This is a genomic window from Halobacteriovorax marinus SJ, from assembly GCF_000210915.2.
Lineage (GTDB): Bacteria > Bdellovibrionota > Bacteriovoracia > Bacteriovoracales > Bacteriovoracaceae > Halobacteriovorax > Halobacteriovorax marinus.
The window spans coordinates 2,244,244-2,359,586 of sequence record NC_016620.1; the positions used below are offsets into that span (position 1 = coordinate 2,244,244).

The 115,343-nt window shown below is 37.0% G+C and carries 125 protein-coding genes and 1 tRNA gene (2 of these 126 only partly in view); 49 read left to right on the top strand and 77 right to left on the bottom strand.

Features of this window, described 5'->3' with window-relative positions; translation table 11 throughout:
- From BMS_RS10530 to BMS_RS10540, 3 genes are all read right to left on the bottom strand, one after another.
- Positions 1–417, bottom strand: the start of a protein-coding gene (locus BMS_RS10530) for a hypothetical protein (RefSeq protein ID WP_014244800.1). 732 nt of this gene lie to the left of the window's left edge; 417 of the gene's 1,149 nt are visible here — the first part of the coding sequence; its start codon is at positions 415–417; the stop codon falls past the left edge of the window.
- Positions 414–1,208 carry a tetratricopeptide repeat protein gene (locus BMS_RS10535; protein ID WP_157868276.1) on the bottom strand — a complete coding sequence of 265 codons (795 nt, stop codon included), beginning with the start codon at positions 1,206–1,208 and terminating at the stop codon, positions 414–416. Before BMS_RS10535 ends, BMS_RS10530 begins: the two co-directional genes overlap by 4 nt.
- A 163-nt stretch (positions 1,209–1,371) precedes the next feature.
- On the bottom strand, positions 1,372–2,487 hold the full coding sequence (locus BMS_RS10540; RefSeq protein ID WP_014244802.1) for an aminotransferase class V-fold PLP-dependent enzyme: 1,116 nt from the start codon (positions 2,485–2,487) through the stop codon (positions 1,372–1,374).
- A 101-nt stretch (positions 2,488–2,588) separates the two neighbouring features.
- Between BMS_RS10540 and BMS_RS10545 the strand changes: the two genes are divergently transcribed.
- Both BMS_RS10545 and BMS_RS10550 read left to right on the top strand, forming a co-directional pair.
- Positions 2,589–3,197, top strand: coding sequence for a hypothetical protein (locus BMS_RS10545; RefSeq protein ID WP_014244803.1), 609 nt, complete (start codon positions 2,589–2,591; stop codon positions 3,195–3,197).
- Positions 3,191–3,970, top strand: coding sequence for a matrixin family metalloprotease (locus tag BMS_RS10550; RefSeq protein WP_014244804.1), 780 nt, complete (start codon positions 3,191–3,193; stop codon positions 3,968–3,970). The genes BMS_RS10545 and BMS_RS10550 overlap by 7 nt, the downstream gene beginning before the upstream one ends.
- Here the strand turns inward: BMS_RS10550 and BMS_RS10555 are convergent.
- On the bottom strand, positions 3,967–5,688 hold the full coding sequence (locus BMS_RS10555) for a M24 family metallopeptidase (RefSeq protein WP_014244805.1): 1,722 nt from the start codon (positions 5,686–5,688) through the stop codon (positions 3,967–3,969). The genes BMS_RS10550 and BMS_RS10555 overlap by 4 nt on opposite strands.
- Before the next feature lie 204 nt (positions 5,689–5,892).
- Positions 5,893–7,239 (bottom strand): UDP-N-acetylmuramoyl-L-alanine--D-glutamate ligase, encoded by a 1,347-nt coding sequence (gene murD, locus BMS_RS10560; protein ID WP_014244806.1) that lies wholly within the window; start codon positions 7,237–7,239, stop codon positions 5,893–5,895.
- Between the two features lie 77 nt (positions 7,240–7,316).
- Between murD and BMS_RS10565 the strand changes: the two genes are divergently transcribed.
- A complete protein-coding gene (locus tag BMS_RS10565; protein WP_014244807.1) occupies positions 7,317–8,561 on the top strand; it encodes a methyltransferase in 1,245 nt (414 codons plus the stop codon).
- Here the strand turns inward: BMS_RS10565 and BMS_RS10570 are convergent.
- Positions 8,553–10,739, bottom strand: coding sequence for a glutamine synthetase III family protein (locus BMS_RS10570; RefSeq protein WP_014244808.1), 2,187 nt, complete (start codon positions 10,737–10,739; stop codon positions 8,553–8,555). The two genes, BMS_RS10565 and BMS_RS10570, sit on opposite strands and share 9 nt — an antisense overlap.
- Positions 10,740–11,003: 264 nt before the next feature.
- Between BMS_RS10570 and BMS_RS10575 the strand changes: the two genes are divergently transcribed.
- Positions 11,004–11,615 carry a 4'-phosphopantetheinyl transferase superfamily protein gene (locus tag BMS_RS10575; RefSeq protein WP_044557520.1) on the top strand — a complete coding sequence of 204 codons (612 nt, stop codon included), beginning with the start codon at positions 11,004–11,006 and terminating at the stop codon, positions 11,613–11,615.
- Here BMS_RS10575 and BMS_RS10580 read toward each other — a convergent pair.
- On the bottom strand, positions 11,607–13,325 hold the full coding sequence (locus tag BMS_RS10580; protein ID WP_044557521.1) for a M61 family metallopeptidase: 1,719 nt from the start codon (positions 13,323–13,325) through the stop codon (positions 11,607–11,609). The genes BMS_RS10575 and BMS_RS10580 overlap by 9 nt on opposite strands.
- Positions 13,326–13,481: 156 nt before the next feature.
- Between BMS_RS10580 and BMS_RS10585 the strand changes: the two genes are divergently transcribed.
- Together BMS_RS10585 and BMS_RS10590 are read left to right on the top strand one after the other, a co-directional pair.
- Positions 13,482–13,898 (top strand): HesB/IscA family protein, encoded by a 417-nt coding sequence (locus tag BMS_RS10585; protein ID WP_014244811.1) that lies wholly within the window; start codon positions 13,482–13,484, stop codon positions 13,896–13,898.
- Between the two features lie 4 nt (positions 13,899–13,902).
- Positions 13,903–14,703: a LysR family transcriptional regulator gene (locus tag BMS_RS10590; protein ID WP_014244812.1), complete on the top strand. Its 801-nt coding sequence runs from the start codon at positions 13,903–13,905 to the stop codon at positions 14,701–14,703.
- Position 14,704: 1 nt separating this feature from the next.
- Here BMS_RS10590 and BMS_RS10595 read toward each other — a convergent pair whose 3' ends face one another.
- The 4 genes from BMS_RS10595 to rfaD form a co-directional block, all read right to left on the bottom strand.
- Complete coding sequence (locus tag BMS_RS10595) at positions 14,705–15,109, bottom strand: hypothetical protein (protein WP_014244813.1); 405 nt, start codon at positions 15,107–15,109, stop codon at positions 14,705–14,707.
- Between the two features lie 4 nt (positions 15,110–15,113).
- Positions 15,114–15,485 carry a hypothetical protein gene (locus BMS_RS10600; protein WP_014244814.1) on the bottom strand — a complete coding sequence of 124 codons (372 nt, stop codon included), beginning with the start codon at positions 15,483–15,485 and terminating at the stop codon, positions 15,114–15,116.
- Positions 15,486–15,656: 171 nt separating this feature from the next.
- The gene (locus tag BMS_RS10605; RefSeq protein WP_044557522.1) at positions 15,657–16,082 is read right to left on the bottom strand and encodes a FliG C-terminal domain-containing protein; all 426 of its coding nucleotides are present in this window, start codon (positions 16,080–16,082) and stop codon (positions 15,657–15,659) included.
- 9 nt (positions 16,083–16,091) lie between these two features.
- Positions 16,092–17,069: an ADP-glyceromanno-heptose 6-epimerase gene (gene rfaD, locus BMS_RS10610; RefSeq protein ID WP_014244815.1), complete on the bottom strand. Its 978-nt coding sequence runs from the start codon at positions 17,067–17,069 to the stop codon at positions 16,092–16,094.
- Between the two features lie 196 nt (positions 17,070–17,265).
- On the opposite strand from rfaD, the gene BMS_RS17635 reads away from it, so the two are divergent.
- From BMS_RS17635 to BMS_RS10620, 3 genes are all read left to right on the top strand, one after another.
- The gene (locus tag BMS_RS17635; RefSeq protein WP_157765760.1) at positions 17,266–17,418 is read left to right on the top strand and encodes a hypothetical protein; all 153 of its coding nucleotides are present in this window, start codon (positions 17,266–17,268) and stop codon (positions 17,416–17,418) included.
- 61 nt (positions 17,419–17,479) lie between these two features.
- Positions 17,480–17,956: a molybdopterin-dependent oxidoreductase gene (locus tag BMS_RS10615; protein WP_014244817.1), complete on the top strand. Its 477-nt coding sequence runs from the start codon at positions 17,480–17,482 to the stop codon at positions 17,954–17,956.
- The gene (locus BMS_RS10620) at positions 17,956–19,326 is read left to right on the top strand and encodes a sensor histidine kinase (protein WP_014244818.1); all 1,371 of its coding nucleotides are present in this window, start codon (positions 17,956–17,958) and stop codon (positions 19,324–19,326) included. Before BMS_RS10615 ends, BMS_RS10620 begins: the two co-directional genes overlap by 1 nt.
- Here the strand turns inward: BMS_RS10620 and tatC are convergent.
- The gene (gene tatC, locus BMS_RS10625; protein WP_044557523.1) at positions 19,314–20,042 is read right to left on the bottom strand and encodes a twin-arginine translocase subunit TatC; all 729 of its coding nucleotides are present in this window, start codon (positions 20,040–20,042) and stop codon (positions 19,314–19,316) included. The genes BMS_RS10620 and tatC overlap by 13 nt on opposite strands.
- A 131-nt stretch (positions 20,043–20,173) precedes the next feature.
- Between tatC and BMS_RS10630 the strand changes: the two genes are divergently transcribed.
- A complete protein-coding gene (locus BMS_RS10630; RefSeq protein ID WP_157868277.1) occupies positions 20,174–20,797 on the top strand; it encodes a hypothetical protein in 624 nt (207 codons plus the stop codon).
- On the opposite strand, the gene BMS_RS10635 is transcribed toward BMS_RS10630, so the two are convergent.
- Both BMS_RS10635 and map read right to left on the bottom strand, forming a co-directional pair.
- A complete protein-coding gene (locus tag BMS_RS10635) occupies positions 20,768–21,586 on the bottom strand; it encodes a (2Fe-2S)-binding protein (RefSeq protein ID WP_014244821.1) in 819 nt (272 codons plus the stop codon). The genes BMS_RS10630 and BMS_RS10635 overlap by 30 nt on opposite strands.
- Positions 21,586–22,362 carry a type I methionyl aminopeptidase gene (map, locus tag BMS_RS10640; RefSeq protein WP_014244822.1) on the bottom strand — a complete coding sequence of 259 codons (777 nt, stop codon included), beginning with the start codon at positions 22,360–22,362 and terminating at the stop codon, positions 21,586–21,588. Before map ends, BMS_RS10635 begins: the two co-directional genes overlap by 1 nt.
- 172 nt (positions 22,363–22,534) lie before the next feature.
- Here map and BMS_RS17030 point away from each other — a divergent pair, with 172 nt between their 5' ends.
- From BMS_RS17030 to BMS_RS10660, 4 genes are read left to right on the top strand one after another with little or no spacing between them, the layout of a single operon-like run.
- Positions 22,535–24,250, top strand: coding sequence for a YiiX/YebB-like N1pC/P60 family cysteine hydrolase (locus tag BMS_RS17030; protein WP_014244823.1), 1,716 nt, complete (start codon positions 22,535–22,537; stop codon positions 24,248–24,250).
- Positions 24,234–25,178: an NAD(P)-dependent oxidoreductase gene (locus BMS_RS17035; RefSeq protein WP_014244824.1), complete on the top strand. Its 945-nt coding sequence runs from the start codon at positions 24,234–24,236 to the stop codon at positions 25,176–25,178. The genes BMS_RS17030 and BMS_RS17035 overlap by 17 nt, the downstream gene beginning before the upstream one ends.
- A gap of 17 nt (positions 25,179–25,195) precedes the next feature.
- A complete protein-coding gene (locus BMS_RS10655; RefSeq protein ID WP_014244825.1) occupies positions 25,196–26,302 on the top strand; it encodes an arginase family protein in 1,107 nt (368 codons plus the stop codon).
- Positions 26,289–26,966, top strand: a complete 678-nt coding sequence (locus tag BMS_RS10660; protein WP_014244826.1) for a leucyl/phenylalanyl-tRNA--protein transferase — start codon at positions 26,289–26,291, stop codon at positions 26,964–26,966. Before BMS_RS10655 ends, BMS_RS10660 begins: the two co-directional genes overlap by 14 nt.
- Here BMS_RS10660 and BMS_RS17415 read toward each other — a convergent pair.
- The 5 genes from BMS_RS17415 to BMS_RS10685 form a co-directional block, all read right to left on the bottom strand.
- A complete protein-coding gene (locus BMS_RS17415; protein ID WP_014244827.1) occupies positions 26,956–27,663 on the bottom strand; it encodes a glycosyltransferase in 708 nt (235 codons plus the stop codon). The two genes, BMS_RS10660 and BMS_RS17415, sit on opposite strands and share 11 nt — an antisense overlap.
- Positions 27,660–28,052: a 4Fe-4S dicluster domain-containing protein gene (locus BMS_RS10670; RefSeq protein ID WP_014244828.1), complete on the bottom strand. Its 393-nt coding sequence runs from the start codon at positions 28,050–28,052 to the stop codon at positions 27,660–27,662. The genes BMS_RS17415 and BMS_RS10670 overlap by 4 nt, the downstream gene beginning before the upstream one ends.
- On the bottom strand, positions 28,049–29,659 hold the full coding sequence (locus BMS_RS10675; protein ID WP_014244829.1) for an NADH-quinone oxidoreductase subunit D-related protein: 1,611 nt from the start codon (positions 29,657–29,659) through the stop codon (positions 28,049–28,051). Before BMS_RS10675 ends, BMS_RS10670 begins: the two co-directional genes overlap by 4 nt.
- A complete protein-coding gene (locus BMS_RS10680) occupies positions 29,649–30,167 on the bottom strand; it encodes an NADH-quinone oxidoreductase subunit B (RefSeq protein ID WP_014244830.1) in 519 nt (172 codons plus the stop codon). The genes BMS_RS10675 and BMS_RS10680 overlap by 11 nt, the downstream gene beginning before the upstream one ends.
- Positions 30,168–30,230: 63 nt before the next feature.
- Positions 30,231–31,751: a hypothetical protein gene (locus BMS_RS10685; RefSeq protein WP_014244831.1), complete on the bottom strand. Its 1,521-nt coding sequence runs from the start codon at positions 31,749–31,751 to the stop codon at positions 30,231–30,233.
- Positions 31,752–31,887: 136 nt separating this feature from the next.
- On the opposite strand from BMS_RS10685, the gene BMS_RS10690 reads away from it, so the two are divergent.
- Positions 31,888–31,974, top strand: a tRNA-Leu gene (locus tag BMS_RS10690).
- A 72-nt stretch (positions 31,975–32,046) separates the two neighbouring features.
- On the opposite strand, the gene BMS_RS10695 is transcribed toward BMS_RS10690, so the two are convergent.
- A complete protein-coding gene (locus BMS_RS10695) occupies positions 32,047–34,329 on the bottom strand; it encodes a PilZ domain-containing protein (RefSeq protein ID WP_044557525.1) in 2,283 nt (760 codons plus the stop codon).
- Between the two features lie 150 nt (positions 34,330–34,479).
- On the opposite strand from BMS_RS10695, the gene BMS_RS10700 reads away from it, so the two are divergent.
- Positions 34,480–35,508: a methyltransferase domain-containing protein gene (locus BMS_RS10700; RefSeq protein ID WP_014244833.1), complete on the top strand. Its 1,029-nt coding sequence runs from the start codon at positions 34,480–34,482 to the stop codon at positions 35,506–35,508.
- Here the strand turns inward: BMS_RS10700 and BMS_RS10705 are convergent.
- From BMS_RS10705 to BMS_RS17045, 25 genes are all read right to left on the bottom strand, one after another.
- Entirely contained in the window at positions 35,489–38,176 is a 2,688-nt protein-coding gene (locus tag BMS_RS10705; RefSeq protein ID WP_044557526.1) for a coiled-coil domain-containing protein, read from the bottom strand. The two genes, BMS_RS10700 and BMS_RS10705, sit on opposite strands and share 20 nt — an antisense overlap.
- A 142-nt stretch (positions 38,177–38,318) precedes the next feature.
- Positions 38,319–39,719, bottom strand: a complete 1,401-nt coding sequence (lpdA, locus tag BMS_RS10710; RefSeq protein ID WP_014244835.1) for a dihydrolipoyl dehydrogenase — start codon at positions 39,717–39,719, stop codon at positions 38,319–38,321.
- Between the two features lie 16 nt (positions 39,720–39,735).
- The gene (odhB, locus tag BMS_RS10715; protein WP_014244836.1) at positions 39,736–40,956 is read right to left on the bottom strand and encodes a 2-oxoglutarate dehydrogenase complex dihydrolipoyllysine-residue succinyltransferase; all 1,221 of its coding nucleotides are present in this window, start codon (positions 40,954–40,956) and stop codon (positions 39,736–39,738) included.
- Positions 40,957–40,967: 11 nt separating this feature from the next.
- Entirely contained in the window at positions 40,968–43,700 is a 2,733-nt protein-coding gene (locus BMS_RS10720; protein ID WP_014244837.1) for a 2-oxoglutarate dehydrogenase E1 component, read from the bottom strand.
- A 137-nt stretch (positions 43,701–43,837) separates the two neighbouring features.
- A complete protein-coding gene (gene nqrM / locus BMS_RS10725; protein WP_014244838.1) occupies positions 43,838–44,074 on the bottom strand; it encodes a (Na+)-NQR maturation NqrM in 237 nt (78 codons plus the stop codon).
- 9 nt (positions 44,075–44,083) lie between these two features.
- Positions 44,084–45,100: an FAD:protein FMN transferase gene (locus tag BMS_RS10730; RefSeq protein ID WP_014244839.1), complete on the bottom strand. Its 1,017-nt coding sequence runs from the start codon at positions 45,098–45,100 to the stop codon at positions 44,084–44,086.
- Between the two features lie 63 nt (positions 45,101–45,163).
- Complete coding sequence (locus BMS_RS10735) at positions 45,164–46,345, bottom strand: sensor histidine kinase (RefSeq protein ID WP_014244840.1); 1,182 nt, start codon at positions 46,343–46,345, stop codon at positions 45,164–45,166.
- An 82-nt stretch (positions 46,346–46,427) separates the two neighbouring features.
- Positions 46,428–46,877, bottom strand: coding sequence for a YbjQ family protein (locus BMS_RS10740; protein ID WP_014244841.1), 450 nt, complete (start codon positions 46,875–46,877; stop codon positions 46,428–46,430).
- 3 nt (positions 46,878–46,880) lie between these two features.
- Entirely contained in the window at positions 46,881–47,195 is a 315-nt protein-coding gene (locus BMS_RS10745; protein ID WP_044557527.1) for a YbjQ family protein, read from the bottom strand.
- Positions 47,196–47,282: 87 nt separating this feature from the next.
- Entirely contained in the window at positions 47,283–48,005 is a 723-nt protein-coding gene (locus BMS_RS10750; protein WP_014244843.1) for a hypothetical protein, read from the bottom strand.
- Between the two features lie 221 nt (positions 48,006–48,226).
- Positions 48,227–48,544, bottom strand: coding sequence for a hypothetical protein (locus tag BMS_RS10755; RefSeq protein WP_014244844.1), 318 nt, complete (start codon positions 48,542–48,544; stop codon positions 48,227–48,229).
- 22 nt (positions 48,545–48,566) lie between these two features.
- Complete coding sequence (locus BMS_RS17040) at positions 48,567–50,609, bottom strand: DUF7844 domain-containing protein (RefSeq protein WP_052590658.1); 2,043 nt, start codon at positions 50,607–50,609, stop codon at positions 48,567–48,569.
- A 209-nt stretch (positions 50,610–50,818) separates the two neighbouring features.
- Complete coding sequence (locus tag BMS_RS10765; protein ID WP_014244846.1) at positions 50,819–51,136, bottom strand: hypothetical protein; 318 nt, start codon at positions 51,134–51,136, stop codon at positions 50,819–50,821.
- Positions 51,137–51,189: 53 nt separating this feature from the next.
- On the bottom strand, positions 51,190–51,729 hold the full coding sequence (locus BMS_RS10770; RefSeq protein ID WP_014244847.1) for a hypothetical protein: 540 nt from the start codon (positions 51,727–51,729) through the stop codon (positions 51,190–51,192).
- Between the two features lie 355 nt (positions 51,730–52,084).
- A complete protein-coding gene (gene nqrF, locus BMS_RS10775) occupies positions 52,085–53,311 on the bottom strand; it encodes an NADH:ubiquinone reductase (Na(+)-transporting) subunit F (RefSeq protein WP_014244848.1) in 1,227 nt (408 codons plus the stop codon).
- Between the two features lie 24 nt (positions 53,312–53,335).
- The gene (gene nqrE / locus BMS_RS10780) at positions 53,336–53,947 is read right to left on the bottom strand and encodes an NADH:ubiquinone reductase (Na(+)-transporting) subunit E (RefSeq protein ID WP_014244849.1); all 612 of its coding nucleotides are present in this window, start codon (positions 53,945–53,947) and stop codon (positions 53,336–53,338) included.
- Between the two features lie 3 nt (positions 53,948–53,950).
- Complete coding sequence (locus BMS_RS10785) at positions 53,951–54,568, bottom strand: NADH:ubiquinone reductase (Na(+)-transporting) subunit D (protein WP_014244850.1); 618 nt, start codon at positions 54,566–54,568, stop codon at positions 53,951–53,953.
- Entirely contained in the window at positions 54,568–55,329 is a 762-nt protein-coding gene (locus BMS_RS10790; RefSeq protein ID WP_172867693.1) for a Na(+)-translocating NADH-quinone reductase subunit C, read from the bottom strand. The genes BMS_RS10785 and BMS_RS10790 overlap by 1 nt, the downstream gene beginning before the upstream one ends.
- A 9-nt stretch (positions 55,330–55,338) precedes the next feature.
- Positions 55,339–56,544: an NADH:ubiquinone reductase (Na(+)-transporting) subunit B gene (locus tag BMS_RS10795; RefSeq protein ID WP_014244852.1), complete on the bottom strand. Its 1,206-nt coding sequence runs from the start codon at positions 56,542–56,544 to the stop codon at positions 55,339–55,341.
- Positions 56,545–57,885, bottom strand: coding sequence for a Na(+)-translocating NADH-quinone reductase subunit A (locus tag BMS_RS10800; RefSeq protein WP_014244853.1), 1,341 nt, complete (start codon positions 57,883–57,885; stop codon positions 56,545–56,547).
- Positions 57,886–58,086: 201 nt separating this feature from the next.
- The gene (locus BMS_RS10805) at positions 58,087–58,575 is read right to left on the bottom strand and encodes a YchJ family protein (RefSeq protein ID WP_014244854.1); all 489 of its coding nucleotides are present in this window, start codon (positions 58,573–58,575) and stop codon (positions 58,087–58,089) included.
- A 38-nt stretch (positions 58,576–58,613) separates the two neighbouring features.
- Entirely contained in the window at positions 58,614–59,276 is a 663-nt protein-coding gene (locus tag BMS_RS10810; protein WP_014244855.1) for a class I SAM-dependent methyltransferase, read from the bottom strand.
- The gene (locus BMS_RS10815) at positions 59,277–60,599 is read right to left on the bottom strand and encodes an MATE family efflux transporter (RefSeq protein WP_014244856.1); all 1,323 of its coding nucleotides are present in this window, start codon (positions 60,597–60,599) and stop codon (positions 59,277–59,279) included.
- Entirely contained in the window at positions 60,599–60,952 is a 354-nt protein-coding gene (locus BMS_RS10820; protein ID WP_014244857.1) for a SirB2 family protein, read from the bottom strand. The genes BMS_RS10815 and BMS_RS10820 overlap by 1 nt, the downstream gene beginning before the upstream one ends.
- Before the next feature lie 20 nt (positions 60,953–60,972).
- Positions 60,973–61,419 carry a potassium channel family protein gene (locus BMS_RS17045; protein ID WP_014244858.1) on the bottom strand — a complete coding sequence of 149 codons (447 nt, stop codon included), beginning with the start codon at positions 61,417–61,419 and terminating at the stop codon, positions 60,973–60,975.
- Positions 61,420–61,461: 42 nt separating this feature from the next.
- Between BMS_RS17045 and BMS_RS10830 the strand changes: the two genes are divergently transcribed.
- Positions 61,462–62,205 (top strand): hypothetical protein, encoded by a 744-nt coding sequence (locus tag BMS_RS10830; RefSeq protein WP_014244859.1) that lies wholly within the window; start codon positions 61,462–61,464, stop codon positions 62,203–62,205.
- A 3-nt stretch (positions 62,206–62,208) separates the two neighbouring features.
- Here the strand turns inward: BMS_RS10830 and BMS_RS10835 are convergent, their stop codons facing one another.
- From BMS_RS10835 to BMS_RS10845, 3 genes are all read right to left on the bottom strand, one after another.
- On the bottom strand, positions 62,209–62,730 hold the full coding sequence (locus BMS_RS10835) for a hypothetical protein (RefSeq protein ID WP_014244860.1): 522 nt from the start codon (positions 62,728–62,730) through the stop codon (positions 62,209–62,211).
- A gap of 79 nt (positions 62,731–62,809) precedes the next feature.
- The gene (locus BMS_RS10840; protein WP_014244861.1) at positions 62,810–63,478 is read right to left on the bottom strand and encodes a hypothetical protein; all 669 of its coding nucleotides are present in this window, start codon (positions 63,476–63,478) and stop codon (positions 62,810–62,812) included.
- Between the two features lie 106 nt (positions 63,479–63,584).
- Positions 63,585–66,476 (bottom strand): helicase C-terminal domain-containing protein, encoded by a 2,892-nt coding sequence (locus BMS_RS10845; RefSeq protein WP_014244862.1) that lies wholly within the window; start codon positions 66,474–66,476, stop codon positions 63,585–63,587.
- Positions 66,477–66,584: 108 nt separating this feature from the next.
- Here BMS_RS10845 and BMS_RS10850 point away from each other — a divergent pair, with 108 nt between their 5' ends.
- From BMS_RS10850 to BMS_RS10865, 4 genes are read left to right on the top strand one after another with little or no spacing between them, the layout of a single operon-like run.
- Positions 66,585–66,971 carry a hypothetical protein gene (locus tag BMS_RS10850; RefSeq protein ID WP_044557529.1) on the top strand — a complete coding sequence of 129 codons (387 nt, stop codon included), beginning with the start codon at positions 66,585–66,587 and terminating at the stop codon, positions 66,969–66,971.
- Between the two features lie 24 nt (positions 66,972–66,995).
- Positions 66,996–67,250, top strand: coding sequence for a BolA/IbaG family iron-sulfur metabolism protein (locus BMS_RS10855; RefSeq protein WP_014244864.1), 255 nt, complete (start codon positions 66,996–66,998; stop codon positions 67,248–67,250).
- Positions 67,251–67,260: 10 nt separating this feature from the next.
- Positions 67,261–67,653: a Grx4 family monothiol glutaredoxin gene (grxD, locus tag BMS_RS10860; protein ID WP_014244865.1), complete on the top strand. Its 393-nt coding sequence runs from the start codon at positions 67,261–67,263 to the stop codon at positions 67,651–67,653.
- Complete coding sequence (locus tag BMS_RS10865) at positions 67,654–67,860, top strand: hypothetical protein (protein ID WP_014244866.1); 207 nt, start codon at positions 67,654–67,656, stop codon at positions 67,858–67,860. It begins immediately after the preceding gene.
- Positions 67,861–67,886: 26 nt separating this feature from the next.
- Here BMS_RS10865 and BMS_RS10870 read toward each other — a convergent pair whose 3' ends face one another.
- From BMS_RS10870 to BMS_RS10880, 3 genes are all read right to left on the bottom strand, one after another.
- On the bottom strand, positions 67,887–68,636 hold the full coding sequence (locus BMS_RS10870) for a YebC/PmpR family DNA-binding transcriptional regulator (protein WP_014244867.1): 750 nt from the start codon (positions 68,634–68,636) through the stop codon (positions 67,887–67,889).
- A gap of 82 nt (positions 68,637–68,718) precedes the next feature.
- The gene (locus tag BMS_RS10875) at positions 68,719–69,099 is read right to left on the bottom strand and encodes a response regulator (protein ID WP_014244868.1); all 381 of its coding nucleotides are present in this window, start codon (positions 69,097–69,099) and stop codon (positions 68,719–68,721) included.
- A gap of 11 nt (positions 69,100–69,110) precedes the next feature.
- The gene (locus BMS_RS10880; protein ID WP_014244869.1) at positions 69,111–70,346 is read right to left on the bottom strand and encodes a CFI-box-CTERM domain-containing protein; all 1,236 of its coding nucleotides are present in this window, start codon (positions 70,344–70,346) and stop codon (positions 69,111–69,113) included.
- An 85-nt stretch (positions 70,347–70,431) separates the two neighbouring features.
- On the opposite strand from BMS_RS10880, the gene BMS_RS10885 reads away from it, so the two are divergent.
- From BMS_RS10885 to adeD, 4 genes are all read left to right on the top strand, one after another.
- The gene (locus BMS_RS10885; protein WP_044557531.1) at positions 70,432–70,932 is read left to right on the top strand and encodes a rhodanese-like domain-containing protein; all 501 of its coding nucleotides are present in this window, start codon (positions 70,432–70,434) and stop codon (positions 70,930–70,932) included.
- Positions 70,933–71,030: 98 nt separating this feature from the next.
- Positions 71,031–71,786 carry an aminotransferase class IV gene (locus BMS_RS10890; protein WP_014244871.1) on the top strand — a complete coding sequence of 252 codons (756 nt, stop codon included), beginning with the start codon at positions 71,031–71,033 and terminating at the stop codon, positions 71,784–71,786.
- Between the two features lie 8 nt (positions 71,787–71,794).
- Positions 71,795–72,451 (top strand): hypothetical protein, encoded by a 657-nt coding sequence (locus tag BMS_RS10895; protein WP_014244872.1) that lies wholly within the window; start codon positions 71,795–71,797, stop codon positions 72,449–72,451.
- A 2-nt stretch (positions 72,452–72,453) separates the two neighbouring features.
- Positions 72,454–74,205 (top strand): adenine deaminase, encoded by a 1,752-nt coding sequence (adeD, locus tag BMS_RS10900; RefSeq protein WP_014244873.1) that lies wholly within the window; start codon positions 72,454–72,456, stop codon positions 74,203–74,205.
- Positions 74,206–74,256: 51 nt separating this feature from the next.
- Here adeD and BMS_RS10905 read toward each other — a convergent pair whose 3' ends face one another.
- Positions 74,257–74,778, bottom strand: a complete 522-nt coding sequence (locus BMS_RS10905) for a hypothetical protein (protein ID WP_014244874.1) — start codon at positions 74,776–74,778, stop codon at positions 74,257–74,259.
- A gap of 79 nt (positions 74,779–74,857) precedes the next feature.
- Complete coding sequence (locus tag BMS_RS10910; RefSeq protein WP_014244875.1) at positions 74,858–75,244, bottom strand: hypothetical protein; 387 nt, start codon at positions 75,242–75,244, stop codon at positions 74,858–74,860.
- A gap of 244 nt (positions 75,245–75,488) precedes the next feature.
- Here BMS_RS10910 and rpsD point away from each other — a divergent pair, with 244 nt between their 5' ends.
- A complete protein-coding gene (gene rpsD, locus BMS_RS10915; RefSeq protein ID WP_014244876.1) occupies positions 75,489–76,115 on the top strand; it encodes a 30S ribosomal protein S4 in 627 nt (208 codons plus the stop codon).
- Positions 76,116–76,193: 78 nt separating this feature from the next.
- Here rpsD and BMS_RS10920 read toward each other — a convergent pair whose 3' ends face one another.
- From BMS_RS10920 to rarD, 3 genes are read right to left on the bottom strand one after another with little or no spacing between them, the layout of a single operon-like run.
- Positions 76,194–77,024 carry a hypothetical protein gene (locus BMS_RS10920; protein ID WP_014244877.1) on the bottom strand — a complete coding sequence of 277 codons (831 nt, stop codon included), beginning with the start codon at positions 77,022–77,024 and terminating at the stop codon, positions 76,194–76,196.
- A gap of 12 nt (positions 77,025–77,036) precedes the next feature.
- Positions 77,037–77,870, bottom strand: a complete 834-nt coding sequence (locus BMS_RS10925) for a hypothetical protein (protein ID WP_014244878.1) — start codon at positions 77,868–77,870, stop codon at positions 77,037–77,039.
- Positions 77,863–78,747, bottom strand: a complete 885-nt coding sequence (gene rarD / locus BMS_RS10930) for an EamA family transporter RarD (RefSeq protein ID WP_014244879.1) — start codon at positions 78,745–78,747, stop codon at positions 77,863–77,865. The genes BMS_RS10925 and rarD overlap by 8 nt, the downstream gene beginning before the upstream one ends.
- Positions 78,748–78,846: 99 nt before the next feature.
- On the opposite strand from rarD, the gene BMS_RS10935 reads away from it, so the two are divergent.
- The 4 genes from BMS_RS10935 (at position 78,847) to BMS_RS10950 (ending at position 82,445) form a co-directional block, all read left to right on the top strand.
- On the top strand, positions 78,847–79,188 hold the full coding sequence (locus tag BMS_RS10935) for a hypothetical protein (RefSeq protein WP_014244880.1): 342 nt from the start codon (positions 78,847–78,849) through the stop codon (positions 79,186–79,188).
- 98 nt (positions 79,189–79,286) lie between these two features.
- Positions 79,287–80,738, top strand: a complete 1,452-nt coding sequence (locus BMS_RS10940; protein WP_014244881.1) for a YiiX/YebB-like N1pC/P60 family cysteine hydrolase — start codon at positions 79,287–79,289, stop codon at positions 80,736–80,738.
- Between the two features lie 7 nt (positions 80,739–80,745).
- Positions 80,746–81,708 (top strand): M14 family zinc carboxypeptidase, encoded by a 963-nt coding sequence (locus BMS_RS10945; RefSeq protein WP_014244882.1) that lies wholly within the window; start codon positions 80,746–80,748, stop codon positions 81,706–81,708.
- A complete protein-coding gene (locus BMS_RS10950; RefSeq protein WP_014244883.1) occupies positions 81,696–82,445 on the top strand; it encodes an alpha/beta fold hydrolase in 750 nt (249 codons plus the stop codon). The genes BMS_RS10945 and BMS_RS10950 overlap by 13 nt, the downstream gene beginning before the upstream one ends.
- Here BMS_RS10950 and BMS_RS10955 read toward each other — a convergent pair.
- The 3 genes from BMS_RS10955 to BMS_RS10965 all read right to left on the bottom strand — a co-directional run bounded on the left by BMS_RS10955 (position 82,442) and on the right by BMS_RS10965 (position 83,747).
- Positions 82,442–83,014, bottom strand: coding sequence for a hypothetical protein (locus tag BMS_RS10955; RefSeq protein ID WP_014244884.1), 573 nt, complete (start codon positions 83,012–83,014; stop codon positions 82,442–82,444). The two genes, BMS_RS10950 and BMS_RS10955, sit on opposite strands and share 4 nt — an antisense overlap.
- Positions 83,015–83,018: 4 nt before the next feature.
- Positions 83,019–83,375, bottom strand: coding sequence for a hypothetical protein (locus BMS_RS10960; RefSeq protein WP_014244885.1), 357 nt, complete (start codon positions 83,373–83,375; stop codon positions 83,019–83,021).
- Between the two features lie 108 nt (positions 83,376–83,483).
- The gene (locus BMS_RS10965) at positions 83,484–83,747 is read right to left on the bottom strand and encodes a hypothetical protein (protein ID WP_014244886.1); all 264 of its coding nucleotides are present in this window, start codon (positions 83,745–83,747) and stop codon (positions 83,484–83,486) included.
- 189 nt (positions 83,748–83,936) lie between these two features.
- On the opposite strand from BMS_RS10965, the gene BMS_RS10970 reads away from it, so the two are divergent.
- Complete coding sequence (locus tag BMS_RS10970; protein ID WP_014244887.1) at positions 83,937–84,182, top strand: hypothetical protein; 246 nt, start codon at positions 83,937–83,939, stop codon at positions 84,180–84,182.
- Between the two features lie 3 nt (positions 84,183–84,185).
- On the opposite strand, the gene dtd is transcribed toward BMS_RS10970, so the two are convergent.
- The gene (gene dtd, locus BMS_RS10975) at positions 84,186–84,620 is read right to left on the bottom strand and encodes a D-aminoacyl-tRNA deacylase (RefSeq protein ID WP_014244888.1); all 435 of its coding nucleotides are present in this window, start codon (positions 84,618–84,620) and stop codon (positions 84,186–84,188) included.
- Positions 84,620–85,588: an FHA domain-containing protein gene (locus tag BMS_RS10980; RefSeq protein WP_014244889.1), complete on the bottom strand. Its 969-nt coding sequence runs from the start codon at positions 85,586–85,588 to the stop codon at positions 84,620–84,622. The genes dtd and BMS_RS10980 overlap by 1 nt, the downstream gene beginning before the upstream one ends.
- Before the next feature lie 294 nt (positions 85,589–85,882).
- Between BMS_RS10980 and BMS_RS10985 the strand changes: the two genes are divergently transcribed.
- Together BMS_RS10985 and BMS_RS10990 are read left to right on the top strand one after the other, a co-directional pair.
- Positions 85,883–86,782 carry a FecR family protein gene (locus BMS_RS10985; protein WP_157868278.1) on the top strand — a complete coding sequence of 300 codons (900 nt, stop codon included), beginning with the start codon at positions 85,883–85,885 and terminating at the stop codon, positions 86,780–86,782.
- On the top strand, positions 86,757–87,002 hold the full coding sequence (locus BMS_RS10990) for a hypothetical protein (RefSeq protein WP_014244891.1): 246 nt from the start codon (positions 86,757–86,759) through the stop codon (positions 87,000–87,002). Before BMS_RS10985 ends, BMS_RS10990 begins: the two co-directional genes overlap by 26 nt.
- On the opposite strand, the gene BMS_RS10995 is transcribed toward BMS_RS10990, so the two are convergent.
- Both BMS_RS10995 and BMS_RS11000 read right to left on the bottom strand, forming a co-directional pair.
- The gene (locus tag BMS_RS10995) at positions 86,999–88,042 is read right to left on the bottom strand and encodes an ABC transporter ATP-binding protein (protein ID WP_014244892.1); all 1,044 of its coding nucleotides are present in this window, start codon (positions 88,040–88,042) and stop codon (positions 86,999–87,001) included. The genes BMS_RS10990 and BMS_RS10995 overlap by 4 nt on opposite strands.
- Positions 88,039–88,512 (bottom strand): YbaK/EbsC family protein, encoded by a 474-nt coding sequence (locus BMS_RS11000; RefSeq protein WP_014244893.1) that lies wholly within the window; start codon positions 88,510–88,512, stop codon positions 88,039–88,041. The genes BMS_RS10995 and BMS_RS11000 overlap by 4 nt, the downstream gene beginning before the upstream one ends.
- A 102-nt stretch (positions 88,513–88,614) precedes the next feature.
- On the opposite strand from BMS_RS11000, the gene BMS_RS11005 reads away from it, so the two are divergent.
- Positions 88,615–89,508, top strand: coding sequence for a 1,4-dihydroxy-2-naphthoyl-CoA synthase (locus tag BMS_RS11005; protein ID WP_014244894.1), 894 nt, complete (start codon positions 88,615–88,617; stop codon positions 89,506–89,508).
- Positions 89,509–89,565: 57 nt separating this feature from the next.
- Positions 89,566–90,483 (top strand): trypsin-like serine peptidase, encoded by a 918-nt coding sequence (locus BMS_RS11010; RefSeq protein WP_014244895.1) that lies wholly within the window; start codon positions 89,566–89,568, stop codon positions 90,481–90,483.
- Here the strand turns inward: BMS_RS11010 and BMS_RS11015 are convergent.
- Positions 90,480–90,812, bottom strand: a complete 333-nt coding sequence (locus tag BMS_RS11015; protein ID WP_044557534.1) for an acylphosphatase — start codon at positions 90,810–90,812, stop codon at positions 90,480–90,482. The genes BMS_RS11010 and BMS_RS11015 overlap by 4 nt on opposite strands.
- 47 nt (positions 90,813–90,859) lie before the next feature.
- Here BMS_RS11015 and ung point away from each other — a divergent pair, with 47 nt between their 5' ends.
- From ung to BMS_RS11060, 9 genes are all read left to right on the top strand, one after another.
- On the top strand, positions 90,860–91,540 hold the full coding sequence (gene ung / locus BMS_RS11020; RefSeq protein ID WP_014244897.1) for a uracil-DNA glycosylase: 681 nt from the start codon (positions 90,860–90,862) through the stop codon (positions 91,538–91,540).
- Positions 91,537–92,529, top strand: coding sequence for an ABC transporter ATP-binding protein (locus BMS_RS11025; RefSeq protein ID WP_044557535.1), 993 nt, complete (start codon positions 91,537–91,539; stop codon positions 92,527–92,529). Before ung ends, BMS_RS11025 begins: the two co-directional genes overlap by 4 nt.
- Positions 92,519–93,328 carry an ABC transporter permease gene (locus BMS_RS11030; RefSeq protein WP_014244899.1) on the top strand — a complete coding sequence of 270 codons (810 nt, stop codon included), beginning with the start codon at positions 92,519–92,521 and terminating at the stop codon, positions 93,326–93,328. The genes BMS_RS11025 and BMS_RS11030 overlap by 11 nt, the downstream gene beginning before the upstream one ends.
- Positions 93,328–94,119: an ABC transporter permease gene (locus tag BMS_RS11035; protein WP_044557536.1), complete on the top strand. Its 792-nt coding sequence runs from the start codon at positions 93,328–93,330 to the stop codon at positions 94,117–94,119. Before BMS_RS11030 ends, BMS_RS11035 begins: the two co-directional genes overlap by 1 nt.
- Positions 94,120–94,388: 269 nt before the next feature.
- The gene (locus BMS_RS11040) at positions 94,389–94,892 is read left to right on the top strand and encodes an aminoacyl-tRNA deacylase (RefSeq protein WP_052590662.1); all 504 of its coding nucleotides are present in this window, start codon (positions 94,389–94,391) and stop codon (positions 94,890–94,892) included.
- Between the two features lie 56 nt (positions 94,893–94,948).
- The gene (locus tag BMS_RS11045; protein WP_014244902.1) at positions 94,949–95,326 is read left to right on the top strand and encodes a hypothetical protein; all 378 of its coding nucleotides are present in this window, start codon (positions 94,949–94,951) and stop codon (positions 95,324–95,326) included.
- A 7-nt stretch (positions 95,327–95,333) separates the two neighbouring features.
- Positions 95,334–96,137 (top strand): tRNA pseudouridine(38-40) synthase TruA, encoded by an 804-nt coding sequence (truA, locus tag BMS_RS11050; protein WP_014244903.1) that lies wholly within the window; start codon positions 95,334–95,336, stop codon positions 96,135–96,137.
- Positions 96,134–96,883, top strand: a complete 750-nt coding sequence (locus BMS_RS11055; protein ID WP_014244904.1) for a class I SAM-dependent methyltransferase — start codon at positions 96,134–96,136, stop codon at positions 96,881–96,883. The genes truA and BMS_RS11055 overlap by 4 nt, the downstream gene beginning before the upstream one ends.
- Positions 96,884–96,976: 93 nt before the next feature.
- Entirely contained in the window at positions 96,977–97,537 is a 561-nt protein-coding gene (locus tag BMS_RS11060; protein WP_014244905.1) for a hypothetical protein, read from the top strand.
- Here BMS_RS11060 and BMS_RS11065 read toward each other — a convergent pair.
- From BMS_RS11065 to BMS_RS11075, 3 genes are all read right to left on the bottom strand, one after another.
- Positions 97,534–99,384 (bottom strand): Lnb N-terminal periplasmic domain-containing protein, encoded by a 1,851-nt coding sequence (locus tag BMS_RS11065; RefSeq protein WP_014244906.1) that lies wholly within the window; start codon positions 99,382–99,384, stop codon positions 97,534–97,536. The two genes, BMS_RS11060 and BMS_RS11065, sit on opposite strands and share 4 nt — an antisense overlap.
- Positions 99,369–99,839 carry a DUF3015 domain-containing protein gene (locus tag BMS_RS11070; protein ID WP_014244907.1) on the bottom strand — a complete coding sequence of 157 codons (471 nt, stop codon included), beginning with the start codon at positions 99,837–99,839 and terminating at the stop codon, positions 99,369–99,371. The genes BMS_RS11065 and BMS_RS11070 overlap by 16 nt, the downstream gene beginning before the upstream one ends.
- An 83-nt stretch (positions 99,840–99,922) precedes the next feature.
- Positions 99,923–101,275, bottom strand: a complete 1,353-nt coding sequence (locus tag BMS_RS11075; protein WP_014244908.1) for a CobW family GTP-binding protein — start codon at positions 101,273–101,275, stop codon at positions 99,923–99,925.
- Between the two features lie 93 nt (positions 101,276–101,368).
- On the opposite strand from BMS_RS11075, the gene BMS_RS11080 reads away from it, so the two are divergent.
- Complete coding sequence (locus BMS_RS11080) at positions 101,369–101,785, top strand: Fur family transcriptional regulator (protein ID WP_014244909.1); 417 nt, start codon at positions 101,369–101,371, stop codon at positions 101,783–101,785.
- Here the strand turns inward: BMS_RS11080 and BMS_RS11085 are convergent, their stop codons facing one another.
- Together BMS_RS11085 and msrA are read right to left on the bottom strand one after the other, a co-directional pair.
- Positions 101,786–102,193, bottom strand: coding sequence for a MerC domain-containing protein (locus BMS_RS11085; protein WP_044557537.1), 408 nt, complete (start codon positions 102,191–102,193; stop codon positions 101,786–101,788).
- Positions 102,194–102,266: 73 nt separating this feature from the next.
- Entirely contained in the window at positions 102,267–102,854 is a 588-nt protein-coding gene (gene msrA, locus BMS_RS11090; protein WP_044557538.1) for a peptide-methionine (S)-S-oxide reductase MsrA, read from the bottom strand.
- Between the two features lie 114 nt (positions 102,855–102,968).
- Between msrA and BMS_RS11095 the strand changes: the two genes are divergently transcribed.
- Both BMS_RS11095 and BMS_RS11100 read left to right on the top strand, forming a co-directional pair.
- Positions 102,969–104,021, top strand: a complete 1,053-nt coding sequence (locus tag BMS_RS11095; RefSeq protein WP_014244912.1) for an ABC transporter substrate-binding protein — start codon at positions 102,969–102,971, stop codon at positions 104,019–104,021.
- Positions 104,014–104,631 carry an alpha/beta family hydrolase gene (locus BMS_RS11100; protein ID WP_014244913.1) on the top strand — a complete coding sequence of 206 codons (618 nt, stop codon included), beginning with the start codon at positions 104,014–104,016 and terminating at the stop codon, positions 104,629–104,631. Before BMS_RS11095 ends, BMS_RS11100 begins: the two co-directional genes overlap by 8 nt.
- On the opposite strand, the gene leuS is transcribed toward BMS_RS11100, so the two are convergent.
- The 6 genes from leuS to BMS_RS11130 form a co-directional block, all read right to left on the bottom strand.
- On the bottom strand, positions 104,628–107,402 hold the full coding sequence (leuS, locus tag BMS_RS11105; RefSeq protein ID WP_014244914.1) for a leucine--tRNA ligase: 2,775 nt from the start codon (positions 107,400–107,402) through the stop codon (positions 104,628–104,630). The genes BMS_RS11100 and leuS overlap by 4 nt on opposite strands.
- A gap of 143 nt (positions 107,403–107,545) precedes the next feature.
- Complete coding sequence (locus tag BMS_RS11110; protein WP_044557539.1) at positions 107,546–107,821, bottom strand: hypothetical protein; 276 nt, start codon at positions 107,819–107,821, stop codon at positions 107,546–107,548.
- A 76-nt stretch (positions 107,822–107,897) separates the two neighbouring features.
- Complete coding sequence (locus BMS_RS11115) at positions 107,898–108,923, bottom strand: trypsin-like serine peptidase (RefSeq protein ID WP_014244916.1); 1,026 nt, start codon at positions 108,921–108,923, stop codon at positions 107,898–107,900.
- 115 nt (positions 108,924–109,038) lie between these two features.
- Complete coding sequence (locus tag BMS_RS11120) at positions 109,039–110,139, bottom strand: FliG C-terminal domain-containing protein (RefSeq protein ID WP_014244917.1); 1,101 nt, start codon at positions 110,137–110,139, stop codon at positions 109,039–109,041.
- Between the two features lie 64 nt (positions 110,140–110,203).
- The gene (locus tag BMS_RS11125; RefSeq protein ID WP_014244918.1) at positions 110,204–112,141 is read right to left on the bottom strand and encodes a S9 family peptidase; all 1,938 of its coding nucleotides are present in this window, start codon (positions 112,139–112,141) and stop codon (positions 110,204–110,206) included.
- Between the two features lie 48 nt (positions 112,142–112,189).
- On the bottom strand, positions 112,190–112,621 hold the full coding sequence (locus tag BMS_RS11130) for a hypothetical protein (protein ID WP_014244919.1): 432 nt from the start codon (positions 112,619–112,621) through the stop codon (positions 112,190–112,192).
- Between the two features lie 220 nt (positions 112,622–112,841).
- Between BMS_RS11130 and BMS_RS17050 the strand changes: the two genes are divergently transcribed.
- Complete coding sequence (locus tag BMS_RS17050) at positions 112,842–113,846, top strand: putative zinc-binding metallopeptidase (protein ID WP_014244920.1); 1,005 nt, start codon at positions 112,842–112,844, stop codon at positions 113,844–113,846.
- A complete protein-coding gene (locus BMS_RS11140; RefSeq protein WP_014244921.1) occupies positions 113,843–114,853 on the top strand; it encodes a D-alanine--D-alanine ligase family protein in 1,011 nt (336 codons plus the stop codon). Before BMS_RS17050 ends, BMS_RS11140 begins: the two co-directional genes overlap by 4 nt.
- Here BMS_RS11140 and BMS_RS11145 read toward each other — a convergent pair.
- The gene (locus BMS_RS11145) at positions 114,850–115,257 is read right to left on the bottom strand and encodes a response regulator (protein WP_014244922.1); all 408 of its coding nucleotides are present in this window, start codon (positions 115,255–115,257) and stop codon (positions 114,850–114,852) included. The genes BMS_RS11140 and BMS_RS11145 overlap by 4 nt on opposite strands.
- 58 nt (positions 115,258–115,315) lie before the next feature.
- Positions 115,316–115,343, bottom strand: the end of a protein-coding gene (locus tag BMS_RS11150; protein ID WP_044557541.1) for an START domain-containing protein. It continues 656 nt past the right edge of the window; 28 of the gene's 684 nt are visible here — the last part of the coding sequence; its start codon lies off the right edge, out of view; the stop codon is at positions 115,316–115,318.

Below are 115,343 nucleotides of genomic sequence, written 5' to 3' on the forward strand. Positions count from 1 at the left end.
ACTTAAAGAATTTTCTTTTGTTGTAAAATCAGCAGTAGATTGCATTCCCGGACGCTTAAATATATCAACTCCCTCTGGACACATTCTAGAACACGGACACTCGTCTGTAGTACAAGTTCCCCAAGGCACACAAGAGCAGACATTGCCACGTACAGCATCTGTTATATCCTGTAAGCTCTGCATCTCAGGTAAGACAGATTTCCTCTCTACCCAACATTCCGTAGGAAGGGATTTTTTCTCCTTAGAACTCTTTGCAACTTCTTCATAGGCAATATTACTAAGGTGATTATCAATAGCTTTATATGGAGTGGTCACTAAGTTTTTAAGAGCGTGTCCTACCCCAATCACATTTTGATCACATGAACTCATTAGAATGATAGTCATTAAAATAATGCCTATATTTTGTACTCTTCTCACTTTAAATCTCCAAATGCTTTGGCAATATAGAAACTAGAGCTCTTTTGTTTTTTTGCTGCGCGCTCAACACTTTCTATATCTTTCTTAGTTGGAGTCACTCCACTTTGATATTTTTTAAGACCTTTGCAAACGGAAATTGTCCATGCAACTGAGTTTGGATACTTCTCCAGAGATGAATTACAAGCGAGATTAAACTTCTTTTTACCAAGAGTTAAAGAGCGAAGCAGATCATACTTTACTCTAGTCACAAGATCTCTCTCTTCAATCCCCTTAGGGTTCATCAAGCTCAGGGCCTTCACATATTCTTTTCCCTCAATAAGAGCTTGAATAGACTTCTGCTTAGTAAATTCCCCGTAAAAACCTTTAAAAGACTTTGCACCATCTTTTTGAAAGAAACTTTCGTTGATAAAGTTCATATATCTAGCAATTTCTTTATTTTCAATTTTCTTAGAATCTTTAAAGTACTTCATCGCTTCGTCATAACGACTCTTAGATATCGACTTAGACTTAGCAAAGTCTATGGCCATTAGATTGACATAGACTTCTGTCTTGTCTTCACTAACCTTTAGCCCCTTTGCCTTTTCATAGTACTCTACCGCCTTATCGTAATACTTATGAGCGTAGAGCTCTCTAGCGGCTAAACTATAGAGAAAATACTTATCTTTATCATTTGATTGGGCCTTTTGAATTTCCTCTAAAAACATTTTTTCAATGGTCTCTAGATTTAATTCCTGAGCATAGAGCGATGGACTCATCACCAAAATAAATACAAAAAATATAACTCTCTTCATAACAACCTTTAAATTCACAAAAGTGAAGATTGTTAAATTTTATAGAAAAATAGTCTTTTATGATAGGGTGAGGAGATTTAGCCTACTAATTACCCATTAATACTGGAGATGGGGACAGAAAATCAATATTTTAACTGCCCCCAATTTTTGTCACTTTGAAAAATTATGCTTCAATTGCCATCGAAATCATTTTAGTCAACTTCTCTAAATCTTCTATTTTCACATTGTGAAAGAGAGAAATTCTAAATTGATTTCTTCCTAGTTTTCTATAGGCATCGATCCCATTAACACTTCCCTCTTTCTCAAAAACTTTGATTAGAGCCGAAGCGTCGTACTTATCGTCGACGTCTATAGTGGCAACAGCTGTAGATCTAAATTTCTCTTCACCTACATAAGGACTGAGGTAAGGCTTTTCAGTGGCCCAACCATAGATTAAGTCAGCTTTATCCTGAGCATACTTAATGGCCTTATCATAACCACCAAATTCATTCATGAGTTTAACCTGCTCATTTAAGAAGAAAATTGTAGAGATAGAAGGTGTATTATAAGTTTGATTCTTCTCACCATTTGAAATAGCAGCATCCCAACTCATTATTCCAGGAATATATCTTTCTTTATTGCTTTCAATTTCTTTAGATCTTGCAATGGCCTTTGGAGACATAATAGCAACCCAAAGCCCTCCCTCAGAAGCAAAAACTTTTTGAGGAGAAAAGAAGAAAACGTCAGTTTTAGAAATATCACATGGTACTTGCCCTGCTCCACTAGTAGCATCAACACAAAGTAAAGTATCCTCTCCTACATCTGGAAGTCCATCTATCTGAACACCTGTAGAAGTTTCATTGAGAGTTGTTGCAATTAAGTCTGCACCAGCAACATCTTTTGTGATCATTCCTTGCCCATACTCAGACTTAAACTCTTCTGCTTCAATCCAAGGTACGGCCTTACTAGACTTAAACCATTTCTGGGAAAACTCACCACATGTAAAGTGAGCGGCTTTCTTCCTTACTAGACCAAGAGCGATCATATCAAAGAGAAAAGTTGCACCCCCATTTCCTAGAACAACACTATAGTCAGATGGAATATTAAAGTAAGTTGCAAGTCCCTCTTGAACTTCTTTAACTAAATTCTTAACCGCCGGCTTTCGGTGGGATGTACCTATGAGAGAATTTCCAGTAGCAGCTAATTTCTCTAAGAATTCAACTGGAACAAGAGAAGGACCACAACCAAAACGAGGATCGCTAGGTCTTAATTCTTGTGGTGTCTTATAATTTTCAAACATAAATCATCCTTGGTAAATATTTGTCTTTATAATAGGCCGAAAACTCATATTTGAACAATTATTTATTTGTCATTCCATCATCTCTAACTAAGAATATTGCTATGAAAAAAATATCTTTACTCCTGTTTTTTGCACTAAGCATCAAGACAATGGCACAAGATACTGGGAAAAGTATCTTCTCTATTAACGATGTCTTCCTAGGCGGTGGATCACTTACTCAATTTGTCGGGAAAGTTCAAACCGATGAAAGTGGCTCTAAGAATAGCTTTGACTTTCTTCCTTATATTGGTGGAGGTGTGGAGTTTCATCTCTATGATTCATTTAGTTTAATTCCACAACTGGCCATCTCCTTTCCTCGCTCAGGAAGAGATGAAAATATAAAGAAGCTCACCTATTGGTTTCAATTTCCTGTGGCCTATAGACTTGAGAAATTTCAACTAAGCTTTGGTCCCGGACTTCTCTACAATAGAATATCTTCTTCTGGTGGAACTCAAAGTATAAGAAATGGAACAGGGACGACAGAGTTTCCACTCCCAAATGGCAGCTCAATCTCAAGTAATTTAACTTTAAACTTAGGTCTCGATTGGACTTTTTACCAAGATATTTCTGCAAAGTTTGAAACTTGGATAGTCAATTTAAGTGATAGTGAATCTAGATCTTATAGCTATGCTATTAGTGCTTATTATCACTTTGGAGAAATCAAATGGTAAAAATAATTCTAACACTTCTTCTTTCACTTTTCTCAGCAAAGTCCATGGCCTTCACTTTGAATACAAGTTTTGCGGCAGCATTTCCTGGAGAAGAAGTCGTTGTAAACCTTGCGACACATGAGTGTACAAACCTCCCTTATACGAACGATGAAATTCTCTCTATGGCCGTTGAAGGAGTGAATAAGTTTTGGAATAGAGTTCCAACGAGTAAATTAAAAATTAGACGTGGAAGTCATGTAAGTGTGGCAGCAGAGTTTGCAACTGACCCACTCTGTACTTCAAATACTAATGGCTGTACAGCAAACCCTGCTCTATCAAATCAATCACAAATCCTTATGAGCTGTAATACTGACACATCTAACTTTCCAAGTAATGGAGTCTTGGCAGTAACTGCAAATGTGAACACTTCTGGAAATAATATTGTGGGCTCAGTGATTCTTTTAAATAATAGATCTGGCTCTGGGCTTATCTCGCTTAGCCGTGAATCTTTTGTTTCAGTACTGGCCCATGAAATTGGTCACGCCATAGGGCTAGGACATTCTCCAGTGACTGACTCTCTTATGTACTTTGCCAATATGGCCAATAGAGTTGCACTAGGAGAAGATGATATGGATGGAGTGACTTATTTATATCCTAGAGAGCAGCCCACTTCATGTGGAAGTGTTGCCTATATCAAAGACGACTACAAAGGTGGAAAACCAATTGCAAGTTTACTCCTTGTAGCGCTCCTTACTGTCTTTACGTTAAAAAGAAGAAAAGCACTCCTCTCTTAAGAGAAGAGTGTCCCTCTTTTTTCACATTCAGCTTCATATTCATTTAACCAAGTAATTTCTTCTTCAGTCATCATACTCTTTTCTATGAGAGCATGATCAAAGCCAATCCAAACGACAGGCTTAAATGTGAGCATATTTTCAAACTCAGGGTGTTTTACAACTAGAGCAATATTTTCAAGTCTAACCCCACCAAAGCCTGGAATATAAATCCCTGGCTCTATGGAACCGAGGTTACCTTCTTTTAAAGCGATAGAACTAGTTGGAGAGAAGCGAAGTCCACCCTCGTGCACATTGATCCCTACACCATGCCCTGTACCGTGTGCATAATTATAACCACCGCGAAGGATTGGAGTTCTCGCCAAGGCATCAATCTGGCTCCCCCAAGTTCCCTCAGGGAAAACAGCGTTTTGCGCATTTAAGAGACCTTTTAAGACGAGAGTATAAATCTTCTTCTGCTCGTCACTGGCCTCTCCCTTTCCAAGAAAAATTGTTCGAGTCGTATCTGTGGCAAAGCCCCCTTCAAAGTAGCCACCAGAATCCATTAATGCGATTTCTCCATCAGTGGCCAATTTCTTAGCACTTGGACTTGAATAATGAATAATAGATGAATTAGCGCCAAAGCCGGCAATTGTTCCAAAGCTCTGCCCCTTTGAACCTTCTAATTCATAAAACTCACTCGTCTTATGAAAGAAATCTAACTCAGAGACACTCTCTCCTTTATGAAAGCTATTCTTTAACCAATTCAAAGAATTTAAAATGGCCCTATCCCCACTTTCAAAGGCCGCATCAATATACTCTAACTCTTGCTCAGTCTTAAGGGCATGCAAGTGAGTAATACCTCCAGACAGAGGCGCTAGAACTTCACTACCAAAGAGTGAACATAGATTCTTATAATCCGTAACGTTGATAAGAGCTGGATCGTAATAGAGCTTAGTAATATTTTGAGATGAAGAGATCTCTTTGGAGAATGAATCAATATTACATTTATGAAAATTTATAAAGCTATCTTCAAAGTCCACTAAATAGTGATTTGGGATAGCGAGCTCAATTCCATCTCTAGTCGCAAAACAGCGGGCCATAAAACTACTTTGAAAAGGTAGTCCATACCCACGAAGGTTAGTGAGCCATGAAATAGAGTCAAGGGAGTTCAACCATAAGGCCTCCCCCTCTTTAAGGATAGATCTTACTTTATCCTTAGAGCTCTTAAGCTTCTTTATCTTTGAAAGAGTGGCCTCTTTTGTAAAAGATGAAAATGAAATGAGATTTCTAATTGTATCAGTTGTCCCAACTTCTACAGTTTGCAGACTTTCTTTAAAGCGCTCAAGGTGCCCAAGTGGAGTTCTATCACCATCTAACCATAGAGAGGATAATCCTAAACCTTCTATCTTTTCAAATGTAGCATCAATAAGAGATTGTCCATAAGGACATTTCTCAACCACTACGCCCTCTGCTTCAACTTCAATATCTGCTTGTTCGTGATAGCGTCCATCAACAAAGAGATGACAAGTTCCATTTGCAAGAAGAAGAACTTCGGCCACTGAGCCTGAAAAGCCAGAGAAGTAATATCTAAGACTCTCTTGCATCGGCACATACTCATTCATAAAAATATCGTAGCTAGAAATATAGGCAGCATCTATTGAGTTCTTCTTTAAGAATTGACTCATTTCTAAAATATGCTGCTCAATAACCTCTTTTTCTAAAAAGAATGTATTTCTCATCTTTTCCTCACTTTTTTCTTTAATTTTTTTTTCTTTAGCCGAAAAGTCATAAAAAGCAAGTTTACTTTAAATATCGGCTATTTATTATGCGTTCAAACCTATCAAAAATTGTTTTTATCATACTCAGCGTCTTTTTCCTAAAAATAGCTGTGGCCGATACATTCAGATCTAACACTGATAGAAAGCCCTCCGGCTCTGTCACTATTAGCGTTCAAGATATTCGCTAATTAAAAGATCAAAATGTTCTCCCCTTTTGACATAGTTCTCATAGAGGTCAAAAGATGGAAAGGCCGGAGAAAAGAGAATGACTCCCTTCTCAACTTCTACTGATATATTCTTAATCACTTCATCTAATGTTTTGAAATAATCGCAGTTAAATTTTTCTTTAAATTCTTCCAAGAGAACTTTCCCCGACTCTCCATAGAGAAAGACTTTAGAGATTGATTCTTTATGAGCATCAAGTTTACTTTCTAGTTGATCTCCATGACCTCTAAGCTTTCCTCCAAGAATAAGAGAAATAGGTAAATTCTTATAAGAAAATTCACAGGCCTTTAGAGCTGTTAGAGATGCTTCCCAATTTGTACTTTTAGCATCATTAAAAATATAAAGTCCTTCACGACTAGGTCTCTTTTGTAATCGATAAGATACGCCTTGAAATTCCTTTAGCTGCTCTAGACCATTTTTCCAATCTACACCAACAGTCTCTAAGAGCTTTGTTGCAAAGTTGAGATTGGAGAGATTGTGCTCTCCTATGAGCTGGAAACTCTCTCTAACGTTACCACTAAAAATATCTGCAGAGCGAGGAACTTCAAGCTTAATTAGATTGCAGCTTGGGTTAAACTCTTTTTCAAATCCTCCCAAGTCACCGACGAATATATTGTCTGAATCATCTAAATTATCTGCAATAGAAAATTTAGCTCGAGCGTAGTCAGAAACTCGCTCATACCTCTCTCCGTGATTAGCGGAAATATTTAATATGGCGGCAACATCTGATTTAAAAGTATCCATACTCTCCAATTGAAAACTAGAGAGTTCTAAAGTTATTAAGGAAGCTTCACTTCTCTTACTTGAAAGAACCTCAAGAGCATATGTTGCTAGAGGCGTTCCAATATTTCCCCCTAAGAAACTAGAGCACCCTGCCCCTCGTGCCAAAAGGTCAATAATTGTCACCGTCGTAGTCTTACCATTTGTGCCCGTCACAGAAATAATCTTAGTCTTAGAAAGAGAATTCTTAAGTGCTCTATAAGCAAATTCTATTTCAGAAATAACTTCAATTCCTTTAGTTAAACACTCTTTTAAAAATTCACTCTCTCTAGCAATGCCTGGGGAGAGAATAATAGAGTCACATTGAGATAAGGCGCTCTGACAATCAGGGCTTTCTTGCGAGAGTAGTTGAAGACGATCATGGGCCTCAACTCTTGAGCCCCATTCTTCGGTATTTCCACTATTTACGGCGAAAACATCGGCTCCTAAAAAGAGGGCCAACCTCACACTGGCAAGACCAGAAACTCCCATTCCAACGACTGCTATATTTCTACCTTGTAAAGACAAGTTAATCCCCTTTTTTAGGACTTCAATTATTAATCTAAAGGCATTATAACAGGGTTAAAATTACTTTTGGAACTACTTTGAACTATAAAGAGCACTTTGACAGATTAATCGAATTCCTCCTTCCCTACGAAGGAATGTGGAATAGTGAAATCCTAGAAGACTACCCAAGGACAATGGACGCCTATCCGAGCGCATGGTTAGACGACCTAGAGAGACTCTCTAAGGAGGATTTGTGGCTCTTTGATTGTAAAGCCCACACAGATAAATTAAAGGATCAATCACTCATTGCCTTTATGAATGAGCTCTCAGAGCACACATCCCTAGATAAATTTTCTTACAAAGTAGAGAGAGACTTTCCCGACTGGGCCTTTAGAAAAGTAAAAGAAAAGAAACGTCACGAAATTACTCTTATTACGGCATTTCTAAATGAGCTTGAAAAGTCTTCTCCCCATTCGCACACTATTGATATAGGTGGTGGAGTTGGACATTTGGCCAGAGTCTTGGCCCACTACTATGGAATAAAAACTAAGACTATTGATATAAATAAAGAGTTTCAAGAGATAGGACTAAAGAGATCTAAGGCCTTCCCTCTTCCCGAAGGGGCCAATGAATTGGAGTTCATTCACATGAATTTCATCGAAGAGGGAAATTCTAAAAAAATGCAAAATGTCTTTTCTAAAGACTCCCTAACTCTTGGTCTACACACCTGTGGAGCACTTGCAAACTCTGTTATTGATACTCATATTAAAATGCAAACAAAGTCACTTTTAAACTTTGGATGCTGCTATCTAAAAATGAATGCCATGAGAGATTGTAATCTTTCTAATTACGCTAAGAAAGTAAACTCTCTTAAACTTACTAAGTGGTCTCTTACTCTGGCCTCCAGAGGCTATACAACAATGAGCTTTAAGCAATATTTACTTAAAGAGAGAGTTAAGGCCTTTAGATACACTTTACAACTTCTCTTAAATCAAATTCATGGAAAATCGCACTTTGTCTCAGTGGGAGACTCTCATCAAAGAGAGTATTGGGGAGACTTTTCTAGCTACGCCGAAAAGAAACTTAAGAGCTTAGAGATCTCTCACAACTTTAGTTCTAAAGAGCTAGATGATTTCTTTGAAAATAGTGATCATAAAAGAGTTGTGAAGCGAATGTATTTAGCAAATATACTTCGTTGGCAATTTGGCAGAATTCTTGAGCACTATATTCTTACTGATCGCTGTATACTCTTGGAGGAATCGGGACATAAGGTCCAGATGAAGGAACTCTTTGACGAGTCCCTTTCACCTAGAAATATTGGAATTTTTTCTACTCTATCTTAAAAAGAGCATTTCATAATATGTTGGCAGTGGCCAAAGCTCATTTGGAATAAGATCTTCCACTTCATTACAAGACTGAGCAAGTTTCTCCGAGAGAGGGAAAATATTATTCGCAATCTCAAGTGAATTCTTAGCAGCATCACCATTGAGTGCAGAACATGCGCTTGTTAAATTCATCAGATTTGCGTAGAGACTCTCAACTGTGAAGTTAAGCTTCTTATACATTTCAACTTCTACAGAAGACTCTAGTCCAATTTCTTTTTGAACTTTTATCACTTTCCCAAGTCTCTTCTTATATTCTAGAGTGGCTGGAAGTACATTCTTCTTAACAATATCCATTTGAGTTTGGAATTCAATTTCTCTTAGAGTGTTATAATTCTCAACAAGGACATTGTACCTCATTTGAAGTTCATTCTTTCTAAAGATACCTTTTTCCACCATATACTTAGTTTGCTCATCATCAAGTAGAGCGCCCAGAGCGTCTGCTGTAGTTCTTAAATTAGGAAGACCTCTCTTCTTAGCTTCTTCAACCCACTCCTGTGAATATCCGTCACCGTTGAAAATAATATTCCATGAACTTTGAAGCCATTTCTTTGTTAACTTCATGAGTGCAGCCTCTACAGAGCTGGCCTTAATTTCTTTTTCTAGAAATTCAATAGACTCTTCAAAAACTTCAGTTACTGCCGCGTTGAGAATACTTAGAGGAAAACTAATTGATTGAGATGACCCTACAGCTCTAAATTCAAACTTATTTCCAGTAAAAGCAAATGGAGATGTTCTATTTCTATCAGTATTGTCCATCATTAAGTTGGCCAATTGATTTGCACCGAGATCCAATACGACTTTACCTTCTTCACTCACCGTCTCACCGTTTTTAATGGCCTCAAAAATTTTCTCTAAATTTGAACCTGTAAAAACAGAGATAATCGAAGGAGGAGCTTCATTAGCACCTAAGCGGTGATCATTACCCTGTGAAGAGATGGCCATACGTAGAAGTTTTGCTCTTCTATAAACTGCTTCAATAACTATTGAAGTCACTGCAAGGAATTTAATATTCTTTTCAGGCTTATTTCCTGGCTCTAAGAGATTCATTCCATCATCAGTGGCCATTGACCAATTGATATGTTTTCCAGAACCATTAATACCTGCAAATGGTTTTTCGTGAAGAAGAGCAATGAAGTTATGCTTTTCTGCTACTTCTTTAATCACTGCCATCACTAATTGATTATTATCTGCGGAGACATTGGCCTCTCTAAAAATTTGCGCAATTTCAAATTGCCCTGGAGCAACTTCATTATGTCTTGTCTTAGCAGGAATTCCTAAGCGGTGTAATTCATAATCAATCTCTTCCATACAAGAGAGCACTCTCTCAGGAATACGACCAAAGTAGTGATCATCTAATTGTTGGTTCTTATGCGATAGTGAACCTAAGAGAGTTCTTCCCGTCATAACAAGGTCTGGTCTAGAAAAATAGAACGCCTTATCTACTAGGAAATACTCTTGTTCAGCACCACAAGTAACACTGACTTTCTTTGTATCTGTGAAACCAATGAGGTTCATAAATTTCGTGGCCACATCATTTAATCTTGTCACAGACCTTAACAGAGGCGTCTTCATATCTAGAGCATCACCGTGATACGATACAAATGCAGTTGGAATACAAAGAGTTTTTCCATTAACTCCATCCATGAGGAACATAGGAGAAGTTAAATCCCAAGATGTATAACCTCTCGCCTCAAAAGTGGATCTCGCTCCACCGTTTGGAAAAGATGAGGCATCTGGCTCACCTTGCATCAGCTGACCTGCCGATAATTTCTCTATTGGAAGCTCTCCGTCTAGATCGAGGAAAGCGTCGTGCTTTTCAGCAGTAGAACCTGTCAGTGGCTGAAACCAGTGACAAAAGTGTGTGGCCCCTTTTGCTGTGGCCCATTCAGTCACTGCTTTAGCGACGATATCTGCATGTTCTTTTTTGAGCTTATTTCCACTATTTGAAACTGTTAAAAGTTCATTCTTAATGGACTCCGGAATTCCGGGAGCTGTTAAGTAGTGAAAGACATTCTCTCCATAATACTCACTGACCTTTTGAAAGTTACCGTTTAGGTCAACTGGTCTTTTGAATGTGCGCTCTTTGCGATTAATTGCAAACTTCTTAGCTTCTATTCTTGAATACTTAGATGGCATTTTGATCTCCCTATCGTTTTATGCTGCCCATAATTTTCATTCACAAAAATTTTCTAATGGCCGGGAGAAATTGTCTACTGATAAGGGATATTAAATTACTGGCTTCGGCTTTCCCTAAAAAAGAAGCTCTGCAGCATTGGCCTGAGACATACAGAGTATTACTGTTGCAAAGAGAAAAAATAGTAATTTTGCAATCACTTCTTGAACTTCATGTGGCATCATAATAAAAACCCCGTTTAATTGAACACTATTTATGACAAATTTATGACGCTATCGCAACAAGAAATTTCACTCCTCTTCGACACCCTCAGTATTAAGCTAGAAGATACCTATCAAGGTGAAATTCCAAGGGATGTAAGCGAAGTCTATCCTTCAAAGAAAAGAGTCCGAGACCACTACACCTCTCGCCTGGCCCTTTTACATGCATTAGAGAGCCTAAAGGGCCCAGAGAGTTTTCAAAACTATAGCGACTTAATCATCGATAATCACCACCATCTAAGGAAGGCACCAGAGATACTAGTTTCTCTCACTCACACTATCGAGTTGGCTGCAGCCGTTGTCTCTAATCACCCTAAGATCTCTTCACTGGGAATTGATCTCGAAAGTACACAAAGAGAGATGAAGGAAGGAATTCTAAAATTCTTTATTAGAGATGAAGACACTGAAAGTGACCCTTTGAAAAATTGGTGTATTAAAGAGGCAGCCTTTAAAGCGCTCTCTCCCCTATATAATTTAGAGAAGAGGCTTGTACTAAAAGATATTATTATTTCTAAAGATAAGACTTTCTTTCTTGAGACGCTCCCTGAACTAAAGGGCCATTACTCAATTGAAGAGAGAAAGGGCCACTACTTGGCCCTTGCAATAACCCTAGCCTAGGAACTTCTTCGTCAACTCTTCATTAGTGGACTTAAGTGCGACAATACTTCTTGGTGCGCTCTCCATTAAGACTTCAACATCTGTCAGGTAACCAAGTCGTGAAACAGTGAATCTGTAAGTCTTATTTAAAGTTAAAAATTTATCGTACTTTTGAAAGTCTCCACTAAGAACTCGCATACCATCAATTGCGATAATTTCATCTCCAGCATTTAGACCATACTTATGAGCTGCACCATCTAGAGTTACTGATTTAATGACAACTCTATCGCCAGTATTAGAAGTCACAACACCAAGATCAACCTTAGAATCTGTAGTGTATTCAACTTCAACTGACATCTCTTTTAAAAGTTGCTCAAAGTCTATTTCCTCAGTCGAACAAATCATATTCTCAAAGCGCTCTCGCACTTTTCTATTTGTGAGCGATTCAATCATTGAATAAACTTCATGATCTTCCATTCCATTTTCTGGATCTGCTTTATATCTCTTCCAAAGTAAATCTAGTAGAGCATTAATCCCCGATCCCTCTTTTACTAATAAGATATTAAGCGCGAAGAAAACGAGCCCACCTTTTAAGTAATAAGAAATTGAAGAGTTATTAGAATTTTCATCTGGTCTATACAACTTGATCCAAGCATTGAACGAGCTATCTTCTAGAGAGTGAAACTTTCTACCAGGAATCGAGTAATAGCGATTTAGATTGGCCTTCATTTTCTCAAGATACTCACTGAGTGTTGTTAGACCACATCTATAGACAAAGAGCTGATCCATAAAACTTGTGAGCCCTTCCGTTAGCCAGTGCATTCTAGTGAATCCTTCACTCAAGTAATTGAATGGCCCTAATTCTTTAGGGCGAATTCTTTTAACATTCCATGTATGAAAGTATTCGTGAGCAACTAGCTCTAGCCAATCAGTGTAGCCACTTCGATCAATCATTGCTCTTGAACAATATTGAAGTGCCGTTGAATTCTTATGTTCTAGACCTCCAAAGAGATTAGGAGCAAAGTGAGTGATAAAAGTATATTTCTCATAGGGAATCTCTCCCATCGTTTTAGAGATATATTCTACAATTGTTTTAATATCTGCTTTTAAATTATACCCATGCTTCATTGGGCTTCCGTACCAACAAAGTTCGTGATCGATTCCATCCACTCTAAAACCATCAGTTTCCTGACAACCTATTTCAATAGGAGAATCAATAAGATCATCGTAGTTATCTGCGCTATATAAAAAGACTTCTCTCTTAGTAGAAATATCTCTAAGCCCCGTAGTTAGTTTTGACCAAAGAGGAGGAAACTCAACTTCAACTTCTGGGTTTAAAATATTCTTATCTTTAATACCCATAAAAATTGTTGGCCCATGTAGAAAAGCGTGAGACTCATCGATATGAGAAGTACGAACAGTGAGCTCGTGACAGAAGACATCGTAATGAATTTCAAAATTTTCTTTATCGCCTTTAACCTCTTTTGACTCAAAATCTACTTCGTAGACACCCTTATCAACTTGTTCAAAATAGTAGAATTCTCCACCAGGATTTAGGGCCTTAAAGTTTTGAATATGCTTTCCATACTCTCTCATTAGGTATGACCCAGGCGACCATGAAGGTATAAAAAAAGATAGTTTAGCGTCATCTTTTGACCTCTGTCCCCTGATTGTAACTGATAAGTAGTGAGTTTTTGGATTATCGATTTTAATCTTGTAATGCAATTTCATTAAATTCATTCCTTTTTAAAATAATTCTTGAAATTAAGGTCCTCTTTAAGCTAGAAGCATAGGAAAAATTGAATATTAATTTTTGAAAACTTACATGACAAACTTTTCTTATTCAAGTTTGACACAACACACACTACACAAAAATGAGTTACTACTATGGCCTTTAAGGAAAACAAAATTAACCCAGATCTTGTTGCCACCCCAGTTGTTTACTTCACACAAAGAGCTCTTGAACAGCTTAAATTAATACTTGAAAATGACTTCACACTTGCCGGGAAATACTTTCGTATTCTCATCTCTGGTAAAGGGTGTGATGGATTTACTTACTCGGCAGGCTTCACTGACGTCAAAGAAGATGACTTTGAAGTGAGAATTGAAAATAGTGATGAAGACATCATTATTCTCTTAGATCCTTTTGCCGCTTTCTATCTACAAGAAAGTTCTGTAGACTTTATACAAGACTTAGTAAATGACGTTGAAGGTTTTGTGATTACAAATCACCTTCAAAAGAAGTACGCAGGAAAGTTTTGGAGAAAGGCTCCAGAGAAAACTCCTCCTCTACTTCAAAAGTAGAAATATGGACTATAGATATTTAAAAGCATTTCTCTATACTGCTGAATACGCCAGTTTTTCTAAAGCTGCGCAGAAACTTAAAATCGCTCAATCAGCAGTAAGCCGACAAATAAAACTCCTAGAAGAGTCACTTGATGAAGAACTCATTATGAGATCATCTAAGAAAGTTCTCCTTACAACAAAGGGAAAAGAACTCTATCTTGTGGCCAAGCAATTTGATGAGATGACTGATGAGATATTTCAAAAAGAAGAGAAGAAACCTCTTCGTATTGGAATTTTAAATGGTCTCTTGAAAAATTGGTTTACTCCTTATCTAACAAAGTATTGCAAGAAGTACTCTAGAGAGCTCTCTATCCATATTGAAGATCAGCCTCAACTTAAGGCCGGAATAGAAGATGGTCGCTATGATATTACTTTCTCAACTGACAATCTTCAGTCAGAATTAGTTTCTTCGCTAAAACTCTTTAGAGAGAAATTAGTTCTTATTTCTAAGGAAGAAATTGAACTAACTCGTCTTGAGCAATATAGATGGATTGTTTTTAGTCATGGAGATAATCTCTACAAAATAAGCAAGAAGCCAAGCGATACAATTATCACAGTGGATTCAATTGATACTATTTTAAATCTCGTAAAGAATAATTTGGGAATTGCAGTTGTGCCTGACCACGTTCTTAAGAAGAGTGAAAATCTTCAAATTTATAATCTCAAGTCGCTTCCAAATTCTGATATCTACATGACGACTTTAAATTATAAGCATATGCCTGCTCATATACGAGAGATGACAACGATCATCTCTGCCAAGTAATTTATTGCTCGACAGAGAAGAGGTACTCACTACCTCTATAGATTTGCCAAACTTTAGTTCCGTAATCTTCTCCAAGACAATACTCTAAATCTTGCCCCGCTAAGATTGAATCTAGTGCCGCAAGAGCTTCACTAAAAGGAAGTTCCTCATCTGGAAAGTATCCTCTAAATCCTCTAATCGCCTTTCTGATAAGAGTCATAGCCTCATCATATGAACGCATTTCACAGTTTAGAGAATCTTTCCCTAAGAATTCTTCAAAGTTTAAAGTCATCGCTTGATCGTAATCCCATCTTGCGGACTCAAGGGCCCAAGAAACTTCTTCAATCGCCCTATTAGACTTTACAGGGTTCTTTGCAAAGATAGATACAGATGAAATCAAGAATAAGAGGATAATTAAATTCTTCACGGTATTAATCCCAGCGGTTATAGATGATATTAATATTTTCCATCATGTCTTTTGATATAAGAAAATATCCATCTCTATTTTCTACGTAACAAACTTTTGAATATGGAACACCCTTTGCCACTTCACTACACTTAACTTCTTTAGCGACCTTACCTTTAAGTTGATCGCAACCAAGGTTGTCGTAGAGTTTTGTAATTGCTTGGGCAGCAAATTTACTTCCCTCAAGCTCAAAGTCTGCTTCAACATCAAACTCACCTAATCTATAGGCCTTACTATCTGCTGAGTAACTATCAGTTAAAACTTCAGAGCAGTCATAAGATGCACCAGCATATTGAATTGATAAAAGAATTAAAAAAGTCGAAATAATTAATTTCATAGGTCACCTCACTGTTTAACTATATTTGGACCAACTTGTTCGATGAGGTGAATATAGGATAATGCTGAGGCTTTTTAAATAATATTAGTCGTATAGTCCACATCTAATTATTAGATAACAAAATAACCGCGTCACAGATAATTCGATGTTAAAACTTGTAAGATGTATTAGTCAGACTAACTCTTCACTAGAAGTGGACAGAATAAGCTCACCCTTTTCAACTTTTTCTCTTACTACTTGCATTATTCTAGCGATACTCTCCTCAACTTCACTCACTGGACGCACTGGCCCATTCAAAGTTTGAAGAATTTCCTCCTTAATGGATGAAGAGACATTACTTAGAATAAATTGCTGTAATTCTTTTGAACCCATGCGAAGGCCTAGAGCGAGATCATAGATTTTAATCTCTCTGAGTAGCTCGGCCAGCATTTTCACGGTCATTAATTTTAGATCTTCAAAAGTAATTAAGTTCTTTCGAAGAAGCTCTGCTGTTTGAGGATCTTTGCTAGCGATATCTTTAAGAATTCTCTCTCTTTCAGACATAGAGAGAGCACTCAATATCTTTGCGGCCTCTCTCACTCCACCTTTAAAAAGCATAGTCTTCTCCTAGAAGTGCTTTTCACCTTCTACTAGATAATTCTTTACGTAATCTTCAACACCATCCTCAAGAGTCGTAAACTTAAAGTGAGGTAAGAACTCTTTAAACTTAGTCATATCTGCTTGAGTATAATATTGGTATTGATTTCTAAAGCGCATAGGCATATCGATAAATTCAATATTCTCTTCCTTGCCCATGGCCTTGAAAGTTGCCTTCATTAGGTCGAGAAAGCTTCTCGCACTTCCGGTTCCTAAATTATAGATACCAGAGAAGTTGGCCGAACTAGGATTCATCATTTCAATCATGGCCCTAGCAATATCTTTTACATAAATGAAGTCTCGAAGTTGTTTGCCATCTTCGTAGCCCTCGCGGTGAGACTTAAAGAGTTGTACTTTTCCAGACTCAAGAATTTGACCATAGGCCTTGTGAACTAACGATCTCATATCACCTTTATGATATTCATTTGGTCCATAGACATTGAAGAACTTTAGACCAAACCACTGCGTTGGCTTTTGAGGCTGCTTTAAAATCCATTCATCTACTAATTGCTTAGAGTAACCGTAGCGATTGAGTGGACTCAACTCAGATATTTTAGAGTGCTCGTCACTATACCCTTTTTCTCCATCCCCATAAGTAGCGGCAGAAGAAGCATAGACAAAAGGAATGTCATGTTGAGTGGCCAATTCAAATAAGGCCCTTGAATAGTCCACGTTATTTCTCATTAGATAATCCATATCTAATTCAGTTGTGGCAGAACATGCACCAATATGAAAAATAAAACTCACAGAGTTCATCACATCGTCAGCAAAGTTTGTGAGAAACTCATCGCACTGAAAGTACTCTTGATACTTAAGTCCTACTAAGTTTGCCCACTTCTGCGACTCGGCCAATCTATCGACAATAATTATATCTTCTCTTCCAAGTAGATTTAATTCTTTTACGAGGACACTTCCAATAAACCCAGCACCACCAGTAACTAATATCATTCTATTTAATCCTTTTTATGTTTTCTATCATCATACACAATAATCAGTAAGTTAGCCATGGCCCTAAGTAAGAACAGCCACCATAATACGGCAGCTATCCTACCCAGATATAGGGCTAAGTCCTTAATAAAGCATAAAATATATGTAGGACATTGATCCTATGGAATAATAGAATTGTCGAACGTTTGAGGTTTATATGAAGATTCTATTAATTCTTGGATTACTTCTAAGTGCAAATAGAGGCTTGGCCCTAAATTCTAAATCTAATCTTAAGATAGTGAAGAAAACCACTGTCAACTGTACTCCCGACTCTTCTCCCCACTGTAAGATAAGACCAAAATATACATAATTTCTTTTTGCCAAAAACTATTGTTTACGACAGAATATTTCAATAACAATAGGGCACTTAAATGAAAATTATCTTCACTCTTCTACTTACACTACTCTCGTTGAACTCTTTCTCCATAAATTACTCAAAACAAAAAATTAAAATTGCAGGAAAAGTAAAAAAAGAAATAGTCTACTCTATTGAGGAACTATCGAAGTTGCCCCAAACAACTTTTAAAATTAATGACCCTTACGCGAAGAATAAGCTCATCGCATTTGAAGGCATCCTACTTTCTGATCTTTTAAAACTTCACGCCAAAGAGGGAACATCGAAAATAGAAGTCATTGCGATTAATGACTATAAAGTTATCATCGATAATAAATTTGTAGAAAGCGAAAAAATGCTTCTCGCCTTAAAGGGCGACGGTAAATATCTTACGGTAAGAGAAAAGGGACCGGCGAGAATTGTTGTACCTGGAAAGGGAAAGTTCACTGAAGGTAAACTTGCCAAAGAAGGGGTCAACTGGGTCTGGTTTGTTAAAACAATTAATTACTTATAATGTTACAAAAGAATCTACATCGAAATTCAATTAAGAGTTACATCATCCTAAGCCTTGTTTTCTTATTGGCCGGTGTCTTCATCGCCATCATTGGGCACTGGACTCTTTCCGTAAATAGAGATTCGCTGCAAAGGGTTTACTCTTTCAGACTCTTCTCTAGAGGAAATTTTCAAGTTATTGCCGCAAATTTAAAATCGATGACTTCCCTATCAAATGCCATTACGAATAAGAATACGCAGCTACTAGAAGAAGGATATATTCATCTAGAGTCAGCATATGGCTTTCTCATCTCCATTGATTCAGAGCTTTACTTACAGGGAACGAAAAGTACCTTTAGTGAGCAATTCAATACCTATGAAGAACTTCTTGCTCAATACACTAAGATTATGGATGCTCCTTTTACTGAACACTCTGAAGCACTCTCTTATCAATTGCAAAGACAGGTCAAGGCCCTCAACCAATTCCTAGGCTACGCTGAATCTGAATTTTGGAAACAAAGAGCAGAGGACTTTGAAAATATTCGCCTAAGAAATAAGATTATTGAGAAAATATATTGGACCCTTGTTCTCTCCTTTATTATAGGAACATTTATTCTTATCTACTTCTTCATAGAGAGAGTTAAGATAGAGAAAATTATTGAACAACAAAGAGTTGAGATGGTTGCCAATTCAAGACTTGCGGCCCTTGGTAACTTCTCCGCGGGAGTGGCCCATGAAATTAATAATCCACTTACGGTTATTCTCTGGAGAGCAAAGTCTCTAAAGAAAAGTCTAAAAGAAGTTCTTAGTTTAAACTCAAAAGTTGAGACAGATCTCGATAGTATTATGGTCAACACTAGTCGAATTGAGAAAATCATTAAAAGTATTAAAACACTTTCAAAGAACGCTGAGAGCGATCAAAAAGAAAAGGTTTCTATTGCCTCTCTAAGAGACCAGCTCAATGACATACTCTCCCCTAAGATTGCTACAGAGAGTTTTGACTTTAAATTTACCTCCAACTGCTTAGAAGAATCTCTCTATGTTAGAGAAGTACAAATCATTCAAGTTCTCATCAATCTTATTAATAATAGTGTCGAGGCCATAAAAACCCTCGATGAGAAATGGGTACGAGTGAGTGTGATTAAAAATGATAATACAATAGAGATTTCAGTCACAGATAGTGGTAAAGGGATTCCAAAGAAAATTCAACCTCATCTCTTTAGTCTCTTCTTTACTACAAAATCTCAATCAAAAGAGAACTCTGGTATTGGGCTTCCCCTCTCTCATCAAATTATAAAAGATCACCATGGCTCACTTACCTATAATGCCAAGTCTGAGAATACTCAATTTCTTATCTCAATTCCGATTATTCAAGAAATTCAAGAAGTGTGATGTCTTTCTAAGTAAGGATGAACAACAAGGGCCACGGCCAAGATACCCACTTCAAATAAAACTGTTAGTGGAAGCCACAGTCCAAGCATTGTAATAACATCTGGCGGAGTAAGAACTGCACTTAAGGCCGCAAAGCCTACGTAGACATAACTTCTTACAGACCTAAGAGAATACTTTGTTACAAGTCCCATAAAACCTAGTATTAAAAGTAGATTGGGCAATTGAAAGATGATTCCAAGAAAGACGAGAACTTTAGATGCGAGAACTAAGTACTCTTTAAGTGAGATCGTTGCCTTAACATTACTCACCCCAAAGCTCATTAAGGTTTCAAATGTCAGTGGAAAGACCAGAAAGTATCCAAATGATATCCCAAGCCAGAAGAGAATAAATCCCACAACAATAAATGGTTTCACTCCCTTGGCCTCGTGCTCATAAAGGCCTGGCTTTACAAATTTCCAAACCTGCCAAAACCATAGAGGAGAAGAAACAATAACACTGGACCAAAAGGCCACTTGGAATTGACTGAGAACTTTATCTAGAAGTCCGAGATAGATAACCTCACCTTCTCCGCTCTTAAGGGCCGAGCGCAGTGGGGAGAGAAGAACCTCCGAAATTATATCGGCAAAGGCATAGCAGGCAATGAAGCTCACTGCTAGAATGATTAAAACTCTCACCATAGTGGAGCGCAATTCTTCTAAATGTTCAACTAAGGACATTTCCTTCAACCAAATCTCCAGTACTTAGGCTAGATTTAGGACTTAAATCTATGCTAAAATCTTAAGAAAAATACTCAGATACCGATAGGTATTTATATATGAGAATCATGTTTTTGGCAAAGAGAGAGAGTTTGAAATACCTACTGTCCCTATTCATTCTAGTTCTATCCCTTGGAGTACAGGGCAAGGAGAGAAATAAAGACCTCCTCTACTGTCTTGGGCAAGAGGAACTTTCCCTTCATAGCACTAAGAGAACTGGGCCTCATTACTTTCTCAACCAACACTTTATCAACGAAGCGGCTTCGGCCGGCGAGTTTAGACTCAAAGATAAGTTTTACCGAGAAATCTGTGAAATAAGAGAGTTCCCTCCTTCGATTGGTCTACTTAGAGGTATTCTCTTATACGAAGAAGATATTTTTAAGCAAGTAAGTCATGAGGATCAAAATATAGCCGCACTTTATAAAAGTGGTTACCAGGCCTTTATCACAGAGACTCCACAAATCTTCTTTCAATTTCTGGCACTGATACAAACTCAAACAAAGTATCCTCACTGCCTAAGAGAGAATATTCCAAAGCTCTATGAATTCACTAGAAAGTTTCAATATCTAAGAGAAGATCTAAATTTAAAAGAGTTGATTAAAGATAAGAAATCTATTGAAGGCATTTTCACTAAACTCAAGTATCTCAATGCCATCTATGATGAGTGCGATAAGAAGCAAAAGAAGTTAGACAGTAAAGTCAAAACGAAGAGCTAGATTCAACTTACTCTCAACATACTCTTTAAAAGTTTGCAGTATATAATCTCTATTATCTTGAGGCTCTATATTAAAGAAAATATTATGGCCCTTAATTCCAACGATTTCTAATTGATAGCGTTGAAGCTCCTGCTCTTTAATCCACTTTCTCTTAAGCTCATCTATCTTTAACACAAAGTCACTCGGATTAAGTCCCATGGGCATGATGCGAGTTCCATCACTATTAAACTCACTATCGAGACGACTCTCTCCACTTGCAAGACTTCCTTGATTTTTAACACGTAGAAGAACCTCGCCCACATCGTCCATGCAACTTCCACAACCAATAGTGGCCTTGAGGTTATCTGCAATATCTAAAACTGATGCGGATTCATTAGCTAGAACGTAGTCACGAATTTGAGACTCAAAGACACCGAAGCAGCGACAAATTAACTTATCACTCACATCTCCAGCGAGGGACTCAATATTAAAGTCTGCACCAGTGTATTCGCTAAAGGCCCTCATCAAAAGAAAGTTAGGGAGATTGAGAAATTGAGTTTTAAAAAAACTCTCATGCTCTCCTAGCCACTGAGAGAGCTTCTCTTCCACTTTACTTAAAGGGCATCTCTCTAATTTTTCTGCTAAGGAATTAAAATATGGAAAATAAATATGATCACTTGGGCACTCAAAGAACATTCCCTCTAAGCGAGACTTATTATTTATGTCCAGAAATACACAGAACTTCTCTCCATTAAATAACGTACTCGCCTGCGAAGAAATGAGAAAAGGTCTCTGATTAAATTGTCCCATTAAAGGCTAAATTCTTTCTCTTCATCTGATCTAAGAGTTAGTATATCGTGACCTTCATCTGTACATAGAATTGTATGTTCAAATTGTGCTGACCACTTCTTGTCTTTTGTAATAACTGTCCAATTATCTTTTAAGACTTTGCAGTGTCTATTGCCAAGATTGATCATTGGCTCAATTGTAAACGTCATGCCAGGCTTGATCTCTGGACCAGTCCCTTTGCGACCGACGTGAACAACTTGTGGCTCTTCGTGAAATTCTCTTCCAATTCCATGACCACAATACTCCTCCACTACAGAGTAACCATGACCGTGAGCAATTTCTTGAATAACTGCTCCGATATCACCGATATGCGCTCCAGGGCGAACTTGGTTGATTCCTTCACGCATACACATATATGTAACTTCAACTAATTTCTTAACTTCCGGTGATACCTCTCCTACTAGAAAGGTCTTATTAGTATCGCCGTGGAATTTATTCAAATAAGTTGTGACATCAATATTTAAAATATCTCCGTCCTTTAATACATCTTTCTTAGACGGGATTCCATGACAAATGACTTCATTCTTTGAAGTACAAATAGACTTTGGAAAACCGTGATAATTTAAAGGAGAAGGATAGGCCCCATGCTCTAAGATATAGTCATGGCATAATTTATTAAGCTCTTCTGTCGAAACACCCGGTACAACATGAGGTGCTATAAACTCAAGTGTTTGAGACGCTAACTTACTAGTTGCTCTCATCAGTTCAATTTCTCTCGATGACTTTATTGATATCATGGGTATTTCCTTTTTAACTGCTTATGCTTAATTGCTTTTTAATAACTGAACGAACTTAAGTCAATGACTTTAACCTAATTTCAGGCTTTTATTAGTGGCTACTCTTTACACACTGCATTGACGCTCTGTTTTCAAATTTCATATAAATACTGCCATTATAGGGGGATTTTATATGAAAGGGGTAAAACTATTCAAGATTCTAATTGTTTTTGGTCTCTTGCACTCGGTTTATGCCAATAAACAGCTACTTAAAGACATAGAGAATCCAGATGATCTCTACCGCTTTAGTGCTGGCGCTATTGGAAAGCTCGAAGTTGAACGTGGTAATGACCTACAGAGCTTTATAAAAAACAGGATTACTCTTGAAACTTTTAACTATCTACTAAAAAGAGTAGATGGTGTCTCTGCTCACCTCGCTGATAAACTCAGAAGTAGTCTCTCCAATGCTAGAGTCATCAATGGAGAAGAAGTCTATCAGATGTCTACCCTCATCAATATTTACCACGGCATTAGTGTAAAGATAAGTGAGCTAAACACCTACGCAAAGCCTAGAGATCTAGATGACTTTCTTGAGGGTGAAGATCAATTGGCCATTGGAAGAGACCTAATTTGGCTAGCGACTTATTCAAAGCTCTACAATAGTTTTTACCAGAATTATCTAAACTATTATATGCACCTCAATTTAAGAAAGATCATTAAGAACCTCTTTATAACCAAAGAGAATTCAGGTCAAAAAATTGAAGAACTCAAAGTAACGATTGCCCATATCTTAGAAAAGGATAATAGGAAAACAGCGAAGAAGTTCTTCAAAAAGTATATGACAATGAGAGATTCCCTTCTGAAGTTCAATATAGATATGAATTATGAAGTACAGCAGCTCATTGATCAAATTGAAGAAGACGGTGCTGTCACAAGTATCTTGTCAAAGGATACAATTAAAATTTCAAATTTTACTATTACAGATACACTTGCAAATTTCTTTGGGAAAGTTACAAATGTTATAAGTGGTGTCTTTGGAAACCTTGTGGGTAAAGTAAGATGGCGTCACGGAAACTTCTACAAAGACAATATTGTTAAAGAAAAACTTTTAAAAGAGCTCAGGCCTCTAGATCTTCTCTTTGAGAAAACTCCCTTTGCCCTAACAGATACTTTTATCCCTGGGCACTTTGGTCACGCGGCTCTCTACTTAGGGACAGAAGAACAACTAAAAGAAATAGGACTTTGGGATAGCCCTATCATAAGACCGTATCAAAAGAATATTCAAAATGGTGAGATTATTGTTGAGGCGATTAGACCAGGTGTTGGCCTTACAACGATGGAGAAATTTTTAGAAATAGACGAGATTGCCATACTTAGACAAGACACGATTCACTATGACTATGAAGAGATGCAACAAGTATATAAAAGAGCACTAGATCAAATTGGAAAGAAGTATGACTTCAATTTCGATGTAGAGACTACTGATAAAATTGTTTGCTCAGAACTTCTCTTCTTTGCTTACGGTAAGATAAATTGGCCGACAGTCTACATACTGGGAAGACCGACAATCTCGCCAGATAATTTAGCTGAGCTTGCGTTCTATGATAATACACCAATTAATTTTGTTCTAAATTATTGGTCAAAGAAGCGAGGAACACTTATTGAAGGTAAGATTGAGGATCTCGCAAAGAATATAGGTTTTGCCATTGATCCAGAGAGAAGTGGACCTCATAAGAAGGCTTTTCACAAGAAAGACTATCGATGTAAGACGGTATTCTCTAACTCTCTTAGATCTTCTAGTAGAAGAAGTAGACGTATACAATATAGACAATGTAAAACTGTCTATGAAAGAAAGGTCTACAATTCGGCCGAGAACTATAGAGAGTCTCACAATGGATACTTCAAATAAAATAGATATAATCAGACTAAATACCTCCTCTTACCAAGGGGAGGATTTCCATCAAAGAGAAAAAGAAGAGTTAGAATCAAAATTTCCAGTTAGCTACCAAAGTGAAGTTAACCCAAGTCGTGATCATATTCTTATTACAAATAGCTATAGTGATATTGATTCTCTAGATTTAAACGAAAAGACAAAACTCATTATTCACCCAAACTCAGGGTATGATAATTTTCATCTCGATATCGTTCAAAATTCTCCATGTCCAATAATTATAGGTAATGAGATTAGAATGAATGCCGTGGTTAACTACACAATCTCATGCCTACTAAAGCACTTAAATAAATTGAGTTCTTCAAAAGAGTGGGACAGCACAAGAACTTGGAATCGAATACTTCCAGAAAACCTAAAGATTCTAGTCATCGGTCATGGCCATATTGGAGAGAAAGTCACCTCCATTCTAAAAAGTCTTGGGGCCAGTCCTTTAATTTATGATCCCTATAAGGGATATACTGAATTAGATAATAATGGAGCACAGGTAGTTCTTGTATGTGCAAGTTTAAACCCTAAAAGTAAAGCATTCATTGATAAGAGTTTTCTAGATGCTCTCGACAGTAGCGCTCTTATTATCAATGGGGCAAGGGGGAAGATCATTGATCAAAATGCACTCATTGATTTTTTAAAACTAAATAAAGAATCTTTCGCCTATCTAGATGTCTTTGAAAAAGAGCCCTATTCAAGAGGCGAATTCAGTGACTTAGATAATATTTCTCCAACATCCCACATCGCAGGAGTGCATAATTCACTTAATTTCGATATAATTAAATTTGAATGTAAAATATTAGAGAGCTATTTTTCTTCACCTTCAAGAGAGGATTTTGAAAGAGAAAACCAAGCTGCACTTTTACAAAATCGAATAAGAGAGAACTTTTTAATTTAAATATTTTAGGAATAAATATGAGTAAAAATATAATCGATACAACGAAGAGCTTACTATGTCCTCCAGGTAATGGAGTCTTCACAGTCAATACTGCAAAAGAGAGAAAGGATAAACTCCATCAAGCTCTCTATAAAACAACCGCAAATATTGAGCAACTTTGGAAAGACTCAATTGAAGAGAATTTAGAGAGCTCATCTCCTCTTCTTTTGGGAGTTTGTAGTGATACAGGTGGCGGCATTCAAAGAGGAGCAAATTGGGGACCCCTCTTTCTTAGAAATACTCTTCTTGAGGAACATCCTGAGCTCAACTATAAAGATATCGGAGATATTAGAGTCATCCCCCATCTGCTACACGATAAGTATCTCAATGATAAAACAATAGAGAATTGTAGAAAGGCCCTCTACGATAATGGTGATTCTGAACACCCAGTGAGTGCACTAAGTCTTACTGAAGAATTCTGCGACCAATTATTTGAAAATTTTCCAAAGAAAAAGCTATTTTCAATTGGTGGAGATCACTCTGTGAGTTATCCGCTTGTAAAGAGTTATTTAAGAGCAAAGAAGAAGCAAGGAATCAAGGCCGCAATCATACACTTTGATGCCCATACAGACCTACTCGTTGAAAGACTAGGAATCGATATTTGCTTTGGTAGTTGGTGTACGCACATTCTTCCCTTTCTAGACTCTCCTGAGTGCTTAATACAGCTAGGAATTAGATCAAGTGGAAAAGATCGCTCACATTGGGAAAATACATTTGGTGTTCAGCAATTTTGGGCCAGCGAAATAAATAAAGAGGGCGCTAGGAGTATTGCAAAGAGAATTCTAAATTTCCTAAAGAAAGAAGAGATTGATGAACTCTATGTTAGCTTTGATATTGATGCCCTAGATGAAACTTATGCCAGTGCCACAGGAACACCTGAACCAGGCGGACTAAATCCAGAACAATCTATATCAATAATTAAAGAACTTGCTAAAGAATTTAAAATCACAGGCGCTGATATGGTAGAAATTGCACCTCTAGTATGTGCAGACCATGTAAATCACCCTGAGCCACAAACAACCTTAAGTATAGGTGCGGCCATTTCCGCATGCTTAATCGAGGCAATGGATAGTGACAATTCTTAATTTCCCTCCAATAGATCAAGCAGACGAAAATGGTCTTCTCGCCATTGGCGGAGATCTTGAAGTTAAGTCTCTTTTAAAGGCCTATCAGAGTGGTATTTTCCCTTGGCCTATATCAATTGACTTTCCACTAGCGTGGTTCGCCCCGGACCCTCGTGGTGTTATTGACCTTAAAGACTTCCACGTCTCTAAGAGTTTTAAAAAATTCCTTGCACGAACAAATATGAAGGTTGAATTCAATCAAAACTTTGAGTCAGTCATTATGAACTGTGCAATGGCCAAGAGAAAAGATCAGGCCGGAACTTGGATTACTGACCAAATTATTGATAGCTATATAAATCTTCACCGAGAAGGCTACGCCTATAGTGTGGAAACTTACCTCTATAAGGACGGAGTTAAAAGAATGGTTGGAGGACTCTATGGAACTTGCATTAGCAATTTCATCTCCGGAGAATCCATGTATCATATCGAAGATAATGCATCCAAGTTGGCCCTCTACACTCTTATTGAATTCTTAAAAGCAAAAGGTATAGAGTGGCTCGACACTCAAATGGTGACACCTGTAATTAAATCTATGGGTGGAAAAGAGATTTCTAGAAGTGAATTTATGCAAAGGATTTCTCAATTAAATATGGATGCTTTGATAAAGCCAGACTTTAATACTTAGTATTGAGACCTAGGCCTCTTTCATAAACTTTATTCATCGTCTCGTCAGAGACCTTAAGCGCAAAACAAATCTTCATAACGATATTTAAAAGTAACTGTCGATAGATCCCATTCTTATTAAAACGAATTGCAGAAGTCTTGCTGGTAAAAGGAAGAATTGTAGCTGGACATATCTTGTTTAACTTTTGACTCAATATTGTATCTTCAAAAATAACAACATTATCAATACATGGATTTAAAGAGAGAGTCTTCTTAAAGAAGATACAGTGATCCAAGTATATAATTGATCGAAGCTTTCCTCTCACTTCATTTGAATACCAAGAGGTGAATTTTAGGAGAGGGTGCTCCTCAATGAATTGATGATAGAAGCCTCCCCATGAAAGGCTATTTTTATTTTCTATTAAGTGTTGAATCCCTCTTAAGTCTAGAATACTTCTAGGATGATGAAGAAGGACTAAATCACACTTAGATTCAAGAATTCCAATATTCAATCTCTCAGCACGAGACTTTTGAGTGGTTCTAATGACTAATACATCATATTGGTCAAGAAGCTCTAGCGTACCATCTGTACTTCCACCATCAACGAAGATTAATTCAATATTAGAGAGAGTAGATAATTGTTCTAAATTTTTCTTTAATAAATCTAAACTCAATTCATTAAAAACAGAAAAGATTATAGAGAGTTTTAATTGGCTCATTTTGCTTGAAGTAAATCAATTGTCCAGCTCGACTCTCCATGGGATGATAATGGTCGCTGATCAGTGAGAGTTAATATACTTGGAGAACAAACCTCTTCACAAAGACCACAGAAGATGCACTTTCTTACGTCTAAAAAGAGATGTTCTAATTTATCATTCTTATGAGTTGCCTCTAGGGCCGTTGTAGGACAAACCGAAATACAATCTGAACAAGTGCCGCAACTATTAGTATTAACGAGCTCTGGTAAACCTCTAGAATTTTCATGAACCTTTTCACTGCTCTTATTTGAAAAAACTGCTTTTACGGAGTTCATCAAAAAGATTCTCAAAGATTTAGTAATCGCTCTAGTGGTACTAATTGATTTATATAACTCGCGTTCAAGAATCATCTATCCAACTCCCCTAGCACTATATTCATAGAAGAGAGAGATACCATGCAATCTTCCAATCTCGTTCCAGGCAGCATTCTAGAAAACGCCTGAGCACTTGAAAAAGAAGGTGCTTTAATCTTTACTCGGTAAGGACAATTAGAACCATCAGATTCGATATAGAATCCTAACTCTCCATTAACGGCTTCAATCATTGAATAGATACTCTTCTCTTGAACTTTAAAGTTTAAAGTATTGCATTGAAGGTATTCCTTATCTACACGGACTTGTCCGGCAGGCAAGCTATCTAAAACTTGAGAGATAATTCTTAGGGACTGTCTAATTTCTTCGACACGTACTAAGAAGCGGTCATAACTATCACCGTTTATTCCCAGAGGTATATCGAAGTCTACATCTTCATAGAAGTAATAAGGACTCACCTTTCTTATATCGTAATTAACGCCGCATGAGCGCAAGTTAGGTCCACTTACTCCCAAGTCAATGGCCTCATACGCGTTAAGCGGAGCTGTTTGTAGCCTTTCTTTCCAAAAGTCAGCTCTATTTAAATGCATTGAAAGCTCATTACTCAAAGACAAAATAGACTTTAACTCATCTAAGCAATCATTAATCCAACCTACCGGAAGCTCAAAGTTTAATCCACCAATAGAATTAAGATAGCTCCCTTTAGTTGAACCATTTAGTGCAGAAAATAAATTCGCTACTTTATTACTTATTTTTCGACAAATTTGAACACCTTCAAAGATCCCTGTCGACTTAACCATAGAGGCAAGACATTGAGCGTGATCAGAGACACGTGCAAATTCACAAAGAACCATTCGTATGGCCTTGGCTTTGTCTGGTATATCAATCTGGGACAACTCTTCAACGGCCTTACACCAACCGACAGAGTTGGCCGCACTAGAGAAGAAATTTAATTTTTCAATCAGAGAAGGAATCTGGGCATAAATTCTCTGCTCACAAGTTTTCTCGATTCCGCGATGTAGATAACCTACTTCAAAGTTTGAGCGTAAAATAAAATCGCCTTCTACTTCGAAATTCATTTTCATAGACCCCTTAAATTCAGGGTGAATTGGACCTATGGAAATAGTCTCAAGTAGATTCTCTTTATATTTTGGGAGAGATAAATTCTTTGAAAATGAAAATTCTCTACTTTTATAATCTTCATCTATCTCTAGTTGAAAGTCCTTTCTTAGGGGGAAGCCAATTATTTCCTTAGGCGTAAGCAATCGATGCTCGCTATCTGGTCCAAAGGAAATACCAAACATCTCCCAAATCTCTCGTTCGCACCAATGGGCATTGGTCCAAATATCACTCGCACTTGGGAGAATTTCTTGTCGGTCATTATCAAAGTTTAAAATAACTTGAAGCCTAAAATGTTCTTCCATATTTAAAAGAAAATAGCTTAATTGAAAGCGCTTAGTAGCATTCTCCTTCTTGGAGTTATCAATAGCAATAATATCTAAGAGCATGATAAAGCCGAAAGTTTCTTTTAATTTTTTTAAAGTACTCTTTAAATCCTTGGATTCGTCTAGGATTAAAGTTGTAACTCCACTTCTCTCACAAAGTCCTTCATTAAAAGTTAAGGAGAGCTCGTTTCTAATGCTCATTGGCCCTCACTCCTTTTCTCATACGCTCTTTTAATAAAGACATCCCATGAGCAATTTCTTTAGGACTTGGAGGGCAACCTGGAATGAATATATCAACAGGAATATCTTTAGAGATATCGGGTACTATATTAAAAGAAGAGAATGGACCTCCACTCATAGGACAAGCTCCGATGACCACTACCCACTTATCCTTTGGCATTTCTTTATAAATATCTTTTAGCAATGGGTAGGTCTTCAGATTAACTGACCCACTAATGATGAGTAGATCACTATTTTGTGCCTCTACTCTTTCAGGAAAGAAATTATCTTCTGGATATTGATCATCGAAAATAGAGTAATACTCACTGGAGCAACAAGCCGTTGCAAAAGTAAAAGGCACTGTTGAGTGTGTATTCACCCAATTGTGGAATCTTTCAATAAATGTACTAGCTCTTGTCGTTAACGCGAGTCGCTCAATCCCTTCACTGGACTGAAGCTCATCAAACCTTAACCCAGATTTATTTACCACCTAGGCTCCTTAAAATTCATTATTCAATTATTTTAAGAAGATAAGTGGTAAAAGTAAACATGTCTATTGAACGATAATATCCCTCGAACCTTTTACGTAATTGCCGAAGTTCTTCCAAGTAATGTCTTGAGGAAAGATCGACAACTCTCTGCGTCTTTCTTGGTCACAGACATAACCGTCTCCCTTATCTCTTACCCATGAATAGATCTTCTGGTGACTACCGCCTCCACCATGATCGTATTGAATAAAGCGGTAATGATCTTGAAAGGAGCTACTAAGCCCTGACTGAATATTTATACTCATATCAAATGCCATGTCTAACTCAGAAGTCGTACAACTCTTCATTCTCTTATTGAATGAATAGAGCCTTGTTCCTGCACTTGTCATTGGATTCTTCATCCATGCCTTTCTAGAACATGAGTATATATAGCCGGAGTCTTCTGTATTAAAGAAAGAAGTGAGGTAGCTAAAGAACCACATTCTCTCTTTATTAGTATTTATACTGGTATCTCGAACAAACTTCTGGCAAGTCTTGTATCTATCTTTGTACTTTACGTAGAAGTGCTTGAAGAAGATGGAGAAATCACTAATCTCTAGGGCCTTTTGCTCTACCTGCTCGCGTGGTACTTCATTTCTTTCAGCATCAATAACATTGCCACTAAAGGTATCTGATTTAGCAACAATTTTCTGTCTCGTACGTGACGTGGCCTTCGCCTTACCGGCCTTAATTTTATCATGATTTCTTATTGCCGTTATAGTCTTCCAAATATAATCATAGAGAGAGTGACAGCTATTTCTTATGGTTTTCATTTCCTTAAACTTAAAGAGATGTCCTTTATCTAGAGCGATCTTAAAAGCTTCTTTTGGACCAATATTTCCAATTATTCTATAGCTCGGCATAGGCTCACTTCCAGAGAGCTTTCTACCATTTGAATTCTGCATAAAAGCACTGGCCTCACCCCAATCAACCAATGTTTTTAAATGATTGATTGAGCGAACTTTAGAGAGTGTAGGGTCCATTGGATTAACTCCAATAAGTAGGAGCCTCGACTGCCAACGATTAAACCCCTTGCATGGATAAGTTGCACAGTACTGTAATAGCACGCCACCAACCACTCTCACTCGCTGAGACTTAGTAGGAGTTATTTCAAATTTTTGAAAATATCTCTGCTTACCAAAAACAATAATTTTTTGTTGTGTTCCAAGTTGATCTAAGAGCCTTGGAATAAAACCTTCACTATAAGGTGGACGCGATAGAGTGCCAGAGTACTTTTTCCATACGTCTTTTTGATCGCAGAAATTATGAGTCCTAAGCAACTTCCCTGAGCGCAAGTCCAACTCGTATTTACTCAGTGAGCCAATAGGAGTTGTCATAACAAAATTAATCGAATTATCTGTTTTAGAGGAAAAAGGAACGAGGTCGAAGAAAGGGTGAATGAGAAACTCCCCGTCCTGGCTTCTATCGTTATAAAGTTTAGATGTGGCCATCCATGCAGGCTTCGCTACTACTGGCTCAATCTTCTTGGTGTGTTTTGCACATGCCGAAATAAAAATCATGAGACATAGAAGAAATGTCTTTTTCATTTAGAACTTCCCTATCCTAATATTGTTTGACGTATTTAATTTTAACACACTGTTCTTAGCTTTCAAGTTACTCATTTTTTTGCAATCTTTGGCTAGACATTTCAAAATACTCTGGTAATCTTGTCTTTACAATTTCGCCCCGGTGATGAAATTGGTAGACATACGGGATTTAAAATCCCGGGACCACTAGGTCGTGCGGGTTCAAGTCCCGCCTGGGGCACCAAGTCTACCTACAAATTAGAAAAAGCTATCCCAATCTATATTGGGATTTTTTTTGTCCAAATTTTAGATTTCCCTACGATGCTTGCTTAGTTTTATTGAGATAATTATTGATATAGAAAGAAATATCTTCCTGGGCCTGCTCAGGAAGGTCAACGAACATGAGTCCAATCCCCTTAGGGCGAGAATCGGAGATATTTTTTATCTGCGCGACACAATGGAAAGGATTATCTAATGCTCCTGCAGAAAAGAGAAGCCTTCCCTTCTTATCAACTGCAAAGTCTTCATCTAACTTATTAAGCTCTAAGAAGATTCCACCAACACTTAAACTTGTACAGTAACCCTTATATTCTTCACCATTGATTTCAAAAGTAATCATTTCATAGAATGGCACTCGCATTGAAGATCTCTTAATGAAGTAGCGAATATTTTCACCGCTGCCGTGGGTTGAAACAGGTACAGATAATTCAAATATATCTGCCTTAGCTTTATAAAGATCATTTCCTTTCTTGATCTTTACTCCTACATCTAGCTCTCCATTAATTTTCATATGATAAACTTCTGAAAAGTTATAAGGCCCTGATGGTTCTTCACCATCTCTTTGAATCATCCAGTAACATTCATTTGAGACTTCAAAAGCATCACCAATTAAGCGATTAAGTTCTTCATCCTCTTCTTCCTTAGAAGTATTTAATTGAATGATCTGATTCTCTTCTTCAACCTTTTTGAACTCTTCGATCTTGATCATAAGAGTAGCTTCACGGTCCTTAACTTCTTCAAGCTCTTGAACCTTTTTAGAGTAATTATCTTTTGCTCCGTCAACCTTGGCCTTTAATGATTCAATAATAGCATCGGTCTTAGCAGTCATCTTAGAGAACTTAGCATTTCTCTCTTTAAACTCCTGCTTTAATTTCTTGTAAGAATCACTCAATTCGTTATACGCAACCTTATACTTAGCAGTTCTCTCTTTTAATTCATGATACTTTTCAATTAACTGCTTATTGTCTGATCTTAAGTTTGAAATTAACTGATTATGCTTAAGTGTCTCGCTATTACTTTCTTCACTAGACTCATTAAGTTCTTCATTTTTTACAAGTAAGTCCTGCACTCTATTTTTAAGTTTATTAATCTCTTCTCTAGCAACTATCAGCTCATCTTTAAGATACTTAGTCGCACTATCATCTCTATTCTCTTTCTTATCTTTTTGTGCAAGTAGTTTAGCCTCTAGAGTTGAAAACTCTTTCTCTAGCTTCTTATGCTTGTTGGCGAGATGAATGTATTTATCCTTAAACTCTCCACTGTCACTATTTTCCTGACTATGGATTTTTTGAATGCTTTCTAAGTCTTCAAGTTTTTGAATAAGAATAGCATTTTCATCTAAAATATTTTTATACTTATATTCAAAGTCATCTCTTTGTCTTGAGATACTATCAATATCCCCTAGGTCTTTAGAGTGTACATTTTCTTTCTCTGCTATATCTTCACTGTGACTTCGCTTGAGTTTTTGTAACTTTAAATTATAGAAATTCTCTTGTTCTTTTAGTTCTTTAGTAAGTAGAGCAATCTTCTTCTCTAAGAGCTCTTTCTCACCACCGCTAGGACCATGTAGAAAGTAATCCATGGCCTTTGATAAGAGTTGCTCTGAGTGCGTTTCTCTGTGGGAATGTTCATCTCTTCTTTGTAACAAGCTCTTTAGCTCTTCTCTCTGTTCCTTCTCAACTTTTAAGGCGTAAGCTAAAGATTTATTCTTTTCAATGATTTGGAAATTCTCTCTTTCAAATGCTTGAAGCCTTTTTATCTCATTACTTTGTTCAGAGACAAGAGCTAAGTTTTCTTTCTTATGATTCTCTAAGATTGCATCCATATTTGCGAGAGTATCAACATGCTGCTTTTCAATTGTAATTAGCTCTTGATTGAGTGACTTATTTTCTATTCTCAGAGAATTTATAATCTCTTCAAAGTCTTGATTAACATAGCGAAGACCACTAAGATCCTTCTCTAATTGAGCTCTTTGGACTCTTTCACTTTCTAAAGTCACCTCTAAGATATTACTGACACTCTCCTCTTCAACAAAGCTCGAAGACTCTGCAACAGCAGACTTTTTCATATGCGCTAGTAAATATTCATAGTCACAATCTCTTTGATTAGTGAACTCACCAGCTGGTAATTTATGAGGAGGAGTGAAGCTTGGTTTATCTCGTTTGGCAGCTTCTTTGAATTGATAGTTTGTATCTTGAAGAACTTTAATATCTTTTACTAGTATCCACTCCCTTACTCTAAGATCAAAAATATAACTCTGCCCATTGAGCTCTTCGGCCTCAACAAACTCGACGATTTCGAAAATATCACAATATTTCAAAACCTTATTTGATCTGTGTACGAGATAATACTTTGTAATTACGGTCCTCCATATATTGTAATCCACTTAACTTATCGGTATTTTTAATGATAAACTCAATTACTCAAGCTAAAAAACGAGCGTTTTAGACAGTCTTAAACTATTGAAATTATGAGCAAATCTGAAATAAGTCTAAAAATTAAGAAATTTAACTTAAAGTTAGAGCAAATTGACTCCCCTAAAGAGTTTAATAACTACTGTGACGACTTCTTCAATTACCACTATCAAGAACTCGAAGAGGCGCTCACCTTAGAGAGCTCTGATGAAAATCTCTACTTAACAGAACGACTAAGAGAAGAGGCCTTAAATACCAGTTGGTATGATTACTATCAAATAATTAAATTCACTAAGGGAAAGAGAGTTATAGATATTGGCTCAGCCTATTCTAAGGGAACCCTGCTTGCTCAATGTCTTGGCGAAGAAAGTTTTCACTCTATTGAACTAGTGGAAGAGAGAATCAAGTGGGCCGTTGATACCGCTCAAGCACTAGGTCTAGATACAACTCAATTTATAATTGGGGATGCCCTAGACTTCGACTATCAAAGCTATGACTACTTCTTTATTTATCAACCTACAGGCTTCTTTCTCTCCAAATTATTAAACGAGCTAACTCAATATACTCATGCAAAAATTATCTCTATAGAGTCCCATGGTGATTTAATCACCCGCTTTAAATATGATAATAGACTTAGTGGCCCACAAGTAATTTTAGAGCTAGATGCTAGTAGACACGACCAAGGACTCTATGAATTTCAAATTTTAAACTGTGAATTAAGAAGAGAGCTCATACTTGAATATCAATTGTATAACTCTACCTATCTCCAAGTTGATGCTTACAATAGTGTTTACTCAAATTTTAGCTATATTCTAAATTTAAAGAATCTCTTAATTGACTATATCGAAGGTCACCCTAGTATTGATTTAAATGGAGTAAGAATAAATATAGAGAGAGAATTTGAAAATTTAAAAGTGAGAAGTTCTCTTACTGATTTTGAAAAAGAATATATTGATAAAGACCATCTTGTATATGAACAAAAAAGTCAGCGAATCTTAAAGGTCATAACGGCGCCCGAAGAAGCCCTTGAACTAAGCTCTTCGGGTAGAGTGGAAAGAAGAAATCTTAACTTGCCTTCTTCTTAGTATAATTTGCTAGAGTATAGACATTATCTTTTAGAGAATTAACTTCTTCTTGTAATTTTTCAATATAGTCATCATTACTTTTCAATTTGCTCTCTTGAGCGCCATTCTTAGCAATCATATCATCTATTAAGTTAATATAACGAAGCTTAGTTTTTTCTAGCTCATTTATAAGAATAATTTGCTGATCTCTATCAACATTGAGTTCTCTATTATTATTAGTTAATGAGTTGTATTTGACCTTCACTTCATTGAGTTCATCTTTCTTTCTTCGAATATTCTCTTTCATAGAAGAAATATTTAAATTGATATCAATTAGATTTGAATTGGAGTTATTAAACGTACTCTTTAAATCGCCAATCTCTATTTCTAAGCGTCTCTGCTCTTTTACAAGTTCACTAGCGGCCGCAGATTTTGACTTAATTAGCTGCTCTCTTGTTTGAATCTGAGCGACTAACTTCTCTTTTGCTACTTTATAATCACTAATTGCAGATTTTGATTTCTTAAGATTTGATTCAATACTAAGATATTTTGCATTCAACTCAGAATAGCTTTCCTTATCCTTTAGAATTTCACTCTCAAGTCTTCCCTTTTCTCTTTCCAAGTTAATAATTTCTTCTTCTAAGGATTTGCGATTTGTCATGGCCGCATTAGAGAGCTCAGAAATTTCTAACTTCTTTCCTCTAATCTTTGGAATTTGTTTCTCAAGAATATCTCTCTTACTTCTAATTTCTTGGGCATACCGAGTAACACTCTCGAGTTCACCCTGCAGTGAGCTTACAATATTTTTCTGTGTTGAGAGCTCACTTTCAGACTCCTGCAAAGATGTTGTAAGTAAGCTTACTCTTTGCTCTAGAGATATTTTCTCGTCCATCATCTTAAGCTTTTCACTCTTCAGTTCACTAGATAATTGTTGAAAATACTTACTCTTTTCTTCCATCTGTGAATATTGAGTATCTAGCTCTTGTATTTCTCGTGAAATTTCTCTCTTCTCTTTAATTGATAGCTTTGCTTTATACTTTTGCTCACTAAACTGCGACTTCAAAGAATCAAGTTTAGAGAGTTTCTCGTCCCTCTTAACTCTTAGACCAAGTAATTGCTCTGATTGTCTATTAACATTAGACTGAATATTTTTAAGTTCAACTTGATAAACCTCAATAGACTTTTGAATTCTTGAAATCTCTTTGCGTAAGCTCGATATTTTTTCTAGATTAACAACCTTCTCAAGAGTTATATTTTGAATGCTCTTTTCGAGAGTATCATTCTCATACGACGTCTTAACTAACTCTTTGTCTAGTAACTCTATTTGCCCAAGTGATTTATCGTTTTCAACTTTAAGTTGATTTAGCTTTCTAGAGAGTACACTTCTCTGTAATTTACTTTCCTCAATTGTTGCAAGTAAACTCTCACAAGTTCTTTTAAGGTTAAAATTGTCATTTTCTAATTGATCTAATTTACTAAGCTTTAATTCATATACTTTAGTGTATTTGTGAATTTCTTGCTTTCTCTTTATAAGGACTGCTTCTAAAGTCGATTTCTGCGTTTCATACTCTGAAATGGATTTCTGTGCTTGATATATCTTTGACTCATGAGACTCTACAATTAATCTCTTAGACTCAACATCACTCTTTAGAGACTTTAGAGTTTCCATTAACTCAAAAACAAGTGATTCTTGCTCATTAAACTCTTTAAATAAGCTTGCTTTTCGATGAGAGTAATCACTAGAGCTAATCTCAATCTCTTGAATCTCTTTGTTTAAGATATCTTTTCGAGATTTAATTTCTTCGAGTTCCTTCTCACTCTTTTTATATTCAACAATTAATTGGTCTAACTCGGAAGTTATTTTACTTTGCAGAGATCTAGTCTGCTCAATATCCTCTTTCAATAGATCTATCGTTTCATTCTTGTGATCAATTTCTTTATTCTTATAATCTATTTCACTTAAGAGTGTATTTATACTTTCTTTATTTTCGACAACCTGTTTCTTATAGCTTGAAATTAAATCGAGATTAGCATTATAGATACTTTCGGCCTCATTCATATCTCTATGAATATTTGCCAATTTCTCTGTTAAGGCACCATTTTCCTTACTAATACTATTAATCGTCTCTTCACTTTCGCTCTTTCTCTGCTCCAGTCTAAGGAGTTCTCTTTCTAGTGACTTATTCTCTAATTCTAGTTGTCCTCTCTGGCTCTTAAGTCCATCCAGTTCTTTAGAGAGATTATTTAAATTCCCTTTTACTTCACAAAGAGATTTTCTATAATTGCCATTCTTCGTTTTTTCAAACTCAAGTTTCTGATTAATATCTTCTTCAATATTTTTTAATTTTAAATAATCGCTCTTAGCATTCTTTAGAGCTTTAAGTTCTTTCTTTCTTACCTTTTTAAGAGTAGTGATCTCACTTTGACTACCTTCTTCACTCTGAACTTCAATATCTGAAGGCTCAATCATAGGTGTTTCAACTTCTTTCCCCTTGCTCTCAAATTTCTTCTTATCAAACTTAGGTGGTGTTGGGATATTCTCATCTAAGGAATAATTAAAGTCGAATGCTTGCTCGGCCTCAATGATAGGCGGATAAACACTCCAAGATTGATCTTCAAAAGTTTGATGACCACTCTCTTTTGATATATTTTTTAATTTTTCTTGTAGATTAAACTTCTTCTTCGTCATGAAGATCCTCATTTTGGTAAATTTACTCTTTAAACTTATCGAGGAGAGGTATGACTAAATTGAATAATGGAATAATTTAAATAGATTTAGGATATATTTGCCCGTAACAGAGTATTTCACTCTACTACGGACAATAGTAAATTTAGATATGGATCGCTCTATCTTCAGTAGCTGCAAGACATGCTTCTTTAAAACTCTCTGTGTAAGTAGGATGACCGTGACAAATTCTCGCAATATCCTCAGCAGATGCCCTAAACTCCATGGCCACAACGGCTTCACCAATTAGATCAGCACACCTTGGGCCAATCATATGGACACCAAGTATTTCATCTGTATCTTTATGGGCCAAGACTTTAATAAGCCCGTCAGACTCATTACCTGCTCTTGCTCTACCAGAGGCCTTAAATGGGAAAGAACCTTTCTTGTAAGGAACCTTTGAAGCCTTGAGCTGCTCTTCAGTCTGTCCAACAGAAGAAACTTCTGGCCAAGTGTAAACAACACCAGGAATAAGATTATAATTCAAGTGAGGTTTTTGACCTGCTAATAACTCGGCAACATAGACACCCTCTTCTTCGGCCTTATGTGCAAGCATTGGCCCTTTAACAATATCTCCGATAGCGTAGATATTAGGGACACTTGTCTGTAAATTATGATCGGTTACAACAACCCCTCTCTCATCTACTTGAACTCCAGCATTCTCAAGCCCAAGTCCATCAGTGAATGGCCTTCTTCCTACGGCAACGAGGCAATAATCACTTTCGATCTTTACTTCTTTACCGTCTTTATTCTTCTTGGCCACAACTGTGACTTTCTTTCCTTTTCTCTCAACAGAAGTTACTCCATGACCAGCATAGAACTCCATCCCCTGCTTCTTAAGAACTCTCTGTAAATTCTTTCCTAACTCAGAATCCATAGCCGCAATCATTGAGTCTGCATACTCAACAACAGAAACCTTTGCTCCAAGGCGTAGAAATACTTGTCCCATTTCAAGGCCAATAACTCCACCACCAATAACTACAAGGTGCTTTGGAACTTCCTCTAACTTTAGGGCCTCAGTTGAAGTAATAACTCTTTCTTTATCAAGCTTAATAAAAGGTAGAGTCGAAGGCTTAGAACCAGTAGCAAGAACAATATTCTTTGCCTTAACTTCTATTTCTTTCTCACCTTTTACAACAACCGTATTCTTATCTTTAAGACTTCCCACTCCACGAAGAACTTCAATCTTATTCTTCTTCATAAGAAAATCAATTCCTCCACAAGTGTCAGAGACAACTTTCTGTACTCTAGCGCTCATTTTAGAAATATCAACTTTGACCTTACCTGTTTCAATACCGTGATCAGCAAAGTGGTGAGAAGCATCATAGAATCTCTCTGAAGACTCTAACCATGCTTTAGAAGGGATACACCCTACGTTTAAACAAGTCCCACCTAGAGTTGGATATTTTTCAACTATCGCTGTTTTAAAACCAAGTTGCGCCATTCTAATAGCACAAACATATCCACCAGGACCAGAACCGATAACTACTACATCATATTCACTCATTCTCTACTCCTAATTCTTAGATATCTAGTAACATTCTTGAAGGATCTTCAATTAATTCCTTAACTGTTTTAAGGAATGTTACAGACTCTTTTCCATCTACAATTCTGTGATCATAAGATAGTGCTAAGTACATCACAGGGTGAATAACAACCTGACCATTAATGGCCACTGGTCTCTCTACAATATTATGCATTCCTAAGATTGCAGATTGTGGAATATTAATAATTGGAGTTGAAAGCATAGATCCAAAGACTCCACCATTAGTGATCGTAAATGTTCCACCTTGCATTTCATCAATACCTAGCTTTCCATCACGCCCTTTAAGAGCAAGTCTACGAATTTCTTTCTCTATTTGTGCTAAGCTCATGCTCTCTGCATTTCTTACCACTGGAACAACTAAACCTTTAGGAGTTGAAACCGCGATCCCAACATCAGCGTAGTCGTGATAAACAATATTCTCACCATCGATTTGAGCATTAACTCCAGGAACCTCTTTCAATGCCATAGTACAGGCCTTAGTAAAGAAAGACATAAACCCTAGACCGATGTCGTGCTTATCTTTAAAAGCATCTTTATATTTTGAACGAAGGGCCATCACATTGTGCATATCCACTTCATTAAAAGTTGTAAGCATTGCTGTTTCATTCTTAGCTTCTGTTAAGCGCTTAGCAATAGTCTTTCTAAGACGAGTCATTTTCTCAACTCTCTTCTCACGACTTACTCCACCACTTAGCACAACTTGCTCAGGAGCACTTGGAGCTGGAGCAGCTGCACTAGCACTTGAACCTTTTGCACTAAGAGCATCGGCTTTAGTAATTCTTCCGTCTTTGCCAGAACCACTAACAGAATCAGTAGCAATTCCTTTTTCATCTAATATTTTCTTAGCTGCAGGAGAAGGATAATTCTTATCTCCACCACTTGCTGGCGCAGCTTCTGCAACTGGTGCAGGTGCCGCATCTTCTTTTGGAGCACTTGCTCCTCCAGCAGGAGCTTCAGCACTTGTATCGAGGGTCGCAATAACAGCACCAATCTCTAACTCTGCCCCTTCTTCTGCAGAATCGGCAATAGTTAAAATTCCGCTAGATTCAGCAGGAAGTTCTACGGTTGCTTTGTCTGACTCGATTTCACAGAGGATCTCTCCCTCTTCAACGTAGTCACCACTTTCTTTTAACCAAGCAGCTAATGTAACTTCAGTAATCGATTCTCCAATACTTGGAATTTTAATTTCAATACTCATAATTCAACCTTTTATTTGGCAAATGCCTTATCTAAAATTTCTTGTTGCTCTCTTAAGTGAACTGCTGCGTAACCAGAAGCTGGCGAAGCACTAGACTTTCTTGAAATACAAGTAAAGTCACCTACTAGATCTCGCCATCTCAGTAAGTATGTCCACGCTCCCATATTCATTGGCTCTTCTTGTACCCAATAGTGTTGCGCTTTTCCGTACCTCTTAAATACTTCCTTTATTTGATTAGCAGGTAATGGATAAAGTTGCTCCAATCTAACGATTGCAATATCTTTTCTATTTTCCTCTTGTTGCTTGGCCAATAGATCGTAGTAAACTTTTCCAGAACAGAAGAGTACTCTCTTAACATCCTTAGCTTTTACCCAAGAGTCATCAATAAGCTCTTGCATTCCACCCTTTGTGAAGTCTTCTAATTTAGAAGTACAAAGAGGATGCCTTAAAAGAGACTTCGGAGTAAATACAACGAGTGGCTTTCTAAACTCCCACTTCAACTGTCTTCTTAAAGCGTGGAACATATTGGCCGGAGTCGTAAAGTTACAGACAACCATATTCTCTTCAGCACACATCTGTAGAAATCTCTCTGGTCTACATGAAGAGTGCTCAGGACCTGCTCCTTCATAACCGTGAGGAAGTAGCATTACAATATTGCTCATTCTCTGCCACTTACTCTCACCTGCAGTGATGAATTGGTCGATCATAATTTGAGCACCATTAGAGAAGTCTCCAAATTGAGCTTCCCAAATATTTAGGGCCCTTGGAGTTGCCTGTGAGTAACCATATTCAAAACCTAGAACGGCATATTCAGAAAGAAGAGAGTTATAGATATAAATATCTCCCTGCCCTTTCTCAATCTCAGAAAGACCACAGTAGGCATTATTTGTTTTCTCATCAAAGACCTTAGCATGTCTGTGTGAGAAAGTTCCTCTGATTACATCTTGACCAGTAAATCTAATATTGGCATCTTCAGTTAAAAGAGTTCCGTAGGCCATTAACTCAGCAAGCGCCCAGTCAACTGTATCATCAGCAAACATCTTCTTTCTAAGGTCTAGAAGTTTCTGTGCTTTTCTAAGAGTTTTAAATCCTTCAGGCGTTGAAGAAATTGCCTTAACAACTTTCTCTAATTCTTTCTTACTTACTTTTGTCGAAGGAGAAGTTTCAAAGTCTTCAGGCTTTGACCATCTTAAGTTCTTCCACTCTTTATGTGGACCACTTGATTTCTTAGGTATCACATTCTGCTTCACATTATTGAAACGATCAGAAAGTAGCGCCTTAAACTCGTCTTGCATCTCCTTGGCCAAGCTCTTATTAATTGAACCTGATGTGATTAAACGATCAAGGTAGAGCTCTCTTGGATTCTTAACCTTGGAGATCAATCCATAGAGATGTGGCTGAGTATACTTAGGCTCATCACCTTCGTTGTGACCATGCTTTCTATAACAAACCATATCGATGAAGATATCTTTCTTAAACTTTTGTCTAAACTCCATCGCCAATTCACAAGCATAGACAACATGCTCAGGGTAATCCCCATTCACGTGAATAATAGGAATATTTAAAGTCTTCGCTACTGATGTAGAATAATTTGATGACCTAGCGTCACTGAAGTCAGTTGTAAAACCGATTTGATTATTAATAACAAAGTGAATACTTCCACCAGATCTATAGGCTGGAAGCTCAGACATCTGTAATGTTTCATAAACAATCCCCTGGCCAGCAACGGCGGCATCACCATGAATAATGATTGGGACAATTTTAGACTCATCGTTATAAGCAATATCAATCTGTGCTCTACAGTACCCATTAACAACTGGAGCAACTGCTTCTAAGTGAGAAGGGTTAGGTAAGATTTTAAGTGTAACATCTTTTCCTGTTGTCGCCTCTCTTACAGAAGTGAAGCCCATGTGATACTTCACATCTCCATCACCTTGACCTTGTTGCTGCTCAAGTGAGCTTCCCTCAAATTCTGAGAAAATATATTCGTATGTCTTACCAATAATATTTGCTAAAACATTTAGACGTCCTCTATGGGCCATACCGATAACAAATTCTTCAGCCCCAAGCTCACTCCCCTTATTTATAATTGCATCGAGAGCAGGAATAGTTGTGTCTCCACCTTCTAGTGAAAATCTCTTCTGTCCGGTATACTTAGTTTGTAAGAAGTTTTCAAAAACACTTGCTTCATTTAGCTTGCTAAGAATTCTCTTCTTCTTATCTAGCGGCATATCAATATGATCTGCACCGACTTCAAATTTCTCTCTCACCCAACGTCTGATATCTGTATCGTTTGAGTGCATATATTCGATACCAATTTTTCCACAGTATAGCTTTTCCATACGAGAGATAATATCTCTAAGCTTACACGGTCCTAAGTTTACGAACTCACCGCAGATAAAAGTTGAATCAAGATCACTTTCTTCTAGTCCATAATCGGCAAGACTAATTCTTGCATGTCTATCTCTACGTGGACGAATTGGGTTTGTATCTGAAATTAAATGTCCTCTAGCTCTATAAGATTGAATTAGCCTAAAGACATTAAACTCTTTTCTAAGTCTAGCTTCATCAAAGTCACCGCCACCACCACTGGCACCAGTTCCACTTGCAAACTCAAAACCTTCAAAGAACTTCTTCCAAGAGAGATCGACAGAGTCTTTGTCGCGTTTGTAATCTTCATAAAGTGAATCAATAAAAGAGATGTCCGAGCTGGACAAGTGAGAGAAATCAATTGGGTTTTTCATAATTTAAAATCCGTTTTTTTTACCCGAGAATTTATATCGTATTTAATAATGTTAATATATTACTATGTTAGCAATTCGTGAAGAAACTTTTTAGCAGGGGGCAATATATGCGCCCCCAATTTTCATTCACTTTTTCGTTAAACAAGAGTTAGGTTAACACTTGAGTCTTTTACTTCCAACTTAAGACAATCTTCTTTCTGCTCTGGTGCCTTATCACATTCCGTTTTCTTCTCACAGAACATACAATCCTCACCCATAACATTACCTAGGCCACCACATGAGCCCTTTAGTTTTTTATTACTAAAGATTACACCAACGGCCATACCTGCTATAGCAGCGAGCATCACAACTAATGAAACAAGAAACATTTTCATAAAAAAGTCCTACTTAAAAAGTTTATTAAATTCATCCGTCCCCTTAGAGACAAAATGTTTATTATTATCAAGCTTATAAATAAAATATGCTGCAAGTTTTAACTCTTGCGCTAATTTGTACCCTTTCTCAAAGCCTAAAGACATCAAAGCTGTCGCCCAGGCATCTGCATTCATACACGAATCAGTATTGGCCACACTAACGCTTGCGAGAGTGTGTGCAACAGGTCTTCCTGTTTTAAAGTCAATTGTATGGGAATAATTCTTCTTATTCTGAGTAAAAAAGTTCCTATAATTTCCACTCGTGGCCAGTGCCGCATTATTTAGATTTAGAATCTTTGGATAGATTGCTTTAGGGTTTTCAATATCGGGTGATTCAATTGCAATCTTCCAAGGAGCCCCATTCTTTGAGCCAGAAGTTCTCACCTCTCCACCGATCTCAACCATATAGTTTTTAGCTCCACTTCTGCCTAAGAGAAGTGCAACTTCATCTACTCCGTAACCCTTGGCCAAAGATGAGAGATCAACATAGACATTAGGATGATTTTTCTTCCACTGCCCTTTCTCAACATCCACGCTCAACAGAGAAAGTCCAACACTCTCTCTCGCTTTAGCGATGGCCGAAGCCTCTGGAACTTCTCTCTTGCCATTTGGCCCAAATCCCCAAAGATTTACTAGAGGGCCTAGAGTTGGATCATATGACCCACCTGTCTTATGGCCTATCTCCAATGCTCTATTGGTAACAAAGAGAATCTCTTTGGAAGCTTTTTGCCAAGTCATTTGACGGCTTTTATTAAAAGTCGAAATTTCAGATGACTTAATATAAGTAGACATACTTTGATTGACAGAAACAAGCAGCGCGTCAACTGAGTTTTTTAGCTCTTTTCTATTTAGTTCTACTTCAGATTGGAAATACTTAATATGATAAGTCGTCCCCATGGTTTTCCCATCTATAATCAATGGTTTAGATGAGTTTGAACAGGCAACAAAGCCTAAGCTAAAAATGAATAAAAACAGTAATCTGCACATAGATTGCTTATTACCATTTTATAAGCTCTTTAGCCATGAATTTACTGCTTATTTAATAAAAACTTACTTGGACATCTTTAAAGTAATTCGACTTCCCTTATCTAGGGTTTCAATCTCTAATTGCCCATTCATGATTTGCAAGTATGACTTGGCGAGTACAAGTCCCATACCCGAGCCAATATCTCCCCCAGTGGAAGGAGAAGGCTTAGACTTAAAGTTACTATCTAAATTCTCTAAAACTTCTTTTGGAAAACCACCGGCCTCATCTTCAATGACGACTTCTACTCGGCCCGATTTCTCTACTCCATAAATTTTGATGGTCGAATCCTCTGGAGAATATCTGATGGAGTTAGAAATTATTGATGCGATCACTGTATTGAAGAATGTACTTTTAAAGGCAATGAACTCAAGCTCATGAGCACTACTTTCAAACTTAAGATTCTTCTCTAGAAAGAATGCACTAAATTGAAAATTAATAAAGTCAGAAACGTCTTCAATTTTCACAACCTCTAAGTCTTCCTTCTCTTTATTCTTAGAGAAGAACTTCTTAGTAGAGTCTATAATTTTATAAATTTGGTCAATAGAGTTTTCAATATTAGTAAGTGACTTTGTAATGTCCCTTTCTTTATTAGAAAGAGACTTCTGTGTTTCAAAGTAGATTACTGTTAAAGGATTTGAAAGATCGTGAATAACTGATGAAATGAGATCATGACTTGAGTCTAACATTTTCTTTAGTAAATCTACTTGTGCATGAGCCCCTGGTAGTTCACAACCAAATTCTCTATAAAAGATTCTAGAGAAAATCGCTCCAATGGCATTGAGTGCTGCAAATAACTCATACCTTCCCTCATTTATTTCTTCATCATGAGCAAAGTAGATAATTCCAAGAATTGTATTACAATCTAAATAGATTGGTACTCTTGAGAGAACTTTTATCTTGAAGCGTGATATGACTTCTTGATTATCTAAGTCTTTTGGATCAATTAAGAAATTATCAGGAGTCCAGATTGTACTCTTAATTTTTCTTCGAACAGAGTCCCCTATAAAGAATTGAATATCGCTTAATCTCTTACCACTAGAGTAAATAAACCTAGAGTCAACTTTTGCAGGAAGTGTTTCAGGTAGATCGACATAAGCAACACCTCTAAAAGGAAGAGATGTAGATATTCTCTCTAAAAAGCTAGCACAGCTCATATCTTGATCGAGGCCTGAAAGTATTTTATCTAATTCAATTATAGAATTCATATATGTATTTTAAATTTTATTAAATAAATTACCAAGAGGCGGTGATTTCCTAGTAGATATAGAAACCGAGTAAATTGATTGCTTAAACTTTGAATTTTATCGCAGTTCCATAAGCAATGACTTCAATACTTCCAACATATCTCTTGGCAATATCGTTTGAGATAGAAGAAGTTTCAATGCGAACATTACAGATTGTATCGTAATCAATCGCATCCTCTTTCATTCTAAGAACCGCTTCTCTTCTCGCTCGATCTACGAGAGACTCTATTCCCTTAAGACGGCCCCCAAAGAGAGACTTAAATCCAGTGGTAATCAATTTAAAGTAATCAATAGAGACAACAGTGCTTCCTATTGCGAGCTTTTCTTGAAGTATATTTTCATTATTGTAATTAACTTTCTTGAGATTATTTAAGCTCATACGTCTAGTTGAGCGCTCCCTTGCGCGAATAGATCGAATATGTCTCTCTTCATTATACTTCCCAATAAAGTAACCTGAAAAAAGAAGAATAAAGAATGCGGCAAGACTGGACACTATCTATTCAACTCTTACGGCAGTACCGTAGCAATAGAGTTCAGCGGCCCCTTGAGCAACTGATGATGTTGAAAAGCGGATATTTATAATGGCATTCGCTCCAGAGTTATTCGCACTCATGATCATTCTATCCATTGCCTCTTTTCGAGATTCAGCTAGAAGTTCACTGTAACCTTTAAGCTCTCCGCCAACTATATTTTTTAGTCCGGCCATAAAGTCGCGACCAAAATGTTTTGCCCTAACTGTAGAGCCAGAAACTAAACCACAATATTCTATGATTGTTTTACCAGGGATTGATTCAATATTAGAAAGCAACATACCATCTCCAAACATTAGCTGTTTAGAAGATGGTAGATTTATTCCAATTAAATTTCTAGTCAGAAAAATTGACCAAGGGGGTGGTCACTACTCGAGGTCGCAATCAATTGCCGAGAATGATGTTTGAAATGGAAAGTTACTTCCAAATATTCCTTCTTTCTTAGAAACCATTGCTGTTTGGGCGCCATCAATATCATTGAATATTCCACAAGTATTATCATCGTCTAGCGAAATTCCACCAAAGGCCAATTCTTTAAGTTCTCTATCGTCATGAATAAGTTTCTTATCTTTTTCAGAGAAAGCAGAGCAATAGGAAATTGTAATATTAAAGCCAATGACATCTCTATCGCTATAGACTTTCTCAACCATCAATAAATCATTATGAAAACTTTTACCAATGAAAGGCTTATCACTCTTTGTAGATGGAAGTCTCCCCTCACTTGGAAGGTTCATGGCAAAAATAAATTGAGCGTCATCTGTTTCAGGGTACATTGAGTCGTTTTTAATAAAGTACTTTTGATCCTTTTTTAAACGACCTTTAGATTTAGAAATAGAAGCAAAATCATTATCACCACATTGAAATTTATTTTTTAGATCTACAAAGATTCTTTCATTCTTAGTAAGAGATGATAGACTTTTAGAAAGCTTAGAAATATTGTTCTCTATATTTTTTGAATCACTCACATTGCCCCTAACTTCACAATTGATACAATCTTCAGATGCTAATCCTCTAGAGTTTTGTCCAAAGAAACTAGGCCCAACTGATACTGCCGCTAACAGCATTAAAGCTACAAATTGTAGTGATCTCATATATCCCCCTCAGAATAATATTTTAATAACTAAGAGAGCAAGATATATGCCGAAAATTAGATGTAATTATAGATACTTAAATATAGGAATACTGACTAATTAATAGACAGTGAATAGATTTAAAACAAATTTTATATTAAGAGCATTGCCCGTTTAGAGAGTCTGAAAAGTCTCCTAGTCCAACATTAAATCAATCTGTTGGACTAGGATAATTCAATTAATTACTTTCCAGCTTCTTCAATGATTGCAATCGCTGCTTCTTCTAAGCTCTCAAACTTAACTTTCTTTTGAGTTTCAATGGCCTCTACTACTTCAATAAATAAATCTGATGCCACTCCACCTGCAAGTACTTCTTCTGCATCAGGTAGAGCTGATTTAATTGCTTGCTTGTAGAAATATGTTCCAGAAGATTGACCACGACTTGAAAAGTTTAGTCCATTATCAGTATGAGACATTCTTGAATTGCCAGATACAACTCCAAGCTCAGCAAATGAAGATGCAGTTACAAGTAGTGATGTGATTAAGATTAGTTTTTTCATGTTTCCTCCGATTGTGAAATACTTAGTGTATTTGTTTTTTTAATAATTTTATTAACTTCATTCTATTTTCTTTCGTTCTTGAAATTCTCTGATCAATATCAATACTTTTCTCACTTTCGATATCGCTATTTTCAAAAGCAAGGTCATATATATTTTTGAGGTTATAAAAAATATCCATTTGCTCTTCTATAGAGATCACCTCTGACTGATAAGGAACACCATAGCCTCCACGAATAATTCCGTAGGGAGAGAACCTCATAGTCCAAACTTGCATCTCTTGTGATAAGTCCTGCATATCTTCTCTTTTCTTAAAATTTTCTAGAACGAGCTTATTTACTTCTGAGTCATATTCAATTTGTCTCTTCTGTAAGATGATATTTTCCACTCTTAGAAAGTTAATAATATCGTTCTTTGTCAGTTGGTCAGCTCTGCCATTAAAGTAACTTGCTCTTTGCTGTGGTCTTAACTCTTTGTAGTACTCAGCAAAGCCAATCTTATTATCGATAAGTTGTTGTGCTTGAAGACTTTCAAAACTCTTAGCTCCTCTATCTACATAGCGTGAATAGAAATTCTTCTCATCTTTTCTATAGTCATCAAGATTATTCGATTTAATTCTCTTATACTTATGAAGAAATGAAATAATATCTCCAGGAACAACAATGCCATCCACAGCAAGTGTTATCTCTTGGTTAAAGAATACGCTTTTAAGAAAGTTAAATGTTTCTGTAGCACAATTATTACTTACAAATTTATACTTACCTGTGTAACTCCAAAATCCCTCTTGAATACGGTCTACAGTATTTTGAATTTCTCTCTTACTCATTTGAATTGGAATACTAAATAATTCTCTATCTTCTTTTATAGTGTATTCCGTAATAATTTCAGGCATTCCATAAGTATATAAAACAGATGGGTATTTCCCTGTGATACCACTGACGTAGTTGATCTCTCCACCTGTAATACTGGCCCTGTAACTAATGACAATATCTTCTTTGATATCTTCGAGACACTTCTCTGATACCTCTTCTCTCTCAGGAGAACACATTACAACTCTAAGCATTGCATGTCCCCATTTCGACATCATTTCCTTTCCTTCTCCAGCAAAGAGATAGTGGATTTGATAGATGCGGCTTGGGTCTAAATCTAGATAATTTAAGTTTCCTGTAAGTGGATTCCCTACTCTAATCTTAGGTGTCATACATTGAACTTCTGGAAATGGATCATGTACGAAGAACTTAGAGAGATAATTATAAAGAGCAGGTTTCCTACACTTATATTCACTATCTAATAAGAAGTATTCCATATTAACAGCAAAAGCTTCTTGAGCATTTACAAATTCATAGTTATCTGGACTCTGAATATCTAAATTATTACTTGTTATAGATTTAAATACACTTCTAAAAGATGCAGTATTAGAAACATTGTATTTTACATACTTCATGAGCTGGAGTTTTCGATGTCTCTTATCCTCCATTCTAATTCTTCTAAGTGTATCTTCTTCGAACTCTCTAATATCTCTCCAAAATTCATCATCTCCATAGACCTCTTCAGGAGAAAGTTTTCTTAGGTCAAATACATGGGAAAGCTCATGAACTAAAGTCGCCTTTACCACTTGATACATTGTTTTATGATTATTTGAAGAAGGTAAATCTCGTTGAGACTCATCTAAAATTATTGGTAGAAATTCATTATGAAGATTGATTTTATAATCACTACCAAAGAACTCTTTCTTAGTATAAGCAAGCGCTCCAAAACTCTCTTCACTTTCAGAATGATCTGAATCACTTTCGGCCCATAATTCTTTTCTAAGCTCTTGAGGACTAGATAATTTAGGAAGACTTCTATTGGCAACCTTTGTGAAGTTTAACTCAACATTACCAAAGTGCTTAATCATTTTATCTGGCATAATATCGAGTGTTTCGCTTATAAATTGATGAATACGATCTATCTCTTCTTTTTGTAGTTGCTCTTTAAGCTCTTTATTTAAGAAGATATCAGCACTTGATGTAGAGGAAAGAATACTAAGAATTAAAAAACAAAATATATGAATGAGCTTAATATTCATTTCTTCCCTTATGTGATAAAAACAGTTTCGCAAAGTATCTGCAACCTTTAGGCCAATAAACAATTAATAATTTTAGATAGATATGAAGAATATTTTGACTAAATTTTAAACAGTGTAAAATGCAATGACATACTTTAGAGGTGATATGCTCAGGGTAGAAACAAAAAGACCCACTTAAAGATTATAAGTAGGCCTTTAGTTTTATAAAATTACTTTCCAGCTTCTTCAATAATTGCAATTGCTGCTTCTTCTAGGCTCTCAAACTTAACTTTATTTTGAGTTTCGATGGCCTCTACTACTTCAATAAATAGATCTGATGCCACTCCACCTGCAAGTACTTCTTCTGCATCAGGTAGAGCTGATTTAATTGCTTGCTTGTAGAAATATGTTCCAGAAGATTGACCACGACTTGAAAAGTTTAGTCCATTATCAGTATGAGACATTCTTGAATTGCCAGATACAACTCCAAGCTCAGCAAATGAAGATGCAGTTACAAGTAGTGATGTGATTAAGATTAGTTTTTTCATGTTTCCTCCGAATAGATAGAAAGCCTTGCCTTCTTTTTATAAATTTATATTAATTAAAGACTATTTAAATCCATGTAGATATTTCTAAGGGCCTTAAAGCTAACAAAACTATAAGTTCCAGATGCAGAAATCTTAGATGTAATTCCATCGAGTGCTTCTCTAACATTTTGCTTATGTTGAGCTATATACTGAGCTCTCTCTTCTTTACTCATCTTCTTTAGTATTAAATGATTATGTGCGGATATAGTTGCAACACTTCTCATCTCTTCCATCAAAATCTTCTCTAATGATCTATCATTAAAGTTTCTTTGCGAGAGTTGCCCCAAGGTTTCAAGCATATCTTCATTTCTAAACTCTGCTTCAATAATTTTATGATCAATTGATTCTAAGACCTCGCCCTTACCCATCTGTGAGTTTGTCCTAACGATTAAGTTATCCATATTGCTCTCAAGAATTCTTCCCTTGGCAACTAACTCTATCGATGGCTTTGTAGACTTGAAAGCTTGCTGCACTCTCTTTGTCAAAGCACTAACAACTGATGCCTCTGTAGTTAAAGAAATGCAGGTTATAAGAAGAAAAATAATCTTACGCATAGAATCCTCGATAATTAATTTTCAAGGATTATTACATAGAAAAAAATGAGCTAATGAAAAATATGAAAATTAGGGTAAAACTTTTATGTAAAAAGAATAGACACTTCCACCCGATCTCGCGCTTCCTGCGCCTCCTCTCTTCGGTTCGCATCCTGCTCACCTACGCGTTGTTCGGCGTTAAATAGCTTCGCACTTCAAACGCTACACCCGATCTCGTGCATCCTGCAGCAGATTTGCTTGCACGCAAATCAGTGGGTTGTTCGGCGTCATATGCCATCGTGGCATATGACGCCTCCAAAAAACAAGGCCCCGCGGTTGAGCGGGGCCTTGAGTAATTTAAAATGTATTTTTGTGATCATCCACCGAAGTCATCAAGCATGATATCTTCTCTCTCAACACCAAGGTCAAGAAGCATATCGATAACACACTTATTCATGATTGGAGGTCCACATAAGTAGTACTCACAATCTTCTGGTGCCGGGTGATCCTTTAAGTACTCATCGTGAAGTACTTGGTGGATAAAGCCAGTGTATCCTTCCCAATTATCTTCCGGAAGAGCATCAGAAAGAGCGCAGTGCCACTTAAAGTTATCATTTTCTCTTTGAAGCATTTCAAAATCTTCAACGTAGAACATTTCTCTCTTAGAACGAGCTCCGTACCAGAAAGTAATCTTTCTATCAGTCTTAATTCTCTTTAACTGATCAAAGAGGTGTGATCTCATCGGCGCCATACCTGCACCACCACCAACAAAGACCATTTCTTTCTTAGTGTCTCTTGCGAAGAATTCTCCGAATGGACCAGAAATAGTTACTTTATCACCTGGCTTACAGTTAAAGATATACGACGACATCTTACCTGGAGGTGTTCCTTTAGGTGCTCTTGGCGGAGGTGAAGCAATACGAACATTTAACATAATCATCCCTTCTTCCTCAGGATAATTTGCCATTGAATATGCTCTGATTGTTTCATCTTCTACGTAAGAGATATTATCCCAAACATTGAACGCATCCCAGTCACTTCTATATTCTTCTTCAATATCGAAGTCTTTATAGTCGATCTTAAGACCTGGAGGTCTTTCAATTTGAATAAATCCACCAGCTCTAAATGGAACTGACTCACCTTCAGGAAGGTCTAGGACAAATTCTTTAATAAATGTAGCAACATTGTGGTTTGATCTAACTGTACATTCCCACTTCTTCACACCAAAGACTTCATCTTCAACTTCAATTTCCATATCTTCTTTTATAGAAACCTGACAAGCGAGACGACAACCATCTTTAGCTTCTCTCTTAGTAATATGAGATAATTCTGTTTCTAAAATTTCTCCACCACCAGAGTGAACGTGAACTTTACATTGTCCACAAGTACCACCACCACCACAGGCAGATGATACGAAGAGTTTCTGATCAGCAAGTGCATTTAATAATTTTCCACCTGCTGGAATTTCTACCGTTTTCTCTCCATTGATACTTAATTTAATATTCCCAGAGCTTACTAATTTAGACTTAGCAAAGAGAATGATAAGCACAAGGGCCAAGACAACGGCGGTAAACATTAAAACGCCAAGTATAATTTCATTCATAGTTATGACCTTTCTTTATAATCCTTAAAGTTGAATACCTGAGAATGACAGAAAACCTAGGGCCATAAGACCAACTGTAATAAAGGTAATCCCTAATCCTCTCAATCCATGAGGTACATCACTGTACTTCATTTTCTCTCTAATACCTGCAAGTGCTGCAATCGCAAGGGCCCAACCAATACCTGAACCGATTCCGTAAACAGTACTTTCTGCAAAGTTATAATCCCTCTCCACCATAAAGAGTGAACCACCAAGAATGGCACAGTTCACTGTAATTAGAGGAAGGAAGATACCAAGCGCTGTATAAAGAGCTGGAAAAAACTTATCTAAAGTCATCTCTAAGATCTGTACCATTGCTGCAATTACACCAATATAAGAAATTAGACCTAAGAATGATAAGTCATAACCAGTAATACCTGCCCACTCTAGAGCGTTCTCTTTTAGAAAGTAAGTGTAGAGAAGATTGTTAACAGGGATAGTAATCGTCTGAACAACAACAACTGCAACACCAAGACCTAAAGAAGTCTTAACTTTCTTTGAAACCGCTAAGAATGTACACATTCCTAGGAAGAAAGAGAGAGCAAGGTTTTCAATAAAAATAGATTTAATAAATAAACTTAAATAATGTTCTAACATCTCTTACTCCTTCTCAACCTGATCAGTTTTCCAAGTTCTTAAGGCCCAGATAAATAATCCGATCAAAAAGAATGCACTTGGAGCCAATAGGGCCATACCATTTGTTTGGTACCAACCACCTTGACCTGTTGTTGCGAGAATTTCAAACCCTAGAAGCTTTCCACTTCCTAGTAGCTCTCTAAAGATTGCTACGAAAATTAGCACAACACTATATCCAATTCCGTTACCGATTCCGTCTACAAAAGACATAAGCGGTGTATTCTTCATGGCAAATGCTTCCGCACGTCCCATAACAATACAGTTGGTAATGATAAGACCTACGTAAACAGACATTGACTTAGCAACATCGTAAACAAAAGCCTTGAGAAGTTGATCCGTTAAGATAACAAGTGATGCAATCACAATCATCATAACGATGATACGAATACTAGATGGAACATGGTTTCTAATTAAAGAAACAAAGAATCCAGAAAAACCTGTAACTAATGTCACAGCGATACACATTACAAGTGCTGTTTCCAACTTAGTTGTAACCGCAAGAGCAGAACAAATACCGAGAATCTGTAATGCAACAGGATTATCTTCAAAAAGTGGGTTAAAAAGTGTTTTCTTGAGGCTCATTATTTGATCCCTCCTTCTCTAAACTTAGCAAGGAAAGGACCGAAAGCATCGTCTCCTAACCAATATTGAATAGTTCCAGTAACACCAACTGCAGTTAAAGTTGCACCAGAAAGACCATCAATCTCAGTCTCTGTTCTAGCTGCACCTTTTACAACTTTTAGAATTGGGCTAAAACTCTCATCAAGTGCCTTCTTCCCATTCCAAGTTGCCTTCCAGCTTGGGTTATCAATCTCACCACCAAGACCAGGAGTCTCACCGTGAGAGTAGAAACCAATCCCTTTTACTGTAACAGTATCAGGAGCAAGAGCTAAGAATCCATACATTGTTGACCAAAGACCTTTTCCATGGACAGGAAGAACAATCATAGAAACCTCTCCCGCATCCTTAACAAGGTAAGCCTTAGCAACTTTAGCTCTAAATTTAATATTTCCAAGATCCTTAGCTGCATCAATTCTTAAATTCTGCTTAGGATCTTTTGCTGCTTTTTTCTGATCGTAATTCTCAATATCACCTTCAATAACATCTCCTGTCGCAAGATCGACGAGAAGTGGTTGAACGTTCTTATAAGCTGCATCCACATCAGCTTTTGTAGCATTACCATCAACTAAACCAGACGCGATAAGAAGGTTCTTCTTAACGTCTAATTTCTTATTAGCTTCCTGCATAGGCTTTAGTGATACTGCTGCTCCCGATACTAGGATCGAACAAACAATACACAGAAGGAATGCAACAAGTAGTGTTTTTCCTGTTTCGCTTTTCATCACTCCTCCCTAAGCCTTGATACGCGCTTGTCTCTTCTTGATATGTCCATCCACTACGAACCAGTCGATAAGTGGAGCAAAACAATTTGCGAAGAGAATTGCTAGCATTACACCTTCCGGGAATGCTGGGTTAATAACACGAACTAGAATAACCATAAATCCAATCAGTGCTCCGTAGAAGTATTGACCTTTGAAAGTCATTGCTGCAGAGACAGGATCTGTGGCCATAAAGACAAGACCAAATGCAAAACCACCAATAACAAGGTGCCAGTGTGGTGCTAGTGCAAACATTGGGTTAGTAGATGATCCGATCATATTTAGAACAAAGGCAAATGCCATTGCTGAAACGAGCATAGAGAGCATAATTCTCCAAGACCCAATTCCTGTTACGATTAGAACTACTGCTCCAATTAAACAAGCAAGAGTAGAAGTCTCACCCATTGATCCTGGCATGAATCCTAAGAAAGCATCCATCCAGCTAACAGAGATCGCTGAAGCTCCACCAATCGCTGCTTGACCAAGAGCTGTTGCTCCAGTGAAACCATCAACTGCTGTCCATACTGCGTCCCCTGAAATCTCTCCAGGATACGCAAAGAAAAGAAATGCTCTAGCAGTAAGAGCAGGGTTTAAGAAATTCTTCCCTGTTCCACCAAAAACTTCCTTTCCAAAAACAACACCAAACGAGATACCTACAGCAACTTGCCATAGAGGAATCGTTGGAGGAAGAATACATGGAAAGAGAAGTCCTGTTACTAGGAAACCTTCATTAATCTCATGCTTTCTTACTGTTGCAAAAATAACTTCCCAAAAACCACCGGCAATATTTGTAACCAAAAATACTGGTGCAAAGAATAGGAAACCGTAAACAAAGTTTGAAACACAACTTGTAGGATCAAAACCTAATCCTAAAGCTGCCATAACAGCACCACGCCAAGAATCAACTGAAGTGATCCCCTGAGCAGCTAAAACTGTATTGGCCTGTAGACCTGTATTGTAACAAGCAAAGAGCAAACAAGCCGTAAGGGCCATCGCTACTGTTGTCATTGTTCTCTTTAGATCAATTCCATCACGTACATGTACTGATCCTCTACTTACTTCACCCGGAGTGTAGATAAAAGTGTCTATCATTTCATACATTGGATAGAACTTTTCTAACTTTCCGCCTTTGGCAAAGTGATGATGTTGAGAATCTAGAAAACCTCTTAAAGCTTTCATCTAACCTTCCTTCTCAATAGTTGTTAAATTTTCTCTTAGCACAGGACCGAAGTCGACTTTACCAATACTGGCAAATGTACATAGTGCTAAATCTTCCTCGTCTAATTCAAGACAACCTAATTGCTGAGCAAGGTCAGTGTCTTTAGTAATTAGAGCTCTTAATAATTGAGTTGGAAGAATATCTAGTGGCATAACTCTTTCATACATTCCCACTGGTACCATTGCTCTTGGAGAGCCATGAGTTCCTGTCGTCATGTCAAATTTCTTTGAAGGAGTTAAAAACTTAGAAACAAATGTTCTCTTGATAGAGAACTTATTAAGTCCTGGCGCTTGCCAACCAAGGAATTCTCTCTCGCGCCCTTCGGCCAAGATTGAAATTTGGTTATGGTATCTACCTAAGTAGAGGAATGAGTCCTCAACTTTTCTTCCGTTTAAAACAGAACCAGAAACAATTCGAAGCTCTCCTTCTAGAGTTTCGTTGGCAACGATATCTAGAATATTGGCCCCTAATTGAGTCGTTAAAAGTCTTGGATTCTTTGCCTTTGGTCCAGCGACAGCAATAACTCTCTCTGTCCAAAGTTTACCAGTAGTAAATAATTTACCAATTGCGATTACATCTTGGTAACCCGCATGCCAAACAACCTTTGCCTCGTGAACTGGGTCAAGGTGATGAATATGAGTTCCAACAAGACCAGCAGGGTGAGGCCCAGCAAACTCGTGAACTGAAGCACAGCTTGGTGCTTGAACCTTAGAACCGCTTGCCTTAGCAACAAAAGTCTTTCCTTCAGTTAATTTAGAAAGAACTTCTACACCGGCCATAAAGTCTTCAGTATATTGTCCAATAACTTGTTCAGGATTTGGGCTTAGTGGGTTTGTATCCATTGCATTGATGAAAACTGAATGTGGCTTATCTTCTAACATGGCCACTTTAGAAAATGGTCTCATTCTTAGAGATGTCCACAGTCCCGACTCAAGAAGTAGTCTCTTCACCTCATCAAAAGAGAGGTCTGAAACACTCTTTTGCTTGTATGAGCTGAACTCAACTTGCTCAGTACCAGTAACTTCGATAACAATAGTTTGAAACGCACGTTTCGCACCTCTGTTAACTTCCACAACTTTTCCATTTGCAGGAGAAGTAAATGCTAATCCTTCGTTCTTCTTACACTCGAAGAGAACTTGACCAGCTTTAACAGTGTCGCCGATTTGAACTTTCATCGACGGCTTCATCCCAACGTAGTCAGGACCTGTTAAGGCCACTCTTTTAACTTGAGGACCAGCTTCGATTGTTTGTTTAGGGATTCCCGTTAAAGGAACGTCTAAACCTTTTTTAATACGAATCATGGTAATAATAATCCCGTTAAAACGTTAATATGTTTAGCTTATATAACTATAAAAAAATAGAATTTGATTTTTTATACTCCTATGAAACCAATATGTAACTAGTTCATATTAAAGAAATCAAAAAAATAATTTTCTTAAGAGTTTTTTAAATAAAATAACTTTTCAGTATAAGTCCGCGCTCTATTTGAATATGCGAAGAATCTAAGCATTCGCCAAGCAGCATTTCTTATACTTCTTCCCACTACCACAAGGGCAAGGGTCGTTTCTTCCTACTTTTGGCCCTGCGCGCCTAACCGCATCACGAAGAACATCTCCCTCTACGAAGAACCATGCGTCATCTTCAAAGATAAAGCTACTTCTCTCGTGGTGCACAACTTGTCTATCGCCAACAACGTAAGTTGCTTTGAACTCTACGATGCCATCCTTATCTCCAGGTTGCCCCTTAACCGTGTCTACGATCTCAAGTCCTTTCCACTCACTTTCGTTAGACCAGATTTCAATTTCATTGCGATTGAGCTCTTCTCTACTGCCCTTATCCTGAGTACTAATAATGTAGTCCACATTATGCTTAGCGAAAGCAGCATAACGTGCTCTCATTAATTGTTCTGCGCTTTGCGCCTTTTCACTACCAGCATGCAGAGGTGCACAACATTTCTCATACTCAACCTCGTGACCACAAGGACAACTCATATAAACTCCTATAAAAATTTAAAATCTTATTCTACTCATTAAAACCTAAAAAGTAAGTCCGTAAAAAAAGTATTTTCTTCTTGGAAGTGGTGCTTGCTCTCTAGGATTCTCGAAGAGACAAAAGTAAAGTGCTTCTTTATTTCTTTTTGATACCACGACCTAGAACGTCGTATAGCGTACTCATCTTTGAACTCGAGGTCTTCAATTTGCCTATCTAATTCCTTATTAGTTGGAACACTAAAGTAGAGGTATTTCACTCTCTTTGATAATACGGGAAGAACTTCTCTTACTTCCTCATCGCTTAGATATTGAAAAACAGAAGTGCATATCCCAAGATCGAAGTGCTTACTAAACTTCTCATCCTTGCACCACGAAAGTAAGTCGGTGTTTAGAAGTTTTAACTTTGTTGATTCAACAGGGGCAATTCCTCGCTCCTTAACTTGATCGTAGACAAATTTTGATGGCTCTATACCTAGTGCTCTATAGGGAATAAACTCTTTCATCACCGCCTCAAAGAGATGGCCAAGACCAAAGCCTAAATCCACGACACTACTTATATCCACAAAATCTAGATCCATCGTTGCCTTAATATAGCGAGCATGATTTGTGGCGTTTCCAATACCGTCCATCTCATCAGGATTAGAATAATTCACTTCCCAATACTCTTTACTAAAGCCGTCGCTTCCCTTTTTCACTGTCATTTATCCATTCACCCTTAAACTGCGTGTTCCAATATAACCAATGACTAACCTATAAGTCCCAAGAGAGATTAAGGCCAGCCAAATACTTAGTAGGTCTTTAGAATAGTAGGAGTAAATGAGAAATGGAAGAAAAGATATAATCAGTCCATAGAACATTTGTCTTCTCACAAAATCAAAGCGCCCCAACCCAAAGAGAAGCCCATCATAAGTATATGTCCCACAGAGAATGAGTTGAGAAATTGCTAACCAAGGCCAAACAGACTCTATCGCTTCAATGACGGCCAAGTCCTTTGTAAATATTGAAAGTAGTGGCTCTTTAAATAAGAGGTAGCTTAGTAAAAATAAAACCCCAATGATCTGTGATAACTTTAAAAGAGTCCCCTTCATCTTTTCATAATTCTCAACATCATTAAGGGCCTTATACTTTGCAGATAGGATATTTGCACTAAGGGCAAGACCATCAGTTAAGAACGAAGAGAAGAGCCAAAACTCCATTAATATTTGGTGCGAGGCCAAGGAAACATGCCCAAGCCTTGCAGCACTCTTAGTGCAGAGAAAGAAGCTTCCCGTTAAGATAATAGAGCGACAAAACATATTAAAAGAATTTTTTCCAAAACTTATCCACTCTCCTTTAAGTGGAGCACCCCATAAACTAGTTAGACTAAGCCCTTCAACTCTTAGAACAAAAATAAGAGAGAAGAGGGCCGTAAAAACTGCTCCAACAACACTACCATAAGCTACACCCGCCAGCCCTAGGTCTGTCCCCTCTAACAGCGCCCAAGATAGAGAACTATTAATGAGCGTAGAGAGAGCAATTAAAATAAAGCAAGTTTTAATTCTTTCAAAACCTCGCAAAATAGAAATGAGAGTGCCTCCTAAAATTAAAAAAGGTTGACCCAGAAGACGTATATGAAAGTACCTCTGACAAAGAGGAAGAAGCTCTTCACTCGCTCCCACGAAGCGAAAGAGAAGTGGGCTAAAGAAATATAGTATTAAAGACGAGCCTACTCCCACAATGACAGAGAGAATAAGAGCAACTTTTACGCGAGAATTCACTCTTTGATTATCCCCAAGCGAGAAGGCTTCACTCACCGATTGAATAGAAGTGTGAATTAGAAAGTTAAAAACCCAAGTAAAGGAGCTTAGGATAACTACGCCCAAAGAGAGCGCCGCCAACCATGTGGTGCTCTTATGCCCTATCAAGGCCGTATCGACTATTCCCGTGACAGGCTCTAGTAGAGATCCAAAAATACTTGGAAGCGAAAAAAAGAAAAGCCCACTTAGAGTGAGCTTTACAGAATTCTTGGGATTTTTATCTTGCATTAAAACGATTTATTTACTGCAAAGTAAATGGCAATGAAAAATAGTAGAATTAATCCCCAGAATGCCTTTGGCTTAAGAGAGCTAGATAATCTCTTCGCTAAAACTGGACCGGCCACTGCAATAATAAGCCAGATCATCATTTTAACCATTACCCAACCTGGAAATCCTTCTCCGTGAGAAACGCCAAGTCTGGCAAGTAGACCCATCCCTGAAACTAAGATCAGAAGGCTGGTAATACCTGAGATAATTTTAATATGCTTAGGTTGAGTTGAATAGTAACCAACTGCAAGCCCAGCAACTGTTAATAAAATACAGAGTAAGTGAATAACTTTATACACTTCATAAGAGATCATAATCTTTCCTTTCCTATTAATTATTTCTTATCTTTTGCTTCTAGATTATCAATGATTTTCTTTAACTCTTCAATAGATTTAGAGAGCTGTTCCTCTTCTGTCGATATTTCTCTATAAAGACCACGAAAACGTTTGGTGTAATCCCCTAGAACAGCATTGGCGAAGAGAGCAGTATAAATGGCAAAAATAGCGGTCCCAAGTAACATGAGAAAAATCCCAAAGATCTTCCCAGTAATCGTAACCGGTACAACATCACCATAGCCCACGGAAGTTACTGTAGAAAAACACCACCAGACTGCATCAATGAAGTGATTCATATTTGGGTTTGAACCACCTTCTATAAAGTAGATGACAATTGAGCACAGAAAAATGAAGAGGTTACCAAAGATTGTGATTGCAATAAATTCAACTGAGGTTACCAATTGCATTATGCGCTTAAAAATAATTTTATTATTATTTGTTATCATTACACTCTATCTTTAATTCTCATTGTTAAGTAAAATAATAATATGGGACTAACAGACAATTCAAAGAAAAAAGACAATAAGGTGTATCGCGGCGCATACAAATATATGCGAAATGCGAATGTTTATAGCGAAGAAACTTTTGAGGTTTTTAAAGAGAAGAGTGATAGTAGTATGCTCTTTCAAAGCCAAATCATGTCTAGAGTTTCAACTGGTGAGCTACTCAATATCACTGTTGATTATAAAATTAATAAAGACTATATCCCAACTCTCGTCGTTATCAATAAAGTACTTGGAAATGATAACGTTGTAGAGACATTTTCTTTTAACAGTAAGAATAATACTATTAGTTATACTTTTGAGTCTTCAAACGAAAGTAAAACGACCATTTTAAATACTACGCCGAAATTCTTTATATCAACTCCTGCCGTTTGCACCAGTATGCTCTACTTGCGTTCAAAGAAATTTGATACTACAGGAAAGAATATTTACAACGTTCTGGCGAGCTCTAATCAGTGGAGCTATGAAGATGAACCTGTCTTTAATGCCATTACTGTCAGAAGAATGAATCAATCTAGTGAGACGAGAACTATTGATGGAAGTAGTGTCCAAGGTGTTGACTATAAAATTGAGCAGCAGGCCGATAGTGACGATTACGATAAGGACACTCCAAGCCTTCGATGCTTTGTTAGTCAACACGTTACTATCCCCTACTTTCTTGAAGATGGTCACGGTACAAAAATAGAAGTTAAATATTTAAATAATCTTTCAGAAAGAGAACTAGATTAAGAGTTACTTACATCTCTTATTTAATTCATAATTCTCACTCAAGGCCAAGCGAATTGTTCTGCAGACTTTTGTGACATTGGTCTTTGCACTTTTTAATTCAATCTCAATTTTCTTAGTTGCAGTATAGATATTATCTTCCATATTCTTATAGATTTTAGGTGAGCAGTTTTCTTGATCTATAAATTGAGTAATAGTTTTTGAGATGCCCTCTCCACTTAGAACAGTTGTCTGACTAGGTAGACTTTCGGCCACAGACTTTAATTTACAGAATTTAAAATGTTCTTTCTTTTGAGCAATGATAGTCTCTACAATTTCACTCTTCTTGCATAGGTGTTCGTAGTTATAAATATTGCCAGGGAAGCCTGCTCTTTGATCATTTTGTGTGGATTCGTAAAAGTGCTGATTCCCATAGGCATTTAACATATCTTTGAGTTTTAAACTTACTAGAAGTGAGGCGTGCTCAGTGCAATTTGATCCCCACACTTGAGCACTAAAGAGAAAAAGGATAGCTATAACTTTCTTCATAGTTATAGCTTAAGCGAGACTCTTACTTCATGGCAAGAATCAATAACTTAGAGAAAAGAGCTGCCCATAATGTGGGCCACTAGAAACTCATTCCAAGTTGTAGATTTAAAAGTCTAAGAGCACCTTTACTATTTATTAAATCTAGAGAATCATTCTGGTTGCCACCACTTAAGTTTAGCGCCATTGAGCTATAGCCAATCCAGCTTACCCCAAGAGTAAAAGAATCCCACTGCCACTGATTACCTATTTCACCTTCAAACGAAAGAGCGCTATACTCAGTTTTTTTAGTTTCAGAATAGTCACTAAAGTTTCCATAATAATCATAGCTCCATCTATAAAGAGTAGATTCAGCTTTTCCTCTAGTATATCCAATTCCACCTTTGGCGTAGAAGCTATTAGATGCAAACTTCTTTATTCCTAAATCAATTCGATACAAACTCCCCTTAGTACTTTGAACGTATGCCCCTTCATAATCAACATCATTAAATTTAGAAAGAGATAATTCTAGGATAGCTGAGTCATTCAAATACTTACCGCCAGTAACTTGAATAAATGTTCCTCTTGAGTCGACGCCAACTCCACTAAGAATTTCATAGTTCTTTGACTCTCGACTTATTAAACTTGAATTAAGCCTTTTATGAATTTCATTCTCGATGATTTTTTCAAGTGTCCCTTGTTCAATCTTGGAACTTGCAAAAGTCGAGCTAATAGTAAGAACTGATAGTAAGTAGATAAGCAGTGTTTTCATATTTAATCCTTTGATAGTGTTTATGACATATAGAGCAATCTATATGCCAAAAATACTTTCAAAAGAATCAAGGACTTACTCCCTTAGTGTTCCAATTCTGAAACACTTACTGGATCACGAAGTCCCTTACCTTTTCACAGGCCTCATCTAGTGTCGTTCTCTGTATTTGGTAGGGCTCCATTAGCTTTAGAAGCTGCTGCATGGTTCTCCCCTTCCAGGACCTAATTCTTGAATCTACAACAATCACGCCGCCAATATCTTCTTCCGTTCGAAGAAGCCTTCCAAGCTTTTGATGTAGAGATCTTGTTCGATGTGAGAGGTAGTAATCTGTAAATTCATTTCCAATATTAGACTCATAGAAGTCTCTTCTATCCTGGATAACAAGATCCATTCTAAGGTCTGGGATCTTGTCTACAAAGACAAATTGTAGCGCATCCCCAGGGATATCAATTCCCTCACCAAAAGACTCCATCCCAAGTAGAATTCCCGACTCTGACTTCTTAAAGTCTTCCACAACATTATTGCCCATTCCCTGAATAAAGAGAGGAATCTCTCCATCAAATTCTTCTAGAAGGAGCTCTCTAGCGATCTCAAATCTAGAGCGCGCAGAGAAGAGAAGTAAACTTCTTCCCTTGAGTTCACGAATAAGTTTAGAAACTTTTTTAAGTGTCTGAGGAACAAAACTCTTATCCCAAATTGGCAGAGTATCGTCACAGAGAAAAACTTTAGTCTTATTCTTATAATCAAATGTTGCCGGAAGATAGAAGCCAGACTTAAATCTTCTCTCTGGCTCTAGGTAAGAGTAGCCAGTCGCCCACTCAATTCCACGACTCCCCTGATCACCTTTATCATTTCCAAGTGTAGCAGAAGTAAAGACGACGGAATCAGAAATCTCTAAGAGACCTTGGTGTAAAACTTTTCCAACATTTACTGGAGAAGCACTGACACTCATGCCGTGCTCTCCGTGGTACTTAAGAGACTTAGTATAACCGGCCACTTCTTCTGGCTGATCCAAAGCGACCTCTAAGGCCTTTTGAGTATCATCTAATACACCCATAAATTTTTCAAAGCGAGTGAAGGCCACGATTTGATTATCATCAGTTAATTCCTTAACATCCCATCTCGAGTGATAAGGAAGTAAGTAATTATTTAAATTCGTGATGATAAAACGAATAGAATCCAAGTGATTAAAGATTGCCATTCCAAGCTCATCCGTTCTCTTTCTATTTATCATCGGCGCTTCATTCCAAAAAATATCCGTATACTTTGGACGCTTCTTAAAATAACTCTCCACTACTGTAGGCAGTCCATTTAAGTGATCTTGCAATAATTGTTGAGTATTCGTGACCTCGCCTCTTATATTGGTAATAACAGCAGTACTTTCTCCCTCTGTTGTTTCATTCTGTGCCAGAAGATAAAAGAGAGAGCCAATTCCTTGAGAATGCAGCAGTGCTTTATTTAAAGAATTTAAATCAGACTCACTTACTTCATAAGTAAAAGCACTTGTTGTCTCCCCTTCAACTTTGTGGGCCTCATCAACTACAACATACGAAGGTCTAGGAAAACTTCTTGGCCAAGAAAACATTAGGGCGTGATTACCTATGATAATATTTGCGTCCTTGGCCTCACGCAGACCTTTAATATAGGAGCAATCATTTTTAAAAGGACAGCTCTGTCCCGTACAAGATCTAAAATCAACCGTGATATCACTTTCTTTAGTTGAGAAATCTTCAATTTTTCTCTTCATTACAAAAGGCAAATCTCCACGAGTGATCTGATCATCAACATGTGATCTTGAATTGTAGAAGAAAACGAGATCAAAGAACATATCTGTATATTTTTCTTTAAATTCTTTAGTATTTGTAAGTAGGTCTTCCTCTTCTACACTTTGCCTAAATAGAAGCTCGCACAAGTGATTTCCCGATCCGATGAGCTGTCTCACCTTTAGTTCATCATCCCCTAGTCCAAGTAACCTTCTAAGCCCCGGTACATCTTTAGAGACTGCTTGATGCTGTAGAGTTTTTGTTCCAGTGGCAACCAGCACTTGTTTTTGCTCAGACATTGCAAAGAGAGCTGATGGAATGAGGTAGCCCAGAGTCTTCCCCGTTCCCGTTGGCGCTTGAATAAGAGAGTGCACCTTATTTTTAAAAGACTGACCAATTCTAAGTGCGAGTGTCTCTTGGGACTCTCTATATTTATAAAAAGGGGCCTTCAATCTTACTGCATCTTCATTTCTAAAAATATTCTTTAAGTTCTCACCATTAAATTCTAGTGAAAAGAGCTTCTCTCCCGCGTCCACTTTCTCGTCAACAGGATACATCCACTCCCATGCAATATTGCAATGATAGTCTAAATCAAGTTCTATACTCTCACTCAATTGAGCTATTTCTTCATCGCTAAGAGAGAAGAATTTATAATACCAATAATCTGTTAAGTTATATTTCTTAAAAAGTGCCCCTAACGTAGCATTTAACTCTACATCCCTTCTCACTGTCGCAACGGCAATAAGAAGAACCTTTAAGAGATCCAAAGAATCTTGAAAACCTCTGTGCTCCTCGTGCTCAGCGATCTTCCAATCACAAATAAAGTTCTCCAATTTTAAAGAGGACATCTTTGGAAAGAGTAATGAGAGAAAATAGAGACTATCTTCGTAACTCTCGCGTCCTGATCCATCGTCAATGCGAGCGAAGTGATCACTTAGAAAAGATCTTTCAAATTCAGCATTATGAGCAATAAGGTGATGCCCAAAGACATCCATAACTTCTGGAGACACCACTTGCCAGCTAGGAGCATTAATTAGCATCTTAGAGTCGATTCCAGTGAGCTTCTTTATAAACTGAGAAAGCTTACCATCATACTGAACTAGAGAGCTGTACTTGCGAACAAGAGTTGTCCCTTCAAATTGCAAGTAACCCACGTCGATAATTTGGTCATAACTCGGATCAATTCCAGTTGTCTCAATATCGATAACGGCCCAACGACCAAGGGGATGTGTCATGTGTGTCTCCGAAAAATAACATCAGTTTATGTGTGATAAATGCTCATAGATATTGGCAATATCATCATTTTATTTTAGTCTGTGAAGCTTAAATGACAAGGAATCCGTATGAGCAGTGCGCCAATTTTTCAAATTCAATCGATTTTGATTTTATCTCTTATGATATTAGGTGTTTACCTAAGAAGAATGAGAAAGACGCACGTTAAGATTATGTCCACAGTTATTATCTGGGACTTACTTCTCATTTTACAAATCGAATTCACAAGAAGTGCCATTCTAAAGGCCTCAAAAGTCATGACTAATCCAACGATGCTAAAGATTCACCTCTTCTTCGCAATTGGCTCAGTTATTTTATATATACTTATGGTATTATCAGGAAGAAAACTTCTCTCTGGTGATATCAGTGTACGACCAAGACACAAAAAGCTTGGTTGGACGACCCTGATCTTTAGAATCATGACTTTGGTTACAAGTTATTGGGCAGTCGCAAAATAGAGAATTTATAAAGAAGGAAATAAAATGAATTTTGAAGAATTAAAGGCCCTTATTCAATCACATATTGAAGACGCTAAAGTTCAAGTGACAGATCTTACGGGAACTCAAGATCACCTAGGACTTCTCGTGGTTAGTGATGTCTTTAAAGGTAAGATGCTAATTGCACAACACCAAATCATTATGGATATTTTAAAAGAGAAATTAAAACAAGAAATTCATGCAGTTCAAATTAAGACAATGACTCATGAGCAGGCCACTAATCAAGGCATTCAAATATAAGGAGATTACTATGAGCAATGATAATCCATTTAACATTTTAGGTTCAGATAAAGTTCCTCAAGAGGGAGCAACAGCGGTTTCAGAAGAAAATAAATCAAATGATCTCAATGAGAGAATCAAGGCCCTTATTGGTTCAAGTGATATTTTTCTTTTCATGAAAGGAAATGCGGCCATGCCACAATGTGGTTTCTCTGCTAATACAATCGCGATCCTCGATGCACTAAACGTTAAGTACAATACTTTTGATATTCTATCTGACATGGATATTAGACAAGGTGTAAAAGAATTTTCAAATTGGCCAACATACCCACAACTCTACTTCAAGGGACAACTTGTTGGTGGAAATGATATTATTACTGAGATGTATCACTCAGGTGATCTCGCGCAAGTTCTTGGAGCATAAGTGGAAAAGTTTGAGAACTTAGAAGAATGGTCTCCAAAGAGAATGAGAACGCTGAGAAATAATCTCAACAATAGATTGGCCTCTTACAAGGCCTCTGGTGAAAAGGCCAAGTCACTCCAGGCCAGTCACGCTCTCTACGGTTTATCTGAAGATGACTGCAAAGAGCTCTTAAAGAGAGTGACAACACTTTTAAAATCACAGAAATAAAGAAGGGAGCAATCAGCTCCCTTTTCTTATTCTTCCATCATTGATTCATCAAACTCACAATTGTGATAAACCTTCTGAACATCATCGTTATCTTCAAGAACGTCTAAGAGCTTCATAAAGGTAGGAATATGTTTTGGATCTAATTCTTTATTAGTTGTCGCAATTCTTTCAAGTCCGGCTTCTTTCGCCTCAACACCGAGCTCAGCTAATTTATTAGAGGCATTACCAAAATCTTCCATCGCAGTAGTGACAATAATAAACTCTTCATTTTCAAAGTCTACGTCCTCTGCCCCACCGTCGATCATCTCTAACATAAAGTCATCGTTATCCATTTCCACTTGAGACTTCTCAATAGTGAATATTCCTTTGCGATCAAAGATAAATTGTAGACAGCCATCCTTACCAAGAGAGCCGTTGTACTTATTGAAGGCGGCCCTTACTGCCGAAACTGTACGAGTATTATTATCAGTAGCCGTTTCTACGAAAACCGCCACTCCATCTGGCCCATAACCTTCAAATGTTGTTTCGATATAATCATCACCACCAACACCTGAAGCCTTATCGATGGCCCTTTGAATTGTATCTTTTGGAAGGTTTTGTCCTCTAGCATTTTGTAGGGCAAGTCTGAGTCTTGGATTCATTTCCGGATCAGATCCCCCGCCAGTTTTAACGGCAACCGTTATCTCTTTAATTAGCTTAGTAAAAATCTTCCCTCTTTTTGCATCCTGAGCGCCTTTTCTATGTCTAATATTCGCCCATTTACTATGACCTGCCACAGTGAACTCTCCTCATTGATTTATTAGGGTTAGGATACTAGCAAAAAGCTAACAAAAAGAAAAATCATGGAATCTAGAAAGGCTATTTACTAGAGAGCTCTTTTTCGATCTCTTTGATGAGATCATCTAAATCAAAGGGCTTAGAAAAGAACTTCTTAGCTCCAGCGTCAATTGCATCTTTAATTGAGATATCGGCCTGTCCTGAGACAAAGAAGAAATCTGGTCTAGTTTCAGCGGCCATTGTATTGACTTCATCTAATACGGCCATACCGTTACCATTTGGCATCTTATAATCTGAAACAATTATATCGAATTGGTGAGAGCGCAGCTTACTAATTGCATCATTACCGCAATCAGCAGTCATCGTCTGATAGCCGTAGTAGTTAAACTCCTCTTCCATCAGCTCTAAAATATCTGGTTCATCATCGACAATGAGAACTCTAAAATTACTTCTCTCAATCATATCAATTTATATTACTCGGTAATGCTATTTTTGAAAACCTTTGAGGTAAGAAAAATTACCATGACAGATATCATTAACGCAACGAGACCAAAGTTAAAAATAAAATAAACGCAATACGCAAACCCACGTATTAGAGCCTGTAGCCAAGGTCTCTCAATTATAAATGGGACATATTGCGGCGCAGTCTCATAATAGAAGTCTACAAAGCTCTGGCCTAATTTTACCTTAAGGAGATAATGATCGCGAATATAGCGGAAGTAATTGAGAACATAGTGCTGCTCCATAAAGCCAGCAGAAATAAAGTAACATTGATTCTTCTCAAGGAATTCTGCGATCTCTAACGGTGTCCCGCTAAGTGGCGAAGCAAGTGGAGTATAGAATCCATAGAAGTCCCTTACAGCAAAGGAAATATTATAAGTTCTTCCGTTTGAAAGATTCTTGGCCTCAAATAGGCCACTGGACTGAGGTGTCACATCATCGTCTATAGAAAGGATTTCGTTGATTCCCGCCTGTCCAAATTTACTATTGAAGCTACTGACATCAAAAATAGCTATATCTCTATAATCATTTTGAATCGCAGACACTGTGTAATTGAGTTTTAATCTTTGGTCACCTTTTTCAATAGATGTTAAGGCCGTAGTGACTGTGGATTCATAGACTCTTCCACTAATATTGAGCTCTACAAATAGACCGTCACTACCACTAGTAGGATCCGAGATTGAAGTATCAACACCGGCCTGAGAAAGATAGAGGTAAGAGCTTACAGTCACTGGTGCTGAGAGTGCTCCCGCACAATCGATCTCCGTTGAGTTACAGATCGTCGCGATTGAGAAGCTTGAAATAACATCTTCACAAGTAGAACTTGTAGAACACCCAATAGTTGAGCGCCCAACAAAGAGATAATTGGTGCTTGAGTCATCTTTGACATAGAGAGTTGGATAGAGAACATTTACACTATCCGTATTTACGATATCAATTGTTGTATTGAGCGTTTGAGTACTATTAGATTTAAAGAGTGCTGTCTTTAGAATATGATTATCTGATTGAGTTGTTCCAGAGCCAGAGAGCGGTATATAGAGCTTGAGTGGCGCACTTGATGAAGTTCCGTCTCCACCCAAAGTATTATAAACGGAATAAATATTTCCGACATTAACTACCGGCTCGGTAGTATCGCTTAGTCGCACAGTGCTAGCGAATGTATTAACCGAAAATAAGATTGCAAAGAGTGTTATAAGATATTTTTTCATCTTATTGATTATCTCAGTAATTTACGACTTTCGTCAAATTTATTGCTCTTGTCAGCTAAAGCTAAGCATGGAATATTACTTAATTATGAAAAGATACATCTTTATACTCTCTCTCTTATTTCTTCAGTCGTGCTTAAAGCCCGATGAAGTTGAAAATAAATCTCATGTTGTTAAGTCCATGGGCGAAACTGTGGCCAAACAATATTCAGATATCCCTCACCTCTCTATTGAACAAATGCAAAGCTTAGAGAAAGACACTTATATTCTTGTAGATATAAGATCATTGCCTGAAATAGAAATTAGCTATATTCCAAACTCTTTAACGCAAAAAAAGTTTGAGCAGGAACTACCAAACTTTCAGGGCAAGAAAGTCATTGTATACAGCACCCTTGGACCGAGAAGTTCTAAGTACGTTCGTCTTCTTAGAGAAAAGAAAATTGACGCCTATAATTTGAAAGAGGGAATTCTTGGCTGGGCCCACAGAAAACTGCCTCTCTTAGAAAATGGAAAAGAAACTCTGCGCCTGCACGTCTACACTGATGCCTATAACTTCACACCAAGTGGTTATGAGGGAGTTTACAAATAAAGTCCTTAGTTTCTATTAACGGAGTTATTAGCGATCCATCTAGCGCCAAAGTCTCAGTCTTTGACAGAGGTTTCTTATATGGTGACTCCATCTATGAAGTGACCCAAACATTTAGTAGGAAGATTTTTAAGCTAGACGAACACTTTGAAAGACTTCTTTACTCTGCTGATAAAATGGAGATGCCACTCGACTTTACACTAGAGAAATTAAAAAGCGATTTAGAGAAAGTCTTAGAACAACTAGACACTGATTTTGCTTATATAAGAATTGTCGTAACTCGTGGAGAGGGAGAAATTGGTCTTGACCCTGCTCTGGCCACTAAGAATAATGTCATTATCATTGTAAAGGAATTACCTCCCAACCCTAGTTGGTGGTATGACGATGGTGTTCATATGATTATTTCTCACACTATGAGAAATCCTAAAAACGCTGTCGACCCTAGAATTAAATCTGGTAACTACCTCAATAATGTTATGGCCATGCACGAAGCCAAGAAAGCCGGCGCATTCGACGCTATTATGCTCAATGCAAAGGGAGAAATTACAGAGGCCACCACTTCAAATATCTGGATCGTTAAAGATGGCGAAGTTATTACGCCACCAATTAAGGCCGGTCTCTTAGGCGGTATTACCAGAAAGTCACTTATTCAAATTGCTAAAGATAATAAGTTAAATATTTCCGAGAGAAACTTCGATGAAGATTTTCTAAAGTCGGCAGATGAGTGCTTTCTCACTAGTACGACAAAACTCTTAGTACCCATTACTAAGATTGATAATTGTCTCATTGGAGATGGTAAACCTGGAAAGTATACGCTGCAATTATTAGATCTTTATAAGAAAGCTAATCATATTTAGGAGCACCTGTGGACAACAAGGCCCAAACAAACGCAAGACGATTACTTAGAATACTCACTGAAGATAAATATATTAAACGTAGAGCTCCATTTATTATTTCAGTGGGAGTGGTGGCTATTGTTTTAATGATTGTATCATTCTATAGAAATACCCACGCCACTAAAGAGCAATACTTAATTGGAAGGGAAGATAAATTAAACTTCAAAGATATTGATGATGCTCTCAAATCTGGGATCAATTTTGAAAAGCTTGGAAAAGAAAAAAAGCATATTCTCTTCTACCTTGGAGCAGCACCCTACTCTCTTGAGGTCTTAAGTTATTTGAAAAAGTCTGGAGTCAATCTTAAGTCCTACAACTCAAATAATCATAATGCTCTTGAAGACATCCTACTTTATCTCGACCTTGATCCAGAGGCCCTTGAAGAGAGCTTTTATACAAATATCTCGACTCTGCTAAGTTTAGACTTAAGCGTAAGTACAGAGGTTTTAAAAGAAGCTTCAAAGAAATGTGAGACGACTTCTCTTTCAACATGTCTAAAAATCGCCTTCTACTATAAGGCCATAAATAAAACGAACCACGCCAGAAGCTATGGTATGAGGGCCTGTTATACATCTAAGGAAAATCCTATTTGTGCCTTGGCCCAAAGAAATATTCTAGGGGAATAATAATGATTCAATCTAAAAGTACTCAGCAATTAACCAGAGAAGAATTAAAGCACGTACTAAGTGTGGCCAGAGGTGATGGTGAAATTGATATTCTTATAAAGAACGTTAAAATCATGGATCTAGTTAATGGAGAAATCAATGAAAGTGCCATTGCTATTGCCGGAAAAACCATTGCAGGAACAGGACTTGAATACTTAGATCAAAAGGCAAAGAGAGTTATCGATGCTAATGGTGACGTCGCTGTCCCAGGGTTTATTGATGGTCACTTACATATTGAATCATCCATGATGCATCCTTTTGAATTTGAAAGACTAACTCTCCCTCTTGGAACAACAACGGCTATCTGCGATCCACATGAAATTACAAATGTAATTGGAGACAAAGGTTTTAGCTGGTTTCTTAGATGTAGTGAATTAATGAAGCAGAACCTCTTTGTACAAGTAAGCTCATGCGTTCCCGCTCTTCCGGGGTTTGAAACAAATGGTGGACCATTTCCTCTAGAGAAAATGAAGGCCTATAAGAATCACCCTAATGTATTAGGCCTTGCAGAAATGATGAATTTCCCAGGTGTGATCAACGCCTTTGATGATGTTTTAGACAAGGTAGAAGAGTTCCAAGAGATGAATTTAGATGGGCACTGTCCACTAGTTAGGGGAAAAGACCTCAATGCCTATATCGCTGCAGGAATTCAAAATTGCCATGAAACTATCACTAGAGAAGAAGGCAAGGAAAAACTCTCCAAGGGAATGGCGCTCATAATTAGAGAAGGTTCAGTTGCCAAGAATTTAAAAACTCTAGCTCCACTAGTTACTGACTTTAACTCTTGCCAATGTCTACTTTGTACAGACGATAGAAACCCTTATGAAATTTTCAACGAGGGCCATATAAACTATCTCGTAAAAAAGATGATTAATGAAATTGGTATTGAGCCACATGTGGCCTATCGTCTAAGCTCTTACTCCGCAGCTAAGCACTTTGGACTTAAACGACTTGGTCTTATTGCCCCGGGGAAGCAGGCCGATATTGTTCTCCTAAGTGATTATAAGAATGTTGAAATTAGTGACGTCTTAATGAAAGGTCTTCCAGTGAAAGAGCACAAAGTCGAGCAATCACTTTCAAAAAATTTAGAAGAGTCTAAACCTCCAATTGAAAATACAATGAAGAGATCACCTTTGGGCGACAAAGAAATTGAGTTCAACTTTGAGCAAGGAACCTACAACGTTATCGAAATTGTAAAAGATGAAATCATCACGAATCACCTAAAAGTAAATTATGATGGTGAAAAATTTGAATTAGATGATATTAAAAAGATTTGTGTCATCGAGAGATACGGACAGAATATAAAGCCGGCGCTAGGACTGGTAAAAGGTGCAGGACTAAGCACTGGGGCGATTGCTTCATCTGTGGCCCACGACTCTCACAATATTATTGTCATTGGTGAAGATGAGAGTGATATGACTGTTGCGGCCAATAAACTCATTGAAATGGGTGGTGGATTCTGTGTTGTTAAAGACGGAAAAGTTATCGCCTCTTTAGCACTTCCAATTGCTGGGCTACTTAGCTTAGAGAGCGCTGAAGTTCTCACCGAGGGAATTATAGAACTTAAGAAGGCGTGTAAAGAAGTTAATGTTCACTTGAATGAACCTTTTATTCAAATGGCCTTCTTGGCCCTGCCAGTTATCCCATCTTTAAAAATTACTGATAAAGGCCTTGTTGATGTTACAAAGTTTGAATTTATTGATCTTAAAGACTAAAAGATGATAGAAGCGCGCACCTAAGAAGTTAGGTGCGTTCTCGATCTTTACTTACTGAATTTTCTCATTGAGAAGATGCAATAGAACCTCTTCCCTATCCATTTTCAATTTATTTTCTTTTAAATACTTATTGAGCTTTTCTTCTAAGATACGGCTTGAAGCTATTTTTTGAATCTGAAATTTTTCATCAGCACTAAAGCCTCTCGTCATAATAAAGTTAAAAATATCTTTAATTTCAACTTCTTCACCTAGAGAACTTAGTGTTGCAAAAGCGAGCTCCGCTTCTTCGTTTTCATTTTTATTAAACTGAATGGTGTACTTTCTCGGCGCTTGAGCGATCGGCTCACTTATCTTAGCTGGAGACTTCCTTGATTTCTTCTCTTTCGTCGTATGACTTTTTCTCGAGACAGTCTTAGAAACTTTTAATATCTTCTTTCCCTGCTCTTCGATATCTTCCATATCGTCATCTAAAATAGAATCAGAGAATTCAAAATTACCCTCGTCATCAATTCCAATTATTCCTATGGCCTCAAGCTCTCTCTTCTTAACTTCCTTGATAGAATCAAAATTCATACTAACCCCTTCAATCCTTGAATAGTTTTTTCTATTTTAACACGATCTAAAAAATGGCTGTAGACACGGATGGCCAAAATTAATTATTTATTGAAACGTTAGCGCTTACTCGAATATCAAAAGATAAAAGGGCCTTTTGCAATTGTTCATATTTAAGACTTGCCCTATCACTCCAGTGCATTGTGTGGCTGTCTAGAAATACTTGGGCCATAAACTGAGGAGGCTCTCCCCCTTTTCTCTCCACAGATGAAGGCTCTATTTCTAGAATCTTTGACATCACTTCCACAGACTTTATAAGAGTTTCTTTAGAGAATTTATTAAAGAGGAATGTGAAGATCACACAGACTTGATCATCTGATTTATCTATCAACTTTTGGATAGGAAAGGTCTCTAGGAGCTCTTCATTTATCCCCACTAACCCTAAGTGAGATATTAATAAATTCTTTTGAATATCTACTATTTTCAACTACTTTCACCTTTTCTAAGATAATTCCGTTAAGAATTACAATAAAATTTAACGTAAGTTGGTATTTAATGCAAAAGATAATCTTTAAATTTAAGGTATTTAAAGGTTCTTTTAAATTGACAGCCACCCATAAATTAGCTAAAACCATCGAACACGTATTCCAGTATATGACGCGGGGTCTTAATTTATAAGATGTGATACGTGTTTAGCCATATACCCCAAGTCACTAATTAAGGAGTCTGAAATGGCAAAAGCAACTACGGGTAAAGCTCGTTTTAAAATCCAGAGAGCACTAGGTCTTGAACTTCCAGGTCTTGGTAAAGCTGGTGCACTAGAAAGAAGACCATACGGTCCAGGTGTTCACGGTAACAGAAGAAAGAAAATTTCTGACTATGCTGTTCGTCTAAAAGAAAAGCAAAAGCTAGTTTACCACTACGGTCTACGTGAGAAGCAACTTGTTTCTTATGTTAAGCAAGCAAAGAAAAACCAAACTAAGCCTTGGATGGAGACACTTCTCTCTACTCTTGAGTCTAGATTAAATAACGTAATCTTCAGACTTAACTGGGCACCTTCAATGGCCGCAGCTTCTCAAATGGTAGCTCACGGACAAGTTCAAGTTAACGGAAAGAAAGTTGATAAGTCTTCTTTCATCGTTAAGAAAGGTGACGTAATCACTTTATCTGACAAAGGTTACGCAAACCAACTTTACAAGTCATCTGTTGAAAGCCCAAGAATGGCAACAGTTCCAGCTTGTTACAATATTGAAGCTGATAAGAAGAAAGGAACGATGATTGATCTTCCACTTCCATCTGATATTCCATTTGAATTCGAACAACAGCTTGTGATCGAATACTACTGGAAAGTTAAGTAGTAAGTCAGAACAAATTAAAAGAATTAATATTAAAGGACTCTATTTTAGAGTCCTTTTTTTTGTTAGAAAATAAGAAGCTTAGACTTGCTTATCGCCTTTATTGATTCTCGTCTTCGGCAAAAGAATTGAGTGAGGCTTCACTGTCACCTTCTCCCCCACAACAACATCTCCCATAATAGAGGCCTTGAGACCAATTGTTGCCCCCTTTCGAATAATCGTTGGAGCAATCACAAGATAGCCTCCTTGAGCGTAGTGAGCAAAGAGCGTAGCTGATCCTCCGATAGTCACATTATCTTCAAGTGTAATAAGACAAGGGTCTGAGATATTAGTAGTGTTAATCATTACACCCTTTCCAATTTTCATTCCCATCATTTTGTAAAAGAGAACATTAATCGGAGTTGGAGTAACCAGATCAAGAAATGTATAGCGAACGAGTTGTACTAAGGCATTGTGGTAATACCAAGGCAGTGATTGAAGAGAGTACCATCCTCCTCGCCACGGCTTAAGCTTTAAGAACATTAACTTATTTACAAGCGGTACGATAAAGATAATGCTCACACCGTAGAGAAGATAAGCGCAGGCAAGAGAGAGGCAAATAAAAAGAGGTCTAAGAACACTTACCTCATTCCATACGTACTCAACTAAAATATAGCCAGGAATGAGAGATAGACCAAGGCATACAATATAGGATAATCCTATAGGTAACATTGCCAGTGCAAATGCAGGCCCTTTAAATTTTCTAAGAAATCCCTCTAAAATTCCTGCCGCCCCCGACAAGTCTGAAGTAGTAGCGTGAACGTTGACTCGGCTTGATTTATAGCTCGTCTTTTTCTGATCGCCATCAGTAGATTCAGGCTCTCCGATGTGAGGAATATCTTCTTCTATTTCTGAATTCTTATCTTTAATCATGAGATTATTATATCACGATTTTTTTTGAGCACGAATTTTGGTAGAGCTTAGGTCCATAAAGTCATGCTCCCCTAGGACCGAGAGTGAAATGGAATCATTTATTGCCAATAAATCTTGCGCTGTTTGTTCAATTTCTTTCATTGAGTGATTTCGACTTAAGACGAAGATTGTGTCCAAATGATTTAGTAATTTTTTATAATCTTTCCATTTTGAAAAGGAAGTAAAATTATCATCGCCTATTAAGAGGGATTTATTTTTAAAAATTGTTCTTGGCAGCCAATCAACAGTTGGATTTCCCTCTTCAAGTCCATAGAAGCCAGGAAAAACTGAGTACGGTGAATCACTAAACTTCAAACATAACTCTTTGAAGGACTTAAAGTAGCACTCTTTTTCTAATTCGCTCTTCCAAGGGTTGCGATCTGGGATAATTAAAATATTCTCACTAGGACAACGACGAAGACATTCACTGTGTCCCTCGTGCCAAGGATTAAAGCTTCCACCAAAGAAAGTCACTTGGTTTGTGTTAAAACTCTTTTTTAAAAAGAGCTCTGGTAGAGAGTATTGTGACTTATGAAAGAAAGGAAAAATTGCACCGATTGACTCGCAAATAATTGCACCATCATTGCTAGAGAAGTGATCCACTGATAATAAGTCAACCCAGTGGTGAGAAGGTATCTCTCTTTTCACATCTAATACAGTAAAGAAAGTATTCCCATCTCTTCTCTTGGAAAGCGGTGTACATCCCTCTAGATCAATATCTCTTGCAAGAAGAGTTGACGTCTCGTCTGAGACTAAGACTTCAATTTTAGAATTTTCAATATAGAATACTGAAAATATATTATGCATTGGATATCCTTTGCATTCGAGAAAAGAGCACTAAATCAAAAGTATATATGATAAGTGCACACCAAATCAAACTAAATGCATAGGCATGAGTTATTGTGAAGAGTTCTCCATAAATAAATACAGCTAAGATAAACTGAAGTGTTGGCGCTATATATTGCAGGAGACCTACACTTGTGAGCGAAATATTTTTTACCGCATAATTAAACGATACCAGAGGGATGAGCGTTGCAATCCCCGCCAAAGAGGCCATGAACATCTCATAGCTTGACGCCTTAAAGAACGATATTTCAGAAGTATAAAATCTATAACCAAAGAAAATAAGAATTGGAATGAGTGAGATAAGCATCTCTAAGAACAACCCCTCCATTGAAGGAATATTCATTTTCTTTCTGACAAGGCCATATGTTCCAAAACTAAGGGCCAAGAAGAGTGAAACATCTATTCTACCTACACCGCTAGAGAGAAAAACGAGTAATCCAAGGAATGCGATAAATACAGCGAGCTTTTGCTTAGCACGCAATGTTTCTTTTAAAACAAAAACACCTAGGGCCACATTAACGAGAGGATTAATAAAGTATCCTATACTCGCCTCTAAAACATGCCCCGTCCCAACGGCCCAAACAAAGACAAACCAATTGGTAAAAATTAAAATGGTAGAAACTCCCAAGAGCTTTCTCTTTCTAGGAGTGTCTATACATGAGCGAAGAGCACCCCAAGGTCTCTTAAAGAGAAAGTATAAGAGAAAAGTTAAAACACCCCAAAATATTCTATGACCAAGAAGCTCGTAAGAATCAAAGAAGCTCAATTGCTTCCAGTAGATCGCAATGAGACCCCAAAAAAAGAAAGAGAATATTCCGGCTAAGTAACCTAAGTTCATCCTTTACTTATAGCAGTAACTAGCTGCGGGCACTAGAAAAATTAGTTTAATATGATCACAATACATGATACCTTTGTACTTAAGAGGTAAATAATTTTCATGAAATTTTCAACAGAAGTAGAAGGTATTGTATTTGAAATAGAAGTCACAGCAACTGATGACTACAAATCCTTTAATCCGCTATCTACCTACTCAATTCAAGACCTCGATGATCTCAAAGAGAATCTCATTCGTATTTATGCTATTGAGGTGAGTTCTTCAAAGAATCAAACCACTCTAAAGCACTACACTCCAGGTGTTCTTATGTCTTCAAATGAAGAGGATATTCCAGAAGAACTGGAAGATGCTCTCGATGAATTCGGCATCATTGAACATATCCTCAAGCACTGGAAGTTGAATGATTCAAATAACTTAAGACCTGAGTGGGCCAAGGTAGAATAACTGTCTAATTTCTTTACACCTCAGTAAAGCTTTCAATATCCATAGAGAGTAATCCATATAAGCGCTATAAATAGATACTCATTATTTATAGGAAGCTTATGCAAAAGTTAATCTTTTTTCTCTTACTCATTATTTCAACCAATAGCTACTCTAGCGAACTCAATCGCTTTGAAGATAGCCTTGAGCAAATTTTAAGTAGTGAAAAAGAGCAAGATGCTCACCTACAAATATATCAACATACCCTCAATTTAGGAGCCTATGGGCTGGAATACCTTTGGACAAGAACTAGTGGAAATGGCCAACTCTTAAATTTAATAAGAGAGAGTTGGGAACAATATCTTGCCAGTAGTGAAGATTACTTAAATGACTTGAGTACTGCTCTTAATGGCAATGCTAATCATGAGCAAGCTCTTAGGGCCCTTCAGCTAATAGAGAGAACTCAATCTTTATATGATACATATATGAAAAATAAGAATATGAGATATATTCTCTTAGACCAATCTGCGATTTTAAATAATAGAGTTGAGAATCACTTTAATACTACTCTTTCAGTCATCGTAAATGAATCAATCCCAAATATTATTAAACAAACCAATTGGAATATTCTCAATGTTCAAAACTCATCTGTCATTTTAACTTATGATGGACAAGGAAAAGATATTTCAGAATTTGCAAAGCAAGAAGACTTTGTCGGTGATGTGATCACAGACTTTCTAGCGGGTGCCAGCTCTGGAATAAGTTCAGGTTTTGGTGCTCTTGCCGGTCCAATAGAATGGGGAGATGGTGGACAGCTTCGCGATGACTTAAATGCCCAAGAGAGAATCTATAAAGACCTCATGCCTCTAGATATTATTTTTGAGAAGAAGGCCTATAAGTTAACCGATTATACTATCCCTGGTTACTGGGGACACAACGCTGTTTGGCTTGGGACACAGGAACAATTAAAGGCCGCTGGGCTGTGGGATGCAGAGGAGTTAGCTCCATTTAGAAAACAAATTGAAAAAGGTTACTCTATTTTTGAAATGAGAAAATGGGGAACAACATTTGATAAGTATTCTCAGTGGATGAACTTAGATGATTTTGCTCAAATAAGAGTAAAAGGAATTGAGTCACAGTCAAAGAGTAAGATATTGAAGATCTATAAGATTCTTGGTCAGCAGATTGGAAAAAATTATGACTTCGCCTTCAATGCTGATACTGCTTTTAAAATTACTTGTTCAGAAATTATTTATCTTTCTTACGGTGATGTAAGCTGGCCTTTGGAGAGAATTCTAGGAAGAAATACAATCACTCCAAACGCTATGGCAGAAGTTCTATTCTATGAGAACTCACCTGTTGAATTCATTAACTTTGTAAAAGGAAATAGAAAGAATGGTGCAAAGTTTCATACCAAAGAAGAATTTGCTAATGTGATGAATTTTGTCAAGAAAGGTAGAAATACATATCACCAAAACTATAGGTCTTGTAAACTTAAGAGAGTTAGAATTAATAGAAGAGGATATAAATTAATCAATCATTGTGTTACTAAAACGAGACAGCTCAGTTTATAATACTAAAATGAAAGAATATAACTTCGAAGAACAAGAGTTAATTAACGGTCTTATTGAAATAATGCCTCCCGAAGTGAGTGTTGAAACACTTGAGGTTATTTCCTATAAAGAATCCTCCTATCCCCTACACTGCTTCACTATTGGTAGTGCTCCTAAGGGAGCTCCTACACTTCTACTTATTGGAGGAGTGCACGGACTAGAAAAAGTCGGTACCCATGTTGTCATTTCTTATCTCAGCTTTCTCTTTGAACAATTAAAGTGGAATACTGATCTACAAAAGATTTTTCAAAACTTTAAAATAGTCGCTATCCCTATGGTTAACCCTGTAGGTGTCGCACACAATATGAGAAGTAATGGCAAAGGAGTGGACCTCATGAGAAACTCCCCTACAGAGGCCATAGATAAATCGTTATTTCTCATTGGTGGTCATAGACTTGGAAATTTTCTTCCATGGTATAGAGGAAGAAAGAAAGATCCGATGCAAATTGAGGCGAAAGCACTCTGTGATAAAGTGAAGTCCATTGTCTCTCAAAGTACTCATTGTCTAGCACTAGACTTTCACTCAGGCTTTGGACTAAAAGATAGACTATGGTACCCCTACGCTAAAACATCCACCCCTTTCAGTGCCCAGAATCAAGTAGAAAAGATTCAAGCGCTCTTTGATAAAACGATCCCTCATCATATTTATAAAATTGAACCACAATCTGATCAATATACGACTCACGGGGATTTATGGGACTACCTATACGACTGGAAAGAAGAGAATCACCCTCGGCATAACTTTATTCCATGGACCCTAGAGATGGGTTCATGGACCTGGCTTAAGAAAAATCCTATTCAATTATTTTCTAAGTTAGGACTCTTCAATCCTATTAAAGATCATAGATATAGCCGAACAATGAGAAGACATCTTTTATTAATTGATTTCTTCTCCAATATAACTAAGAATAACGAAGTATGGAAAAAGTAAATTGGGTTCTCTTAAGAGGGCTGGCCAGAGAAAAGGGACATTGGGCTTCATTTGATAAGAGAATGCAATCTGCATTTAATGGGGATGTACTCTGCCTTGACCTTCCAGGGGCCGGAGATAATTTAAACGAGCAAGTTCCACTAAGCATCGATGAGATGACTGACTTTATCAGGGAGAAGTGGTTACAGCAAAGAGGCGATAAGAAGTGGTCGCTCCTCGCAATATCTCTGGGTGGTATGATCTCACTCAATTGGTCTTCAAGATATCCAGAAGACTTCCAGCAACTCGTGACAATAAATACTTCTTCAAAGAAATTCTCAGGTGTCTTTGAGAGAATCTCCCCTCTCGCCATTAGAACTCTTCTTAGCACTCTCTTTATAAACGACGCTCATAAGAGGGAGAGCTTAATCCTGAGTCTTATTACCAATCATGAAAATGTCGATAAGCAGATAGCAAAAGACTGGGCACAACTAGCTAAGACTAGACATATAAAGATAATTAGCTTTTTAAGGCAATTATTTGCGGCCTCTAAGTTTCGATTACCCGATCAAATAGCAATTCCCTACCTTGCTCTCGCGGCACAGAAGGATCGATTCACAAGTAGTGAGTGTTCAAGAAAGATTGCTTCACACTTTGGAGCAAAGCTAGAACTTCACCCTAGTGCTGGCCATGACCTTCCTATAGATGATGGGGACTGGATTATTGAAAAGATTAAAGAGCATAGACTCACTCTTTAGTAGCAAGTACTCTCGTAGCGATACACCTTCTTAACTATCTTCTTCACACCACTAAATTGAGCTATAGATTCATGAGTATCATCAAAGCGAAGATTTAATACGACATTCTTTTGATGAATTTCATCGTAGAAAATAACATCCTTAATCCCCTCTCTAGAGCGGTAGAGAACTCTACAATTTCCTTGCTCATCACAGTGGTGATATCTCTCAATCCATGAGCATGTCTCTCTTCCCACTAGCTCTTCTCCGCGAATGATATGAGTCACTAACCTCGCATAGACTCCGTAGTCCTGAGATGTTTGGTGAGCTGTGAGGGAGAGCTCTCCATTTTCACGAGGAAGCTTCACATCCTTTGGGATAGTGAAGTTGAAAGTATGTTGGTCTAAGTTAAGAGTAAAGAGCCTGCTAGAGTTAAGCTCTAAAGTTGCAGGATTTGCACCTTCTAAGAGAGTAATCGACTCCCCTTTAGAATTCAAAAGAGAATAGTCTCGAAAATTATGTAACTCTCCATCAAGAGAGTTACATGATTGGAATATAAAAATTAAAACTAAGAAAAAATACTTAGACAATGAACTACCTTACAAAGGCGAAACAATTCGCATATACAGTAGGTCCATTATTTACAGGTCCACTGAAGACTTGAGGAGTCTGAGTTCTTACGCGACAATTATAGCGACAGTGAAAATCTCTTCTGGCCATATCAATTCCGCCGAATCTATTTCTATAGAAAATTTCGTAGCTATAATTCATAACTCTAATTGGTCTGTGTGAATCATTCCAAATCTCACACGTTAACGTTGGCCCATAGATCACACGACCTTCTATTAACCTACCTCTATAATTTTCTTCTAAGCTTTCAACACTTGAAAATGACTCGACAGAGGCAAGTAAGATACCAAAGACCATCACTAACTTGATTAGTCTGTTCATTTCAAACTCCTTTTTGAATAAATATATAAATATTATGGAAATTATTTTTTTAAATGAGAATGGAAAAATTCTGAAAAAGCCTCACTTCTGACAAGTGAGGCCTGTAAGCTATTGACACTTACCCTTTTGAACATAGTTATTCTTGATGCGCATAACTTGCTTCTTACCATACCAGTGCTCATTGTGAGGCTTACCTGCTATAGATACGCGATACCAACTCTTGTTTCGCGAATGCTGTTCAACAGCGCAAACCGGTGTGTTCACCGATGCTACATTTCTCTCAGCTAGAGCATGGGAGTTGGAGGCCATTTCGTTACTTGAACATGACGCAAAAACTAACCCAAGAGCAGTGAGAGTCAATAATTTCTTCATTATCTTCCCCTTGTCTTCATGTAGAGGACTTATCGTTAAAACAAGAGAAATACTTTAGCTTTTTAATCAACTAACCAGTAATTTCGTAAAATTTCAGAAAATCTTCGGCTTTTTCGTGACCAATATAGTCTTTTAATGTAAATATATTAGGTAATTATGTTTAAAATTTAGTTTAAAGGATATGACTCTATGAGCAATGAGACAGCGACTAAGAATGTAAAAGTATATGAAACATCAATTGTACCTAAGGGTGAAGAGATGGTTCCGGCAAGAAAGCACGAAATGATTGCCAGCTCAATTCAAATTGAAGTTGTTCACGTTCTCGTTTTCTTTATCGTTCTATTTGGAATTTTTGGTGGTCTATGGAAAGCTGCTGTTAAGGCCGAAAAAGAAGAAGAAAATAAAGCTAACTCTACTGGTCTAAATCACAAGTAGAACTTAGAACTCTAAGAAGAAGGTCACTGGCCCATCATTGATGATAGTGACCTGCATACTCTCAGCAAAGACACCTTTTTTCACGCCAACGCTTTCACCAACTAAATTACAGAATTTCTCAAAGTACTCATTAGCGAGATTTGGCTCCATAGATCGATCGAAGCTTGGTCTATTTCCCTTCTTACCTGGCCAGGACAAAGTAAATTGACTAACTGCTAATATCTCACCACCTGCCTGTGAGATATTCTTATTCATTTTTCCGTTCTCATCTGAGAAGATTCGTAAATTTATTATTTTTTGGGCGGCTTGCTTAATGGACTCATCACTATCACCTGTTTCCATGCAAACTAATAAAACCAACCCGGACCGGATTTGAGAGACGACTTCTCCCCTAATACTTACAGATGAATTTAGAGATCTCTGGACGACAATTTTCATTATGAAGCAAGTCTATTTTTCTTATACTTCAAACTATCTGCATAGTCCTCTTGAAGAGATTTATAATTATCGTATTCATCTTTAATTTTCTTTTGTAGATCTGTTTTCTTTGTATCTAGATCTTGAGTGCGATAACTACTTACTTGATTAGAGAGTTCTTGTTCAAGCACTCTATCTTTTTCAAGACAGTCGAATATTAGCTCAACCCTTTTGACTTCTTCTATCTTTGTTTGAATTGACTCAATATCTTTTTTCCAAGCATTGATTCTTTCTTGTGCCTCTTGAATGCTACTGTTGAGTTCAGCAATGGAGAAATTAAAACTCTTATGGTCTTGCTCTAACTTATCTCTACTCTCATAATTTGCATTCTTTAATTCTTGCTGACTATTTTTAATCTTAATCATTAAGGAGTCATAGTCTTTAGCAATAATATCTCTTCTTTCAATATCAGATAGAATCTTCTTTAAGTTAACCTCATACTCATCAACTCGTGACTTTGACTTCTTAAGTTGAGAGAGCTTACTCTCTTTCTTATCCCCTACTGTCGCTATAGAGAGATTAATTCCACTAAAGTCTCTATTATTATCTTCAAGCATTTCATCTACAATATCTAAAGTATTTGAGATTTTTAAAGTCTTTGTAATATCTGGAATAATAAAATTATCAATAGATTCGAAGAAGAAGTAGTAGCTCTGAGCTCCAAACTTAACTTTGTCTTTCCTCGATAACTTCATCTCTGTATTTGGAGTAACTTCGTCATCATTAAGTTTTGTCTTATTAGAAGATTCTAAATCAACAATGAAAACATTCTCATCTTTAATGACAACTTTAAAGTGCATCCCACTCACACGGTGATCGACGACTGAATAATCACATTCTTTATTTCTTCCAAAGGTCATGCCATTGCTTAGTTCAATGAGAACTTCTTTAGTAGAATCGAAGAAAAATGGGACTGCTTTATCTGACACTTGGGAACTCCTCCTAAATACTCAATTAATAATATTTCGTAATATTATTATATAATTATATCGGTCATTAACGGCTATATATTAGAATAAAATGCTAAGATATTGTTAATCCATCTTCTTAAGATAAAATTAATAGCAAAGATCTTTTGGCATCCTAAATAAATTTAGCGCAATGACGATAATTTAAAGAAATAATATTTTGTAAATGGAGAAGAAATGCGCTCAGTCTTTCTGGTCACGTTCACTTTTTTAATATCTATTACAACGCTCGCCATAGAAAAAGGAATTGGCCAAGTGGCTTTAATAAAGGGCGAAGCAAGCGTTGTGAGGAATAATAAAAAGATAAGTCTAACTTTGAATGCAATGTTAGATGAAGCAGATATTATTAGTACCAGTGATCAATCACTTTTAAAAATAACATTAAAAGATAAAACCAATTTTATTCTTGGAGCAAATAGTACTTTAGAGATAAAGAAGTACTCTACTAATGACAGACAAAATATTTTTAACTTTATAAAAGGAAGCTTTAGAACAAAAGTTCAAGAGAAAGTTAAAGAAGATCAAAGTCTTCAATTTATGGCCAATCAAGTTTCAGTTGGAGTGAGAGGTACAGAGTTTCTTACTAATACCTATACCGTTTCGAATAAAGGAGTAAGTGACCTCGCACTTTTAGAGGGGAATCTTCAAACAGCTGTTACCAACTCACAAGAATTTGCCCTTAAAGCGGGCGAAGTGATCAATACGACGGCTTATCAGACGAGCAAGGAAGTTAAGAAATTAAGTGAATCGGCCATTAAAGAATTATTAAGCAATGAACTTTCTCTACTTCCAAAGCTGCAAGATATAAGTGGGAAGTTCAATGAAATGAATGATTTCTTTGAAACCTCATTATCAACACCTACGCCTCCTCTTCCTTCCATTGCAGCAGGAGCAGCAAGTGCTGCTGCCCTAGTGACAGCACCAAAAGTTCTAGCAGATAAAGAAGAGAAGAAAGAACCTCGCCCTATCGCAATTACGAATAGACATAATCTAAAGAATGAACCTTGGGATATTCGTGACGCAATTTTAAGAAGAAAGGAAATGCGAGAGGAAAATAATTGTTTCTACTGGTTCTACAAGGCCCTTCCGGGATCAGGTGAATTAGAAAGATTTAGAAGAGAGAGAGATTGTGATGACTTTGAATACGACTTATAAATTTATTTTCATAACAGGTGTTCTACTTCTCGTAACGAGCTGTGGCTCAGGAACAATTGTTCCAACTACCGATGTCTGCTCTTTAGAGAAACACTGGGATGATAATCTTTATCAAGTTAAAATAAATGATAAGAAAATAAATACTCACTGGTATTTAAAAGAAGACGCACTAGATATTACTAAGCAGTTAGCTAAAGACAATAAATGTATGGATCACTAGATCCTAAGTAATTGGCATTGATCAAGTAAAATATCAAATTTAACGGCGCGGTTCATTTCGATCTTATCAGAGAGAGAAGCACTAATTTTGAATTTTTCTATACCACCGATCTGAACCCAAACTTCATAAAAAGCACCAAGGTGAATAATCTTCTTCACCTTTCCTTTGTACTTTCCTTCAGAGGAGATACGACAGGCCTCTGGTCTTATAAGCATATAAGAAAAGTCCCCATCTTTAATGGATTCGTCGAAGCAGGACACTTCGAAAGTATCTAATTTATTTGTTTGAGAAAAATTTCCATTAGAGGTTTTAACAGTTCCGGCCATCAAGTTTACTGGCCCCGTAAATTTCGCAACCCATGCATCTGCGGGATGAGTGTAAACATCCCTAGCGTTTGAAAATTGCTTTATAATTCCATCCCCAAGAACGAGGATTTTATCAGAGTGAGAAAATGCATCTTCAAGATTATGAGTGACAATTAAAGCAGAGATTTTTCTCTCTTTTAGAATCTCTACCAACTCACTCTTTATCTCATCTCTAAGACTTCTATCTAAATTTGCAAAGGGCTCATCTAGAATAAGTAATTCAGGAGAACTAACTAGGGCCTTCGCCATCTCAACGCGACTCTTTTGCCCTGTAGAAAGTTCCGTTGGGTACTTATGGTCTTTATACTGCAATCCGAAGACTTCGATCATATCTCTGATTCTATGATGTCTCTTCTCTTCATTTTCTTCATTTAAATTTGTTCCAATATTTTCGTAAACAGTAAGAGAGTTATCTAGGGAGAGCTCTTGTGGAACATAGGAAAACTCGTCCTTAAAATTTGAGAGATCACTCTTTGATTTATATAGAATCTCACCACTATCTTGCTCTAATAATTGAGCGATAATTTTTACGAGAGTACTCTTTCCCGTTCCACTTGGACCAATAATGCTAACAACTTCGTCCTCACAAAGAGAAAAGCTTATATCTTCAAGAGCAGCAATAGATTTGTGATCAAAAGATTTTCTTATATTTCTTATTGTCAGTAACTCTTTCACTTTTCTTCCTTACTAAAATGACAAATTGTGGGCTCAACCAGCTTTTTATAATCATTCATATTCATAATAAATGATTTGGTTAATATCCCAGCATTGAAAGCAATGCGCTCATTTCTAAAAATAGACTCATCAATATAGAGGTCAAAGTCTTGTAAAGGTCTACCAAAGGGAGGAAGGGCACCCTTCACCACTCCACATAGATCCATTAATTCTTTCTCACTAGCAAAGCGCAATCTCTGTGAGCCAAGAATTTTTCTTACTTTATTTGAGTCCACTTGTAGCGAAGCGGAAATAACAAAGAGTTTAAAACCCACTTTATCTTTAAACAATAAAGTCTTACCACCTATGTCCATGCTCTCGCCTCTATACTTGGCCGAGAGCTCACATGTGGGAGCAATGTCATGGTCGACTTCTCTATAAGTCACCGAATTCTCTTCAAGAAAATTGCGTATTTGCTGAGTTTTATCCATGCCCAAAATTACACAATGGGCCAGAAGCTGTAAAGAAGCACTCTCTATTTGACACATTTTAAAAAGAATTGAATAAATACATCTACGCTTAAGGAGAAAGAAATGGTTTCAGATATTTTTAACCCAGAACTATGGAACGAAGTTCCTAATTTTAACTTTAAAGACATTACTTACCACAGGGCCAAAGATCAGGGCACAGTAAGAATTGCCTTTAATAGACCTGAGGTTAGAAATGCTTTTAGGCCACAAACTGTAGACGAGCTCTACCAGGCCCTAGACCACGCAAGAATGAGCTCAGACGTAGGCTGTGTTCTTATCACAGGAAATGGTCCCTCACCTAAAGACGGAGGCTGGGCCTTTTGTTCAGGTGGAGACCAAAGAATTAGAGGAAAGGACGGCTATCAATATGTTGGTGATGAGGGTGAAAAAGATCCTGCTAAATTAGGTCGCCTCCACATATTAGAAGTACAAAGGCTCATTAGGTTTATGCCTAAAGTTGTTATAGCCGTTGTTCCAGGTTGGTCAGTTGGTGGAGGTCACTCGCTTCATGTTGTTTGCGATATGACTATTGCTAGTGAAGAGCACGCTGTCTTTAAGCAGACTGATCCAGATGTTGCGAGTTTTGACTCAGGCTACGGTTCTGCTTACCTAGCAAGACAATGTGGACAGAAAAGAGCTAGAGAGATTTTCTTTCTGGGACTTAACTACTCGGCTAAGGAAGCCTTTGATATGGGTATGATTAATAAAGTTGTTCCTCACGCGCAACTAGAAGATGTTGCACTTGAATGGGGTAAATTAATAAACTCGAAGTCACCAACGGCCATGAGAATGTTGAAGTTTGGCTTCAATCTCCTCGATGATGGTCTAGTAGGACAACAACTCTTCGCTGGAGAGGCCACAAGACTTGCCTACGGGACAGACGAGGCCAAAGAAGGTAGAGATGCTTTCTTAGAGAAGAGAGATCAAGACTACTCAGGTTTTCCATATCACTATTAATTTCAAATAGATAAATAGTGTTTTGACACGCCCGTCCAATGTAAAGATTATCACCCGATGGCCAATCTGGGTGATAATTTCTATATTCTCGCCATGAGAAGAACCTTACCCTTACTAGTATTACTTATAATTTCTAATCCATTGAAGGCCAAGTCCAATAAAGTAATCTACGGGGAAGATAATCGCAGAGAACCTTTTGAAGTTGCAAATTCAAGATTAGAATATGCTTCAAATTCTGTTGCCGCCATAATTTCAAATTACTCATTAAGAAAAATAGGTCACCAAACAGAACTCGTTTCCCTCACTCTTGATGAAACCATCAATTACTGCCCTAGTGTTCCCTATACAGATCAAATATCTGCTGCCAGCTGCACTTCTTTTTTAGTGGCACCTGACATTGTACTCACAGCAGGACATTGTATTAAAACAGATTGGGATTGCCAGACTAAGTCCTTTGTCTTCGATTATAGAGTAGATAAAATCGGCACAAGAGTTGGGCCATATAAGAGATTTAGAATCGATAATGATAATATCTATAAATGCGCAGAAATCTTAGAGAGAAAACTTGAAAAAGAAGGTACTCTAGAAGACTGGGCCATCATAAAACTAGATAGAAGAGTTGAAGACAGAGAACCTCTAGCAATTAGAACAAGTGGTCGAATGCAAAGTGATGTTAAACTTTCTCTACTTGGTTTCCCAAGTGGAATTCCACTAAAAATTGCAACAGATGGTAAGCTTAGAAATGACGAAAATAAATACTTCTTCGTAGCAGAAGTTGATGCCTTTCACATGAATTCAGGTTCCCCAGTCATCAATGAAGCGACTCTCGAAGTAGAAGGTCTCCTAGTGAGAGGAGAGAAAGACTTTATAAATCGGGTTGGATGCTACGACCTTATGAGATGTAATGACGGAAGTTGTAGAGGTGAAGATGTCTCAAGAATTACAAGTATTCCACTTGATAAGTATCTTGACTAGAGATAGAACTCCACGCCTTCAGACCATTTAAAACTATCCACATTTTCTGTAGTCACCTGATGTTTATCTAAATCAAAGACAAGATCTAATTCTTGAATCTTCTCTACCCTGGCTCCCCAAGAATTTAATTTTTCAAGGTTAAGTAAGTCATTTAAGAGTGAATCAATTTCTTCTTCATTTCCGCTAACTGTACATGTAACCATCTGCTTATTTTCATGACTATTCGAGGCCCCTGCACACAATTTTCTTCGATGGCAAGATCTAATAAATGTCTGTCTAAACATTATTCCCTGAACCTTTCCAAAAACGTTAAAACTTTTCTCCATCATCAAAATCCTCCCTTTGCAAATAGTAGCAAAATGTATAAATTTGATAAATGAAATTAACAGATATCCCTCTCCATTCTAGCTGGAAATCATTGCTAAAAGATGAATTTTCTAAAGATTATTTTAAAGATTTAGAAGAGTTCTTAGTGAATGAATTTGAGAACCAAACCATCTATCCTCCTAGAGAAATGATTTTTCATGCCCTTAATCAAACGCCGCTGGAAAAAGTAAGAGTCGTCCTCATTGGTCAAGACCCCTATCACGGAGAAGGACAAGCTCACGGACTAAGTTTCTCTGTTGAGAAAGGAATAAAGATTCCACCTTCTCTTCGTAATATTTATAAAGAACTAAATGATGATTTAGGAGTTGAGATACCAGAGCATGGAGATCTCAGCAAGTGGGCACAAGAAGGCGTTCTACTTTTAAATGACGTACTTACTGTACAAGCAAAGAGTGCTGGCTCTCACCAGAAAAAAGGTTGGGAGAAGTTTACAGATAGAATTATAGAGCTCATTGATCAAGAGTGTGAGAATGTTGTCTTCTTTCTCTGGGGAAGTAGCGCTCAGAAGAAAGCAAGAAAAGTGGATACTAAGAAGCACCTTATCCTAAAGTCTGTTCACCCCTCTCCACTCTCTTCATATAGAGGTTTTTTTGGAAGTAAGCCATTTTCAAAAACGAATCACTATTTAAAAGAGAAAAGAGTACAAGAGATTGATTGGAATTTAAAATGATACAAACAGATAAATTAACTAAGAGTTTTAAAAGTTATAAGAAGAAGCCTGGATTCAAAGGTTCAATTGAATCACTCTATAAGAGAGACTATACCATTAAGCATGCTGTAGAGGGATTTGACCTCGATATACCGGATGGACAGATTGTTGGTCTCCTAGGTCCTAATGGAGCAGGTAAAACAACATTAATGAAAATGTTCACAGGAATCATTGTGCCCTCTGGCGGAGAGATTAATGTTCTGGGGCATAACCCTAGCGAGAGAGAAAAAGATTTCAGAAAGAAAATCGCTCTTGTCATGGGACAAAAGTCACAGCTTTGGTGGGATATTCCAGCAATGGATTCATTCTTATTATTACAAAAATATTATGAGATCGATGAAGAAGAGTTCAAAGAAAAAATTGAACATATGAGTACCATTTTAGAAGTGAAAGATCTTCTCCATATTCACGTTAGAAAGCTCTCTCTTGGAGAGAGAATGAAGATGGAATTAATGGCCTCTCTCCTTCACTCTCCAGAAGTTATTTTTCTAGATGAGCCAACTATTGGTCTAGACTTAGTCGCTCAAGAGAGTATTCGAAAATTTATTAAAGACTATCACCAGAAAAACCAATGTACTATTATCCTTACCTCCCACTACATGGCCGATGTCCAAGAGCTTTGCTCTAGAATTGTTCTCATTCTCAAAGGAAAAAAGGCCTATGACGGAGCGATTGGAGAATTTGAAAAGATTCTTGGTCACGAAAAGAGAGTCTCTTTTATTTTCAAGTCTAAGGTAGATAGAGAAGATCAGCTCTTTACGAAATTCAAACCAGAATGGTCACAAGGTGATTTAAAAGTTGAATTGCTCATTCCAGAAGAAGAGTTAAGAGAAGTTAGTGCAGAGATCATTACTAAATTTGATGTAAGTGATTTTAATACAGAGATCCTTCCAATTGAGAAGGTCATGAAAACGCTTATGTCTAACCCAGAGATTCTCAGTGTTAAGTAATTTTCCAAATATACAGAAATGGATTCAGACCATAAGAATTTCATGGTCTACTCTTACTGCCTATAGAGTTAATTTCTTTTTGCAAGTTATAGGGCCCTCGCTTGTCTTCTTCTTTATAAAGTACAACCTTTGGTCATCCATATATAGAGGCGCTGAAGACCTTATTATTCAAGGCTATTCCTTTACTCAGATGATTAATTATCATGCTTGGAGTTTAGTCGTCTCTCTAATTGCAGGAGGCTATGCCTCTCACAACTTAGCAGAAGATATTAGAATGGGTAGAATTTCTACTTATCTTATATACCCTTTTAACTTCTGGGAGTTTCATACAGCTTCCTTTATTTCATTTCAATTCATGCAGACTTTCATATCGGCGATAACGATTCTTTCCATATTCCTCTTAGGTATATTTGAATCCCTCACTCTTGCCTCTCTCCTAAGTGGTTACCTCTTTTGCTTCTTAGTAAGTCTAATGTGGTTTAGCCTTCAGTATATGACAGGGATACTCTCCTTCTGGCTAGAGGAGACTTGGATATTGCGTGTCCTGCTACAAATAATGTCTGCGTTCTTATCGGGGGCCATCCTTCCACTAGAGCTCTATCCAAATTGGATTACGAAAATACTCGTTTACACTCCCTTTCCTTATCTTAGTTACTATCCAATTAAGATTTTCCAAGGCGAGCATTCTCTACTTTCCAGCGCTCCACTTATCATAGTCGCTTGGACAATAGTCTTTGCTCTAGTGAATAAGTTTATATGGAATAGAGGCATGAAACTTTATACTGCGGCGGGGATGTAATGGAAAATTTAAAACATCACTTAAGTGTTTATCGAAAATTTGTAAGCACTAGCTTTTCCCAGTCCATGAGCTTTAGACTGAACTTCTTTCTATTGATCATTATGGATATATTTTTTTATTTCTCAAGCCTAATGACCGTTAACTTTATCTTTGATCACGTTCAAACAATTGGTCCATGGAATAAAGATCAACTCATGTTCTTCATCTCTTTCATGCTTTGTATTGATCACTTACACATGACACTCATAAGTGAGAGTTTCTGGGTTCTCTCTAGAGATATAAAGTCTGGCAATATGGACTTCACAATACTAAAACCAATCAACTCAATCTTCACTTGTTTCTTTAGACATATTCGTACCTCTAGTATTTGTAATACGATTGTCGTTTGGAGTTGTCTTATCTATTTTGGAACTAAAGTAAACCTAGATACTCTGGCGTGGATCACTCTTCCCATTCTTGTTCTATTAGGCTTTACCTTACTAGCAATTCTGGAATTCATAATTTCTACAAGTATGTTTTGGATGACTGAAGGAATGGGTATCAATTTTCTTAGAATGCAATTTCAAAATTTAAGTCGTTGGCCTAACTTTATTTATGCCTCACTCTCTAGGAAAGTTTTCACAATTATCATTCCTATCTTGCTCATTGGATCTGCTCCAGTACACTTCTTATTAGATCACACAATGTGGCACTATCTAATCTACCTCGTCGCGGCGATTATAGTAAGCTACTTTGTTCTTCAATTTATTTGGAAAAAAGCGATCAACCAATATGAATCAGCGTCAAGCTGATATAGGGGCCCTGGACACGGTATGCGCTGCTAATTTATGTCCAGGGCCTTAATGGGACTTACGTCCCAGTAATAAAATAAATTTATATATATTATTTTTATCAGCATAATCCACTGCATACAAGAAAAACAACTTAAAGATTTCTTGATGATTATCATTTTTGCCCTCATAACCTACTGAAATCTCGAAAATGTGATTTTTTATCTTCATAGTTTTCTAATACTTCATTCATATTTTGACACTATCATGGCCTTAACGAGGGGGTTTCTATGACAGTCCCAAAATCACTAATGGCCTACGTGGATTCAAAGAAAGTGAATTATTCACACATTCTACACCCGGCCGCCTATACAGCAGAGGATGTAGCGCACTCCATTCACTGCCCAAAACATCAACTTGCAAAAGTCATTGCAATTCATGCAGACGATAGAGATTTACTGGCGATTCTTCCAGCGTGTGACAAATTAGATATGAAGTCACTTAAAAGAGAGCTTGGCAGTAGAGAGGTTACACTCTTTTCTGAAACCGAACTTAAAACAGCGTTCAATGATTGTGAAATTGGAACAACTCCAGTCTTTGGTCATCTCTATGGAATGGATGTAATCGCTTCAACTAACCTCTTAGAAGACGCTGAAATTTACTTCAATGCAGGAACACATACAGATGCAATGAAGTGCACCCTAGAGGAATTTATCAATATAGAGCATCCAGTATTTGCTCAAATCTCCACTCTGCATAAGGACAATTTTGTCTGTCGTGACTTAGATTACTAGCCTTTACGTGACAATTTCTCCTCTTTGTGAAAGAATTATTTTGCAAAGGGGAATTTATGTCACAAGAGTTAGATAAATTTAAAGAACAAGTTCTTAAGAACCTACATAATCATGGCTATCCAGAAAAGAGTATCTCTTTTCCATTAGAGAAAATGTATGAAGTCGCCGACAATAAAGGACTGAGCTTTAATAAAGTTTTAGAAGTCTTAAAGTCAGAAGGCCATGAGAGCGAACTTACTGTTGATAAGGTTATCTTCTTCAAGGCTCAGGAAACTGAAGCCGAACTCGATGACAACTTTATGGCAAAGGCCCAAGAGGCCATGGCAAATATGTCTCCAGAACAACTCGAATCAATCCAGCAGATGATACTTGGAATGAGCCAAGAAGAAAGAGAAGACCTTCTTAAAAAAGGTAAAGAGATGGGGATGATCTAAATCCCCTATGAAATTCTTCTACAATGCTGAAGTTCACTACAATGGTGAGAATTACTTCGGTTGGCAAAAACAGAAAAATTTTAAAACGATTCAAGACACGATAGAAGATGCCCTAAGAGTCATTGCTCCATCAGAGAAAATTCGTACAATGGGCTCCAGTAGAACCGATACAGGAGTTCACTCTAGGGCCAATGTCTGCTTTATTCAAATTCAAGAAGATCTAGAGCCACATGAGCTTACAAAGAAACTTAACCAAGAATTACCAAACGACATAAGAATTACTAAATGTGAGAGAACATATCGTCACTTTAAAGTTGTCTACTTTGCAAAGAGAAAACAATACCTCTATATTTTTAAAATAAATAATAGTGACCACTCAACTTTCTATCATAGTATTGAAGAGAATCTAGATATTGAAAAAATGAAAGAGGCCGCAAAAGTATTTATAGGTACACACGACTTTAGAAATTTCTGTCATAAAGTTAGTGAGAATGTAGATAAGAAGAGAGAAATCTTTGAATGTAAAATCATTGAAGATCAAGACTTCATCTCAGAAAATAATTGCCACGGTAGCTACGCTCTTGTTATTGAAGGTAGTGGCTTCTTAAAGCAAATGGTGAGAATCATTATGGGCTCACTAATCAATATCGGCTTAGGTAAAACGACGCTCTCTCAAATTCAGGAAGCCCTAGTTTCAACTGAGTTTAAAAAAACCGGTTTTATTGCTCCTGGAGGCGGGCTCTATTTGAATGAAATTGAGTTTATACGAGACCCCTTCAAAGGCCCGAAATCAAAGAAGAAGAAATCATGAAGGCCATCAAGAAATATTTTAATAATTTATTCTTTTTAAAAAACGCTCCCCCAATCTTTGAAAAAACTTATCAGAGTATGAATAAGTCCAAGGCCTATAGAGACTACTGTGAAAAGGTTCATGGAACTTCCTTTAGTTGCTGGAATACATTATCACCTCTTCAACTCAACTTCTTAGAAGAATATTTTGAAACAAAGAGACCAAAATCTTTTCTAGATATTGGAAGTGGTAATGGAGAGCTTACCAAATATCTTTCTAAGAAATATAGCGCTAAGGCCACGGGCATAGACTTTGCGACTATGCCAAACTCAAGTAAGGAAGTTGAATTTATAAGAGATCAATTCTTAAATACTTCTTTTAATAAAAAGTATGAATTTATCATCTCAAATGATTCCTTCTATATGATTACAAGCTATAAGAAATATCTAAGGAAATGTTTATCTCTACTAGAGAATAATTCACACATGATTATTCTCTTCTCTCTAGTTAATGAGAAGTTTGATAAATCTCCTCTAAGAAAGGCCCTAGACTCTCTCCAATTAAATTATGAAATTAAAGACTTCACTGCTGACGATTATGAATTCTGGAAAAAGTCCCAAAGCATTCTAGAGCAAACGAACCAAGCTTTTGTAGATGAATCTCAGTTTTCACTTTGGAATATAAAAAAGAAGGAAGCTGACAAAAATATTCAACTTCATAACTCCAATAATATTCAACGCTTGGGCCTTGTGATTCAGAGAGGATAATTTTTCTATCTCACAGTAATGACGACAGACATATATACTAGAAAGGATAGAGTTTTTTGCTATGAGAGCAAGAGCTCTTCTTAAGGAGTAGATATGAGTTCAATTGATACTAGTTATGAACACTCACAGGAAATTAGAAAGCTTGAAACAAGAAGAAGAGAGCAATTTGATGAGTTGAAAAATAGCTACGAAGATCAAATCAGTGAAAAAGATACAGCTCATGATCAAGAAGTTAAGAATATTGTTAATACTTATGAAGACGATAGAATTGATACGGCTAAGTCATATGATGTTCAGCTTAGAGGTTCTACAAATGAGACTAAAGAGAAGATAGCCGACATTAAGGCCCGTCATAATAAAGAGCTTGAATCATTAAAAGCAGACTTTAAAGAAGAAAGAATTCAAACACGAAATGAATTTAGAGAAGAGCTTCAAAGAGTCTCAAAGAACTTTCATGAAATTCTAGAGAAGAAAGATCACGAACTAGAGCAAGTTAAGCTGACAAATGCGAAGAGACTAGATAAGGCCAGCAAGAGAAATATCAGAGATATCCAAACGGTCAATGATAGCTATAGAGAGAAAATAGAAGAGCTTCAAGATAAGCAAAAAAATGAGATCGAAAGATTGGCAAAAAGATACAAAGGTCTAGTTTAGAAAAAGTGAGCTAGGCCTATGGAATAGCTCTTATAGCTCTCCTTTGAAAGCTCCCCTACTTGTGTAAAGTAAATTCCCATCATCTTAATATCCCAATTCTTACTCACACTATGAGAGAGCTCTAGGCGACTCTGTAAATAATCTCTCTCTCTCTGATGATTTTTTAAAAATGAATAAAAGTAGCTACTCTCCAATATGAAGCGAGTTCTTAGAATATTAAGTCCCAAATTAACTTTAATATTAGGGCCCACTTTAACTTTATTCTTAAAGCTCTCATGCCCCTCTACTCTCGCACCAGTAAGAAAGCTAAAGAGGAAGTTATGAGTATGCTTAGTGAATCCCATATTCAAATTAAAGCTACCTTTATATGCATTGAGTTTCGCCTCTTCATATAGAGGAGCAACTCTTAAGTCTAAGCTCCAAGAAGTGTTCGTATCTAAGAATTTAAAGTCTGGTAGACTTTGAATATCAGCAATTAAGAATTCATTTAAAAGAAGCTCTTTCATATCGTAATTATACTTAAGAGAGAGCTTAAATAATTCAATCTGTGACCATGGCTCATAGCCACCAGCTGGATCACTTAACGAGTGAAATGAAGGCCTGTAGGTTAAGATCGTAGCCTCTTTATTATTCTCTCTAGCTTGTAATAGATCTAATCTAGCGGGAAGATGTCCTTCATCGGGAGGAATGGGCTTAGAATAGCTCATCTGCTCTTGATTAGTGAATTTAGAGGCAAGAGTGTATATTTTCTTTTGTTTTATTTGAAACTCCTTAGAGACCTTATTTTCGTGATCATGACGTATATAATCTAGGTAGTGAACTAAGGCCTGATAAGTTTTAGTATCCCCTTCTATATCGTGATTATCTAAAATCAATTTAAAATTCTCTTTTTGGGAGTCATTTAACTTATCGTAGTGAGCAAAAAATTGCTTTCGAAGTGAAGGGTAATATAAGTTTTTTTCAACAAGCTTATACTTCTTTAAAATTCTTAAAAAGTCCGTGGGAAGAGCGTAACCAACCATCTCTTCATCTAAAGGAAAATTTGTCACCAGGGCTAAAATTCTGGCCAGCACAGACGTACAATTCTCATCAAAGAAGTAGTAGTCAAAGTTTGCATTAGCATAGAGCTCCCAAATATGGTTTACCAAAGAGTCTAATTGCTTAGATTTAAGCCCAAGCATATATTCCCATATATCTCTGGATTCAACCTTTGAGTATTCTCTAAGGGTTTGATAGAAAGGCTGAACATCGACTATACCAGTGTAGCCACCAAAGAGCCCCTTTAGCGCGTAAAGAAAGCCTGGACTATCTTCGGCCTTTGCAGAATAGGCCACAACATAATTAAACATATCTAGACTTAGCTGATCACCATCTTTCTTATTAAACTTTAAAAATGTATGCCCAAACATGGACGAAGGATTATTAACAAATGATGAAGCAAAGATGAGCGATAGACTCTTGCCGCTTACAGCACTTTTCCATCTCTTAAAATGAGGACATTCTGGAGATTTAAAATCGAGCTCTGGAAAATTCTCTTTAATAAATTGAAATCTTTCAGGGAAAGCACATTGAGCGGGAATCTTTTGAGGAGTGTACTTCGCTTGCACTTTTTTAAAAGCTTCAATATTTGCTAGAAGTTCGTCTCTTAGAGAAGTCTTGCCATTTTCGGACAAGAAGAAAGACTTTGAGTCAGCATAGGACTCCTCTCCATTGAAGTGGAGAAGCCTTTTCCAATAAATATTTTCTGAAATTTGAGAAAGCTTATTTTCAAAGAGACCACTTCCCCTACTCGTTTGTACAAATAGGGTTAGTGATACAAGTAAGACTGCTTTTAGATAATTTGACAACTTCTAGATAGCTCCTGATCGCCTTGAACAGTCATTAAAATATTCTTAAGTGCCGCTGCTGGCTCAGTTGATAAATCAGGATAAATCTTATCAAAGTTTTGCTGAACTTTTGAATTAAAAAGTGCTGCATCTTCACAACCGATTAATCCAGAAAAGGCAGTAATATAGCTTCCTGAACCTAGCGCTATTTCTTTTTGAAGTTGATAGTAATTTGATTCTGCAAAGTGAATGATCTTACTTTCATTCTTAACAATCGAATGCTGAGCACAACCAGATGTACCGAAAGTCATTCCAAGAGTACTTGAGAAAGTGGCATTTATAAATGTTCTAGTAAAAGATGAAACCAGTGAGTTCTTCTTTAAAACGGCCCAACCTAGACCACAGCCTGAAGAAGAGTCTCCAGCAAATGCGTGTGTAGAGATTAAAAGAGATGCAATCAGTAATAATTTTTTCATTCTTCCTCCGTGAATAAATTTCTTTTAGATTATACCTCAGAATATCTTGTACACAAGCCTCGGACATCTCTTCCCAGAGTTTTTTACTCGACTATGCAATTTTTAAGTCCCGCCTCTAAACTTGGCCCTATTAGGCCTTTACCGATAAAGACTATCTTATTGATTCTTTGTTCATCAGCCCACTCTCTTCCATGATCAAATTTCAATGAAGAGTAAACTCCCTGAAAAAGAACTCTCGAATCATTGCCATAGAAGTGTAAGATTCCCTTAGATCTATAAATCTCATCTCGATATTGAGAGTAGAGAACATTTAAAAACATCTCAAAAGATTGTGGATTTAATGCCCCTGAGAACTCAAGTGAAATTGAATTAATCTCATTTCCATGAAAGTGCTCCACTTTCTTAAAACTATGATCTGTTTTAAACTCAATCTCATTTTCTTCTCTGTTTAGAATTTTTAATTGTAAGTGACTTGGATGATCACTTATAAAGAAGGCATAATTTCCATCGAACTCGATATCTAGAATATTTCTTCCAGTATGTTCTCCACCAAAATCTAAAAGAATATGCTCATCGACATTTACGTTAGCTCCACGCTTTGCTCGTCTTTGAGGAGAGAAGAAGAGAGAATTTGCATAATTAATAATTTTATCATTCAAATCATCTTCATCAATTTTAAAGAAGACCATTCTCTCATTGTGATGAGTATGATCAATGTTAAATTTATAAAATCCGGCCTTAAGCTCTATGACACCTGCCCAACTAAAAGGATACTCTACAGCATTGGCTGAGGGCATTGTCTCCTCTATCGCTTTTAAATCAAAAGACCTTGTTCCCATTACTTTTGAGAGATCCACTTTTGAATGAGTGGTTGAAATAATTTGAGCATTAGGATTTTTCACTTTTACTTTTTCTCTTATAGAAGTTAACTCTTCAGAAGTTCTAGTATCAGACTTGTTAAGTAGTATTGTTTCACTAAAAGCAATTTGATCATAGAAAGCAATCTCCTCACTATTTTCAAACTTCTCTAAGTTCTTTTCAAAGTGCTCACTATCGACCAGTCCTATCACAGAGTCTAATACAAAAGAGCGACTTAACTCTTCTGAAGAGAAGAAGGTTTCAATGATTGGTCCAGGATTGGCCATACCAGTGGCCTCAATTACAATGTGCTCAAAGTTCTTAGCATGAACTAGTAATTTATTTAAAGATTCGACAAGGTCCCCTTTTATTGAACAGCAAATACAACCATTGCTCATTTCAACAAAGAGATCATTGGAGCCAGAGAGAATTTCATCATCAATTCCTACTTCTCCAAATTCATTTTCGATCACAGCGATTTTCTTGCCATGATCTCCATTTAATATTTCATTTATAAAGGTGGTCTTACCAGAACCTAAGAAACCTACAACGAGTGTGACGGGAATAAGTTCTTGCATGGCAATATCCTTTGAATATAGTTAATTAATAGAGCTATTCTACCTCAAAATCTGGTAGTGGCTAGTCTCACAATTTTTTGTTAAGATATTTCTATGAACGAAAAAGAACTTAAGAAGATTATCAAAGAAGCAGGACTTAGCTTTACCAAGCCTCGCGCTGCAATTTTAAAATTACTAACGAGGGAACATGGTCCCTACTCAGCTGATGAGATCTTTGAAAAACTTGAAGAGGGACTCTGTGATAGGGCCACACTCTTTAGAACATTAAAGCAATTTAAAGAAAAAAATATTTTAAATAGTATTCGATTTGATGAGGACTTTGCTAGATATGAATTCAATCACCCTGGTCACCATCATCACCATATAATCTGTAAAGAATGTTCCAAAGTTATCGTCTTAGATCACTGCTTTGTAGAAGAGATTGATCAGAAGATTGAATTAATGGGATACAAAGACGTCGAACACAAATTAGAGTTCTTCGCCATTTGTCCTAATTGTCAGAATAAATAATTAGCAGTGCTTACAGAGAGAGTCTTTAAAATTAAAGAAGTGTCCTGTAACTAAAATAAGACCTGAAATAATATTGAGAATGATTTCAATCTCATGAATATGACCAAGAGAGGCCCTCTGCTCTACATACATGTGCAGTAGCATTGAAGAGAATAATTCAGTCAGACCAATAAGACCTAAAATCAAAGGTCTTTTCTTGTGAGTATGTCTATATGTCTTTAAGAAACTAATTAGTGCAATAGGCGCTACAAAAATAAAGAGTAGTACGTGAATAAGAACAGATTGAAAGTATTCACCAATCGCTGGAGCGGCCATAAGAATAAATGGTGTTGCCAAGCAATGAACACAGCAAGAGAGCGAAAGCGCTATTCCGATTTTATCCATTCTTTCTTGTTGCATATGGTCCATATTTACCTCTAATCTATGATTAGCAGTTATACTCACAATATGTTTTTTATGCAACTAGATTGCAAAAAATCTATCATTTTTTCCAATATTTCCTTAAAAATTGATCTCGACCTGAGTTAAATCTATAGAATTTATAGCGAATTGGGTTCTTTTCGTAATAATCCTGATGATAGTCCTCTGCGGGATAGAATTTAGACGCCTTTGTAATCTCGGCCACAATCTTCTTAGAGAACCTTTTGCTCTTTTCCAATTCATCCCTAGACTTAAGCGCCAATTCTCGTTGGGACTCAGTGGTGTAGAAAACGCCTGGGCGATACTGACTACCTCTATCCACAAATTGTCCCTTGGTATCAGTTGGATCAATATTCATCCAAAAAACCTCTAGTAACTTAGAATAGCTCACTACAGCCGGATCAAATTCAATCTTTACTGCCTCTGTATGCCCAGTTCCACCAGCACTTACAACTTTATAAGACGCAGAAGATTCACTTCCGCCGATATAACCTGAAGTCGTGGACTTCACTCCTTTTAATTTATCAAAGGGAGGCTCCATACACCAAAAGCAACCTCCTGCAAAAATCGCAACTTCACTCTTGGCCAGAGCCTGAGCACTTCCAGCTAGATATAAACTTATAAGTAGAAATATCGTATTTAACTTCATGAAAGATCTCCTTATCAAATCTTTAGAAAACTTAAAGCTTCTAGAGATTAGTGTCTCACACTTTAAATATGTTACATTTTATGGATATAATAAGGCCATAAACATGGAAAAATCTTGAAAATACTATTACTTACTCTATTCCTTATTACGCCTCTCTCTTTATTTGCAAAGGATGGACTAAGAGTAACCTATATTTCACCAGACCCTATCGATACTGAAAATGAGTTTTGGAAGAATACAACAAAGCAAGTAATGAAGGCCGCTAAAGATTTAGGGATTGAACTAGAAGTTCTCTATACACAATCACACTACTCTTATTATACAAGTATGATAGACAAGGTTTCTAAGCGTCCAAAAGAAACACTCCCGCAATATCTTTTAATTCTCCCCATTAAGTCTACTGCTAGAAATACTCTCGAAAAGCTTGAGAAAGTTGGAGTCAAAACAGTCTTCATTAATGCTGAAGTAAATGAAAATGAGAGAGAAAGTATTGGATGGCCTAGACAGAAATATAAGAATTGGATTGGAGAATTTTATCCAGATGATTATCAAGCAGGGAGACTTGTTGTTAGTGAAGTTGCAAAGAAGTGTAGAAAAGGAAGTGACGTAGTTGCTATTAATGGTACACATATCTCTAACGCTTCTTTAATTAGAGAGAAATCTTTTGAAGAGACCTCCAAAGAATTGAACTTAAACCTGAAACAATCTTTCTATGGAAATTGGAAGAAAGAAAAAGTTGGAAGGATGCTACCCTACATAGAGGGACGCTATCCAAATATTTGCGGTTTCTTTGTTTCAAGTGATTTCATGGCCGAGGCAATCTTAAATTCCAGATTAAAGAAGTATCAGGTATGCTCAATAGACTGGACTAAGAATGGTCTTCAGAATGTTAAAGATAAGAAACAACTTTGTACTGTTGGTGGACATTTCCTTGAGCCGGCCTTTGCCCTTGTCGCAACTTTTGACTATCATCATGGATATGACTTTAAAAATGACTTTGGCCTAACCTATAAGTCTCACTTCTATATCGCTAATCAGTCGAACGCAAAAGAAATCCTAGAGAAGTTTATCGAGAATAAAAAGCCTCTTAACTTTAAGAACTACTCAAAAGTTTTTAATAAAAAGATTAAAAAATACAACTTTAATATATTAAAAAATTATGAATAAAAAAGACCTCATCATTTCTAAAAAATCAAAATCAAATAAGCGTATCATTCTGGCCCACGGAGCTGGCGCCCCAATGGATCATGATTGGATGAACTCTCTAAGCGATAAGCTAGTGAGTAGAGATATTCAAGTTATCCGCTTTGAATTTCCCTATATGGCCCAAAGACGAGTTGATGGTAAGAAGAGACCACCTAATACGAAGAAGATTCTTCTTGAAACATGGAAAGAGGTCTTTGAACTCTGCGCTGATAGCGAAACATTTATTGCTGGAAAATCCATGGGTGGTCGAATGGCAACACTGATGGCCGATGAACTCACACCTAAAGGAGTCATTTGCCTAGGCTTCCCTTTTCACGCCCCTGGAAAAGATGTTCGAGATAGAATTGATCATTTAAAAAATATAAAGACCAAAGTTCATATTCTTCAAGGTACAAGAGATAGTATGGGAGCGAAGGATGAAGTCCTTGGTTATGACTTAAGCAAAAATATTTCACTACATTGGTTTGAAGATGGAGATCACTCTCTAAAGCCTAGAAAGAGAGAGACAGGCAAAACTCTAGAGGATTATCTAGAGCTCGCCGCTGATAGAATTGAATCTATTATGTCCTAGCCAACTACGATATTGACAATTTTCTTTGGAACAATGATTTTCTTCTTTATCTCTTTGCCTTCAATCCACTTCTGAATTTCTTCAGACTCAAGAACGAGCTTCTCGATTTCTTCTTTAGAAGCATCGAGAGAGATATCCATTAAAAATCTCATTTTTCCATTAACAGAAATAGGATATTTATGCGTACTCTCTACTAAGTATGACTCGTTTAACTCAGGCATACTCGCAAATGTAATACTCTCACTATGACCTAACTCCTGCCACAACTCTTCACAAAAGTGAGGAGCAAATGGAGAGAGTAAAATAATAAGATCATTTAAAATATCTTTCTTATGACACTTAAGTTTCGAGAGATCATTTACGCAAATCATAAAGGCCGAAATAGATGTATTGAAAGAGAAAGTATCAATATCTTCATTTACTTTTTTAATACAAGTATGAAGAACTTTTAACTCATCTGCACTTGGCGCATCTGAAACAACACAGAGTTTTTCATCTTTGTAGAAGAGATTCCATAGCTTCTTTAAGAATCTGTGAACACCTTCGATACCATTTGTATTCCATGGCTTTGATTGCTCTAATGGACCTAAGAACATTTCATATAGTCTTAGTGTATCGGCACCGTAATTTTCAACGATAGTGTCTGGATTAACCACGTTGAACATGGACTTACTCATCTTCTCAACTGCGTAACCACAATTATAGACGTCCTTTCCATCAACAGATTCAGTGATAAAAGTCGCATCTTTAAACTCAGGTCTCCACGCCTTAAAAGCGTCCATATCTAATTGATCGTTGTGAACAATATTCACATCAACATGAATCTCTTGAGTGTCATACTGATCTTTGAGTCCTAGTGAAACAAATTCATTCTTACCTTTTAATCTATAAACAAAGTTCGATCGACCTTGGATCATTCCTTGATTCACCAATCTCTTAAAAGGCTCTTCTTTACAGACATATCCAATATCAAAGAGAAATTTATTCCAGTAGCGTGAATAAATAAGGTGACCTGTCGCATGCTCCGCTCCACCGATATAGAGATCAACATCTTGCCAGTAATTATTCGCATCTTTAGATACAAGCCCCTCTTCATTATGTGGGTCCATATATCTTAAGTAATAAGCAGAAGAACCAGCGAATCCTGGCATAGTAGACATCTCTAGAGGGTGCCCATCTTTAGTCGTCCAATTTTCAGCTCTTCCTAGTGGTGGCTGACCATCTTCAGTTGGAAGAAATTTATCGACCTCTGGAAGTTGTAGAGGAAGATCATCCATGCTTAGTGGTGTTGGCACTCCGTCTTTAAAATAAATTGGGAATGGTTCACCCCAGTATCTCTGTCTAGAGAAGATAGCATCTCTTAAGCGGTAATTAGTTTGTTTCTGTCCAAGTCCTCTACTCTCAACTTCAGTAATCATTTTTGCAATTGCGTCCTGAACACTTAGTCCGTTTAAAAAGTCAGAGTTCATAAGAGTTCCCTCTTTGGCGTCATATGACTCCTCAGAGATATCTCCACCTGAAACAACTTGAGTTATTTCAATTCCAAAATGTTTTGCGAAGGCGTAGTCTCTTGAATCGTGAGCAGGAACGGCCATAACAGCACCTGTTCCATATCCACCTAATACGTAATCACCAATCCAAATTGGAATATCCTTTCCAGTGAAAGGATGAATACAGTAAGCACCTGTGAAAACTCCCGTCACACGTTTTACATCAGCGAGACGATCTCTTTCACTTCTCTTTTTTGTATCTTCTAAATATTGCTCTACTGCTGCTCTTTGCTCATCAGTTGTCACTAAACTTACATAATCACTCTCTGGTGCGAGAACCATAAAGCTCACACCAAAAATTGTATCTGCTCTAGTAGTGAAGACTTCAATCTTCTCTTCACGATCTTTGATATCAAATTTAACTTCTGCGCCCGTAGACTTACCAATCCAATTCTTCTGCATCTCTTTTAAAGAGTCAGACCAATTCAGCTCGTCTAGTCCATCTAGAAGTCTTGGAGCATAAGCAGAAACTCTAAGGCACCACTGTTGCATCTTCTTTTGTTCTACTGGATGCGAACCTCTCACCGAGAGACCGTCTTTAACTTCGTCATTGGCCAGAACTGTTCCAAGACCTGGACACCAATTCACAGCAGTTTCAGCTAAGAATGCCAATCTATAATTTTGAAGAGTATTCTCTTTCGCTTTTTCATCAAAGCTCTTCCATTCCTTGGCGCTAAACTCTTCCATCTCACCAGAGTGAGCATTTACACCAGCACTTCCCTTGCTCTCAAGTTTCTTAATTAGATCCGCAATTGGAAGGGCCTTATTTGCATCTAAATCATAGTAGTGCTCAAACATCTGGATGAAGGCCCACTGAGTCCACTTATAATATTTTGGATCACATGTTTGCACTTCTCTATTCCAATCATAAGAGAAGCCGATCTTATCTAACTGCTCTCTATATCTTGCAATATTTTCTCTCGTTGTATCTGCAGGATGTCTACCAGTTTGAATGGCATATTGCTCGGCCGGAAGTCCAAAGGCATCGTAACCCATTGGGTGAAGAACGTTATATCCCTCTAGCCTCTTAAAACGAGTATAGATATCTGAAGCGATATAACCAAGAGGATGACCTACGTGTAGCCCCGCTCCCGAAGGATAGGGAAACATATCGAGAATATAGTATTTAGGTTTTGAACTCGACTCATGGGCCTTGAAAGTTTGATTATCGTTCCAGTACTTCTGCCATTTTGTTTCAATTTCTTGAAAATTATAACTCATTGCAACATTCCTTTGGGTGCTTAAATTATGACTTTGAATTTATGAGGATATTTTTAAAAAATATTGGACTAATTGTACAGGAAAAGAGGCGTTTAGCCAAAATCAAAAGGCACCCTAGGTGCCCTTCAATTCTAATAGCTTAATTAAAACTTTGGCTCACAAGTCTGTAGACAGATTTGTCTTTGAGTTGGCTCTGGAAGAGAGTTACAGTATCTCTCACATGCAGGTACTGACTTATAGTTTCCATTTCCATAATCTAAACACATTTGCATGATTGCGTTATGACACTGTAGAAAATCTTCTCTATTTGTGATTTCAGCACATGTCTCATTAGCTTGAACAGCGCACACTTTTAACACTGATGCAGAAGCTGCAGAAGTCATTAAAGTTAAACCAATAATTGCGATTAATTTTTTCATTTCCACTCCTATTATTCTAATAAGAGTGGGTTTTACTTTGGCCATTATATTAAGCCAAGGAATATGAAGATTTTTCTTAGTTTAAATAATTCCTAACCTTCAGCACTTTCTCGCCACCTGCGTCAAACTCTGAGTATACTTTGTCGCCTACGCAATACTCATCATTTTCAATCTGCAGCTCGAAGTCCTGCTGACCTGAGACCAGTACTCCTGCTACTTCTCCAGTCTCCTCATCAAATACAGGAGAACCTGAGTTTCCGCCGTATGATGCAATATGTGCTGTAATAGTATCGTAACCATACCCATCATGCTTAACTTCCCCACTTGCAACTTTCATTCTAAGCCCAGCAGGGTGTCCCATCATTTTTAATTCTGTCCCATCTTGAAAGTATTCTTTTCTAGAAATCTCGAGAGCTTCAACATTTTGAACTTCACGGTCAAGCTTTGCAATTGTCATATCAGAGCTAAACTCTAAATTTTCTTGAATTCCAAAAACCTGATCTTCAGTAACAAAAATATCATTCTCATAGGCTTCATTTCTTGAGATTACTTTTCTTCCATCAGCAGCAACAGTGAAGATGACTCTAATATTTTGTGCCTTTCCACTTTCAATACAATGCCCGGCAGTCATTAACTCGTCATTTCTTCCGTTTTCATTGATGAGGAAACCTGTACAAAAACCTGGTGCAACTTCGTCTTTATACCTTAAGCTAGAGCAAGTTTTGTAGCCACTTTCTTCGCTAAGAAATCCACCCAATGTCTGAGAGTCGATTTTATAAACTTTCTTCCCTTCAAGGTTACCAGCAAAAATTAGCTGTGAAGAGTCTATAAACATGGCCACGGCCTTCATCTTCTCTCTGTCTTCTGTATCGTTGCCTTCAGAGCATACGCTCACTCTATTATCAGCTCCATAGATTGCCTTTACATTTGACTTGCTTGAGTCGCATGTATCAACAAAGTCCAACATCCCATTAGCAATAATCTTCTGAGACTCAGATAATTGAGGTGCTCTAGATTTTTCTCCAGATCCTCCACAAGAAGTTAATAATAAAGGTGAAGTCATTAAAATTGTAGAAATCAGTAAGCTCTTAAAGTTTTTCATTTATGTCTCCTAATATAGTGTTTCCTACATACATTACAAAGACGGTGCCAAAAAGAGCAAAGTTAAAGGTTTGAAATTATTATAGTTATCGTGTTCCAGAAGTGAAACGCCATTCTTAAACGAGAACCTCAAAGGAAGTTGGGTCAAGAACCAGCTCTCCCGACTTCTCCTTAGCACGTATAAATTTGACGATTTCATCCTGGGCCTTATTGATGGCCGAGGGGGACTTTGGTTGGTCTAATTTATAGAGAAATTCCTCTTTCATTGTATCAGTCACTTCGCTGATAAGATCATAAATTAATTCTTTTGATGAGAGACGAAGGGATGCCGCTAGTAAATCCAGATTTACTTCTAATAGGAAATTCCTCTTCATCTCTAAGGTAAGATAGCGCAATCTATCTATATTCTCATTCTGTTCTCTAATATTATTTGCTAGAACATGATTTTCTTCGGCTATCTTTCTTAGTACTTTCTCCTGTTCTACTTCTGAGAGACCATTGAATGTTGAAACCTCAAGACCTTTTTGCTTGAGCTGCTTCTTTTCAATAACTGAACTTATGGACTTAAAAGTCACACTCTCGAGAGAGTCAGAAAACTGCACACCCAACTTTAAAAGATTTGAGTCCGTCTCAAGTGAAACAGAGTAAGGTGTAATATAGCGAATGGTTGCAAGTAAACCTGATGATAAATTCTGATCTGTAATAGATGTAATATAAATAGTTGCACCAACTGAAAACTTAGGTGCCTCACTCTCATGCACGATTAGACTCAGTCCCTTAACTGAGAGATCTTTTAGTATGTACGATACACTCTCTACATCATCATTACTTCCAACCTTGAAAGAAACATTCTTGAAATCTTGATACTTAAAAGAAAATCTCTCAACACTTCTTCTCTCTTTCATCATCAACTCTACAGGAGTTTTAATAATGATTCGCAACCCTTCCGTTTTGAAAGCATCCTTTTTAAAGAGAGCATCTCCCTTTGCGTAGTGAACAAAGAGAGTATTATCTTTTGTAATCTTATAATCTGCATTCTTATAAGCATCTTCAATTTGAATTATAGTATTAGAATCTGTGACCTCAACGATTGTCGCTTGGAATTTATTTCTCTCATCCCCTCGATTTTGCCAAATCGTAACCTCATCACCACTTTCCATTATTTGTGTAAGTCTCGACTTGATGACATCTTTTCTAAAGGTTGACCACATTTTCATATATTCTAATTCTCCTAACTCACACTATTTTCTCAAATAATCCATTTTTTCTAAAGGGAGAACATTATTGCAACCACTTGATAAAGAAGTTCAGTGTATGACCTGTACTTAAAGTTCTATTGGCCCTTTTACGAACACCGTGACCTTCATCAGGAAATAAGATTAATGAAGATTCTATACCTTTTTTCTCAAGTGCTTGTTGAAATTGAATTGACTCTCCTGCGGGAACTCTAGGGTCATTGGCCCCCTGAATAATTAAGAGTGGAGAATTAATTCTATCGAGATAATTTATTGGTGAGAGCTTCTCTAAGACTTCTCTATCTTTATCTAGATAACCGTACTCACTCTCTCTTAAGTACCTTCTATGCTTTGCTGTATTTTCTAAAAATGTTACTAAGCTACTCATTCCGACGCGAGCAACTCCAGCATCAAAGTGCTCTGCAAATACTGTCATTGCATAGAGAGTTGAGTATCCACCATAAGAGCCTCCAGTGACACCGATCTTTGGAGTCACCCCATTAACGGCCCACTTCTTCTTCGCATAAATAGCAGCATCCCTAATATCTGTGATCACATCCAGTCTCTTTGCTCCATTATCAGAGTTAAGCCATTTCTTTCCATAACCTCTTGAACCTCTCACATTTGGCATGACATAGATAAAGCCTCTCTTTGTAAAGAGTTCAGAGTATGGGCTAAAACCAGGTAGGGATTGTGACTCTGGTCCCCCGTGAAAAGAGATAATAACTGGACACGTTCTTACTTCACACTGTCTTGGTTTTTTTACGAACATTGGAATGGAAGTTCCATCCTCTGCAGGATAGCTCTCAAGTTTCCATCTTAAGTAATTGGATGTATCAATCTCTGGTGAGCTTGCAATGGTCCATTGGCGCATTGTTCTTCTCCTCCAGTCATAGACATAATTGATTCTAGGTTTATTGTGAAAGACTTGAGAAAAAATAGTATATCTCGCATCACTTGTAGTTGAGCCAAAGAATGTATGCTCAGCTTTTTTAAACTTTGGACCACTCATCTCTTTATAAGTCTTTCCATTAATTACTTTAACTCTGTAGTAACCATTGTCATTATACCTAAGAAGAATTCTTGAAAAGTCTTTAACTATAGAGATATTTTTAATATTCATCTCTAACTTTTTAGTAATAGGTTTAAATTTCTTTCCATCATAGAGATAGAGTCTCTTAAAGTTATCAAACTTATTTGTCAGCACTAGAAACTCGCCCTCTTTATGAGCAATGCGAACATTGTAGGACTCTCTTTCGCCCACTCCTAGTAAAGCTCTCTTCTCTTTTGTTTTTAAATCATAGATATAGAATTCTCTGGCAATATTTCCAGTGGCGTGACCAAGTAGAATATTTCCATTCTTAAAGAACTCTACGATCCACCAATATCCCTCACCTTTGAAAATGAGTTCTCTCTTCTTAGTGGCAATATTATATTTATAAATTCCCCATGTCGTCGGCGTAATATCATTGGCCCTATAGTAGATAAACTTTCCATCTTCTGATTGATCAAGGTAACTCACCTTAACTTTCTTTTGACCAAAGATTTTAAATAACTCTCCACCTCTTTTTGCATCTTGAAGATATAGACTTGGGTATTCATCTCCGCCCTCATCTCTTGAGATAAGAAGATACTTTCCATCATTTGTTATATCGGAGAGAGAGCTCGCATTCTCCCCTCCAGTCATCTGAATTGGAAACTTCTTAGGTCCATTAATTTTCCAAACTTGTCTTACACCCGTCACTCCCCATGTGAAGAACATCGTTCTACCATCTGGGGCTAACTGTCCCATTCCTGTAGAGCGAATTTCATTCTCTGCTTCAATTTCAGTGGATAGTTCTTTTGGAATAGGCTTAGGCGCATACTTAGTTACGATTTCCTGATCAAGAGTCTCTACACCGTGACCAGTATAAGATTGAACTTTCTTTGTAGTACAAGAAGTCAGTAAAAGACAAAATAGAATACAAGTATTTATTATTTTCATATTAATCTCCGTTTTAAAGCATTATAAACGCAGATTAATAGATGTCCATTACTCAATGGCACATGACTTTTTATCAATACTGTAGAATTCTCTTTGGTTTAAATTTTGCGCTCTGGATTTTTCTAATTTTAATTGGTGATTAATCTTAGCTAATTCTTTTTTATCAAAGATACTGGCGCAAATTAAATCACTCAACTCGATATACTTAATAAGTGATCTAACAACTTTCTTCTTTCCACTTTCATTCTCACTTACAGAGGCCATATAACTTACGTCTTTAACTGCTTTAGTATATTCGCTTATCTCTGTTAGCCCTAGAGTTGCAGCAGTACCATAAATGCGATCGACCATTTGTCCGAACTCTTCAAATTTTGATCCATCTTCGAGTTTTGTTTCAATAAGAGTAGAGATTGAAACGATCATTGATTTTCTGATTTCCTTAATTTCATCAACAAAGAATGTCATCATCTCATTGTCCATAAATAATCCTAAGGCTAAATATTTATATAAAGTATAAATAGTATCGGGTAAATTAATTAAATTTTTAACTTAACTTTATTAATTTTTCTATATTTTCAATCAATTATACCCGTAAACTCAAGTCAACCATAGGCCAGACTTATTCTTAAGGTTGCCTATAATTTGAGTAAAAAAGACGTAACTTATTGTAAATTATTTGAAATGGGATTATTAATAATGCATGGTCAAACACTTAAAATATGACCCTGATTTAAGGTCATTTCTACGCACTCCACTTTGCCAAATCCCTCTTAAAAAAAGAGGAAGTATCGCACTCAAGTGCCTTCGGCAAGTGCGCCAGGAACTGAAGTCTAAGGGAATTAATTTTAACTTTCACTACTGGGCTTCTGACGATTGGTTTTGCCCTGACGGTATCACAGGAGTTGCCATTCCTTTCTATCTCTTCAATGAGCAAGCTCTAACTCTAGAGCAAAAATATATTGGTCACGCTGAGGGTAAGACAGAAGAGGAATGCTTAAAGCTCATACGTCATGAACTAGGTCATGCGATAGATAATGCTTTTCATCTTAGAGACTGTGAAGAGAGAAGAGAGATTTTTGGTGACCATCGTCTAAAATATCCAAAAGAGTATATAAAGAAACCTTTCTCCAGAAGCTATGTTTTACATCTTGGAGACAACTATGCCCAGGCCCATCCAGAAGAAGATTGGGCGGAGACTTTCGCGGTTTGGCTAGATCCAAAATCAAATTGGAAAGAGAAGTATAAAGATTGGAAAGCTCTTAAAAAGTTAGAATATGTTGACTCTATAATGACGGGCCTTAGAGGAAAGAGAGCAAAGACTATTTGCAGAGATACACTAGATGAAATTTCAACTCTAGGTATTAGCTATAAGTGTTATCTAAGTAGAAAAGTGAAGAATAAATCTAAATACAAAGCTCCTCTTTTTAAGAAAAATATTAATAGAGTTTTTAGTTCTGGAAAGCGAATCAATGCTCTAAGCTATTTAAAAGTACACGAAAGAGAGATTTGTATAAGAGTTGCAAAAAATACAAATCAGTATCATTATATTATTAAGGATGTAATGAGAGAGTTAAAAAATGAGTGCCGTGAGAGAAATCTAACTTTGCGCCATACTCGCAGAGAGACTCACGCTCCACTTATAAATATGCTCTCAAAATCAACCCTACAATATGTCAAACAAGGAAAGCATAAGGTCATCATGTGAAAGTACTCGTATTAATGCATAAAGACCTCGTTCCTCCTACGGATATTAAAGAAGATCAATTCGATAAAGATGAAGTGCCATGGATAACAGAATATGATGTTATTAAGGCGCTCAATAATTTGGGACACAAAGTTGAAATCTGTGGTGTCATAAGTGATCTAAAACTTATAAAAAATGCTATTGATAAATTTAAGCCAACAGTTATCTTTAACTTACTTGAAGAATTTGATGGTGAAGTTCTCTTTGATCAAAATGTTGTGAGTTACCTAGAGCTTTTACGTGTTCCTTATACGGGCTGTAACCCAAGAGGTCTTATGCTTGCAAGAGACAAGGCCTTGGCGAAGAAAATTCTTCTCTTTCACCGAATCAAAACTCCACACTTTCAAGTCTTTCCTAAGAATAGAAAAGTTAAAACTTCAAAGCATCTAAAATACCCTCTTATTGTGAAGTGCCTCACAGAGGAAGCTTCATTAGCAATAGCCAAGGCATCAATTGTTTACAATGAAGAGAAGCTCAAAGAGAGAGTAAAGTATATCAATCAAAAAATTGGTGTCGATGCCATCGTTGAAGAATTCATTGAAGGTAGAGAATTCTATGTGGGAGTTATGGGAAATTATAAAACTCAAACTCTTCCCGTATGGGAGTTGAAATTTGAAAATGTTGAAAAGCCTGAGAAAGAACTCTACTCCAATAGGGCCAAGTGGAATAATAAATATCGAGACCGAAAGGGAATTAAAACTGAAGCAGCAACCCTATCCCCTGAATTAGAACTTAAAATTAAAAATATTTGTAAGAAAGTATACAAGCATCTAAATCTTAATGGATACGCTAGAGTTGATCTTAGAATGAATCCAGCAGGAGAAGTCTACGTCATAGAGGTTAATCCCAATCCTAATATTGCACGTGAAGATGAACTTGCCAGTAGCGCATTACACTCCAAAGTAAATTATGAACAATTAATTACGAAGATTTTAAAACTTGCTAAATCATGGGCTAAGAAAGTCTAAGCAGACTTTCTCTTTAATACATCTGAGATCTTATTAATTAATCCTCTCTCATCAAAAGGCTTTATTAAATACTGAGAAACACCATGGTTGATCGCTTCTACAACGTGCAGTCGCTCGCTGTCAGAAGTCACCATCAAAAAGGGAATATCGCTAAAGTCTTCATTTCTCTTTAAGTAATCTAAAAAATGAATTCCATCTAACTCTGGCATTTTCCAATCGGCCAAAATCATATCCACCTTTTTATTATCAATAAATGATTGCTCAATATAATCAAGTGCAATGACTCCATTTACTGCGGTATGAATATTTCTAAAGCCATGTTTACGAAGTAAAGTTTTGATATAGTTAATAATATCTTTATCATCGTCGACAATTAGAATACTCATGTTTGGATTTACTTTCATAGCGATAGTATATAGAAATACTCTCAGTAAAATCTCACTAATTGTGAATATTTCTACATTATTTTAGGCCATCTAATTGATCTAAT

Coding starts and splice junctions, on each gene's coding strand:
- BMS_RS10705 (WP_044557526.1), bottom strand. CDS start 38,176: ATGACGAAGAAGAAGTTTAATCTACAAGAAAAATTAAAAAATATATCA.
- BMS_RS11025 (WP_044557535.1), top strand. CDS start 91,537: ATGATACAAACAGATAAATTAACTAAGAGTTTTAAAAGTTATAAGAAG.
- BMS_RS10885 (WP_044557531.1), top strand. CDS start 70,432: ATGAAAAGATACATCTTTATACTCTCTCTCTTATTTCTTCAGTCGTGC.
- BMS_RS11040 (WP_052590662.1), top strand. CDS start 94,389: ATGACAGTCCCAAAATCACTAATGGCCTACGTGGATTCAAAGAAAGTG.
- BMS_RS10855 (WP_014244864.1), top strand. CDS start 66,996: ATGAATTTTGAAGAATTAAAGGCCCTTATTCAATCACATATTGAAGAC.
- lpdA (WP_014244835.1), bottom strand. CDS start 39,719: ATGAGTGAATATGATGTAGTAGTTATCGGTTCTGGTCCTGGTGGATAT.
- BMS_RS11115 (WP_014244916.1), bottom strand. CDS start 108,923: ATGAAAAACTTTAAGAGCTTACTGATTTCTACAATTTTAATGACTTCA.
- BMS_RS10750 (WP_014244843.1), bottom strand. CDS start 48,005: ATGAGATCACTACAATTTGTAGCTTTAATGCTGTTAGCGGCAGTATCA.
- BMS_RS11005 (WP_014244894.1), top strand. CDS start 88,615: ATGGTTTCAGATATTTTTAACCCAGAACTATGGAACGAAGTTCCTAAT.
- BMS_RS10535 (WP_157868276.1), bottom strand. CDS start 1,208: ATGAAGAGAGTTATATTTTTTGTATTTATTTTGGTGATGAGTCCATCG.
- BMS_RS10795 (WP_014244852.1), bottom strand. CDS start 56,544: ATGAAAGCTTTAAGAGGTTTTCTAGATTCTCAACATCATCACTTTGCC.
- rfaD (WP_014244815.1), bottom strand. CDS start 17,069: ATGATATTAGTTACTGGTGGTGCTGGGTTTATTGGAAGTGTCCTCGTA.
- BMS_RS10800 (WP_014244853.1), bottom strand. CDS start 57,885: ATGATTCGTATTAAAAAAGGTTTAGACGTTCCTTTAACGGGAATCCCT.
- BMS_RS10950 (WP_014244883.1), top strand. CDS start 81,696: ATGGAAAAAGTAAATTGGGTTCTCTTAAGAGGGCTGGCCAGAGAAAAG.
- tatC (WP_044557523.1), bottom strand. CDS start 20,042: ATGTCCTTAGTTGAACATTTAGAAGAATTGCGCTCCACTATGGTGAGA.
- BMS_RS17030 (WP_014244823.1), top strand. CDS start 22,535: ATGAAAGGGGTAAAACTATTCAAGATTCTAATTGTTTTTGGTCTCTTG.
- BMS_RS10765 (WP_014244846.1), bottom strand. CDS start 51,136: ATGAAAAAACTAATCTTAATCACATCACTACTTGTAACTGCATCTTCA.
- BMS_RS11075 (WP_014244908.1), bottom strand. CDS start 101,275: ATGCAAGAACTTATTCCCGTCACACTCGTTGTAGGTTTCTTAGGTTCT.
- grxD (WP_014244865.1), top strand. CDS start 67,261: ATGAGCAATGATAATCCATTTAACATTTTAGGTTCAGATAAAGTTCCT.
- BMS_RS10755 (WP_014244844.1), bottom strand. CDS start 48,544: ATGAAAAAACTAATCTTAATCACATCACTACTTGTAACTGCATCTTCA.
- BMS_RS10655 (WP_014244825.1), top strand. CDS start 25,196: ATGAGTAAAAATATAATCGATACAACGAAGAGCTTACTATGTCCTCCA.
- map (WP_014244822.1), bottom strand. CDS start 22,362: ATGATATCAATAAAGTCATCGAGAGAAATTGAACTGATGAGAGCAACT.
- BMS_RS10685 (WP_014244831.1), bottom strand. CDS start 31,751: ATGAAAAAGACATTTCTTCTATGTCTCATGATTTTTATTTCGGCATGT.
- BMS_RS10880 (WP_014244869.1), bottom strand. CDS start 70,346: ATGAAAAAATATCTTATAACACTCTTTGCAATCTTATTTTCGGTTAAT.
- BMS_RS10965 (WP_014244886.1), bottom strand. CDS start 83,747: ATGAAGAAATTATTGACTCTCACTGCTCTTGGGTTAGTTTTTGCGTCA.
- BMS_RS11100 (WP_014244913.1), top strand. CDS start 104,014: ATGAATAAAAAAGACCTCATCATTTCTAAAAAATCAAAATCAAATAAG.
- dtd (WP_014244888.1), bottom strand. CDS start 84,620: ATGAAAATTGTCGTCCAGAGATCTCTAAATTCATCTGTAAGTATTAGG.
- BMS_RS10805 (WP_014244854.1), bottom strand. CDS start 58,575: ATGAGTTGTCCTTGTGGTCACGAGGTTGAGTATGAGAAATGTTGTGCA.
- BMS_RS10830 (WP_014244859.1), top strand. CDS start 61,462: ATGGGACTAACAGACAATTCAAAGAAAAAAGACAATAAGGTGTATCGC.
- BMS_RS17050 (WP_014244920.1), top strand. CDS start 112,842: ATGGTCAAACACTTAAAATATGACCCTGATTTAAGGTCATTTCTACGC.
- leuS (WP_014244914.1), bottom strand. CDS start 107,402: ATGAGTTATAATTTTCAAGAAATTGAAACAAAATGGCAGAAGTACTGG.
- BMS_RS10550 (WP_014244804.1), top strand. CDS start 3,191: ATGGTAAAAATAATTCTAACACTTCTTCTTTCACTTTTCTCAGCAAAG.
- BMS_RS10960 (WP_014244885.1), bottom strand. CDS start 83,375: ATGAACAGACTAATCAAGTTAGTGATGGTCTTTGGTATCTTACTTGCC.
- BMS_RS10720 (WP_014244837.1), bottom strand. CDS start 43,700: ATGAAAAACCCAATTGATTTCTCTCACTTGTCCAGCTCGGACATCTCT.
- BMS_RS10545 (WP_014244803.1), top strand. CDS start 2,589: ATGAAAAAAATATCTTTACTCCTGTTTTTTGCACTAAGCATCAAGACA.
- BMS_RS10570 (WP_014244808.1), bottom strand. CDS start 10,739: ATGCCATCTAAGTATTCAAGAATAGAAGCTAAGAAGTTTGCAATTAAT.
- BMS_RS10540 (WP_014244802.1), bottom strand. CDS start 2,487: ATGTTTGAAAATTATAAGACACCACAAGAATTAAGACCTAGCGATCCT.
- ung (WP_014244897.1), top strand. CDS start 90,860: ATGAAATTAACAGATATCCCTCTCCATTCTAGCTGGAAATCATTGCTA.
- BMS_RS11085 (WP_044557537.1), bottom strand. CDS start 102,193: ATGGACCATATGCAACAAGAAAGAATGGATAAAATCGGAATAGCGCTT.
- nqrM (WP_014244838.1), bottom strand. CDS start 44,074: ATGAAAATGTTTCTTGTTTCATTAGTTGTGATGCTCGCTGCTATAGCA.
- BMS_RS11080 (WP_014244909.1), top strand. CDS start 101,369: ATGAACGAAAAAGAACTTAAGAAGATTATCAAAGAAGCAGGACTTAGC.
- BMS_RS10820 (WP_014244857.1), bottom strand. CDS start 60,952: ATGATCTCTTATGAAGTGTATAAAGTTATTCACTTACTCTGTATTTTA.
- BMS_RS10835 (WP_014244860.1), bottom strand. CDS start 62,730: ATGAAGAAAGTTATAGCTATCCTTTTTCTCTTTAGTGCTCAAGTGTGG.
- BMS_RS10615 (WP_014244817.1), top strand. CDS start 17,480: ATGAAAATTATCTTCACTCTTCTACTTACACTACTCTCGTTGAACTCT.
- BMS_RS10575 (WP_044557520.1), top strand. CDS start 11,004: ATGACGCTATCGCAACAAGAAATTTCACTCCTCTTCGACACCCTCAGT.
- BMS_RS10590 (WP_014244812.1), top strand. CDS start 13,903: ATGGACTATAGATATTTAAAAGCATTTCTCTATACTGCTGAATACGCC.
- BMS_RS10845 (WP_014244862.1), bottom strand. CDS start 66,476: ATGACACATCCCCTTGGTCGTTGGGCCGTTATCGATATTGAGACAACT.
- BMS_RS10675 (WP_014244829.1), bottom strand. CDS start 29,659: ATGAGCATTAGAAACGAGCTCTCCTTAACTTTTAATGAAGGACTTTGT.
- BMS_RS10745 (WP_044557527.1), bottom strand. CDS start 47,195: ATGTTGCTTTCTAATATTGAATCAATCCCTGGTAAAACAATCATAGAA.
- truA (WP_014244903.1), top strand. CDS start 95,334: ATGAAATTCTTCTACAATGCTGAAGTTCACTACAATGGTGAGAATTAC.
- BMS_RS10840 (WP_014244861.1), bottom strand. CDS start 63,478: ATGAAAACACTGCTTATCTACTTACTATCAGTTCTTACTATTAGCTCG.
- BMS_RS10905 (WP_014244874.1), bottom strand. CDS start 74,778: ATGAATTTTGATTCTATCAAGGAAGTTAAGAAGAGAGAGCTTGAGGCC.
- BMS_RS11120 (WP_014244917.1), bottom strand. CDS start 110,139: ATGAAAATGTGGTCAACCTTTAGAAAAGATGTCATCAAGTCGAGACTT.
- BMS_RS10605 (WP_044557522.1), bottom strand. CDS start 16,082: ATGCTTTTTAAAGGTGGAGTGAGAGAGGCCGCAAAGATATTGAGTGCT.
- BMS_RS10620 (WP_014244818.1), top strand. CDS start 17,956: ATGTTACAAAAGAATCTACATCGAAATTCAATTAAGAGTTACATCATC.
- BMS_RS10815 (WP_014244856.1), bottom strand. CDS start 60,599: ATGCAAGATAAAAATCCCAAGAATTCTGTAAAGCTCACTCTAAGTGGG.
- rpsD (WP_014244876.1), top strand. CDS start 75,489: ATGGCAAAAGCAACTACGGGTAAAGCTCGTTTTAAAATCCAGAGAGCA.
- BMS_RS17040 (WP_052590658.1), bottom strand. CDS start 50,609: ATGAATATTAAGCTCATTCATATATTTTGTTTTTTAATTCTTAGTATT.
- BMS_RS10925 (WP_014244878.1), bottom strand. CDS start 77,870: ATGCATAATATATTTTCAGTATTCTATATTGAAAATTCTAAAATTGAA.
- BMS_RS10635 (WP_014244821.1), bottom strand. CDS start 21,586: ATGGGACAATTTAATCAGAGACCTTTTCTCATTTCTTCGCAGGCGAGT.
- BMS_RS17415 (WP_014244827.1), bottom strand. CDS start 27,663: ATGAGCCAATTAAAACTCTCTATAATCTTTTCTGTTTTTAATGAATTG.
- BMS_RS11060 (WP_014244905.1), top strand. CDS start 96,977: ATGAGTTCAATTGATACTAGTTATGAACACTCACAGGAAATTAGAAAG.
- rarD (WP_014244879.1), bottom strand. CDS start 78,747: ATGAACTTAGGTTACTTAGCCGGAATATTCTCTTTCTTTTTTTGGGGT.
- BMS_RS10585 (WP_014244811.1), top strand. CDS start 13,482: ATGGCCTTTAAGGAAAACAAAATTAACCCAGATCTTGTTGCCACCCCA.
- nqrE (WP_014244849.1), bottom strand. CDS start 53,947: ATGTTAGAACATTATTTAAGTTTATTTATTAAATCTATTTTTATTGAA.
- BMS_RS17045 (WP_014244858.1), bottom strand. CDS start 61,419: ATGATAACAAATAATAATAAAATTATTTTTAAGCGCATAATGCAATTG.
- BMS_RS10580 (WP_044557521.1), bottom strand. CDS start 13,325: ATGAAATTGCATTACAAGATTAAAATCGATAATCCAAAAACTCACTAC.
- adeD (WP_014244873.1), top strand. CDS start 72,454: ATGATTCAATCTAAAAGTACTCAGCAATTAACCAGAGAAGAATTAAAG.
- BMS_RS10600 (WP_014244814.1), bottom strand. CDS start 15,485: ATGAAATTAATTATTTCGACTTTTTTAATTCTTTTATCAATTCAATAT.
- BMS_RS11070 (WP_014244907.1), bottom strand. CDS start 99,839: ATGAAAAAATTATTACTGATTGCATCTCTTTTAATCTCTACACACGCA.
- BMS_RS10700 (WP_014244833.1), top strand. CDS start 34,480: ATGAGCAAATCTGAAATAAGTCTAAAAATTAAGAAATTTAACTTAAAG.
- BMS_RS10920 (WP_014244877.1), bottom strand. CDS start 77,024: ATGATTAAAGATAAGAATTCAGAAATAGAAGAAGATATTCCTCACATC.
- BMS_RS11035 (WP_044557536.1), top strand. CDS start 93,328: ATGGAAAATTTAAAACATCACTTAAGTGTTTATCGAAAATTTGTAAGC.
- BMS_RS10790 (WP_172867693.1), bottom strand. CDS start 55,329: ATGAAAAGCGAAACAGGAAAAACACTACTTGTTGCATTCCTTCTGTGT.
- msrA (WP_044557538.1), bottom strand. CDS start 102,854: ATGAAGTTAAATACGATATTTCTACTTATAAGTTTATATCTAGCTGGA.
- BMS_RS10785 (WP_014244850.1), bottom strand. CDS start 54,568: ATGAGCCTCAAGAAAACACTTTTTAACCCACTTTTTGAAGATAATCCT.
- BMS_RS10735 (WP_014244840.1), bottom strand. CDS start 46,345: ATGAATTCTATAATTGAATTAGATAAAATACTTTCAGGCCTCGATCAA.
- BMS_RS10670 (WP_014244828.1), bottom strand. CDS start 28,052: ATGATTCTTGAACGCGAGTTATATAAATCAATTAGTACCACTAGAGCG.
- odhB (WP_014244836.1), bottom strand. CDS start 40,956: ATGAGTATTGAAATTAAAATTCCAAGTATTGGAGAATCGATTACTGAA.
- BMS_RS11015 (WP_044557534.1), bottom strand. CDS start 90,812: ATGATGGAGAAAAGTTTTAACGTTTTTGGAAAGGTTCAGGGAATAATG.
- BMS_RS10940 (WP_014244881.1), top strand. CDS start 79,287: ATGCAAAAGTTAATCTTTTTTCTCTTACTCATTATTTCAACCAATAGC.
- BMS_RS10850 (WP_044557529.1), top strand. CDS start 66,585: ATGAGCAGTGCGCCAATTTTTCAAATTCAATCGATTTTGATTTTATCT.
- BMS_RS17035 (WP_014244824.1), top strand. CDS start 24,234: ATGGATACTTCAAATAAAATAGATATAATCAGACTAAATACCTCCTCT.
- BMS_RS10970 (WP_014244887.1), top strand. CDS start 83,937: ATGAGCAATGAGACAGCGACTAAGAATGTAAAAGTATATGAAACATCA.
- BMS_RS11055 (WP_014244904.1), top strand. CDS start 96,134: ATGAAGGCCATCAAGAAATATTTTAATAATTTATTCTTTTTAAAAAAC.
- BMS_RS11145 (WP_014244922.1), bottom strand. CDS start 115,257: ATGAAAGTAAATCCAAACATGAGTATTCTAATTGTCGACGATGATAAA.
- BMS_RS11000 (WP_014244893.1), bottom strand. CDS start 88,512: ATGGATAAAACTCAGCAAATACGCAATTTTCTTGAAGAGAATTCGGTG.
- BMS_RS11110 (WP_044557539.1), bottom strand. CDS start 107,821: ATGAAAAAATTAATCGCAATTATTGGTTTAACTTTAATGACTTCTGCA.
- BMS_RS11045 (WP_014244902.1), top strand. CDS start 94,949: ATGTCACAAGAGTTAGATAAATTTAAAGAACAAGTTCTTAAGAACCTA.
- BMS_RS11125 (WP_014244918.1), bottom strand. CDS start 112,141: ATGAAAATAATAAATACTTGTATTCTATTTTGTCTTTTACTGACTTCT.
- BMS_RS10730 (WP_014244839.1), bottom strand. CDS start 45,100: ATGTGCAGATTACTGTTTTTATTCATTTTTAGCTTAGGCTTTGTTGCC.
- BMS_RS10875 (WP_014244868.1), bottom strand. CDS start 69,099: ATGATTGAGAGAAGTAATTTTAGAGTTCTCATTGTCGATGATGAACCA.
- BMS_RS10810 (WP_014244855.1), bottom strand. CDS start 59,276: ATGACAGTGAAAAAGGGAAGCGACGGCTTTAGTAAAGAGTATTGGGAA.
- BMS_RS11130 (WP_014244919.1), bottom strand. CDS start 112,621: ATGGACAATGAGATGATGACATTCTTTGTTGATGAAATTAAGGAAATC.
- BMS_RS10935 (WP_014244880.1), top strand. CDS start 78,847: ATGAAATTTTCAACAGAAGTAGAAGGTATTGTATTTGAAATAGAAGTC.
- nqrF (WP_014244848.1), bottom strand. CDS start 53,311: ATGAATGAAATTATACTTGGCGTTTTAATGTTTACCGCCGTTGTCTTG.
- BMS_RS10945 (WP_014244882.1), top strand. CDS start 80,746: ATGAAAGAATATAACTTCGAAGAACAAGAGTTAATTAACGGTCTTATT.
- BMS_RS17635 (WP_157765760.1), top strand. CDS start 17,266: ATGAAGATTCTATTAATTCTTGGATTACTTCTAAGTGCAAATAGAGGC.
- BMS_RS10555 (WP_014244805.1), bottom strand. CDS start 5,688: ATGAGAAATACATTCTTTTTAGAAAAAGAGGTTATTGAGCAGCATATT.
- BMS_RS10770 (WP_014244847.1), bottom strand. CDS start 51,729: ATGCGTAAGATTATTTTTCTTCTTATAACCTGCATTTCTTTAACTACA.
- BMS_RS11010 (WP_014244895.1), top strand. CDS start 89,566: ATGGCCAATCTGGGTGATAATTTCTATATTCTCGCCATGAGAAGAACC.